The 99748-nt window shown below is 71.5% G+C and carries 94 protein-coding genes and 3 pseudogenes; 51 read left to right on the top strand and 46 right to left on the bottom strand.

Features of this window, described 5'->3' with window-relative positions:
* Nucleotides 1–147: 147 nt before the first annotated feature.
* Nucleotides 148–3447, top strand: a complete 3300-nt coding sequence (locus ACZ7FF_RS15385; protein WP_470812667.1) for a S8 family peptidase — start codon at nt 148–150, stop codon at nt 3445–3447.
* A gap of 70 nt (nt 3448–3517) precedes the next feature.
* Nucleotides 3518–4030, top strand: a complete 513-nt coding sequence (locus ACZ7FF_RS15390; protein WP_470812668.1) for a hypothetical protein — start codon at nt 3518–3520, stop codon at nt 4028–4030.
* A 50-nt stretch (nt 4031–4080) separates the two neighbouring features.
* On the opposite strand, the gene ACZ7FF_RS15395 is transcribed toward ACZ7FF_RS15390, so the two are convergent.
* Nucleotides 4081–4980, bottom strand: a complete 900-nt coding sequence (locus ACZ7FF_RS15395) for a helix-turn-helix domain-containing protein (RefSeq protein WP_470812669.1) — start codon at nt 4978–4980, stop codon at nt 4081–4083.
* A gap of 181 nt (nt 4981–5161) precedes the next feature.
* On the opposite strand from ACZ7FF_RS15395, the gene ACZ7FF_RS15400 reads away from it, so the two are divergent.
* The gene (locus ACZ7FF_RS15400) at nt 5162–6202 is read left to right on the top strand and encodes an NAD(P)-dependent alcohol dehydrogenase (protein ID WP_470812670.1); all 1041 of its coding nucleotides are present in this window, start codon (nt 5162–5164) and stop codon (nt 6200–6202) included.
* A 60-nt stretch (nt 6203–6262) separates the two neighbouring features.
* On the opposite strand, the gene ACZ7FF_RS15405 is transcribed toward ACZ7FF_RS15400, so the two are convergent.
* Nucleotides 6263–7549, bottom strand: a complete 1287-nt coding sequence (locus tag ACZ7FF_RS15405) for an ATP-binding protein (protein ID WP_470812671.1) — start codon at nt 7547–7549, stop codon at nt 6263–6265.
* Between the two features lie 206 nt (nt 7550–7755).
* Between ACZ7FF_RS15405 and ACZ7FF_RS15410 the strand changes: the two genes are divergently transcribed.
* Nucleotides 7756–9861 carry a SpoIIE family protein phosphatase gene (locus tag ACZ7FF_RS15410; RefSeq protein WP_470812672.1) on the top strand — a complete coding sequence of 702 codons (2106 nt, stop codon included), beginning with the start codon at nt 7756–7758 and terminating at the stop codon, nt 9859–9861.
* A 94-nt stretch (nt 9862–9955) separates the two neighbouring features.
* Here ACZ7FF_RS15410 and ACZ7FF_RS15415 read toward each other — a convergent pair whose 3' ends face one another.
* Nucleotides 9956–11074 (bottom strand): hypothetical protein, encoded by a 1119-nt coding sequence (locus tag ACZ7FF_RS15415; RefSeq protein ID WP_470812673.1) that lies wholly within the window; start codon nt 11072–11074, stop codon nt 9956–9958.
* A gap of 325 nt (nt 11075–11399) precedes the next feature.
* On the opposite strand from ACZ7FF_RS15415, the gene ACZ7FF_RS15420 reads away from it, so the two are divergent.
* Complete coding sequence (locus ACZ7FF_RS15420; protein WP_470812674.1) at nt 11400–12557, top strand: cystathionine gamma-synthase; 1158 nt, start codon at nt 11400–11402, stop codon at nt 12555–12557.
* 7 nt (nt 12558–12564) lie between these two features.
* Here ACZ7FF_RS15420 and ACZ7FF_RS15425 read toward each other — a convergent pair whose 3' ends face one another.
* From ACZ7FF_RS15425 to ACZ7FF_RS15435, 3 genes are all read right to left on the bottom strand, one after another.
* Nucleotides 12565–12813 carry a hypothetical protein gene (locus ACZ7FF_RS15425; protein WP_470812675.1) on the bottom strand — a complete coding sequence of 83 codons (249 nt, stop codon included), beginning with the start codon at nt 12811–12813 and terminating at the stop codon, nt 12565–12567.
* Between the two features lie 169 nt (nt 12814–12982).
* Nucleotides 12983–13486 (bottom strand): sigma factor-like helix-turn-helix DNA-binding protein, encoded by a 504-nt coding sequence (locus ACZ7FF_RS15430; protein WP_470812676.1) that lies wholly within the window; start codon nt 13484–13486, stop codon nt 12983–12985.
* Between the two features lie 131 nt (nt 13487–13617).
* Nucleotides 13618–14121: a MarR family winged helix-turn-helix transcriptional regulator gene (locus tag ACZ7FF_RS15435; RefSeq protein ID WP_470812677.1), complete on the bottom strand. Its 504-nt coding sequence runs from the start codon at nt 14119–14121 to the stop codon at nt 13618–13620.
* Between the two features lie 162 nt (nt 14122–14283).
* Between ACZ7FF_RS15435 and ilvA the strand changes: the two genes are divergently transcribed.
* From ilvA to ACZ7FF_RS15450, 3 genes are all read left to right on the top strand, one after another.
* On the top strand, nt 14284–15513 hold the full coding sequence (gene ilvA / locus ACZ7FF_RS15440) for a threonine ammonia-lyase (protein WP_470812678.1): 1230 nt from the start codon (nt 14284–14286) through the stop codon (nt 15511–15513).
* A gap of 155 nt (nt 15514–15668) precedes the next feature.
* Entirely contained in the window at nt 15669–16670 is a 1002-nt protein-coding gene (locus tag ACZ7FF_RS15445) for an ATP-binding cassette domain-containing protein (RefSeq protein WP_470812679.1), read from the top strand.
* Nucleotides 16667–17467 carry an ABC transporter permease gene (locus ACZ7FF_RS15450; protein WP_470812680.1) on the top strand — a complete coding sequence of 267 codons (801 nt, stop codon included), beginning with the start codon at nt 16667–16669 and terminating at the stop codon, nt 17465–17467. Before ACZ7FF_RS15445 ends, ACZ7FF_RS15450 begins: the two co-directional genes overlap by 4 nt.
* A gap of 77 nt (nt 17468–17544) precedes the next feature.
* Here the strand turns inward: ACZ7FF_RS15450 and greA are convergent, their stop codons facing one another.
* Together greA and ACZ7FF_RS15460 are read right to left on the bottom strand one after the other, a co-directional pair.
* On the bottom strand, nt 17545–18045 hold the full coding sequence (greA, locus tag ACZ7FF_RS15455; protein WP_470812681.1) for a transcription elongation factor GreA: 501 nt from the start codon (nt 18043–18045) through the stop codon (nt 17545–17547).
* A gap of 191 nt (nt 18046–18236) precedes the next feature.
* Nucleotides 18237–18635 carry a DUF4307 domain-containing protein gene (locus tag ACZ7FF_RS15460; protein WP_470812682.1) on the bottom strand — a complete coding sequence of 133 codons (399 nt, stop codon included), beginning with the start codon at nt 18633–18635 and terminating at the stop codon, nt 18237–18239.
* A 156-nt stretch (nt 18636–18791) separates the two neighbouring features.
* Between ACZ7FF_RS15460 and mca the strand changes: the two genes are divergently transcribed.
* Both mca and ACZ7FF_RS15470 read left to right on the top strand, forming a co-directional pair.
* Nucleotides 18792–19652, top strand: a complete 861-nt coding sequence (mca, locus tag ACZ7FF_RS15465; RefSeq protein ID WP_470812769.1) for a mycothiol conjugate amidase Mca — start codon at nt 18792–18794, stop codon at nt 19650–19652.
* Nucleotides 19645–19893 (top strand): hypothetical protein, encoded by a 249-nt coding sequence (locus ACZ7FF_RS15470; protein ID WP_470812683.1) that lies wholly within the window; start codon nt 19645–19647, stop codon nt 19891–19893. Before mca ends, ACZ7FF_RS15470 begins: the two co-directional genes overlap by 8 nt.
* Before the next feature lie 9 nt (nt 19894–19902).
* On the opposite strand, the gene ACZ7FF_RS15475 is transcribed toward ACZ7FF_RS15470, so the two are convergent.
* A complete protein-coding gene (locus ACZ7FF_RS15475; protein ID WP_470812684.1) occupies nt 19903–23106 on the bottom strand; it encodes a tetratricopeptide repeat protein in 3204 nt (1067 codons plus the stop codon).
* Between the two features lie 224 nt (nt 23107–23330).
* Here ACZ7FF_RS15475 and ACZ7FF_RS15480 point away from each other — a divergent pair, with 224 nt between their 5' ends.
* The 5 genes from ACZ7FF_RS15480 to ACZ7FF_RS15500 all read left to right on the top strand — a co-directional run bounded on the left by ACZ7FF_RS15480 (nt 23331) and on the right by ACZ7FF_RS15500 (nt 32072).
* Nucleotides 23331–25361: a thioredoxin domain-containing protein gene (locus ACZ7FF_RS15480; protein ID WP_470812685.1), complete on the top strand. Its 2031-nt coding sequence runs from the start codon at nt 23331–23333 to the stop codon at nt 25359–25361.
* Between the two features lie 216 nt (nt 25362–25577).
* On the top strand, nt 25578–26846 hold the full coding sequence (locus ACZ7FF_RS15485) for a glycosyltransferase (protein WP_470812686.1): 1269 nt from the start codon (nt 25578–25580) through the stop codon (nt 26844–26846).
* Nucleotides 26843–28495: an ArnT family glycosyltransferase gene (locus tag ACZ7FF_RS15490; protein WP_470812687.1), complete on the top strand. Its 1653-nt coding sequence runs from the start codon at nt 26843–26845 to the stop codon at nt 28493–28495. The genes ACZ7FF_RS15485 and ACZ7FF_RS15490 overlap by 4 nt, the downstream gene beginning before the upstream one ends.
* A complete protein-coding gene (locus ACZ7FF_RS15495; RefSeq protein ID WP_470812688.1) occupies nt 28492–29673 on the top strand; it encodes a glycosyltransferase in 1182 nt (393 codons plus the stop codon). Before ACZ7FF_RS15490 ends, ACZ7FF_RS15495 begins: the two co-directional genes overlap by 4 nt.
* Entirely contained in the window at nt 29670–32072 is a 2403-nt protein-coding gene (locus ACZ7FF_RS15500; RefSeq protein WP_470812689.1) for a galactose oxidase-like domain-containing protein, read from the top strand. The genes ACZ7FF_RS15495 and ACZ7FF_RS15500 overlap by 4 nt, the downstream gene beginning before the upstream one ends.
* On the opposite strand, the gene ACZ7FF_RS15505 is transcribed toward ACZ7FF_RS15500, so the two are convergent.
* The 6 genes from ACZ7FF_RS15505 to trhA all read right to left on the bottom strand — a co-directional run bounded on the left by ACZ7FF_RS15505 (nt 32069) and on the right by trhA (nt 37764).
* Nucleotides 32069–32791, bottom strand: a complete 723-nt coding sequence (locus ACZ7FF_RS15505; RefSeq protein ID WP_470812690.1) for a Mut7-C RNAse domain-containing protein — start codon at nt 32789–32791, stop codon at nt 32069–32071. The genes ACZ7FF_RS15500 and ACZ7FF_RS15505 overlap by 4 nt on opposite strands.
* A gap of 47 nt (nt 32792–32838) precedes the next feature.
* Nucleotides 32839–33474 (bottom strand): TetR/AcrR family transcriptional regulator, encoded by a 636-nt coding sequence (locus ACZ7FF_RS15510; RefSeq protein WP_470812691.1) that lies wholly within the window; start codon nt 33472–33474, stop codon nt 32839–32841.
* A gap of 5 nt (nt 33475–33479) precedes the next feature.
* Entirely contained in the window at nt 33480–33698 is a 219-nt protein-coding gene (locus ACZ7FF_RS15515) for a hypothetical protein (RefSeq protein ID WP_470812692.1), read from the bottom strand.
* A gap of 91 nt (nt 33699–33789) precedes the next feature.
* A complete protein-coding gene (locus ACZ7FF_RS15520) occupies nt 33790–35298 on the bottom strand; it encodes a glycosyltransferase family 39 protein (RefSeq protein ID WP_470812693.1) in 1509 nt (502 codons plus the stop codon).
* 102 nt (nt 35299–35400) lie between these two features.
* Nucleotides 35401–36897 carry a glycosyltransferase family 39 protein gene (locus ACZ7FF_RS15525; protein ID WP_470812694.1) on the bottom strand — a complete coding sequence of 499 codons (1497 nt, stop codon included), beginning with the start codon at nt 36895–36897 and terminating at the stop codon, nt 35401–35403.
* Between the two features lie 153 nt (nt 36898–37050).
* Complete coding sequence (gene trhA / locus ACZ7FF_RS15530; RefSeq protein WP_470812695.1) at nt 37051–37764, bottom strand: PAQR family membrane homeostasis protein TrhA; 714 nt, start codon at nt 37762–37764, stop codon at nt 37051–37053.
* A 291-nt stretch (nt 37765–38055) separates the two neighbouring features.
* Here trhA and ACZ7FF_RS15535 point away from each other — a divergent pair, with 291 nt between their 5' ends.
* Nucleotides 38056–39876, top strand: coding sequence for a phosphoenolpyruvate carboxykinase (GTP) (locus ACZ7FF_RS15535; RefSeq protein ID WP_470812696.1), 1821 nt, complete (start codon nt 38056–38058; stop codon nt 39874–39876).
* Between the two features lie 160 nt (nt 39877–40036).
* Here the strand turns inward: ACZ7FF_RS15535 and ACZ7FF_RS15540 are convergent, their stop codons facing one another.
* Complete coding sequence (locus ACZ7FF_RS15540) at nt 40037–41422, bottom strand: DUF2079 domain-containing protein (RefSeq protein WP_470812697.1); 1386 nt, start codon at nt 41420–41422, stop codon at nt 40037–40039.
* Between the two features lie 311 nt (nt 41423–41733).
* Between ACZ7FF_RS15540 and rfbA the strand changes: the two genes are divergently transcribed.
* From rfbA to rfbD, 5 genes are all read left to right on the top strand, one after another.
* Entirely contained in the window at nt 41734–42654 is a 921-nt protein-coding gene (rfbA, locus tag ACZ7FF_RS15545) for a glucose-1-phosphate thymidylyltransferase RfbA (protein WP_470812698.1), read from the top strand.
* Between the two features lie 37 nt (nt 42655–42691).
* Nucleotides 42692–43339, top strand: coding sequence for a dTDP-4-dehydrorhamnose 3,5-epimerase (gene rfbC, locus ACZ7FF_RS15550; RefSeq protein WP_470812699.1), 648 nt, complete (start codon nt 42692–42694; stop codon nt 43337–43339).
* Between the two features lie 154 nt (nt 43340–43493).
* On the top strand, nt 43494–44285 hold the full coding sequence (locus ACZ7FF_RS15555) for a hypothetical protein (RefSeq protein WP_470812700.1): 792 nt from the start codon (nt 43494–43496) through the stop codon (nt 44283–44285).
* A gap of 123 nt (nt 44286–44408) precedes the next feature.
* Entirely contained in the window at nt 44409–45383 is a 975-nt protein-coding gene (rfbB, locus tag ACZ7FF_RS15560; RefSeq protein WP_470812770.1) for a dTDP-glucose 4,6-dehydratase, read from the top strand.
* The gene (rfbD, locus tag ACZ7FF_RS15565) at nt 45380–46291 is read left to right on the top strand and encodes a dTDP-4-dehydrorhamnose reductase (protein WP_470812701.1); all 912 of its coding nucleotides are present in this window, start codon (nt 45380–45382) and stop codon (nt 46289–46291) included. Before rfbB ends, rfbD begins: the two co-directional genes overlap by 4 nt.
* Before the next feature lie 11 nt (nt 46292–46302).
* Here the strand turns inward: rfbD and ACZ7FF_RS15570 are convergent, their stop codons facing one another.
* Entirely contained in the window at nt 46303–46752 is a 450-nt protein-coding gene (locus ACZ7FF_RS15570) for a tetratricopeptide repeat protein (RefSeq protein WP_470812702.1), read from the bottom strand.
* 340 nt (nt 46753–47092) lie between these two features.
* Between ACZ7FF_RS15570 and ACZ7FF_RS15575 the strand changes: the two genes are divergently transcribed.
* Nucleotides 47093–48211 (top strand): glycosyltransferase, encoded by a 1119-nt coding sequence (locus ACZ7FF_RS15575; protein ID WP_470812703.1) that lies wholly within the window; start codon nt 47093–47095, stop codon nt 48209–48211.
* Nucleotides 48212–48301: 90 nt separating this feature from the next.
* On the opposite strand, the gene ACZ7FF_RS15580 is transcribed toward ACZ7FF_RS15575, so the two are convergent.
* Both ACZ7FF_RS15580 and ACZ7FF_RS15585 read right to left on the bottom strand, forming a co-directional pair.
* A complete protein-coding gene (locus ACZ7FF_RS15580; protein ID WP_470812704.1) occupies nt 48302–49576 on the bottom strand; it encodes a glycosyltransferase in 1275 nt (424 codons plus the stop codon).
* Nucleotides 49573–50037, bottom strand: a complete 465-nt coding sequence (locus ACZ7FF_RS15585) for a tetratricopeptide repeat protein (protein ID WP_470812705.1) — start codon at nt 50035–50037, stop codon at nt 49573–49575. The genes ACZ7FF_RS15580 and ACZ7FF_RS15585 overlap by 4 nt, the downstream gene beginning before the upstream one ends.
* A gap of 471 nt (nt 50038–50508) precedes the next feature.
* Between ACZ7FF_RS15585 and ACZ7FF_RS15590 the strand changes: the two genes are divergently transcribed.
* The gene (locus tag ACZ7FF_RS15590) at nt 50509–50682 is read left to right on the top strand and encodes a hypothetical protein (RefSeq protein ID WP_470812706.1); all 174 of its coding nucleotides are present in this window, start codon (nt 50509–50511) and stop codon (nt 50680–50682) included.
* 106 nt (nt 50683–50788) lie between these two features.
* Here ACZ7FF_RS15590 and ACZ7FF_RS15595 read toward each other — a convergent pair whose 3' ends face one another.
* Together ACZ7FF_RS15595 and ACZ7FF_RS15600 are read right to left on the bottom strand one after the other, a co-directional pair.
* Nucleotides 50789–51208: an SCO4983 family protein gene (locus ACZ7FF_RS15595; protein ID WP_470812707.1), complete on the bottom strand. Its 420-nt coding sequence runs from the start codon at nt 51206–51208 to the stop codon at nt 50789–50791.
* 138 nt (nt 51209–51346) lie between these two features.
* On the bottom strand, nt 51347–52558 hold the full coding sequence (locus ACZ7FF_RS15600) for a pyridoxal phosphate-dependent aminotransferase (RefSeq protein ID WP_470812708.1): 1212 nt from the start codon (nt 52556–52558) through the stop codon (nt 51347–51349).
* Nucleotides 52559–52683: 125 nt separating this feature from the next.
* Between ACZ7FF_RS15600 and ACZ7FF_RS15605 the strand changes: the two genes are divergently transcribed.
* Both ACZ7FF_RS15605 and ACZ7FF_RS15610 read left to right on the top strand, forming a co-directional pair.
* On the top strand, nt 52684–53424 hold the full coding sequence (locus ACZ7FF_RS15605) for a hypothetical protein (protein ID WP_470812709.1): 741 nt from the start codon (nt 52684–52686) through the stop codon (nt 53422–53424).
* A gap of 496 nt (nt 53425–53920) precedes the next feature.
* A complete protein-coding gene (locus ACZ7FF_RS15610) occupies nt 53921–54766 on the top strand; it encodes a trypsin-like serine peptidase (protein ID WP_470812710.1) in 846 nt (281 codons plus the stop codon).
* Here ACZ7FF_RS15610 and ACZ7FF_RS15615 read toward each other — a convergent pair.
* Together ACZ7FF_RS15615 and ACZ7FF_RS15620 are read right to left on the bottom strand one after the other, a co-directional pair.
* Nucleotides 54732–56372: an N-acyl-D-amino-acid deacylase family protein gene (locus ACZ7FF_RS15615; protein WP_470812711.1), complete on the bottom strand. Its 1641-nt coding sequence runs from the start codon at nt 56370–56372 to the stop codon at nt 54732–54734. The two genes, ACZ7FF_RS15610 and ACZ7FF_RS15615, sit on opposite strands and share 35 nt — an antisense overlap.
* 9 nt (nt 56373–56381) lie before the next feature.
* Entirely contained in the window at nt 56382–57659 is a 1278-nt protein-coding gene (locus ACZ7FF_RS15620) for an alanine racemase (protein WP_470812712.1), read from the bottom strand.
* 219 nt (nt 57660–57878) lie between these two features.
* Between ACZ7FF_RS15620 and ACZ7FF_RS15625 the strand changes: the two genes are divergently transcribed.
* From ACZ7FF_RS15625 to ACZ7FF_RS15640, 4 genes are all read left to right on the top strand, one after another.
* Nucleotides 57879–59072, top strand: coding sequence for a sugar kinase (locus tag ACZ7FF_RS15625; protein ID WP_470812771.1), 1194 nt, complete (start codon nt 57879–57881; stop codon nt 59070–59072).
* The gene (locus ACZ7FF_RS15630) at nt 59069–59830 is read left to right on the top strand and encodes an IclR family transcriptional regulator (RefSeq protein WP_470812713.1); all 762 of its coding nucleotides are present in this window, start codon (nt 59069–59071) and stop codon (nt 59828–59830) included. The genes ACZ7FF_RS15625 and ACZ7FF_RS15630 overlap by 4 nt, the downstream gene beginning before the upstream one ends.
* Nucleotides 59827–60237, top strand: a complete 411-nt coding sequence (locus tag ACZ7FF_RS15635; protein ID WP_470812714.1) for a RidA family protein — start codon at nt 59827–59829, stop codon at nt 60235–60237. The genes ACZ7FF_RS15630 and ACZ7FF_RS15635 overlap by 4 nt, the downstream gene beginning before the upstream one ends.
* A gap of 88 nt (nt 60238–60325) precedes the next feature.
* Nucleotides 60326–60856 carry a hypothetical protein gene (locus tag ACZ7FF_RS15640; protein ID WP_470812715.1) on the top strand — a complete coding sequence of 177 codons (531 nt, stop codon included), beginning with the start codon at nt 60326–60328 and terminating at the stop codon, nt 60854–60856.
* Between the two features lie 46 nt (nt 60857–60902).
* On the opposite strand, the gene ACZ7FF_RS15645 is transcribed toward ACZ7FF_RS15640, so the two are convergent.
* From ACZ7FF_RS15645 to ACZ7FF_RS15660, 4 genes and pseudogenes are all read right to left on the bottom strand, one after another.
* Complete coding sequence (locus ACZ7FF_RS15645; RefSeq protein WP_470812716.1) at nt 60903–61559, bottom strand: hypothetical protein; 657 nt, start codon at nt 61557–61559, stop codon at nt 60903–60905.
* A gap of 40 nt (nt 61560–61599) precedes the next feature.
* Nucleotides 61600–61803, bottom strand: a complete 204-nt coding sequence (locus ACZ7FF_RS15650) for a DUF397 domain-containing protein (RefSeq protein WP_470812717.1) — start codon at nt 61801–61803, stop codon at nt 61600–61602.
* 54 nt (nt 61804–61857) lie between these two features.
* Nucleotides 61858–62046 (bottom strand): DUF397 domain-containing protein, encoded by a 189-nt coding sequence (locus tag ACZ7FF_RS15655; RefSeq protein WP_470812718.1) that lies wholly within the window; start codon nt 62044–62046, stop codon nt 61858–61860.
* Nucleotides 62047–62053: 7 nt separating this feature from the next.
* Nucleotides 62054–62167 (bottom strand): annotated as a pseudogene (locus ACZ7FF_RS15660) (transcriptional regulator); the annotation flags it as partial.
* On the opposite strand from ACZ7FF_RS15660, the pseudogene ACZ7FF_RS15665 reads away from it, so the two are divergent.
* A pseudogene (locus tag ACZ7FF_RS15665) lies at nt 62148–62669 on the top strand (hypothetical protein); the annotation flags it as partial. The pseudogenes ACZ7FF_RS15660 and ACZ7FF_RS15665 overlap by 20 nt on opposite strands.
* 91 nt (nt 62670–62760) lie before the next feature.
* Here the strand turns inward: ACZ7FF_RS15665 and ACZ7FF_RS15670 are convergent.
* The 8 genes and pseudogenes from ACZ7FF_RS15670 to ACZ7FF_RS15705 form a co-directional block, all read right to left on the bottom strand.
* On the bottom strand, nt 62761–63045 hold the full coding sequence (locus tag ACZ7FF_RS15670) for a hypothetical protein (protein WP_470812719.1): 285 nt from the start codon (nt 63043–63045) through the stop codon (nt 62761–62763).
* Between the two features lie 5 nt (nt 63046–63050).
* Entirely contained in the window at nt 63051–63557 is a 507-nt protein-coding gene (locus ACZ7FF_RS15675) for a hypothetical protein (RefSeq protein ID WP_470812720.1), read from the bottom strand.
* Nucleotides 63526–68178: a putative T7SS-secreted protein gene (locus ACZ7FF_RS15680; protein WP_470812721.1), complete on the bottom strand. Its 4653-nt coding sequence runs from the start codon at nt 68176–68178 to the stop codon at nt 63526–63528. Before ACZ7FF_RS15680 ends, ACZ7FF_RS15675 begins: the two co-directional genes overlap by 32 nt.
* Complete coding sequence (locus tag ACZ7FF_RS15685) at nt 68178–68819, bottom strand: hypothetical protein (protein ID WP_470812722.1); 642 nt, start codon at nt 68817–68819, stop codon at nt 68178–68180. Before ACZ7FF_RS15685 ends, ACZ7FF_RS15680 begins: the two co-directional genes overlap by 1 nt.
* Nucleotides 68820–68853: 34 nt before the next feature.
* Nucleotides 68854–69405 (bottom strand): annotated as a pseudogene (locus ACZ7FF_RS15690) (hypothetical protein); the annotation flags it as partial.
* Between the two features lie 98 nt (nt 69406–69503).
* A complete protein-coding gene (locus ACZ7FF_RS15695; RefSeq protein ID WP_470812723.1) occupies nt 69504–70001 on the bottom strand; it encodes a hypothetical protein in 498 nt (165 codons plus the stop codon).
* Nucleotides 70002–70011: 10 nt separating this feature from the next.
* On the bottom strand, nt 70012–70389 hold the full coding sequence (locus ACZ7FF_RS15700; protein WP_470812724.1) for a VOC family protein: 378 nt from the start codon (nt 70387–70389) through the stop codon (nt 70012–70014).
* Between the two features lie 109 nt (nt 70390–70498).
* Complete coding sequence (locus ACZ7FF_RS15705) at nt 70499–72208, bottom strand: chitinase (RefSeq protein ID WP_470812725.1); 1710 nt, start codon at nt 72206–72208, stop codon at nt 70499–70501.
* Nucleotides 72209–72555: 347 nt separating this feature from the next.
* Here ACZ7FF_RS15705 and ACZ7FF_RS15710 point away from each other — a divergent pair, with 347 nt between their 5' ends.
* From ACZ7FF_RS15710 to ACZ7FF_RS15775, 14 genes are all read left to right on the top strand, one after another.
* Nucleotides 72556–73398 (top strand): hypothetical protein, encoded by an 843-nt coding sequence (locus ACZ7FF_RS15710; protein WP_470812772.1) that lies wholly within the window; start codon nt 72556–72558, stop codon nt 73396–73398.
* Nucleotides 73399–73462: 64 nt separating this feature from the next.
* Nucleotides 73463–74170 carry a Flp pilus assembly protein CpaB gene (cpaB, locus tag ACZ7FF_RS15715; RefSeq protein WP_470812726.1) on the top strand — a complete coding sequence of 236 codons (708 nt, stop codon included), beginning with the start codon at nt 73463–73465 and terminating at the stop codon, nt 74168–74170.
* A 9-nt stretch (nt 74171–74179) separates the two neighbouring features.
* Nucleotides 74180–75415 (top strand): AAA family ATPase, encoded by a 1236-nt coding sequence (locus ACZ7FF_RS15720; protein ID WP_470812727.1) that lies wholly within the window; start codon nt 74180–74182, stop codon nt 75413–75415.
* Between the two features lie 7 nt (nt 75416–75422).
* On the top strand, nt 75423–75797 hold the full coding sequence (locus ACZ7FF_RS15725) for a TadE family protein (protein ID WP_470812728.1): 375 nt from the start codon (nt 75423–75425) through the stop codon (nt 75795–75797).
* A gap of 1 nt (nt 75798) precedes the next feature.
* Nucleotides 75799–76140, top strand: coding sequence for a TadE/TadG family type IV pilus assembly protein (locus tag ACZ7FF_RS15730; protein ID WP_470812729.1), 342 nt, complete (start codon nt 75799–75801; stop codon nt 76138–76140).
* An 18-nt stretch (nt 76141–76158) separates the two neighbouring features.
* A complete protein-coding gene (locus ACZ7FF_RS15735; protein WP_470812730.1) occupies nt 76159–77496 on the top strand; it encodes a CpaF family protein in 1338 nt (445 codons plus the stop codon).
* 4 nt (nt 77497–77500) lie between these two features.
* On the top strand, nt 77501–78445 hold the full coding sequence (locus ACZ7FF_RS15740) for a type II secretion system F family protein (RefSeq protein ID WP_470812731.1): 945 nt from the start codon (nt 77501–77503) through the stop codon (nt 78443–78445).
* A gap of 16 nt (nt 78446–78461) precedes the next feature.
* Nucleotides 78462–79349 carry a DUF5936 domain-containing protein gene (locus tag ACZ7FF_RS15745; protein WP_470812732.1) on the top strand — a complete coding sequence of 296 codons (888 nt, stop codon included), beginning with the start codon at nt 78462–78464 and terminating at the stop codon, nt 79347–79349.
* Between the two features lie 7 nt (nt 79350–79356).
* Nucleotides 79357–80799, top strand: coding sequence for a sensor histidine kinase (locus ACZ7FF_RS15750; RefSeq protein ID WP_470812733.1), 1443 nt, complete (start codon nt 79357–79359; stop codon nt 80797–80799).
* Nucleotides 80800–80813: 14 nt separating this feature from the next.
* Nucleotides 80814–81572 carry a response regulator gene (locus ACZ7FF_RS15755; RefSeq protein WP_470812734.1) on the top strand — a complete coding sequence of 253 codons (759 nt, stop codon included), beginning with the start codon at nt 80814–80816 and terminating at the stop codon, nt 81570–81572.
* Nucleotides 81573–81697: 125 nt separating this feature from the next.
* The gene (locus ACZ7FF_RS15760; protein WP_470812735.1) at nt 81698–81895 is read left to right on the top strand and encodes a Flp family type IVb pilin; all 198 of its coding nucleotides are present in this window, start codon (nt 81698–81700) and stop codon (nt 81893–81895) included.
* Nucleotides 81895–82494, top strand: coding sequence for a pilus assembly protein TadG-related protein (locus ACZ7FF_RS15765; protein WP_470812773.1), 600 nt, complete (start codon nt 81895–81897; stop codon nt 82492–82494). Before ACZ7FF_RS15760 ends, ACZ7FF_RS15765 begins: the two co-directional genes overlap by 1 nt.
* Before the next feature lie 16 nt (nt 82495–82510).
* Nucleotides 82511–83092 carry a hypothetical protein gene (locus tag ACZ7FF_RS15770; RefSeq protein WP_470812736.1) on the top strand — a complete coding sequence of 194 codons (582 nt, stop codon included), beginning with the start codon at nt 82511–82513 and terminating at the stop codon, nt 83090–83092.
* A 7-nt stretch (nt 83093–83099) separates the two neighbouring features.
* The gene (locus tag ACZ7FF_RS15775) at nt 83100–83711 is read left to right on the top strand and encodes an OmpA family protein (protein ID WP_470812737.1); all 612 of its coding nucleotides are present in this window, start codon (nt 83100–83102) and stop codon (nt 83709–83711) included.
* Here the strand turns inward: ACZ7FF_RS15775 and ACZ7FF_RS15780 are convergent.
* From ACZ7FF_RS15780 to ACZ7FF_RS15790, 3 genes are all read right to left on the bottom strand, one after another.
* Complete coding sequence (locus ACZ7FF_RS15780) at nt 83702–84139, bottom strand: DUF3224 domain-containing protein (RefSeq protein WP_470812738.1); 438 nt, start codon at nt 84137–84139, stop codon at nt 83702–83704. The genes ACZ7FF_RS15775 and ACZ7FF_RS15780 overlap by 10 nt on opposite strands.
* 45 nt (nt 84140–84184) lie before the next feature.
* Nucleotides 84185–84550: a DUF192 domain-containing protein gene (locus tag ACZ7FF_RS15785; protein ID WP_470812739.1), complete on the bottom strand. Its 366-nt coding sequence runs from the start codon at nt 84548–84550 to the stop codon at nt 84185–84187.
* Between the two features lie 208 nt (nt 84551–84758).
* Complete coding sequence (locus ACZ7FF_RS15790; RefSeq protein WP_470812740.1) at nt 84759–85256, bottom strand: DinB family protein; 498 nt, start codon at nt 85254–85256, stop codon at nt 84759–84761.
* A 52-nt stretch (nt 85257–85308) separates the two neighbouring features.
* Between ACZ7FF_RS15790 and ACZ7FF_RS15795 the strand changes: the two genes are divergently transcribed.
* The 5 genes from ACZ7FF_RS15795 (at nt 85309) to ACZ7FF_RS15815 (ending at nt 91836) form a co-directional block, all read left to right on the top strand.
* Nucleotides 85309–86094, top strand: coding sequence for a class I SAM-dependent methyltransferase (locus ACZ7FF_RS15795; RefSeq protein ID WP_470812741.1), 786 nt, complete (start codon nt 85309–85311; stop codon nt 86092–86094).
* 722 nt (nt 86095–86816) lie between these two features.
* Nucleotides 86817–87590, top strand: a complete 774-nt coding sequence (locus ACZ7FF_RS15800; protein ID WP_470812742.1) for an isoprenyl transferase — start codon at nt 86817–86819, stop codon at nt 87588–87590.
* Between the two features lie 349 nt (nt 87591–87939).
* Nucleotides 87940–89265: a PhoH family protein gene (locus ACZ7FF_RS15805; protein WP_470812743.1), complete on the top strand. Its 1326-nt coding sequence runs from the start codon at nt 87940–87942 to the stop codon at nt 89263–89265.
* Nucleotides 89266–89671: 406 nt separating this feature from the next.
* On the top strand, nt 89672–90370 hold the full coding sequence (locus ACZ7FF_RS15810) for an aggregation-promoting factor C-terminal-like domain-containing protein (RefSeq protein ID WP_470812744.1): 699 nt from the start codon (nt 89672–89674) through the stop codon (nt 90368–90370).
* A 137-nt stretch (nt 90371–90507) separates the two neighbouring features.
* Nucleotides 90508–91836, top strand: coding sequence for an AI-2E family transporter (locus ACZ7FF_RS15815; protein WP_470812745.1), 1329 nt, complete (start codon nt 90508–90510; stop codon nt 91834–91836).
* A gap of 28 nt (nt 91837–91864) precedes the next feature.
* Here ACZ7FF_RS15815 and ACZ7FF_RS15820 read toward each other — a convergent pair whose 3' ends face one another.
* From ACZ7FF_RS15820 to ACZ7FF_RS15830, 3 genes are all read right to left on the bottom strand, one after another.
* A complete protein-coding gene (locus tag ACZ7FF_RS15820; RefSeq protein WP_470812746.1) occupies nt 91865–92188 on the bottom strand; it encodes a hypothetical protein in 324 nt (107 codons plus the stop codon).
* A gap of 108 nt (nt 92189–92296) precedes the next feature.
* Nucleotides 92297–92839, bottom strand: a complete 543-nt coding sequence (locus ACZ7FF_RS15825; RefSeq protein ID WP_470812747.1) for an alkyl hydroperoxide reductase — start codon at nt 92837–92839, stop codon at nt 92297–92299.
* A gap of 3 nt (nt 92840–92842) precedes the next feature.
* Entirely contained in the window at nt 92843–93397 is a 555-nt protein-coding gene (locus ACZ7FF_RS15830) for a peroxiredoxin (RefSeq protein ID WP_470812748.1), read from the bottom strand.
* Between the two features lie 139 nt (nt 93398–93536).
* Here ACZ7FF_RS15830 and ACZ7FF_RS15835 point away from each other — a divergent pair, with 139 nt between their 5' ends.
* Nucleotides 93537–94478, top strand: coding sequence for a LysR substrate-binding domain-containing protein (locus ACZ7FF_RS15835; RefSeq protein WP_470812749.1), 942 nt, complete (start codon nt 93537–93539; stop codon nt 94476–94478).
* Nucleotides 94479–94506: 28 nt separating this feature from the next.
* Here ACZ7FF_RS15835 and ACZ7FF_RS15840 read toward each other — a convergent pair whose 3' ends face one another.
* The 5 genes from ACZ7FF_RS15840 to ACZ7FF_RS15860 form a co-directional block, all read right to left on the bottom strand.
* Complete coding sequence (locus tag ACZ7FF_RS15840; RefSeq protein WP_470812750.1) at nt 94507–96849, bottom strand: ABC transporter permease; 2343 nt, start codon at nt 96847–96849, stop codon at nt 94507–94509.
* On the bottom strand, nt 96846–97535 hold the full coding sequence (locus ACZ7FF_RS15845; protein ID WP_470812751.1) for an ABC transporter ATP-binding protein: 690 nt from the start codon (nt 97533–97535) through the stop codon (nt 96846–96848). Before ACZ7FF_RS15845 ends, ACZ7FF_RS15840 begins: the two co-directional genes overlap by 4 nt.
* Nucleotides 97532–98056, bottom strand: a complete 525-nt coding sequence (locus ACZ7FF_RS15850) for a PadR family transcriptional regulator (protein ID WP_470812752.1) — start codon at nt 98054–98056, stop codon at nt 97532–97534. The genes ACZ7FF_RS15845 and ACZ7FF_RS15850 overlap by 4 nt, the downstream gene beginning before the upstream one ends.
* A 94-nt stretch (nt 98057–98150) precedes the next feature.
* A complete protein-coding gene (locus tag ACZ7FF_RS15855) occupies nt 98151–98387 on the bottom strand; it encodes a type II toxin-antitoxin system antitoxin (RefSeq protein ID WP_470812753.1) in 237 nt (78 codons plus the stop codon).
* Nucleotides 98384–99328: an SPFH domain-containing protein gene (locus ACZ7FF_RS15860; protein WP_470812754.1), complete on the bottom strand. Its 945-nt coding sequence runs from the start codon at nt 99326–99328 to the stop codon at nt 98384–98386. Before ACZ7FF_RS15860 ends, ACZ7FF_RS15855 begins: the two co-directional genes overlap by 4 nt.
* Before the next feature lie 224 nt (nt 99329–99552).
* Between ACZ7FF_RS15860 and ACZ7FF_RS15865 the strand changes: the two genes are divergently transcribed.
* On the top strand, nt 99553–99748 hold a 196-nt coding region (locus ACZ7FF_RS15865), incomplete at its 3' end, for a hypothetical protein (RefSeq protein WP_470812755.1).

Consider the following 99748-nt stretch of genomic DNA (forward strand, 5'->3'; position numbering starts at 1 on the left):
CCTCTCATCTATTGAGCCGTCTGATCACCCCCCGGCATACTGCGTGCTCCGGGGGGCCGGCGTACATACGTACGAAGCTCCCCCCGGCCGGGTGAACGGGGAATTCGCCCGGCACTCCATCTCCAGGGGGAGAACTTGCGCAGACAAGTGAAAAGTGCAGCTGCGGCCACGGTGGCAACGGCCGCAGCCGTCGCCCTCGCAGCGGGTATGACCAGCCCCGCGTCGGCGAACACCCCGCAGGCGTCCTCGGCCGCCGCGCCCTCGCTCACCGCCCGGACCCACGTCACCCTCATCACCGGTGACCGCGTCGACCTCGACGCCAAGGGCAGGGTCGTCGGCCTGGAGCGGGCCGAGGGGCGGGAGAACGTACCCTTCCAGGTCCGCAGGGCCGGCGGACACACGCTGGTGGTCCCCGCCGACGCGGCCCGCCTGGTGGCCTCCGGCACGCTGGACCAGCGCCTGTTCGACATCACCGAGCTGAACAAGGCCGCGAACCGCAAGGCCCAGAAGGACGGCCTGAAGGTCATCGTGGGCTACGACGGCACGGCCACCACCGCCAGGGCCGGCATCCGGGAGGCGGGCCGCCTGCGCCGCAGCCTGAAGGCGCTGAACGCGGACGCCGTGCAGACCCCGGTCAAGGACACCGCCGCGCTGTGGCGCGCGGTCGCCGGTGGCGGCCGGGCCGCCGCCGGCATCGCGCACGTCTGGCTCGACGGCGTCCGCAAGGCCGCCCTCGACAAGTCCGTGCCGCAGATCGGCGCCCCGGTCGCGTGGAAGGCCGGCTACACGGGCAAGGGCGTGAAGGTCGCCGTCCTCGACACGGGTGTGGACACCGGCCACCCGGACCTCAGGGACCAGGTGATCGCGTCCAGGAACTTCACCTCCGCCGCCGACGCCACCGACCACTTCGGCCACGGCACGCACGTCGCCTCCATCGTGGCGGGCACCGGCGCCAAGTCCGGCGGCAAGTACAGGGGCGTGGCCCCGGACGCCAAGATCCTCAACGGCAAGGTCCTGGACGACACCGGCTCCGGAGACGACTCCGGCATCCTCGCCGGCATGGAGTGGGCGGTCGCGCAGGGCGCCTCCGTCGTCAACCTGAGCCTCGGCGGCTACGACTCCCCGGGGATCGATCCCCTGGAGGCCGAGGTCGACAAGCTCTCCGCCGAGAAGGGCGTGCTGTTCGCGATCGCCGCGGGCAACGACGGCCCCCATTCGATCGGTTCGCCGGGCAGCGCGGACGCCGCGCTCACCGTCGGCGCCGTGGACAAGAGCGACAGGCTCGCCGACTTCTCCTCCACCGGCCCACGGATCGGGGACGGCGCCATCAAGCCCGACGTCACCGCACCGGGCGTGGACATCACCGCCGCCGCTGCCAAGGGCAGCGTCATCGACCGGGAGGTCGGCGAGAAGCCCGACGGCTACCTGACCATCTCCGGCACCTCGATGGCGACCCCGCACGTCGCGGGCGCCGCCGCCATCCTGAAGCAGGAGCACCCGAACTGGGGCTGGGCCGAGCTGAAGGGCGCGCTCACCGGTTCCGCCAAGGGCGGCAAGTACACGCCGTTCCAGCAGGGTTCGGGCCGGATCGCGGTCGACAGGGCCATCAAGGAGTCCGTGATCGCCGACCCGGTGTCGGTGAACTTCGGCACCCAGGCCTGGCCGCACACCGACGACAAGCCGGTCACCCGGAAGGTGACGTACCGCAACCTCGGCGACAAGGCCGTCACGCTCGGCCTGAGCAGCACCGCCGCCGACCCCAAGGGCCATGCGGCGCCCGCGGGCTTCTTCAGGCTCGGCGCCGCCAAGGTCACGGTCCCGGCCCACGGCAGGGCATCCGTGAACCTGACGGCCGACACCCGGCTGGGCGGCACCGTCGACGGCGCGTACTCCGCCTATGTGACGGCGACGGCCGGCGGCCAGACGGTCCGCACGGCCGCCGCGGTGACCCGCGAGGTGGAGTCGTACGACGTCACGCTCAAGTTCATCGGCCGCAACGGCAGGCCGGCGCCCTACTACGGCGCCGAACTGAACGGCGTGGCCGGACTCGCGAACGGCACCTCGCTGAACCCGTACGACAAGTCCGGCACGGTGAAGGTGCGCGCGCCGAAGGGCACGTACATCCTCAACACGGCCGTCTACGTCGACCCGCAGAACGCCTCCAGGGGCATCGACTGGATCGCCCAGCCGAAGCTGACCGTCGGCAAGAAGCAGACGATCACCATCGACGCGCGCAAGGCCAGGCCGGTGGACATCACCGTCCCGGCCAAGGGCGTGACGTCCCAGTTCGCCTCGCCCGAGTTCGACGTCACCATCGGTGGCGGCCAGTACGGCTACGGCTGGTTCCTGAACTCGTACAAGAACTTCCGCACCGCCCACCTGGGCGCGCGGCTGCCCGCCGGGTCGTTGTACCAGCAGTGGGACGCCCACTGGACCAAGGGCACGGCCGAGGAGTACGACGTCACCACCGGCGGCCCGGTCAAGCAGCTCGCCACCGGCTTCACCAGGCACTACAAGGCCGGCGACCTGGCCACGGTCCGGGCCCGGCTCGGTGCCGCCGCGAGCGGCAAGACCGGCACCGTCAGCGCCTCCGGCTGGCTGCCCGACAGCTCGGGTGCCTCCTCCCTCGGCATCCCACAGAAGCTGCCCGGCACCCGCACCCTGCACCTGTCCGCCACCGGCGGGGTGACCTGGGAGCTGGAGTTCGAGCAGAACGGCGGCAAGGACAAGGACGGCTTCCCGCTCACCGACGCCGCCTACTCGCTCGGCCAGCAGGGCTTCAAGGCCGGCCGGACCTACACCAGGACGGTCAACACCGCGGTCTTCGGCCCGCACCTCGGCGCCGGCCACGGGCTCTTCCGGGACGGCAACGAGATCTACGGCTCGCTGCCGCTGTTCGCCGACTCCGCCGGGCACGCCGGGTACTCCGACTTCACCTCGGTGAACACCACCCTGTACCGCAACGGCACCAAGGTCGGCCTCAACGACGACCCGTTGTTCGGCGGCAAGCCCTTCAAGGTCCCGTCCGGTGACGCCGCCTACCGGCTGACCACGTCGGTCACCCGGTCGGCCAAGGTCTGCGAGGCCTCCTCGCGCATCGACGCGGCCTGGACCTTCCGGTCCGGCAAGCCGGCGAAGTTCACGCAGCTTCCCGCCTCCACGATCCTCCTCGGCGCCACGACCGGGCTGGACAGCCGTGTCGCCGCGGGCAGGACGGCCACCTTCCCGGTCACCGTCCAGGGTTCGGCCGCGGGCGGCAATCTGAAGTCCCTCGCGGTGTACGTCTCCTACGACGGCAAGACCTGGACGAAGGTGGCCGTCAAGGGCGGGAAGATCACCGTGAAGAACCCCGCGCAGGGCAGGTCCGTCTCCTTCCGCACCGAGATCACCGACAGGAAGGGCAACACGTCGGAGATCACGATCCACGACGCGTACTTCGGCAAGTAGGCCCGGGTCGCGCAACGAGGGGCATGCCGGAGGAGACCCTCCGGCATGCCCCTCGGCGTAGGGTCCCCCCATGACCGCCGCCGTCACCGCCATGATCACCGCCGTCGTCGGCGTCCTCGGGACGCTGTTCGCGCCCGTGCTCGGCCAGCGGTACACCGACCGGCAGCGGTCCGACGAGGCCGAACGGGCCGACAGCAGGCGCGGGTTCGAGGAACGGCGCGACGCCTACACCGCCATGAACCGGGCCTCCCGCCAGTTCCACACCCTGCTGAAGGACGCCCTGCACCGGCTCCGCGACGGCGTGTACACCGACCAGGAACGCGAACAGCTGGAGGAGGTGCGGCGGGAGTACCGCGACCGGTACGCCGAGGCGCAGATGGTCGTGCCCGAGCGGATCCTGGACGCCTCCCGGGACGTCAACCGGGTGCTCGCCGGCATCGACGCCGCCGTCAAGCGCCTCGACCGCAGTCTGGCCCGCGACGGCGAGAGCGCCGACCGGGCACTGCTCGACCTCAAGGCCGCCGAGCCGCTGCTCACCACCATGCGGCGGCTGATGCGCGCCGACCTCGGCATCGAGGACTAGGGCCTGTCGTTTGGATCACCCCGCGCCGCGAGCCCTAGGACCCGGCGGACCTACGGCGACGGCACCGCGCGGGTCGCGTCCGTGCCCCAGCTGGCCAGCAGACGCAGCGACTCGGCGGACGGCGAGCCCGGCTCCGCGTGGTACGTCACCAGGGACTGGTCGGTGCCGTCCGACAGCCGGAAGGACTCGAAGTTCAGGCAGAGGCCGCCCACCAGGGGATGGTGCAGTCGCTTCAGCCCGTGGCTCTTCTCCTTGACGTCGTGTGTGGCCCACAGACGGCGGAACTCCTCGCTTTTCACAGAGAGTTCGCCCACCAGCGCCGACAGCCTCGGGTCGTCCGGGTAGCAGCCCGCGTCCATGCGCAGCGCGCAGACGATGTCGATCGCCTTCTGCTCCCAGTCCACGAACAGCTCGCGGTACTCGGGCCGCAGGAACACCAGCCGGGCCCAGTTGCGCTCGGCCGCCGGCAGCTCCGCCCAGTCGCCGAAGACCGCCGCCGCCATGCGGTTCCAGGCGAGGATCTCCGAGCGGCGGCCCACGACGTACGCCGGCACCCCGTCCATCGAGTCCAGCAGCTGCACCAGCGCGGGGCGGACCTGCTGCTGACGCGCCGCCGGCTTCTTCTTGTGCGCCTTCGGCTTGGCCAGGTGGGTGAGGTGCGCGTGCTCGGCGTCCGTCAGCCGCAGGGCCCGGGCGATCGAGCCGAGGACCTCCGCCGACACGTTCCGCCCGTTGCCCTGCTCCAGGCGCGTGTAGTACGCCACCGACACCCCGGCCAGCTGCGCCAGCTCCTCCCGGCGCAGCCCCGGCACCCGGCGGTGCCGGCCGAAGTCGGGCAGTCCCACGTCCTCCGGCTTCAGCCGCGCCCGCCTGCTGCGCAGGAACTCGCTCAGCTCGGCACGCCGGTCCAGGGGTAGGCCGGGGGCGGCCGCTTCCGGCTGTTCGTCCATACCGCCAGTATCGGTGCCGCCGGCCGGTCGTACGCCCACGAGCCTGATCCCGCCAGTGGTAGGCACGGCGGACGTACGCAGAGGTGTGGACTGGGTGACCCGTGGGACCTGATGCAGGCTGGACCTGTGCCCGGCGGTGAGGCAGCCGGGCACGCACGGAGCTGCTAGGGAGAACCCCGCCATGACCACTGTTGCCGCGTACGCCGCGCCCGCCGCGAAGGCCCCGCTGGAGCGGACCACCATCGAGCGACGCGCGGTCGGCGAGTTCGACGTCCTGATCGACATCAAGTTCGCCGGCATCTGCCACTCCGACATCCACCAGGCCCGCGAGGGCTGGGGCGAGGCGATCTTCCCGATGGTCCCGGGCCACGAGATCGCGGGCGTCGTCTCGGAGGTCGGGACGGGAGTGACGAAGTTCGCCGTCGGCGACCGCGTGGGCGTCGGCTGCATGGTCGACTCCTGCCGGGAGTGCGACAACTGCAGGGCCGGCCTGCAGCAGTACTGCGCCAAGGCCCCCACCTGGACGTACAACGCCGTCGGCAAGGACGGCGAGCCCACCTACGGCGGTTACGCCGAGAAGATCGTCGTCGACGAGAACTACGTCGTCCGCATCCCCGAGGGCCTGTCCCTCGACGTGGCCGCCCCACTGCTGTGCGCCGGCATCACCACCTACTCCCCGCTCAGGCACTGGAACGCGGGCCCCGGCAAGAAGGTCGCCGTCGTCGGCCTCGGCGGTCTCGGCCACATGGGCGTCAAGATCGCCCACGCGCTCGGCGCCGAGGTCACCGTGCTGTCCCAGTCCCTGCGCAAGAAGGACGACGGCCTGAAGCTGGGCGCCGACGACTACCGGGCCACCAGCGACCCGGAGACCTTCGCGTCCCTGAAGGGCACCTTCGACCTCATCCTCAACACCGTCTCGGCCCCGCTCGACTTCGCCGCCTACCTGTCCCTGCTGCGCACGGATGGCACCATGGTGAACGTCGGCCTGCCCGAGGAGCCGGTGCAGATCGTGCTCCAGTCGCTGTTCGGCAACCGCCGCAGCCTGAGCAGCTCCGGCATCGGCGGTATCCCCGAGACCCAGGAGATGCTGGACTTCTGCGCCGAGCACGGCCTGGGCGCCGAGATCGAGCTGATCAGCGCGTCCGAGATCAACGAGGCGTACGAGAGGGTGCTGGCGAGCGACGTCCGCTACCGCTTCGTCATCGACACCGCCACGATCTGATCGCGGCCCTGCCGGCAGGGCGCGGGGCGACCCCCGCGCCCTGCCGGCGCGCCCCGCCGCTCAGAGACGGCTGTACTCCTCGATGTCCTCCGTGAACTCCTCGATCGCGCGCGCGGTGAGCGTCGGGCGGGTGTCGGCGATGGCGTCCAGATAGTCCTCGGTGGTGGCGGGCCGCCCCCGGCGGTGGGCGACCTCGCGCTCGAAGGCCGCCTGCGCACCCTTGCGGGCCGCGAACTCGATGTCGGCCGGGGTGAACAGCTCGCTGGCCGCGACCAGCCTCGCGATGTCGACCGACTCCCCGGCGGCCCGCAGATAGCGGGCCCAGATCGCCGAGCGGGCGGTCGGGTCCGGTGGGCCGATGGGGATGACGTAGTCGAACCGTCCCGGCCGCAGGAAGGCCGCGTCCAGCGAGCGCACCGAGTTGGTGGCGCAGACCAGCAGCCGCGCGTCGGACTCGCGGAACACCGGGATGAGCTTGAGCAGTTCGTTCGTCACCCCGTGCCCGGGGTCGACCGCCTTGCCGGAGCGCGCGCCCGCGATCTCCTCCACCTCGTCGATGAAGAGCACGACCGAGTCCAGCTCCGCCAGGTCCGCGAAGACGTCCCGCAGCGCCGTGGCCAGACCCTCGCTGGTGTCGGCCGCGAGCCGGGACGGGAAGAGCTCGACGAACGGCCAGCCGAGCCGCGAGGCGACCGCCTTGGCGAAGCTCGTCTTCCCGGTGCCCGGCGGCCCGAACAGGATCACGGCCTTGGGCGGGACGACCCCGTAGCGGTCCGCGAGCGCCGGCTCCGTCAGCGGGAGCACCACCCGGCGCTCGACGACCTGCTTCTCCCGCTCCATGCCGGCCATGGCGTCCCAGAGCCCCTCGGGCAGCATCCGGCCGCCCAGCGCCGTGAGGACGTCGGCGTTGGCGGCACCGAGCGGTTCGAGCTTCTCGTAGTAGGTCAGGTCGTCGCGGAACCGGTAGCCGGAGTTCTCCAGCGCCTTCGTGCCGGCGGCGCCCGCCGGCAGCAGCGCGCTGATGTGGCGCACGCCCAGCGCCCGCAAACGCCGTTCCAGTTCGGCGAGCAGGGCGCTGCCGATCCCGCGCTCGCGCCAGCGCGCGGCCAGTGCCACCAGCAGGACCCAGCCCCGCTTGCCCTGGGCCTCGGCCACGGCCATGCCCACCAGTTCGTCGCCGACGACCGCGACCACCGCCGGCTGACCGGCCTTGGCCGCCGCCATCACCTCGGAGACCGGGAACACCCGGTCCTCGTCGGCCCGGCGGCTCTGGTCCCAGATCTGGATGGCCTGGTCGAGATCGTCGTCGTGATAGTCGCGCAGATGCCAAGCGGGCATCGCCACCACCTCACCCGGCCGGGGTTCACATTGTCCCCTGGGAGAGCACCGGGTGCCGAGCCGGGACGGACCCGCGGGACCCCCGCGCCCGGGCGGGTCCGGACGGCCGCGCCGTCGTGATCCACGGTCGCCGGGTACTCGTTGCCGGGGTACACCGGAGAGGAGACCGCCGACGCGGACGCGGGGCGCACAGGGCGGCACAGGAGGCGACTTCCATGGCCGACGGAGGTTGGCGCGGCGGCGCGGGCGACACCGGGGCCGTGACCCTCGACGCGCTGTTCAGCCAGGCGCCGGTCGGGATGGCCGTCCTCGACAGCGACCTGCGGGTGATCCGCATCAACACAGCGACACCCGCCATGGAGGGGCTGCGCGAGGAGGACCTGATAGGCCGCACGTTCCCCGGCTCGCACCACATGGTGGAGGCCCGGGCGGCCGAGGCTCTCGTGCGCGCGGTGCTGGCGTCCGGCGTACCGGTGCGGCGCCGGATCCTGCGGGCGCGGCCGCCGGCCCACCACGGCGAGGAACGCCTGTACGAACTCTCCGCGTTCCGGCTCCTGGACCCGCTGGGCGGGGTGCTCGGCATCACCATCACCGTCCTCGACGTCACCGACCGGGAACGGGCCCTGGCCCGGCTGGCCGTCCTCGACAAGGTGCGCGAGCGCGTCGGCCGCAGCCTGGACACGGTGGTGACCTGCCAGGAACTGGCCGACACACTCGTACCGGGCTTCGCCGACATCGCGGTGGTGGAGCTGGTGGACGCCGTGGTCCGGGGCGAGGAACCTCCGGCGGCGCCGCTCGACCCGTGCCCCGCGCTGCTGCGGGCCGCCTTCCGCAGCGGCGCCGGGGAGGGCCAGCCGCAGGCCCTCCCGCTCGGGCACATGGGGATCCTGCCCGAGCCGACCCCCTTCAGCCAGGCCCTGTCCGACCTGCTGCCCCGCGCCGTCCCGCTCGTGCCCGGACCGTCCTGGCTGGACGCCGACCCCGCGCGCGGCCGGGCCATCCGCGAGACCGGGGCGCACAGCATGCTCGTCGCCCCCCTGACCCTGTGGGACGCCGCGCTGGGCCTGGTGAGTCTGTACCGCACCTCCTCGCCGCGCCCGTACGAGGAGAGCGACGCGGAGCTGATCCGCGACGTGGCCCGGCACACCGCGCTGTGCGTCGACAACGCCCGCCGGTACACGCGCGACCACTCGGTCGCGGTGACCGTCCTGCAGCACCTGCCCCCGCTGCACGCCTCCTCGCAGACGGCGCTGGAGGTGGCGGGCGTCGCACACTCCGGTACCGGGGAGAGAGCCTGGTACGACACCATCCCGCTGTCCGGCGCCCGCACCGCGCTGGTCGCCGGATCCGTCGACGGAGGAGGCATCCAGGCGACCGCGGTCATGGGCCAACTGCGCACCGTCATCATCTCCCTGGCCGTCCTGGACCTGGACCCCGAGGATCTGCTCGCGCGGCTGAGCGACACGGCCACCCTCCTGACGGCCGAGCGGGCCTCGCTCCCCGGCGCCGGCGAGCCCGCTCCCGAGCCCCCCACCGCGGGCTGCGTCTACGCCGTGTACGACCCGCTGACCAGAGCCTGCACCATCGCCCGGGCCGACCATCCCGGGCCCGTGATGGCCGGTCCCGACGGGAGCGTCGAGCAGCCCGACATCACGCCCGGTCCGCGCCTGGGCAGCACCGACCAGTCCCCCTTCGCGGCGACGACCGTACGGATCCCCGAGGACAGCGTGATCGCCTTCCCCGGCACCCCGGCGCTGGTCCCCTACCTGACCGCCGCCGCGGGCCTCCACCGGGCGGCCCCGGCGGGCTCGTCCCGCAGCCCCCGGAAGCTGTGCGAGGAGATCCTCTGCGACCTGCCGCCCGAGGTCACGACGGAGGGTGCCGTGTTCCTGCTGGCCCGCACCCGGCCGTTCCCCTCGGACCGGGTCGCCACCCGCGCGCTCGGCAGCGAGTTCACCGCCGCCGCGACGGCCCGTGAGTTCGCAACGGCGCGGCTGGCCGAGTGGGACGTGGACGAGGAGACCGCCTTCGGCACCGAACTGATCGTCAGCGAGCTGGTCACCAACGCGCTGCGCCACGGCAGTCCGCCACTGGAGCTGCGCCTGATCATGGACCGGTCCCTGACCTGCGAGGTGAGCGACTCCAGCGCCGCCACGGCGCCGCATCTGCGGCACGCGCGCGCCACCGACGAGGGCGGCCGGGGCCTGTTCATCGTCGGGCACCTGGCCCAGTCCTGGGGCGTGCGCTACTCGGCCGACGGCAAGACCGTCTGGACCGAGCAGGCACTCGACGGCCAGAACGCGGAGCCACCACGGCCCTGACCCGCCACGGTCCTTGCCTGTCACGCCCCTGACCGACGAGGTGCCGCCCGGCGGTCCGGTGAGCGGCCGTGCCGCCCGGCGGGCCCGCGACCGGTCAGCCGGGGAGGCTCGCGGGGCTGCCGCCGTTGGCCTCGTAGCCGCCCACCGCCAGCGCGCGGTAGACGGCGAACTCGGCGGCCGGGTCGGCCGACAGGATCCAGGGCAGCGCGCCGACGTGACCGTCGACGTGTATCAGCTGGTGCATGGCCTCCGACCAGCGCTCGGCGCGGACCAGGAAGAAGATCAGCAGATGGCGGACGTGCGCGAGCACCGGGTCGTCGGCACGGGCGGCGTGCACCGCGTGCAGCGCGCCGTGCATCGCCCTGGTGACGACCTCGCTCTGGTAGAAGCTCGCGACCAGGTTCACCTCCGGCAGGTGCTCGAACACCGCGAACAGCGGCAGCGCGGCGAGCAGCGAGCCCTGCGGGGCGCGGGCCGCGGCGGCCTCGGCGAAGGCGTACGCCTGTTCGCGCGAGCCGTGCCACTTCTCGCACCAGTAGTGCAGCGCGGCCAGGTGCGCGCCCATGTGGTTCGGGGCGCGGTCGAGGATCTTGAGCCACAGCTGCTCGAACTCGTCCCGCGGACAGCCGAGTCCGCGGGCGGCGGACAGCTCGACGATGTACGGCACCGGGTCGCCGGGGGACAGCAGGGCCGCCTGCCCGCACGACTCCCGGGCCTCCTCCATGATGATCCGGAAGTCGTCCGTGCCGGGCGTGGACGTCCGCCAGGCCTGCTGCACCAGGAACTCCGCGTGCACCGCGGCACCGCCGGCGTCCTTGGGCTGCTCGGCCCGCCACACCCGCAGCCACTGGCCGCCCGGTGTCTCGTGCACCCCGCCGGGCCGCTGCTGCAGTTCGAGCGCGGCCGCGCCGGCGAAGGCCTGCACCCGCTGCCAGCGCAGCTCGCCCCCGATCTCGGTGCCGGCCAGCAGCTGGGCCGCCGCGCGGTAGTCCTGTGTGCGCTGCACCAGGTCCAGGACGTCCAGCAGGTCCTGGTCCGGGCCGGGCATGCGCACGTCCAGCTCCTCCTGGCGCACGAAGCCGTAGTCCGCCGGGTCGGCGGCGTCGGGGTGACCCGGGGGGACCTGCTCGATCATCCCGCGCCTGCGCCGCATGACCGGGAGCAGCACGAAGCTCAGCATGAGCAGCGCCATGAGCAGCCAGAGAATCGCCATGCCCCAAGCGAACCAGACGCCGCCGACAGTTGGCCAACCCCACCGCCGCCCTGTGGAAAACCCTGGTCCGGGCCATGACAGGAGGGGGCCGTGAGCCGCCTTACCTTCCGCCGCCGTCCTGCCTTCCGCCGCGTCCACCTCCCGCCGTCGTCCTGCCTCCCGCCGTCGTCCACCTCCTGCTGCCGTCCCGGCTGCCGTCGTACCCCTGCCGTCGTGGCCCGCCGTCGTACCCCCGCCGTCGTCCACGCAGGGAAATCCCTCGCGCCGCTGCCCCGTGAGCCGGGTGGGCGTCAGGATCCGGCCAGGCGCACTACGCTCGGTGGACATGAGCGACAGGCACATCAGTCAGCACTTCGAGACTCTCGCGATCCACGCGGGCAACACCGCGGATCCCCTCACCGGCGCGGTCGTCCCGCCGATCTACCAGGTCTCGACCTACAAGCAGGACGGCGTCGGCGGGCTGCGTGGCGGCTACGAGTACAGCCGCAGCGCCAACCCCACCCGGACCGCCCTCGAGGAGAACCTCGCCGCGCTGGAGGGCGGCCGCCGCGGCCTCGCCTTCGCGTCGGGCCTGGCGGCCGAGGACACCCTGCTGCGCACGCTGCTCAGCCCGGGCGACCACGTGGTGATCCCGAACGACGCCTACGGTGGCACCTTCCGCCTCTTCGCCAAGGTCGTCACCCGCTGGGGCGTCGAGTGGTCCGTCGCCGACACCAGCGACCCGGCCGCCGTGCGGGACGCGATCACCCCGAAGACCAAGGCCGTCTGGGTGGAGACCCCCTCCAACCCGCTGCTCGGCATCACCGACATCGCCGCCGTCGCCCAGGTCGCGCACGACGCGGGCGCGCGGCTCGTCGTCGACAACACCTTCGCCACGCCCTACCTCCAGCAGCCGCTGTCGCTCGGGGCGGACGTCGTCGTGCACTCCCTGACCAAGTACATGGGCGGTCACTCCGACGTCGTCGGCGGCGCGCTGATCGTGTCCGACCAGGGCCTCGGCGAGGAACTGGCCTACCACCAGAACGCGATGGGCGCCGTGGCCGGCCCCTTCGACTCCTGGCTGGTGCTGCGCGGCACCAAGACCCTCGCGGTGCGCATGGACCGGCACAGCGAGAACGCCACGAGGATCGCCGACATGCTGACCCGGCACGCGCGCGTGACGAGCGTGCTCTACCCGGGCCTGCCCGAGCACCCCGGCCACGAGGTCGCCGCCAAGCAGATGAAGGCGTTCGGCGGCATGGTGTCCTTCCGGGTCCAGGGCGGCGAGGAGGCAGCCGTCGAGGTCTGCAACCGCGCCAAGGTGTTCACCCTCGGCGAGTCCCTCGGCGGTGTCGAGTCCCTCATCGAGCACCCCGGCCGGATGACGCACGCCTCCGCGGCCGGCTCCGCCCTCGAGGTGCCCGCCGACCTGGTGCGCCTGTCCGTGGGCATCGAGAACGTCGACGACCTGCTGGAGGACCTGCAGCAGGCCCTGGGCCAGTAGTCCCGGGTCACCAGCCGGTGACCGGTGGAGTCGTCTGCGAGGGCGGCTCCACCCACGGGTGGGCCCGCGCGGCCCACACACTGAACGCCACGACGGCCGCGCACGCCAGCAGCCACAGCACCCGGCGCAGGAGCAGCCTGCGCCGCAGCACCCGCTCGCCGCGCCGCACCGCCTCCGCGTGCAGCTCCGGCGGCACCGCCACCGGCCGGTCCTCCATGACCCGCCGTACGGCGGCCTCCCGCTCCGTCCGGTTCACCGGACCCTCCCCGCGTGCCGCGCTTCGCGCGTTTGCTGGGGTTGCGCGACGGCGCACGGGGGCGCCGGAAAGCCGTGTCGCGGCACCGGCGAGCCCCGCCGCGGTGCCGTACGCGCAGGCCGTGGCCCCATGACCGGGAGCGACGGCCCCAAAACGCCGTGTCGCGGGCTCATGACGGTGCCACCTTCGCGCCCACCGCGCGCGGGCCGGCCGGCCGGGGCGGATGCAGCACCGTGGCCGTCGCACGGTCGCAGATGGTGTGGACGCGGTCCACGGGCAGGCCGAGCAGGGCCGCCGCCTGCTCCTCGGCGATGCCCTCGTAGAGCCGCAGCACCAGGATCAGCCGTTCCTGCGGGCCGAGCGCGGCGAGCGGGCTGCGCGGATCGGGCCGGGTGCGCCCGAGGACGAGGTACCGGTGCCAGGTGGCGCGCGCGAAGCGGGTCGCGAGGTACTGGCGGGCGCAGTCGTACGGGTCCTCGCCGCGCAGCCGGTCCCAGCGGGCGTAGGTGTGGCCGAGGGCCAGGGTCAGCAGGCGGCGCGCCCGCGGGTTGGCGTCCGGCGGCTCCGCGGTGAGCAGCGTGGCGGCGTGCAGCAGCCGCCCGGCCGCGCCCGCGACGAACGCCTCGAACTCCCGGGCCCGGCGGGCCCCGCGGGACACCTGCCGATCAAGCACCGCGCCTCCCCCATGAGGGGCCCCGTCCGGTACGGGACAGGTGAACCGCGTACGACACAGGACCCGGTCTCATATGAGGCCAGCGCGGGCCCGGGGTCAAGAGCTGGGACCGCTCCTGTGCACGGTGCGGCTCAGGACGCCGGCGGCTGCTCCGCGGCCGGGCCGCCCTGCAGGGTCCGCGCGGACAGTGCGTGGTTGAAGCGCGTGAGGAGCGTGCAGAACTGCTCGCGCTCCTCCGGTGCCCAGTCGTGCGTCAGCTCGGCCATCAGCTGACGCCGGGACGACCGCACCTCCTCCAGCCTGGCGGCCCCGCGCGGGGACAGCTGGAGCACCACCGCGCGGCCGTCCTCCGGGTGCGAGGTGCGCTTGACCAGCCCGGTGTCGACGAGGGGCGCCACCTGCCGGGTCACCGTCGAGGAGTCGATGCCCATGCCCGCGGCGAGCGCCTTGACGCCCATCGGGCCCTCCTTGTCGAGGCGGTTGAGCAGCAGGTAGGCGGCGCGGTCCATGGAGTTGCGCACCTGCCCGACCCCGCCGAGCCGCGTCTGTTCGGCGCGGCGGGCGAACACCGCCACCTCGTGCTGGAGGGTGTCGAGAAGACCGGGGTCACCGACGGTCGTCATGTCCATCGACATTTCAGGTGTTGTGGGCATGGCCGGAGGCTCACTTCATGGAGGGCTGCTGGGTTGGGGGACAGGGTACGCGGCCCGGCGCCGGGCCGTACCGGCGCTGCACAAACCGGTCTCGGAGGTTGGTCACACCAGTCGTACGCGAGTGTGAACTGCGATGCTGGAGTCATGAGCTACGGCACGGCTGACTCCTTGCGTTCCGTCACCCTCGACGATGTGCGCGGAGCCCAGAAGATGCTCTCGGGTGTGGCACGGGTCACCGCGATGGAGGGCAGCCGGTACCTGTCCCAGCTGGTCGGCGCGCCCGTGCAGTTGAAGTGCGAGAACCTCCAGCGGACCGGCTCGTTCAAGCTGCGCGGTGCCTATGTGCGGATCGCCGGGCTGCTGCCCGAGCAGCGGGCGGCGGGCGTGGTGGCCGCGAGCGCCGGGAACCACGCGCAGGGCGTGGCGCTGGCCTCCTCGCTGCTGGGTGTGCACGCCACGGTGTTCATGCCCAAGGGCGCCCCGCTGCCGAAGGTGAGCGCGACCCGGGACTACGGCGCCGAGGTGCGCCTGCACGGCCAGGTGGTCGACGAGTCGCTGGCCGCCGCCGAGGAGTACGCGGACGCCACGGGCGCGGCGCTCATCCACCCCTTCGACCACCCGGACATCATCGCGGGCCAGGGCACGGTCGGCCTGGAGATCCTGGAGCAGTGCCCGGAGGTGCGCACGATCGTCGTCGGGATCGGCGGCGGCGGACTGGCGGCCGGCATCGCGGTCGCGGTCAAGGCGATCCGGCCCGAGGTCAGGATCGTGGGGGTGCAGGCGGAGGGCGCGGCGGCCTACCCGCCCTCGCTGACCGCCGGGCACCCGGTGACGGTGGAGAACCCGGCGACCATGGCCGACGGCATCAGGGTGGGCCGGCCCGGGGCGGTGCCCTTCGGGATCATCCGGGAGCTGGTCGACGAGGTGCGCACGGTCCGCGAGGACCAGCTGTCGGCCGCCCTGCTGCTCTGCCTCGAACGCGCCAAGCTCGTCGTGGAGCCGGCCGGGGCCAGCCCGGTCGCGGCGCTGCTGGCCGCGCCGGACGCCTTCGAGGGCCCGGTCGTCGCCGTGCTGTCCGGGGGCAACGTCGACCCCGTCCTGCTCCAGCGCGTGCTGCGGCACGGCATGGCCGCTCAGGGCCGCTACCTGGCCGTCCGGCTGCGGCTGACCGACCGTCCCGGCGCCCTCGCCATGCTCCTCGGCACGTTGTCGCTGACCGACGCCAACGTCCTCGACGTCAGTCATGTGCGCACCGATCCGAGGCTCGGGCTCAGCGAGGCCGAGGTGGAGCTGCACCTGGAGACCAAGGGCCCCGTGCACTGCGCCGAGGTCGGCCAGGCCCTGCGGGACGGGGGCTACACGGTCATCGACTGAGGCCTCGCCCCGGCCGGCCCGGGGCCGGGATCGGGCCGGGGGAGCACTCGTTCGAGCAATCATGGCCGAAGTCCATTGAGAGACGCGATACATCGCGTTATGGTGTGCCCGAAATCCCGCAACGCATCCCCGACGACGTGGAGACGGAGACACACATGCCAGGCGCCATCTATGCCGAAGGCCTGGTGAAGACCTTCGGCGATGTAAGGGCACTGGACGGCGTAGACCTCGACGTGCCCGAGGGCACGGTCCTCGGCCTGCTCGGGCCGAACGGCGCCGGCAAGACCACGGCCGTCCGCTGCCTGACGACCCTGCTGCGCCCCGACAGCGGCACGGCCGTCGTCGCGGGCGTCGACGTCCTCAAGGATCCCGACGCCGTCCGCCGCTCCATAGGCCTGTCCGGCCAGTTCGCGGCGGTCGACGAGTACCTGACCGGCCGGGAGAACCTGCAGATGGTCGGCCGGCTGTACCAGATGGGGGCCAGGGCGGCCCGGCGGCGCGCGGTGGAACTGCTGGAGCAGTTCCACCTCGCGGACGCCGCCGACCGACCCGCCAAGACCTACTCCGGAGGCATGCGCCGCCGGCTCGACCTCGCCGCGGCGCTCGTGGTCTCACCCCCGGTGATGTTCATGGACGAGCCGACCACCGGCCTCGACCCCCGCAACCGCCAGCAGCTGTGGGAGGTCATCAAGCAGCTCGTCTCCGGCGGTACGACGCTGCTGCTCACCACCCAGTACCTGGAGGAGGCCGACCACCTCGCCCACGACATCGCGGTGGTCGACCACGGCCGGGTCATCGCCAAGGGCACCTCCGACCAGCTCAAGGCCCGCACCGGCGGCGAGCGCGTGGAGGTCGTGGTGCACGAGCGCGAGGACATCCGGACCGCCGCAGAGGTGCTCACCGCCTTCGGCAAGGGCGAGATGACGGTCGAGGAGCACACCCGCAGGCTCACGGTCCCCGTCACCGGCGGCGCCAAGCTGCTCGCCGAGATCATCCGGGAACTCGACGGGCGCGGGATCGAGATGGACGACGTGGGCCTGCGCCGCCCCACTCTCGACGACGTCTTCCTGTCCCTGACCGGACACATGGCCGAGACACCCGGCCAGGACGCGGAGAACGGCCGGGACGCGGAGAACGGCAAGGAGGCCGTGAAGTGAGCGCCGTGAACGACTCCCTGGTCATCGCCCAGCGGAACCTGATCCGGATGCGCCGGATCCCCGAGATGCTGATCTTCGGGCTGATCCAGCCCATCATGTTCGTGGTGCTGTTCACCTACGTGTTCGGCGGCTCGATCCAGGTCGGTGCGTCCAGCTCCACGCAGGCCTACCGCGAGTTCCTGATGGCCGGCATCTTCGCCCAGACCGTGACGTTCGCCACCGCGGGCGCCGGGGCGGGCATCGCGGACGACATGCACAAGGGCCTCGTCGACCGCTTCCGCTCCCTGCCCATGGCGCGCGGCGCGGTCCTGACCGGGCGCACCCTCGCCGACCTGGTCCAGACGGCGCTGACCCTGCTCGTCCTCGCGATCGTGGCCGTCCTGGTCGGCTGGCGCACGCACGAGAACCTCGGCAAGGTGCTCGCCGGATTCGGCCTGCTCCTGCTGCTCGGGTACGCGTTCTCCTGGATCGGCGCTCTCATCGGCCTGTCCGTGCGCACGCCCGAGGCGGCCACCTCGGGCGGTCTGATCTGGCTGTTCCCGCTGACCTTCATCTCGAACGCGTTCGTGGACGCGAACCAGATGCCGGCCTTCCTGCGGCACATCGCGGAGTGGAACCCGTTCAGCGCCACCGTGCAGGCGTGCCGTGAGCTGTTCGGCAACCTCCCCCCGGGGTTCCGGACGCCCGACGCCTGGCCCATGCAGCACCCGGTGTGGGCCTCGCTGATCTGGTCGGTCGTGATCATCCTGTTCTTCCGCACCCTCGCGGTCCGCAAGTACCGCCGGGCGGCCGGCTGACGGCGCCCCGGGCATGACGAAGCCCCCGGCGTCCGGTCGATGCGGATGCCGGGGGCCCGAGGAATCGGGGGGGCCGGTCAGCCCGGGTAGGGCTCGGCCTTCAGGATCTTCACCGAGGCCTTCTTGCCGTTCGGCAGCTCGTACTCCGCGTCCTCGCCCACCTTGTGGCCGATGACTCCGGAGCCGAGCGGGGACTGCGGCGAGTACGTCTCGACGTCGGAGCTCGCGTACTCACGGGACGCGAGCAGGAACGTCAGGGTGTCGTCCTCGTCACCGTCGAAGGCGATCGTGACGACCATGCCGGGCGCGACGGCGCCGTCGGCGGAGGCCGGGGCCTCGCCCACCTGGGCGTTCTCGAGGAGCTGGGTCAGCTGGCGCACGCGCAGTTCCTGCTTGCCCTGCTCCTCCTTGGCCGCGTGGTACCCGCCGTTCTCGCGCAGGTCGCCCTCCTCGCGCGCGGCCGCGATCTTGGCGGCGATCTCCGTGCGCGCAGGACCAGTAAGGTACTCAAGCTCGTCCTTGAGCTTGTTGTACGCCTCCTGGGTCAGCCAGGTGACGTTCTCGCTGGTCTGGGTCACAGGGTGCTCCTCGTCGGTACTGGGAAATACAAAGCATCGCCCTACCCAGAAGAATGTTCCCTCTTGGATGGGCGAAACCACGAGCCTAACAATTCAATGGCGGAAGGGGGAGGACATAAGCCATCAGAATTGCATCAACGCAGGTCGGAGCCTACGCATTCCGGGTGACGGCGGGGAGTGTCCGGGTGCCGTCAGCCGGTGTGACAGCCGAGCAGCTCGGCCGTGCTGCCCTTGGCCGTGGTGCGGAGCGTGACCACCTTGTCGATGCGCGTGGCCGGCCCGCTGAAGCGGAAGTCCGCGCGGCCCACCTCGGAGCCGTCCGCCGCCTGGGAACGCAGGGTGCAGTAGCCGTCGGTGCCGGAGTCCTTGTGGACCTCCAGATGCACATGGACCGCGTTGTCGGTGGCGTCGAAGGTGACCACCTGGGCGCTGATCTTGGTCTCCACGACGTAGTGGTAGGCGAAGTACCCGACCAGCGCGAGCAGCAGCGCGCCCAGCACGACGCCCGCGATCCTGAGCTTGCGGTCGGCGCGCTCGTCCGAGGAGCGGCCGTAGCGGCCCTCGGGCAGCCGCGTGCTCGCCGTACTCATGATCGTCCTCTCCGCGGAATTATTCGCCCCCCGATTCGGTCACTATAGAAGCCGCCGAGTGCGCCCTGAGCCATGGGGGCGCCGACTTGACGCGCACCCCGGGCCTTGGGGTGCCGACCTACCGAGGATTGAGTCTTGACTGACCAGCTGCGACTGATGGCCGTTCACGCGCACCCCGACGACGAGTCGAGCAAGGGCGCGGCCACCATGGCGAAGTACGTGTCCGAGGGGGTGGACGTGCTGGTGGTGACCTGCACCGGTGGAGAACGCGGGTCCATCCTCAATCCGAAGCTCCAGGGCGACCCCTACATCGAGGAGCACATCCACGAGGTACGCAAGAAGGAGATGGACGAGGCCCGGGAGATCCTCGGCGTCGAGCAGGAGTGGCTCGGCTTCGTCGACTCCGGCCTGCCCGAGGGCGACCCGCTGCCGCCGCTGCCGGAGGGCTGCTTCGCCCTGGAGGACGTCGACAAGGCGGCCGGTGAGCTGGTGCGGAAGATCCGCGCCTTCCGTCCGCAGGTGATCACCACCTACGACGAGAACGGCGGCTACCCGCACCCCGACCACATCATGACCCACAAGATCTCCATGGTGGCGTTCGAGGGCGCGGCGGACCGTGAGAAGTACCCCGAGGCGGAGTACGGCACCGCCTACCAGCCGCAGAAGCTCTACTACAACCAGGGCTTCAACCGTCCCCGCACCGAGGCCCTGCACCAGGCGATGCTCGACCGGGGCCTGGAGTCGCCGTACGGGGAGTGGCTCAAGCGCTGGAGCGAGATGGAGCGCACCGAGCGCACGCTGACCACGCACGTCCCGTGCGCGGACTTCTTCGAGATCCGCGACAAGGCGCTGATCGCGCACGCCACGCAGATCGACCCGGACGGCGGCTGGTTCCGGGTGCCGATGGAGCTCCAGAGGGAGGTCTGGCCGACGGAGGAGTACGAGCTGGCGAAGTCCCTCGTCGATACCTCCCTCCCCGAGGACGACCTCTTCGCGGGCATCCGGGACAATGCCTGACATGAGTGCAAGCGTGAGCCTGGCAGTGACGCACCTGGTCCCCCTCGCCAAGGACGTCGACCAGAACAAGGTCACCCCCGGCGTCCTCGGCTTCATCGTCTTCGCGGTGATGGCCCTGGCGGTGTGGGGCCTGATGAAGTCGATGAGCAAGCACATGGGGAAGGTCGCCTTCAAGGAGGCCCCGGACCCCGAGGCGGAGCAGGCCGGGGACAAGGCCGACTCCGCGGCGCGGCAGGGCTGAGCCGGGGCGTCAGCGCGCCGCCGGTACCGCCACCCCCATCACCTCGCGGGCGTGGCGGTCCGGAGTCATGCGCAGACGCCAGGCCTGCCAGCCGGCCTCCAGGCTCACCCCCCGCTCCAGCAGCAGGGCGTACGCCGAGACGCACTCGGTGAGCTTCTCGTCCCGCAGCGGGTGCCCGGCGCGGGCCAGCTGGGCCAGTTCCTCCTGGGCCACCGCCGTGCCCACGTCCACGCCGCCGGGCGCCGCGTAGGGCAGCAGCGTGCAGCGCAGGAAGCGAGCCCAGTCCTCGCCCCGCCGGTCTCCGTAGGAGGCGAACAGGTCGAGCGCCTCGTCGCACAGGCCCAGCGCCTGCTGCGTACGGGCGTTGCCCGCGTCGACGACCGCCAGCTCCAGACAGGTCCAGGCCTCGCCGTGGGCGACGCCGATCCGCTGGAAGTCGGCGCGCGCGTCCACGAGCAACTGGCGGGCGAAGCCCGAGTTGCGCAGCGAACCCGTCTGCGCGGCCCGCTGGTCCCGGGTGGCGCGGGCCGAGTGGTGGCGGGCGCAGGCCAGCCCGTAGACGTCCCGCATCCGGGAGAACATCGTGCGGGACCGCTCCAGGTCGCGCACCGCCTGGTCCAGCTCGCCGGCCTCCTCCCGCGCCTGACCCAGGTAGTACAGCGTCCAGGCCTCGCCGCGCGCGTCCTCGTTCTCCCGGTGCCGGGCTGCGGCCTGCCCGAGGCCCTCCACGGCCGCCGCGATGTCGCCGTCCACCAGCCGGGCCCGGGCCAGCTGGGTCAGCGCCCAGGCCTCGCCGCGGGCGTCGTGCGTCCGGCCGTAGCGCTCCAGGGCGGCCCGCAGCTCCGTCTCCGCGCGCGGTACGTCGCCCATCCGCAGCGCCAGCTGGCCCAGCTGGAAGTGGGCCCAGGCCTCGCCGTGCACCGAGCCGCCCTCGCGGTGCAGGACCAGCGAGCGGGTGAGCAGGTCCAGCGCCTCCGGCAGCCGGGCCCGGTCGCGCTGCACGGCCGCCAGCGCGTGCATCGTCCAGGCCCGGTCGGTCGCCAGCTCCGGCGCCGCCTGCAGGGCGAGCGACTCCTGGAGCCGGGCGGCGGCCTCGGTGAGATTGCCCTGGTGGTGCAGGGTGATCCCGAGGGAGGTCAGCGCGCGGGCCGCCCCCGCGTCGTGGTGTGCCTCCCGGTACAGGTCCACGACCGAGGCCAGCGTGGCGCGCGCCTTGTCCAGCTCGCCCAGCTGCCGGGCCGCGATGCCGGTGCGCCACTGCACCGAGCGCACCAGCAGCCCCTCGTCCACGGCCTGCGTCAGCTCGCTGATCTCCCCGAGCCGGTATAGGTCGCCGCGCAGCAGGCAGTAGTCGCACAGGGCGCCCAGCAGGTTCTGCACGGCCGCCTGGTCCACGCCCTCCGCCTGGCGCAGCGCGGCCGTGATGAAGCTGGACTCGTCGTCCAGCCAGCGCAGCGCCTCGTCCAGCGAGGTGAAGCCGTGCGGGCCGAACCGGTCCGAGCGCGTCGACATGTTGCCGTCGACCAGGCGCAGCACCGAGTCGGCCAGCTCCGCGTAGTTCACGATCAGCCGTTCCTGCGCCGCCGTGCGCTCGGCCGGCTCCTCCTCGTCCAGCAGCCGGGCCTGGGCGAAGGCACGCACCAGGTCGTGCAGCCGGTAGCGGCTGCCGCGCACATGGTCGATCAGACCCGCCCGGGCCAGCGCCGTCAGATGGCGCCCGGCCTCGGCCTCGTCGGTCGCGAGCAGCGCGGCGGCGGCCGCGGCGCCGAGCGAGGCCCGGCCCGCGAGGGCGAGCCTGCGCAGCAGCCTGCGGGCGGGCTCGGGCTGATCGGTGTAGCGCAGCCACAGTGCCCGCTCCACCGGTTCCACCGGTCCGTACGCCCCGAGGTCCGAGGCCAGCTGCCGGGGCGAGCGCGGGCCGAGCGAGGAGCCCGCCACCCTCAGCGGCAGCGGCAGACCCCCGCACAGTTCACGGATCCGGTCGGTGGACTCCGCGTCGTACGGACCCGGCGTCTCCTCGGCCGCCGCGCCCAGCAGCTCCTCGGCGCCCGCCGCGTCCAGCGGCTCCACCGGCAGGTGGTGCACCCAGGCCGGGAGGTCCGCGGGCAGGTCGAGGGCGGTGCGTGCGGTGACCAGGACCAGACTGTCCGAGTGCTCCGGCACCAGCGCCCGCACCTGCCCCGGGTCCGAGGCGTCGTCCAGCACGATCGTCACCGGCAGCCCGGTCAGATGCCGGTGGTACAGCTCGCCGAGCCGCTTGACCTGCTGGTCGGGCAGCGAGCGCTCCCGGAACAGCAGCTGCTCGCGGGGCGCGCCCAGCCGGTTGAGCAGGTGCAGCAGCGCGTCCCGGGTGGCCAGCGGCGCCTCCTCCCGGCTGCCGCCGCGCAGGTCCACGACCACCGCGCCCCGGAAGTGGTCCCGCAGGTCGTGCGCCGCGCGCACCGCGAGCGCGGTCCGGCCGGAGCCGGGCGCGCCGTGCAGCACGACCACCGTCGGCCGGGTCTCGGTGGCCGCCCGGGCCGACTGCGCCCACTGCCTGATCCGCGCCAGCTCCGCCCGCCGCCCCGCGAACGGGCCGTCCGGCTCGGGCAGTTGACCGAACGACTGCTCCAGCACCGTGCGCCTGCGGGCCGCCGCGCTCTTGTCCGCGCCGCGCAGCGCCGGGCCGCCCGGCTTCTTCGGGCCGGTGGACGCGCTGAGCATCCGCTGCTGGTCGAGGAACGGGCGGATGCCCCGCACCTCCAGCGCCGTCAGCCACTGCAGCCGCAGCTGCTCCGGGCCGCCGGGCTGGCCGGCCGCGCCCGCCCGGTGGTGGGCGGCGGGCAGATGCGTGCCGGCCACCTTCACCACCGTGGCCGCGGCGCCGACCACGCCCGTGACCACACCGGCGCCGACGGCCGTACCCGCGCCGGTGCCGAGGGACAGGTCGGCCACGGCGGCGGCGACCGCGGCGACGGCGGCCACCAGCAGAGCGGTTCCGGCGCCCTCGCGGGTGCAGCGCTGCCCGAACGTCAGCCGGCCGGCCTCGGCCTCGTCCAGGGCGCGGGTGTAGGCCTCGTACTCCTCGCCCGCCGTCCCCGCCATCGCGTCCAGCGAGCCACGCGCCCGCGACAGCAGCGGCCGGCCGTCGATGCGGCCGCCGGAGCGCCGCACCTCCTCGTCCACGGCCCGCACCAGCAGCCGGTCGGCCTCGGCCCGGTGGTCGTCCCGCATGCCCCGTCCCCCTCCCGCGACAACACCTCTGCCTACAAGTGTCCTTCGAGCGGGGCCGCAGCGGGAGGGGTGCTCGCCGGTGGGGAGTTGGGGAGGTACGGAGACGCCCCTGTGAGCGCCCGCCGAACCGCGGGGAGGAGTCCGCGGGGAGTCCGGCGGACATCGGGCGCGCCACGTGAACCCGCGCTTCCGCGCCGCGCCCGGGCCCGTGGGAGAGTGGAACGGTGAACCGACTGGCCGATGAGACGTCCCCGTACCTGCTCCAGCACGCCGGCAACCCCGTCGACTGGTGGCCGTGGTCCGCCGAGGCCTTCGACGAGGCCCGCAGGACCGGCAGGCCCGTGCTGCTGAGCGTCGGCTACTCGAGCTGTCACTGGTGCCACGTCATGGCCCACGAGTCCTTCGAGGACCAGGCCACCGCCGACTACCTCAACGAGCACTTCGTCAGCGTCAAGGTCGACCGCGAGGAACGCCCCGACGTGGACGCCGTCTACATGGAGGCCGTGCAGGCCGCCACCGGACAGGGCGGCTGGCCGATGACCGTGTTCCTCACCGCGGACGCCGAGCCCTTCTACTTCGGCACCTACTTCCCGCCCGCGCCCCGGCACGGCATGCCCTCCTTCCGGCAGGTGCTGGAGGGCGTCCAGCAGGCCTGGAGCACCCGCCGCGACGAGGTCGCCGACGTCGCCGGGAAGATCGTGCGCGACCTCGCGCAGCGGGAGATCAGCCACCAGGGCGCCCGGCCGCCCGGCGAGCCGGAACTCGCGCAGGCCCTGCTCGGGCTGACCCGCGAGTACGACCAGCAGCGCGGCGGATTCGGCGGCGCGCCCAAGTTCCCGCCGTCCATGGTGCTGGAGTTCCTGCTGCGCCACCATGCGCGGACCGGTTCCGAGGGCGCCCTGCAGATGGCCGCGGACACCTGCGAGCGCATGGCCCGGGGCGGCATCTACGACCAGCTCGGCGGCGGCTTCGCCCGGTACTCCGTCGACCGCGACTGGACCGTGCCCCACTTCGAGAAGATGCTCTACGACAACGCCCTGCTGTGCCGGGTCTACGCGCACCTGTGGCGGGCCACCGGCTCCGACCTCGCCCGGCGGGTCGCGCTGGAGACCGCCGACTTCATGGTCCGCGAACTGCGCACGAACGAGGGCGGGTTCGCCTCGGCGCTCGACGCCGACAGCGACGACGGCAGCGGACGGCACGTCGAGGGCACGTACTACGTCTGGACGCTCGAGCAGCTGCGCGCGGTCCTCGGCGACGACGCCGAACTCGCCGCCCGCCACTTCGGGGTGACCGAGGAGGGCACGTTCGAGCACGGGCAGTCCGTGCTCCAGCTCCCGCAGAGCGAGGGCGTCCTCGACGCCGGGAAGGACGCCTCCATCAGGAGCCGGCTCCTCGATGCGCGCGGGCGGCGGCCCGCGCCCGGCCGGGACGACAAGGTCGTCGCCGCATGGAACGGCCTCGCCGTCGCCGCGCTCGCCGAGACCGGTGCCTACTTCGGCAGGACCGATCTGGTCGAGGCCGCCCTCGGCGCCGCCGACCTGCTGGTGCGCGTGCACCTGGACGAGCAGGGCCGTCTCGCCCGGACCAGCAGGGACGGCCGCGTCGGGGCCAACGCGGGCGTGCTGGAGGACTACGCCGACGTCGCCGAGGGCTTCCTCGCGCTCGCGTCCGTGACCGGGGAGGGCGTCTGGCTGGACTTCGCCGGGCTGCTCCTCGACCATGTGCTCGCCCGCTTCACCGATCCCGCGGACGGGGCGCTGTACGACACCGCCTCCGACGCCGAGCGGCTCATCCGCCGCCCGCAGGACCCCACCGACAACGCCACCCCCTCGGGCTGGACCGCGGCGGCGGGCGCCCTGCTCGGCTATGCCGCGCACGCCGGGTCCGAGCCGCACCGGACCGCCGCCGAACGCGCGCTGGGGGTCGTGGGGTCCCTCGGGCCGCGCGTGCCCCGGTTCGTCGGCTGGGGGCTGGCCGTCGCCGAGGCGCTGCTCGACGGGCCGAAGGAGGTGGCGGTGGTCGGTCCCTCCCTCACCGACGAGGGCACGACCGCCCTGCACCGCACGGCACTTCTGGGCACCGCCCCGGGCGCCGTCGTCGCCGTGGGCACTGCGGAGAGTGACGAGTTCCCGCTTCTCGCCGGCCGGCCGCTCGTGTCCGGCGCACCGGCGGCGTACGTCTGCCGCAACTTCACCTGCGACGCCCCGACGACCGATCCGGATCGGCTGCGAGCGGCGCTGAACGCGCGCTGAGCAGTTCTGATCCCGGGAGAGCGGAACGTTCGAACTGTCCACATGTGGGCACCTGTTCGGATAGATCCCGCTACCCGTGCCACCGTTCCGAAACACGCTCTTTATCGGAAGAGCTCCCTCGCTTCACAGATCCCACCTAGTCTCTGCACAGCGGGCGACGAGAAGTGACTCAACGTCGCCTGCACCGGGGGTAATTGGGGATCTGGGGGGATCTTTTTGCTCACGTCTGTCTTCGTCGCCGCCGTCTCACTGGCCCTGTTCTGGATGGCGGCCTTCACCCTGTGGTGGCAGATGCACGCGTGGCGCACGCCCGAAGTGCTGGCCTCCACCCGGTTCGGCAGACCGGACGGCGCCGAACACCTGTCCTTCTCACTGCTGCTGCCCGCGCGGCACGAGCAGGCCGTGCTCGACCACACCATCCAGCGGCTGCTTCAGTCCACGCACACCGACTTCGAGATCATCGTCATCGTCGGACACGACGACCCCGACACCACGGCCGTGGCCGAAGCCGCCGCCGAACGCGACCCGCGCGTCCGTGTCGTCGTCGACACCCACGAGAAGAAGAACAAGCCGAAGGCCATGAACACGGCGCTGCCGCACTGCCGCGGCGACGTCGTCGGGGTCTTCGACGCCGAGGACCAGGTCCACCCGGAGCTGCTCGCCCACGTCGACCACGCGTTCCGCACGACCGGCGCGGACGTCGTCCAGGGCGGGGTCCAGCTCATCAACTTCCACTCCAGCTGGTACAGCCTGCGCAACTGCCTGGAGTACTTCTTCTGGTTCCGCTCCCGGCTGCACCTGCACGCGCAGAAGGGCTTCATCCCGCTCGGCGGGAACACCGTGTTCGTACGGACCGCCGTCCTCAGGGAGGCGGACGGCTGGGACCCCGACTGCCTCGCCGAGGACTGCGACCTGGGCGTGCGCCCGTCCAGCGTCGGCAAGAAGGTCGTCGTCGCCTACGACTCCGACATGGTCACCCGGGAGGAGACCCCCGGCTCGCTGATGTCCCTGCTCAAGCAGCGTACCCGCTGGAACCAGGGCTTCCTCCAGGTCCACCGGAAGAAGGACTGGAAGCAGCTGCCGGCGCTGAAGCAGCGGCTGCTCGCCCGGTACACGCTGATGACACCGTTCCTGCAGGCCTTCTCCGGCGTGATCATCCCGCTGAACGCGGCCGTAGCGCTCTTCCTCGACGTGCCCGTCGGCATCGCCTTCCTCACCTTCCTGCCGCTGGTCACCGCGGCCGTCACCTTCGTCTTCGAAGTGGTCGGGCTGCACGACTTCGGCAAGCAGTACGGCCTCAGGGTCCGCTTCGTCCACTACGTGAAGCTCGTCGTGGGCGGCCCCTTCTACCAGGTCCTCCTCGCCGGTGCCGCCGTCCGCGCCGTGTGGCGTGAGCAACGCGGGCGCAACGACTGGGAGTTGACCACGCACGTCGGCGCGCACCTCACCGCGGCCGAGCCGATCCGAGAGGACGTCCCCGCGTGACCTCCACCCTTCCCGCGGTGACCACCGACGAGGTCCCCGCGCGGCGCCGGCCTGCGCCCGAAACGCGGCCGGACGACCACACCGGCCCGCCCGCGAGGCTCCGCTCCTCCCGTCCCGACCTGCTGCTCTGCGGTGTCCTGCTCGCGGTGATCCTCGTCGTCCAGGGCTGGAACATCGCCGACTACCCGGCCCTCAGCGACGACGAGGGCACCTATCTCGCCCAGGCCTGGGCCGTCCAGCAGGGCCGGGGCCTCGCCCACTACACCTACTGGTACGACCACCCGCCCTTCGGCTGGATCCAGATCGCCCTGCTCAGCTGGATCCCCTCGGCGATCAGCCCCGGCTCGATGACCGTCGCCACCATGCGGATCGTCATGCTGGGGATCTGCGGCGTCAGCGCGGTCCTCGTCTACGTCCTCGGGCGCCGGCTCTCGCTGCCCCGGTGGGCCGCGGGGCTCGGCATGGCCCTGTTCGGGCTCTCGCCGCTCGCGGTCGTGCTCAGCCGCGAGATCTTCCTCGACAACATCGCCGTGATGTGGCTGCTGCTCGCGTTCTGCCTCGCCGCCTCGCCCAGCCGCCATCTGTGGCACCACTTCGGCGCGGGCCTCGCCGCCGCCGCGGGCGTGCTCACCAAGGAGACGATGCTCGTCGTCCTGCCCGCCCTGTTCGTCACCATGTGGCGGCACAGCCACCGCGACACCCGCAAGTTCGCCCTCACCGGGGCGGTCACGGCCTGCGCGCTGATCGGCTTCTCCTATCCGCTCTTCGCCCTGCTGAAGGGCGAACTGCTCCCGGGCGCCGGACACGTCTCCCTGTGGGACGGCATCACCTACCAGATGTCCCGGCCGGGCTCCGGCTTCATCCTGGACACCGCGTCCGGCTCGTACGGGGTCCTGCACTCCTGGCTGTACTACGACCGGGTGCTGCCCCTCGGGGGCCTCGCCGGGGCCCTCCTGCTGATCCTCACCCGGCGCTGGTCGGTCACCGCCCGCGCGCTCGCCGGGCCGGCCCTCGCGGTGGCCGTGCTGGCGCTCGTGGCCCTGCGCCCCGACGGCTATCTGCCCGCCATGTACATCATCGGCGCGCTGCCCTTCCTCGCCCTGGTGCTGGCCGGCGGCGCCGCCTCCGTCACCCACGCGGTGCTGCGCAGGTGGCGCCGCGAGGGCGAGAAGCGTTTTGTCACCGGCGGCCGGTACGCGCTCGCCGCCGTCCTCGCCGTCGCCGCCGGCGCGTACGTCGTACCGCACTGGTACGACGGCGACCGCACCGCCGTCACCGCGGACGCCAACAAGCCCTACCGGCAGGCCTCGGCCTGGCTCAGCACCAGGGTGGCGCACCCGGAGCGCACCCGGGTCCTCGTCGACGACGCCCTCTGGCTGGACCTCGTGCACGCCGGATACCGGCCCGGACTCGGCGCGATCTGGTTCTACAAGGCCGACCTCGACCCCGCCGTCACCCGGACCATGCCCCACGGCTGGCGGGACGTCGACTACGTCGTCGCCTCGCCGACCGTCCGCCGCGACGCCAAGGACCTGCCCAACGTCAGGGCGGCCATCCGGCACTCCGAACCGGTCGCCACCTTCGGCACCGGACCCGACCGCGTCGAGATCCGGCGGATCCGGGCGGCGGCCACGGGAGGTGCGCGATGAGCGGCCACGAGCACACCGCGCCCGTCCCCGGCCTCGACGCCGTCGAGGTGCCGGAGCCCGGCGCCGTGACCATCGTCGTACCGACCTTCAACGAGTCGGCCAACGTACGGCAGTTGCTGCGCCTGATCACCGAGTCGGTGCCCGCCCGGCTGCCCTGCGAGGTCGTCTTCGTGGACGACTCCACCGACGACACCCCCGAGGTGATCCGCGAGGCCGCCCAGGACTGCCCCTTCCCGGTCGCCGTGCTGCACCGCGAGGAGCCGGCCGGCGGGCTCGGCGGGGCGGTCGTCGAGGGACTGCGGGCGGCGGCCTCCGAGTGGATCGTCGTCATGGACGGCGACTGCCAGCATCCGCCTTCCTTGGTACCGGAGTTGGTGGCCACCGGCGAGCGCGCGAACGCCGGGCTCGTCGTCGCCTCCCGGTACGTCGAGGGCGGCAGCCGGGCCGGGCTGGCCGGCGGCTACCGGGTGGCCGTCTCGCGCGGCGCGACCTGGCTCGCCAAGGCGCTCTTCCCACGCCGGCTGCGCGGCATCAGCGACCCGATGAGCGGCTTCTTCGCCATCCGGCGCAGCGCGGTCACGGCGGACGTGCTCAGACCGCTCGGCTACAAGATCCTGCTCGAACTGGCCGTACGCAGCCGCCCCCGCCGGGTCGCCGAGGTGCCGTTCGTCTTCCAGGACCGGTTCGCCGGCGAGTCCAAGTCCACCGCGAAGGAGGGCTTCCGCTTCCTCCGCCACCTGGCCGGGCTGCGCACCGCGTCACCGGTGGCCCGCATGGTCGGCTTCGGCCTCATCGGGGCGAGCGGGTTCGTGCCGAACCTCGTCGGACTGTGGGCGCTGACCGCCCTCGGCCTGCACTACGTGCCCGCCGAGATCCTCGCCAACCAGCTGGGCGTCGCCTGGAACTTCCTGCTGATCGAGCAGCTCCTGTTCCGCGACCGGCGCGCGCACCGCCGCTGGTGGGACCGGCTCGCCCGGTTCGCGCTGCTCGCCAACGCCGACCTCGTGCTGCGCATCCCGCTGATCGCGCTGCTCGTGGACCGGTTCGGGATGGGCGCCCTGTCCGCCACCGCACTCGCGCTGGTGCTGACGTTCGTCCTGCGCTTCGTGGGGACCGAAGCGCTGGTCTATCTCCCGCGCCGACGCGGGTCCCGTACGACCGCAAGGAGGTCCGTGTGAGCGGATACCGCAGACGGACCGCGCTGGTCGGGGTGGGGGCCCTGACCGCCGGTCTGCTCCTCACCGCGCCGCAGAGCGCCGAGGCCGCCAACCTGGTCAAGAACCCCGGCTTCGAGACCGTCGGCACGGACGGCATGCCGTACTGCTGGGAGAGGTCGGGCTGGGGGGACAACGACTTCACCTTCGGGACGACCTCCGACGCGCACTCCGGTGCCCAGGCGATGAAGGTGACGCTGACCCGCCGCGTCGACGGCGACCGCAAGGCGCTGATCACCGAGTCGGCCGACTGCGCGCCGGTCGTGACCGCGGGCAGGCAGTACGACCTGGGGCTCTGGTACAAGACCAGCACCCCGGACGCCAACGTCACCCTCTTCCGGCACGACACCACCGCCGGCTGGCAGTACTGGACCGACCTCAAGACCCTCGACATGGCGCCGGCGTGGACGCGGGCCACCGTCCGCACCCCCGAGGTCCCGGCCGGCACCGACCGCATCACCTGGGGCGTCTCCGTGTACGGCACCGGCTCGGCGACCACCGACGACTACACCATGGAGCAGGTCCCCGACCCGCTGCCGCCCGCGCAGTGCACCGGCACCGACGACCAGTGCGCGGGCGGCAGCTGGTCCGTGCTGCCCACGCAGAACCCGGTCCGCTCCATGCACTCGGTCGTCCTCAACGACGGCAAGGTGCTGCTGATCGCCGGCTCCGGCAACAGCGAGGAGAACTTCGCCGCGGGCTCGTTCACCTCCGCGGTGTACGACCCGGAGAAGGGCACCTACAAGGTCGTCCCGACGCCGAAGGACATGTTCTGCGCGGGCCATGTGCAGCTGCAGGACGGGCGGGTGCTGGTCCTGAGCGGCAACAAGGCGTACCCGGTCGCGGGCGGGCACGGCTACGAGGGGTTCAAGGACTCGTACGTCTTCGACCCGAAGACGGAGACGTACAGCAGGACCAACGACCTGAACGACGGCCACTGGTACCCCTCGGCGACCGAGCTGGGCAACGGTGACGTCGTCAGCTTCGGCGGGCTCCGCGAGGACTCCACCGGCTCGGTGACCGCCGAGCGGTTCTCCTCCGCGCAGAACCAGTGGCTGCCGCTGTCGCAGGTCAACCAGACATGGTCGTACTGGGGCCTGTACCCGGCGATGATCCTGATGCAGGACGGCCGCCTCTTCTACACGGGCAGCCATGTCTTCGGCAACAACATCCCCGGCACGGGTTCGGCGGTCTACGACTACGACGCCAACACCGTCACCCAGATCCCCGGCCTGCGCAACAAGGACGAGCGGGACCAGTCCGCGAGCGTGCTGCTGCCCCCGGCGCAGGACCAGCGGGTCCTCACCATCGGCGGCGGCAACATCGACTCCAACCCGGACGCCAACCGCCTCACCGACCTGATCGACCTCAAGCAGGCCAACCCCTCCTACGTGGCCGGCCCGCCGCTGCCGCAGGGCACCGTCGACCTCGGGGGCGGGCCCCGGCCGGAGACCGGCGACCAGGGCAAGATGTACGTCTCCGCGGTCCTGCTGCCCGACGGCAAGGTGCTGGAGACCGGCGGCGCCCTGCACAACCGGGCCGACCCGGTGTACGAGTCCTCGCTCTACGACCCGGGCACCAACTCCTTCGACCCGGTGGCCGCGGACCCCGAGTCACGCGGCTACCACTCGTCCGCGTTCCTGCTGCCCGACGGCCGGGTGATGGCCACCGGCGACAACCCGGGCAACGGCACCTGGAACCACAACGTGTCGATCTACACCCCGCCCTACCTCTACCAGGGCACCCGGCCGACGATCACGTCGGTGATCGACCAGGAGTGGAAGTACGGCGACACCCAGCGGATCACGGTCGACCGCCCGATCGCCAGGGCGGAACTCATCCGCCCGGCCGCCGTCACCCACTCCTCCGACCCCAACCAGCGCTTCGTCGACCTGCCGCTGTCCGTCGACGGAGACAACGTCGACCTCAACGTGACGAGCAACCCCGACCTGGCACCGCCCGGCTGGTACATGCTCTTCGCGGTCGACGCGGGCGGCGTGCCCTCGGTGGCCCAGTGGGTGCATCTGGCCGGACCCGCGGCCCTGAGCGCGTCCGCCGCCTCCCCGCACGTCCACGCCTTCGCCGACGACCTGTCCGGCAAGGTCTCGGGACCCGGCAGGAAGCGCACCGCGCAGCAGGTCAGCCCGACCATCTCCGGCTGCGACCGCCACTACGGCTCGGCCAACATGTGCGTGCCGACCGTCTTCCCGCCCGAGGTCGGCAGGACCGCCGCGGCCCGCTGCGGCTGGCTCCGCCGCAACCACTACGGCCGCCTGGAACTCAACGGCACCGACGACCCCCTGGGCCTGGACCGCGACCGGGACGGGATCGCCTGCGGCAAGGGCGACACCGGCGGGCGTTAGCCCCGGCCGGCGAGGGCGCGCTCCACGATCGCTTCCAGCTGGTCGTGGTGCGCGCCCTTCCAGTAGGCGCGGCCGCAGGCCGTGCACTGGGCGAAGACGTCGTACGAACGCTCGGTGCCGCCCTTGAGCTGGTCGGCGACCTGCTCCTTGGTGGCTTCGCGCAGCACGCCGTTGCAGGCGGTGCAGCGGGTCCAGGGGCGCAGGTCGGGCGCGAAGCGGTCGAGGACGTCGTGGAGTTGGTCGTCGGGGCTGGTGCTGTAGACGAAGGCGCCCGCCCACAGCTCGCGGCGGCGCAGCAGGCCCCGGTCGCGGCTCAGCATCACACGCTTCTCGGCCGCCGAGCGGGCGGCGAGTGCCGGGTCGCCGATGTCCGTCGACTCGTAGGCCGTGTCCACGCCGAGCAGGCGCAGACGGCGGGCGAGCGTGCCGAGGTGCACGTCGAGGAGGAAACGGAGGGGGGCGCCGGGGACCCGCTGGGGCCGGTCGACGGGGCGGACCCGCACCGTCTCGCCCGCCCGCGGGATGTGCGACACCGGCACCTCACGGCCGTCCACGACCAGTGCGCCGACCTCGGTCAGCGGGACGCCGAGGGACTCGATGACGTGGCCGAGGGTCGAGACGCCGTCCGTGGTCAGGGGCGTGCTGCCGGCGCGCCGGGCGTGCGGCACGAACAGGTGGAGGGCGGGGGCGACTTCGATGTGGATCTCGGGTCCGTTCACCCCGTCAGCATCGCACGGTGAACGACGCGGACCTCAGCGGTTTTCGCTCAGCGGTCCTCGCCGGGCAGGCCGTGCTGCAGCACGGCCAGTGCGCGGTCGACCAGGGCCTCGAAGCCGTCCTGGTGACCGTGCTCGGCCCAGTACATGGACGTCTCCATCAGACCGCCGATCAGGGACATGGCGTAGACCCGCACCTCCAGGCTGTCCGGGTCGTGGCCGGTGCGCTCGCCGACGGCCTGGCAGAGCATGCGGCCGGTCACCGACATGCTCTCCATCATGCGCGAGCGGACCGCGGGGACCTGGACCATGAGGTGGGTGCGCAGCCGGGAGACGCGTGGGTCCTCCTCGACGCCGAGCCGCACGGCCCGCCGCATCACGTAGCGGATGGTCTCGGCCCAGGGCTCCTCGGCGGGCCGCCGCCGGATCTCCTCCACGATGACCGCGTCGTACTCGTCCGTGAGGACGATGTCCTCCTTGGTCGGGAAGTAGCGGAAGACGGTCGACGGCGAGACCTCCGCCCGCTCGGCGATCTGCTCGATCGTGGTGGCGTCGTACCCCTGCTCCTCGACGAGCGCGTAGGTCGCCGAGCGGATGGCCTCGCGGGTCTTGATCTTCTTCCGCTCGCGCAGGCCGGGGCGTGGCCGGTCGACGGGGGAGGTGCTGGTGGAGCGTGCGGCCGTCATGCCGGTCATTGTCCGGCATCCCCGGCGGGGGCGGCCACGGCCGTCGCCTCCTTCCGTCCGCCGTTCCGTACCACCCCGGTGTCCGGCAGCAGCAGGGCCGCGGGCAGGGCCGCGGCGAGGGAGGCCGCCGCGCACACCAGCAGCACCAGGGCCATGCCCATGCCGTGCACGTACGAGGCGTTCGCGGAGGCCGCGAGGCGCGCCGAGCCGGTGTGCGCGGCCACCGCACCTACTCACTGTCAATCGGTAGTGGGTGTCGGGGTGTGGAAAACGGCCACGGCGGGGGCCGTGGCCGCGGGGGAGGGGAGAGCGCGGCTATGCGGCGTTCCTGCGCATGAGCAGGGTGACGGTCATCCCCGTCACCGACTGGCTCCAGGTCGTGTCGTACCGCGCTCGCAGGGCGTCGGCCTCCGCTTTGCCGATCGCGTCCAGCGGGTCCGGGCCGCTGCCCTGGGTCAGCAGCCAGATGCGGCGCTCGTCCCTGAGGCACAGGGCCGGGACCGGGCACTCGAGCGCGTACAACTGGTTGATCGCCCTGGGCGGGCTCGCGAGGAAGACGTCACGCATCCGCAGGTCGCGGGGCAGGTAGTACTGGACCCCGCCGTCGAGCTTCCAGGTGTTGTCGCGGTCGTAGACCACGGCGTCGCCCGGCTGCCGGTAGGTCCTGATCACCGCGGCCGCGGCGGCGTAGTCGAGCGGCACGGGTGCGTCGTGCTCGAACGGCTGCCGCATCCGGCCCTGGTCGGGCAGGGTGAGGACGGCCAGCGCCACGAGGAGGGCCCCGGCGGCCTTCCAGGAGCGGCAGGCCGCGCAGAGGCCGCTGCCGGCCAGCAGGGCCCAGGCCGGGAGGGTGAGGAGCAGGTAGACATGGCGGAAGTAGGAGACGTCGCCATGGGAGATCAGCCAGACGAGGACGGCGGGCAGGAGTGCCCAGAGGGCGCATCCGAGCAGCGGGGCCCTGCGGGGCGAGCGGGCCAGGACGGCGAGGAAGATCACCACTCCGGCGCCCAGCGCGGAGGCGAAGACGTCCTGCCAGACGGAGACGAGCGCCCAGCCGTCGGGCTCCGGCACCCAGTACAGCTGGCGCTGCGCCTGGGACCGCCCGAGCACGACGAGCGGGGCGACGCAGACGGCGACGGGCAGCAGGGCGAGGGCGGATCTCCACCACAGGGAACGGTCGCGCCGCGCGTGGGCCCCGACCAGCAGGGCGTGGGCGGCCACGACCGACAGAGCGACCAGGTGGAGGAGCCCGACACCGGTCAGTACGACCGTGTACGCGGCCCATCGCCACGGACTACGCGGCCTGTCGAGGGCCCGGAGCAGCAGCAGCGTGGCCAGGGACACGGCGAGCACGACCCACGCGTAGCTGCGCGCCTCCTGTCCGTAGCGGCTCACCGCGGGCAGCAGCGAGAAGAGGATCCCGGCGGTGATCCCGGCGCGGCTCCCGAAGAGCCGGTCGCCGATGAGACCTACGACCGATGCCGCTCCGGCCACGGCGAGGAGGGAGGGGAGCCGCATGGAGATGACGGAGTCGCCGAAGAGCCCGACCCATGCGTGCATCAGCAGGTAGTACGTTCCGTGGACGGCGTCCACGTTCCGGAGCGTGGCGATGATCCGCCCCGTGCCGCGGTTCACCATGTCCCAGGTGACCAGCTCGTCGCGGCCCAGCAGGGAGTCGGTCAGGCCGTACCCGGTCAGGCAGGCCGTCAGGGCGAACGGCACCAGCCACGGCCACGGCCCTGACGGGCGACCGCCGCCGGGTTCGGCCGCGTCCGCGGGCCGGGTTTCCTCGCGTGGTGCGGGTAGCGCCGATGTGGCTGCCATCAAAGTCTCCTGAGCCCTGCGACGGGAAGGGGGATCGGCCGCCTGGACGAAGGCGGGAAAGGGTCGTTCGAACAGGCGTTTTTCGTTCGGCGGACGCTGCCGCTAGGAGGTGCGTACCAGCAGCGAGACCGTGAGACCGCTGGGGCGGTCCGCGCCGTACGGCCTGTAGTGGGCGCGCAGCGCCGCCGCCTGTCCCGCCGGCAGCCCGTTGAACGGATCCGGCGCGTTCCCGCTCACCACGAGCCAGATCCGCCGCTCGCCGCCCAGGCACGCGGCGGGCTGTGGGCACTCGACGGCCGCCAGGTCGTCGCGGCGGACGGGCGATCTCGCGACGAAGACGTCGCGCATCCTCAGACCGCGCGGAAGGTAGTAGCCGACGCCCAGGGAGAGGGCCTCCTCCTGCGTCCGGTTGTAGACCACCGCGTCACCCGGGACGTAGTACCTCTCGATGGTCCGTGCCGCCGCCGCGAAATCGGGGCCGCCCGTCCAGTAGTGGCCGAGCGGCTCCCGCAGCGCATGCTGGTCGGGCGCCGTGAACACGGCGAGGGCCGCGAGGGCCGCTCCGAGCGCCGTCCGGGACCTCGCCGCGGCGGAGAGTCCCGCCCCGGCGAGAACGGCGAACGCCGGCAGGGTGAAGAGCATGTACCGGAAGTAGAAGTACGAGATGTGCCCGTGGGAGAGGGCCCAGACGAGCAGGACGGGCGCCGCCGCGGACACGGCGCAGAAGACGACGGCGTCGCGACGCTCCCGGTACGCCACCATGGCCGGCAGCAGCACCATCCCCGCGCACAGGCCGGAGTAGAACAGCTGCGACCAGATGCCGACCAGGTCCCAGGCCCCCGGTTCGGCGATCCAGTAGATCTGCCGGACGGTCTGCGCCCGGCCCAGCGCCACCACCGGGCACACGCAGGCGACACCCGCCAGGACCGCGAGTCCGAAGCCGAGCAGTACCCGGCGCTCGCGCCGGGCCCGCACGGCCACCAGGGCCACATGCCCGAGCAGACACGTCAGCGCGATCAGATGGAACAGACCCACGGCCACCAGGCCGAAGGCGTACGCGGTCCACCGCCACGGGCCGGCCGGGCGGTCCAGGGCCCGGAGCAGCAGCAGCGAGGCGAGGGCCACGGCCAGCATCACCAGGCCGTAGGGGCGCGCCTCATGCGCGAACCGGCTCACCGCGGGAATCAGGGCGAACAGGAGGCCCCCGGCCAGTCCGGCGCGGTGGCCGAACAGCCGCCGCCCGATCAGCGCGACACATGCGGCGGCGCCGGCCATGGCCAGGGCGGAGGGCATGCGCAGGGCAGTGGTGGAGTCGCCGAAGAGCGTCCTCCACCCGTGGAGGAGCAGGTAGTACGCACCCAGCACCGCGTCCACGTGCCGCACCGTGGCCAGCACCTGCCCGGCGCTGCGCCCGGACACGTCCCAGCTGGTCAGCTCGTCGCGCCCCATCAGCGGCCGGCCGATGCGGTAGAGGCACACGAGCAGGGTGATCGACGACGGCCACAGCCACAGGCCGGCCGCCGCGATCCGGCGGCGGTGCTCCGCTTCCGGGTCGGGAACGCCACTGGAGTCCTGGGCCGGCGGGGCGAGAAGCGTCATGCGGACAGCCATAGCGGCGCGGCGCGCCGGGCCGCGGCACGACCCGCCGCCGCGGTCCGCATTCCCCTGTTCGGATGAGCGTTCCCGCCCGTCCCGAGGCATGGGAAAGGCCGCGGCTTCGACGCCGCGGCCTCGGGAGAGGGGGCGCCGGTACTACGTGTGCTGGTACGCCACCAGCGAGATGCACACGTAGTGGACGACGAACGCGGCGAGCGTGAAGGAGTGGAACACTTCGTGGAAGCCGAACCAGCGCGGTGAGGGGTTCGGCCGCTTGATGCCGTAGATCACGCCGCCCGCGCTGTAGAGGAGCCCGCCGACGATCACCAGGACCAGGACGGCGATGCCGCCGGTGCGCAGGAAGTCGGGCAGGAAGAAGACGGCCGCCCAGCCCATCGCGATGTAGCAGGGCGTGTAGAGCCAGCGCGGGGCGCCCACCCAGAAGACCCGGAAGACGATGCCGGCCGCCGCGGCGGCCCAGATGCCCCACAGCAGCCACTGGCCCTTGGCGCTGGGCAGGAGCAGCAGGGTCAGCGGGGTGTAGGTGCCCGCGATGATCAGGAAGATGTTGGCGTGGTCCAGGCGGCGCAGGAGACCGTCCATCCGCGGACTCCAGTTGCCCCGGTGGTACAGCGCGCTGACGCCGAACAGCAGGCAGGCGGTCAGGACGTAGATCCCGCAGGCGATGCGGCCTCTGGTCGAGTCGGCGAGGGCGGTGAGCACGAGGCCCGCGATGAGTACGGCCGGGAACATGCCGAGGTGCAGCCAGCCGCGCAACCTGGGCTTGACCGGGTGCGGCAGGGAGAGCCCGAGCGGACCCCGGCCGCTGGCCGGCGTGTCCATGGGCGCGTCGGGGACAGGCGCAGTCATGCGGGGCATGGTACCGACGCCCCCGTAAGTCGGCTGTCAGCGGTTCCCAGGGTCGGTCGGACGCAAAAAGACCTTCAGATGAATCCAAGCTGCACGCAAAGGGAACGCAAACCTGCCTGGAAACCGTGGCCTTCCTCACGTCGCTCACCTGTGAGGCCCCCTGGACATATGGGCACTCGCGTCGGATACGATCAAATGAGTGCAGTCGGCACCGGATGAGCATCACCCGAAGCGTCCGGGTCGCAGCCCCCACGGGGCCACAAGGACAGAAACCCTCACTTAGGAGCAACCGTGGCGCGCGACAACTCGGCTTCCACCGTTCCCACCAACCACCAGGAACTGATCTCGTGGGTCAATGAGATCGCCGAACTGACGCAGCCGGACAGCGTGGTCTGGTGTGACGGTTCCGAGGCCGAGTACGAGCGGCTGTGCGAAGAGCTCGTGGCCAAGGGCACCTTCAAGAAGCTCGACCCGATCAAGCGCCCGCACTCCTACTACGCCGCCTCCGACCCGACCGACGTCGCGCGCGTCGAGGACCGCACCTTCATCTGCGCCGAGAAGGAGGAGGACGCGGGCCCGACCAACCACTGGAAGGCCCCCACCGAGATGCGGGAGATCTTCTCCGGTGAGAAGGGCCTGTTCCGCGGCTCCATGCGCGGCCGCACCATGTACGTCGTGCCCTTCTGCATGGGCCCGCTCGGCTCCCCCCTGTCCGCGATCGGCGTGGAGATCACCGACTCCGCCTACGTCGCCGTCTCCATGCGGACCATGACGCGCATGGGGCGGCCCGTCCTCGACGAACTCGGCGACAGCGGCTTCTTCGTGAAGGCCGTGCACACCCTCGGCGCCCCGCTGGAGGAGGGCCAGGAGGACGTTCCGTGGCCGTGCAACTCCACCAAGTACATCTCGCACTTCCCCGAGGACCGCGAGATCTGGTCCTACGGCTCCGGCTACGGCGGCAACGCCCTGCTCGGCAAGAAGTGCTACGCGCTGCGCATCGCCTCGGTCATGGCGCGTGACGAGGGCTGGCTCGCCGAGCACATGCTGATCCTGAAGCTCACCCCGCCGCAGGGCGAGTCCAAGTACGTCGCCGCCGCCTTCCCGAGCGCCTGCGGCAAGACCAACCTCGCCATGCTGGAGCCCACGATCTCCGGCTGGACCGTGGAGACCATCGGCGACGACATCGCCTGGATGCGCTTCGGCGAGGACGGCCGCCTCTACGCGATCAACCCCGAGGCCGGCTTCTTCGGCGTCGCGCCGGGCACCGGTGAGCACACCAACGCCAACGCGATGAAGACCCTGTGGGGCAACTCGGTCTTCACCAACGTCGCCCTCACCGACGACGGCGACGTGTGGTGGGAGGGCATGACGGAGGAGACCCCGGCCCACCTGACCGACTGGAAGGGCCGCGACTGGACCCCGGACTCCGCCGAGCCCGCCGCGCACCCCAACGCCCGCTTCACCACCCCCGCCTCGCAGTGCCCGATCATCGCGCCCGAGTGGGAGGACCCCAAGGGCGTGCCGATCTCGGCGATCCTCTTCGGCGGCCGCCGCGCGAGCGCGGTGCCGCTGGTGACGGAGTCCTTCGACTGGAACCACGGCGTCTTCCTCGGCGCCAACGTCGCCTCGGAGAAGACCGCCGCGGCCGAGGGCAAGGTCGGCGAGCTGCGCCGCGACCCCTTCGCCATGCTGCCCTTCTGCGGCTACAACATGGGCGACTACATGGCCCACTGGATCGACGTGGCCAAGGACAGGGACCAGTCCAAGCTGCCGAAGATCTACTACGTCAACTGGTTCCGCAAGAACGACCAGGGCAAGTTCGTCTGGCCGGGCTTCGGCGAGAACTCCCGCGTCCTGAAGTGGATCGTGGACCGGCTGGACGGCAGGGCCGAGGGCGTCGAGACCCCGATCGGCGTGCTCCCGGCCAAGGGCTCGCTGGACACGAAGGGCCTCGAACTGTCGGAGTCCGACCTCGACTTCCTGCTCACGGTCGACAAGGAGGTCTGGCGCGAGGAGGCCGCCCTGGTCCCCGAGCACCTCAACACCTTCGGCGACCACACCCCGAAGGAGCTGTGGGACCAGTACCGCGCGCTGGTGGAGCGCCTGGGCTGACACCCGCACCGAAGACTCCGCGGCCGGTCACGGGGATGCCCTGACCAGCGATCGTCACGGCCGGCCGCGGTGACAGCACCGGGGAGGGGCCCGGGGCCCGCACCGTACAAAGGCGTACGGCGCGAGCCCCGGGCCCCTCCTGTCGTGGCGCGCCGCGATCTCACGCCCGGCGGTGCAGCAGTACGTAACCGTCCTCGTCGTCCACCAGGTCGTACGCGGTGCGCAGGTCCGTGGCCAGGTGCTGCTGCTCCTCCTGCGCGCCGAGCGGCTGCCCCGGCCACCACCGCTGGTCGGCCGGCACCCAGGTGTCCACGAACACCCACTGGGGACCGGGCCGGGCGCCGGTGGCGCCGTAGAGACCGACGCTCGTACGGTCGGCGAGCTGCGGCACCAGATGGTCGGACGCCTGGACGGTGGCGCCGTCGGGGATCATGGCCGCCATCCGCAGGGCGACGCCCACGCGGGGGCTCGTCCGCCAGGTGTCCGGCTGGACCAGCTGGAACAGCGGGAAACCCGGAAGGATCAGGAGCGTCATCGCGGCGGAGCCCGCGAGATACCGGCGCAGGCCGCGTCCGCTCGTTCCGCGCCGCACGAGGGCGTCGACGAAGGCGGCGAAGACGATCGGCATCAGGACGAGCGAGTAGTGGAAGCCGGTCCCCCAGTGCAGGCCGTTGCTCGACGTGAAGCGCCACACCAGCGTCGGCAGCGCCACCCACATCAGGGGCGAGCGCATCGCAAGAAACAGCGTGGGGGCCAGCAGCAGCGCGAAGGTCGACACCTTGGTCTGCGGTGTGACGAGACCGATGGTGGCCTGGTGGAGCAGGCCCAGCGGCCCGCCCCCACCACCCGCGGCCCCCGCCTGGCCGTCCGTGGCGGGACCCTGCACCAGGGACCAGTAGGCGAAGCTCCCGGTCGGGCTGAAGGCCGGCAGGAGCACGAACAGGGTCAGCGCCGCCCAGGCGAGCCCGGCCACGGCCGTGGCGGCTCCGATCCTGCGCCCGCCCCGCCAGGCGATGACGAGGCCGATGACCAGCACCGTCAGCCCGAGGTCCTCCTTCACCAGCAGCAGGGGCAGGGCCCAGCACGCCGCGGCGGTCATCCGGCCGTTTCCGAGGGCGGTCAGCGAGAGCGCCAGGAGCGGTGCGGCGAACGCCACCTCGTGGAAGTCGTAGCCGACAGTGCTGGCGACTCCCCAGGAGAGCCCGTAACAGGCGCCGATCACCGCGCCGGCCAGGGGGCCGAGGGCCCGGCGCGCCCAGAGGGCCAGCGGGACGACGCTCGCGGCGAGGAGCGCGGCCTGGACCACGAGGAGCGTCTCCGCCGCCCGCCACACCCGGTAGAAGGGCGCCACCAGTGCCAGGACCGGGGAGAAGTGGTCCCCCAGGACCGGGAAGTTCTCGCCCTTGATCTCGGATACCGGCAGATGGCCTTCCGCGTACGACCGGACGACCTGCTGGAAGATTCCCAGGTCGTAACTGCTCGTGATCATTCGCTGGTGGAGCCGCAGCGACACCGCCGAATACATCAGGAAGAGAACTGCGGCCATGGCCCAGATCCACCACGTGCCGTCGAAGAAACGCCCCTTCCGCGGTGGTGCGGCCACCGTGGGCGTCTGGCAACCCTGTTGTTGCGCCGGGACCGTCGCGCCGCCGGTCAGTGGTGCTTGCATCGTGGGGCCTCCCGGGAAACAGGAACGGGCGGCCCTCAAGATGCCAGCAGCATGGGTCGTTCCGGATCGACCGCACTTCCGTGTGCCGAGAATCCACCGAATGGCCGCCATACGATCCGCGCTTCGGCGCACACGCCGAACGTCTTCGTAAATACGGTACGGGTGGACGGTCCGCCTATGGTGCTGCCATGCGCGGAATCCTGTTGGCCGGTGGCGCCGGCTCGCGACTGTGGCCATTGACCCGCTCGGTGTCGAAGCAACTCCTGCCGGTCTTCGACAAACCGATGGTGTATTACCCGCTGTCCACGCTGGTGATGGCCGGAATCAGCGAGATCCTGATCATCACCACGCCCGAAGACCAGTACCAGTTCCGCCGCTTGCTCGGCGATGGAAGCCAATTCGGCCTGCGGCTCGAGTATCTGGCGCAGAATCAGCCCAAGGGAATCGCCCACGCCTTTCTCCTGGGCGCCGACTTCATCGGCGGTGAGGCCGTGGCGCTCATTCTGGGCGACAACATCTTCCACGGGAGCGGCCTCGGCACCCGGCTGGCCCGGCAGGGCGAACCGACGGGCGGCAGGGTGTTCGCCTACCAGGTGGCCAACCCCTCGGCCTACGGCGTGGTGGAGTTCGACGACCACGGCCGGGCCCTGTCCATCGAGGAGAAGCCGGCCCGGCCCAGGTCCCGCTACGCCGTGCCCGGACTGTACTTCTACGACCACCGGGCCGTGCACATCGCCCGCACCCTGCGCCCCAGCACCCGGGGCGAGTTGGAGATCACCGATCTCAACCGCGCCTATCTGGAGGCCGGGGCGCTGCAGGTCACCCGGCTCGACCGGGGCACCGCGTGGCTGGACACCGGGACCTTCGTCTCCCTGGTGCAGGCGTCGGAGTTCGTGCGCGTGATCGAGGAGCGCCAGGGCCTGAAGGTCGGCTGCGTCGAGGAGGCCGTCTGGCGGGCCGGGCTCATCGACGACGACCGGCTCAGGGACCTGGCCCGGCCACTGCTCAAGAGCGGCTACGGCGACTACCTGCTGGGGCTGCTGGAGGACTCCCGGCAGCTCGCGACCCCCTACGGGGGCGCGGACGTCCCGAAGGCGCGAAGGCGATGAGCGGCACGACGAGGACGGTACGGAAGGAGGGGACCGGGTGAGGGAGCTCGGCATCGAAGGGGCCTGGCTCGACGAACCCAGGGTGTTCACCGACGAAAGGGGCCGGTTCCACGAGTGGTTCAAGGACAGCGCCTTCCGCAATTCCGTCGGACAGGGATTCTCGCTGGCGCAGGCGAACTGCTCGCGCTCCGCCCGCGGCACCCTGCGCGGAATCCACTACGCGACGGTCCCGCCGGGCCAGGCCAAGTACGTCACCTGTGTCAGCGGCGCAGTTCTCGACGTGGTGGTCGACATCCGCGTCGGCTCACCGGGATTCGGGACCTGGGAGGCGGTCGTGCTCGACGACACCACGCACCGCTGCGTCTATCTCTCGGAGGGGCTCGGCCACGCCTTCATGGCGCTGGAGGACAACTCCACCGTCGTCTACCTGTGTTCCGAGGGATATGCGCCGGAGCGCGAGTACGGCATCGATCCGCTCGACCCGGAACTGGCCATCGCCTGGCCCGGTGATCTCGCACCGCTCCTTTCGGAGAAGGACGCCGCCGCGCCCACCCTTGAGGAGGCCGGCCGGAAAGGTCTGCTGCCTTCCTACGAGGACTGTGCCGTATATCGGAGAAGTCTCGTCCTCAAAGCCGACGCACCGTGTTTGGGCGGTCCGGGCGACGAATTGGCGCCGCTCGGGTGATCCTCGCCGGGCGTCGCGAGGCGGAGTGTATTCGTTCATATGCGGAGCGTGCAAATTGAAGTCGTACGCGGCCGACGCCGCGAGATGCGCATGCGAAAAGCGCGAGCAGTGAACGCGCCTGCATGTTCCCGCTCAGTTCCCAAGGAAGGTTCCCTTGAGTCGTAGAACGATTCGAAATTCGCGTCTGAAGTCCGCCATGATGGTGGGCACGGGTGCGCTCACGGTCGCACTCAACGTCATTCCGGGCACCGTGGCGGCCGCCGACGTGATGCACGGTCGCGGTGGCGGGCACGCCTCGGAGATGTCCGCTCCGCGCGACCCGCTCGCCGCTGCCATCGCCGACGCGATCGACAGGGCCGGCGACAACAGCTTCCGCTCGACGCGCGACGACTCGATGCGCGACGACTCGATGCGCGGCGAGTACAACCCCGGCCCCGGGGACAGCCAGTACGGTTCGGACCACGGGGGCAACCAGGGCCCCCAGGGTCCGCAGGGTCCCCAGGGTCCGCAGGGCCCCCAGGGCGGCTGCGGGTGCCAGGCGGGCCCGCAGGGCGCCACCGGTCCGCAGGGCGCCACGGGCGAGCAGGGCCCCCAGGGTGCCACCGGTCCGCAGGGCGCCACGGGTGAGTCGGGTACCGGCGCGCAGGGCCCGACGGGTCCGCAGGGTCCGACCGGTCCCCAGGGCGCCACGGGTGCTCAGGGTGCCACGGGCTCGGTCGCGGGCACTTACGTCGTCACCGCCACCGGTCGGCGCACGGTGACGGCTACCTGCCTGAACAACGACTTCGCCACCGGCGGCGGCGCCCTCGCCACCAACGGTGACCTCGTTCAGACCTTCCCCGCCAACGGCAGCACGTCGACCTCGCCGACAGCGTGGACGGCCACCACCACCGCCAACAACCCCAACAACATCACCGCCTACGTGGTCTGCGTCAGGACCTCTTGAGGCAGTGACCCGCCGATGAGGGGGGAGCGGCCCCGACCGTCCGCCCCTTCGGCCCTTGAGCGCCCGGTGCCCCGAGGCTTCCGCCTCGCGGGCACCGTTCGCATGACGACCACTCGGAGAACCATGCGCATCCTCGTGACCGGCGGTGCCGGATTCATCGGTTCGGAATACGTCCGACGAACCCTGGACGCCGATCCGGCAAGCGCGATCACCGTGCTCGACAAACTCACCTACTCGGGGGTCGAGGCCAACCTCGAACCGGTGGCACGGCACCCGGGCTACCGCTTCGTCCGGGGTGACATCTGCGACCCGGACGTCGTCGACCGGGTCATGACGGGCCAGGACGCGGTGGTGCACTTCGCCGCCGAGTCGCACGTCGACCGGTCGATCGACGGAGCCGGCCCGTTCGTCCACACCAATGTGACGGGCACTCAGGTGCTCCTCGACGCCGCCCTCAGGCACGGCGTCGGCCGTTTCGTGCACGTCTCCACGGACGAGGTGTACGGCTCGATCGCCGAAGGCTCCTGGACCGAGGATCGGCCTCTCGCGCCGAACTCCCCGTACTCCGCCTCGAAGGCGGGCGCCGACCTGCTCGCGCTCGCGTACCACCGCACCCACGGCCTGGACGTGGTCGTCACCCGGTGCACCAACAACTACGGGCCCCACCAGTTCCCCGAGAAGGCCGTCCCGCTCTTCATCACCAACCTGCTCGACGGGAAGAAGGTCCCCCTGTACGGGGACGGCCGCAACACGCGCGACTGGCTCCACGTCTCCGACCACTGCCGGGGCATCGACCTGGTGCTGCACGGCGGACGGGCCGGGGAGGTCTACCACATCGGCGGCGGGACCGAGCTGACCAACCACAAGCTCACCGGCATGCTGCTGGACGCGGTCGGCGCCGACTGGGACCGGGTCGAGTACGTGACCGACCGCAAGGGCCACGACCTGCGCTACTCGCTGGACGACAGCAGGATCCGCGAGGAGCTCGGCTACCTCCCGCGGGTGCCCTTCACCGAGGGACTGGCCGCCACCGTCGCCTGGTACCGGGAGCACCGCGCCTGGTGGGAGCCGCTGAAGGAGAGGGCCGCGCTGCGATGAGCACGAACTGGCTGGTGACCGGCGCACACGGACTTCTCGGCCGGGACGTGCTGGCCGAACTCGCCGCCGACGCCGATGCCGTGGTGACGGGGCTCGGCCGGGAGCGGCTCGACATCACCGACCCGGCCGCGGTGCGCGCGGCCGTCGCGGGTCACCGGATCGTCGTCAACTGCGCCGCCTGGACCGACGTCGACGGCGCCGAGCGGTCCGAGGCGGCGGCCACCGAGGTGAACGGCACGGCCGTACGCCACCTCGCGGGGGCCTGCGCGGACGGCGGCGCCGTCCTGCTGCACCTCTCCACCGACTACGTGTTCCCGGGCGACACCCGCATGCCGTACCCCGAGGACACCCCGACGGATCCGGTGAACGCGTACGGCCGCAGCAAGCTGGTGGGGGAGCGCGCCGTCACCGAACTGCTCCCGCACACCGGCTACATCGTGCGCACCGCCTGGCTCTACGGCGCGCACGGCCCGAACTTCGTGGCGACCATGCTCGGCCTCGCCGCCCGCCGGGAGACGCTGGACGTGGTCGCCGACCAGTACGGCCAGCCGACCTGGACCCGGGCCCTGGCCCGGCAGTTGGCCGCCCTCGGCCGGGCCGCACTGGCCGGGTGGGCGCCGCCGGGCGTCTACCACGGCACGTCGTCCGGCCGGACCACCTGGTGCGGCCTCGCCCGGGAGGCCTTCCGGCTCAGCGGCCTCGACCCCGAGCGGATCCGCCCGGTCGGCTCGGACAAGTTCCCCCGCCCGGCGCCCCGCCCGTCGTTCAGCGTCCTCGGCCACGGCAACTGGCTGCGCGCCGGCCTCACCCCGCTCCCGCCCTGGGACGACCAACTGACAACCGCCCTGAGCGCACCGGAGTTCGCCGCCCTGGCCGAGGCGGCGAACAGAGGCACCCTGCGCGCCTAGGACGCCGGTGGTCAGCGGCTCACCGCGTCCCGGAAGTTCTCCGGGACCTGGGAGAGGACGCTGTGGTCGGCCAGCACCGCACGACGGTACGCCTCCCTGGCCTCGCCTTCGCGGTCCTGCCCGGCCAGCAACTGGGCCAGCTGCAGTTGGACGGTGGCGGCCTTCGGGTTGACTGCGGCGGCACGCTTGAGGAGTTCGATGGCCCGGTCGGGGTCACTGGACCGCAGCATGTACGACTCGCTGTAGAGGGCGGACATGAAGTGCGGATCGGTTTCGAGGGCCTTGTCATAGTCCGCCCTGGCATCCGCCGTTCTGCCGTACCCCTGGTCGATGAGCCCGATGCCGTACCAGGCCTGTTTGTTCCCGGGGTCCACTTCCAGAACGCGCCGGTAGACCTCGGCCGCGCCGGGGAAATCCTGGCGCATCTGGAGCCGAAGGGCCGACTGCAGAAGCGGGTTCACCGAATTGACGTTCCGGGTGACCGAGGCGGATTTCGATTCCGCGCTCCCGGGCGAGGGGGAATGAACCGCCCAGACGGTCACTCCGGTGGCGACCGCCACCGCGGAGGCGATTCCTGCCCACAATGTCGAACGTTTCACTTTGGCACTCTTCGTGGAAGATGACGAACAGGGAGAGTTGGACTGTTTTGGATGGTTGCCGTCGACGTTACGAGTCCGCAATGACGGTGCAGCCTTTCGGCGGGCGCCGGGCCGGTTCAGACCACTCGAATGCACGAGCCGTACGAACGGTTCCGGCCCAGCCTCTTTGCCTGAGGTGTAACGGATCGATTTGATGAGGGCCGTGAAGTCAACGGTCTGTCTGAACATGATCGTCAAGAACGAGGCCCATGTGATCCGGCGCTGCCTCGAATCCGTACGGCCCCTGATCGACACATGGGTCATCGTGGACACCGGCTCCACCGACGGCACGCAGGACGTCATCCGCGAGGTGTACGCGGATCTCCCCGGCGAACTGTACGAGCGGCCCTGGAAGGGGTTCGACGGCAGCCGCACCGAGGCGATCGAACTCGCCCGCGGCGCCGCCGACTACCTGTTCTTCATGGACGCCGACGACATGCTGGAGGTGGGGCCAGGCGCCCGGATGCCCGAGCTGGGCCGCGACTGCTACCAGCTCAACGTCAGGAACGCGACGTCCAGGTACACGCGCCGCGCCCTGGTCTCGACCCGGCTGCCCTGGCGCTACGTCGGCGTCCTGCACGAGTTCATCGACTGCGGGACCGAGTACAGCCTGGGGGCGCTGGAAGGCGCCACCATCGTCGTCATGGGCGGCGGGGGACGCAGCAAGGGCAAGAGCGCACGGGAGAAGTACCTGGCGGACGCCGAGATCCTCCAGCAGGGCCTGGCAGCGGAACCGGACAACGCGCGCTACGTGTTCTACCTGGCCCAGAGCTGGGGCGACGCCGGTGAGCACGAGAAGGCGATCGAGGCCTACGACCGGCGGGCGGAGATGGGCGGCTGGGAGGAGGAGGTCTTCTGCTCCCGGCTGTACGCCGCGCGGTTCGCCGAAGAGCTGAAGCGGCCGCCCGCCGAGGTGATGAACCGCTACCTCGCCGCGCACGAGAGCCGCCCCACCCGGGCCGAGGCGCTCGGCGGGCTCGCGCGCTGGTGCCGCCTCAACGGGCAGCGCTGGCCGCTCGCCCACATGTTCGCGCGACGGGCGGCGGCCATCCCGTATCCGAGTGACGACCAGCTGTTCGTCCCGTCGGACTGGTACGACTGGCGCGCACTCGACGAACTCGCGGTGTCCGCCTACTGGGTGGGCGAGTACGAGGAGTCGCTGGACTGCTGTGAACGCCTGCTGGCCGGCGGCAAGCTGCCCGACGAGCACCGCGACCGCGTCCTCGAGAACCTCGAGTTCGCGCGGCGCCACGTGCGCGCCAAGGACTTCGCACTGGCCTGAGACGGCGCGGGCGGCCCTGCCCGCGGAAGGCGAAGGCGCCCGGCGGAAGCTCGATGCTCCGCCGGGCGCCGGCCGTCTCGGGCGGCGGGGCTACACGAGCAGCTTGCCCCCGCACCGCGCGGCGCCGTCCTTCATCGCGATGAGGTTGGCGACCACGTAGGAGATGTTGTTCCGGGAGTGCCACTCGCTCGGGAAGTAGGTGACCAGCCGCGAGGACTGGAACCGGGCGTCGAGGTCGGGCACGAAGGCGCGGTACTGGTTGTCCGTGTAGTACCAGAACGAGTTCTCGTTGTAGTAGGCGACGTGCGTCGGGTCCTGGTACGCGCCACGGCCGTCCGAGCTGGGCGTCATGGTGAGGAGCATCCCGCCGGGCGCCAGCAGCCGGTACAGCTCGTTGATCAGCGGCACCTTCCCGGGCACGTACTCGAGGAAGTCCACCGCCCGCATCAGGCCGACGGAGCCGTCGGGCAGGTCCAGCTTCCCGGGCAGGGTCGCCACGATGTCGACGCCCTTTCCGGGCCGCTGGTCCACGCCGAGGTAGCCCGGGGGCTTGCGGTGCGCCGCCCCGAGGTCCAGCGCCACCAGTCCGCGCCGGTGCGTCCAGGCGAGGGCGTTGGCCTCGACGTACTTGTCGTACAGGGCGACCGTCTCCTGCTGGATGTGGGCGTTGATCTCCGGGTCGCGCTGGGTGTTGGACGGGTGCAGCCGCTGCAGGTACAGACAGCGGTTGATGTGGTGGAAGTCGCCGAGATGGAAGAGCCGGCACATCAGGTCCTGGTCGTCCAGCACCGTGCGCGCCGCGTCGTACCCGCCGACCTTCTCGTAGCTCTCCCTGCGGAAGGCCCGTACGTGGTTGGGCGCGTACCAGATGTAGGCGACGTTGTGCGGCGTCGGCTCCAGGGAGACGACCTGCAGCAGCTTGCGGCCGTCGACCCTGACCTCCTCGTACTGCCAGCCGAACGTCTCGTCGAAGCGGGAGTCGTCCCGCTTGCCGTCCTCGGTGATCTGCGCGGTGTTGCTGTAGACGAAGACGGCCTCGGGGTGCGCGTCGAACGCCTTGCCGAGCTGGGCCAGGCACGCCTTCGCCAGCAGGTCGTCATGGTCCAGTTCCACGAGGATCTCGCCACGGGCCAGTTCACAGGCGCGGCGCTTGGCCGCCCCGACTCCCTTGATCTCGTCCGCGATCTCCACCCGGACCCGGTCGTCGGGCCGCTCGGGCCGCCACCGGGCGCCGCTGTTGAGCAGGACGATCCACTCCCAGTCGGAACAGGTCTGCGCCTGCAGGGTGCGCAGGCACTCGTCGAGGAAACGAGGCTGGTGGCTGGGGGTGAAGACGGAGAACCTCGGTGTTGCGGTCGACGTCAACTGTCGCTCCCTGCTTCGCTCGGAGTGGATGAGGGGTCTGCGGAGTCCCTGAACTTCTCCGGAACGTTGGACCGCAGTGAGGGGTCGGCCGCGATCGCACGACGGAACTCGTCCGCGGCCTTGTGGTCGAGGTGGCGCCGTGCCCAGATTCTTCCGAGGTGCAGATGTGCCGTCGCCGCCTGTGGATTGACGGCGATGGCCCGTTGCAGCAGCGCGACGGACCGGTCCGGTTCGCTCGACTCCAGCAGGAGCGCCTCGTTGAAGAGGGCCGGCGGGAACGCCGGATCCGTCCTCAGGGCCCTGTCGTAGGCCGCGCGCGCGTCGGCGGTGTGCCCGACGTCCTGCGCGAGGACTCCCAGGTCGTACCAGGCGAACTTGTTCTCCGGTTCCAGTTCCAGCACGCGCGCATAAGTCTGGGCTGCCGCTTTGGGATCGTGGTACTTCTCCTGCAGAATGCCCATCTGCAAAAGCGTATTGGCATTCTGGTGCACCGATGCGGGGGCCTTGGATTCCGAGGACCCTGCTGGGTGGGACTCGAGGGCCCACACCGTCACTCCGGTGGCAACTGCAGCCACACCGAAGAACCCTGCCAGCAATCGCCTGTGTTTCACGTTGTCACATCTCGTGGGATGGTGAGGGGCGGTGGCGGGTCGGAGGCCTAACCACCGTCATTTGCGCCGACGTTACGAGGAATTCGTGATGCCGTGGCCGTTTGGCGGGCGAACGGGGTGCGCAGTCCACCCGAATGTACGCGTCGCGTTCACACGGAAATGGGGAAAGGGCTCGTCCGCACGTCGCCGCTCGTGCGCATTCGCTGACCGGGCCGTCGCAATGCGCTGGAATTCCGGGCGTCCGCGCCCTCGCCGCCCGGTGGGTCGGCCGGATATGCGCGGGTAACCCTGTTTCTGTCAGGTGGAAGGAGGGATGAGCCCATGGCGGGTGGAGATTTATCCACGCACGACCGTCCGGAGAATCCCAAGCTGGAGGAGGGCCGGCCCCGGGGTGGTGGCCCCGAGGAACCGCATCGTCGTGGCTCCATGCCGATCTGGGTCGTGGTGCCGGCGGTGCTGGCGGTCTTCGTGGTGCTCACGGTCATCTTCGGCTGACGCGGGTCGACCGGCGGGTTACGGCGGTGTGGAAGGTGTGTGGCGCCCGGTCCGCGCGTCGCTGCGGGTGCACGCGGACCGGGGCCGCTCGTGGGGACCCCGGGGGTCAGTGGGCCGCGCTGAGTTCCTTCGGGTCGGCCAGGGCGGCCGCGTGCGCGTCCATGCGCTCGGCGGAGAGGATCGCGGCGGCGGTGTCGGCGCGGGAGGCGGCGACGACGAGGGCGCGCCCGGCGAGGGCGTGGGCCCGCTCGTGCAGGGGCCGTGGATCGGCGCCCGCGGCCGCTACCGCGCGCACCGGCGTACGGCCGCCCCGCAACCGGGCCACCTGCGCGGCCAGGCGCTCGGCGGCCGTGTCCAGGTCGGTGGACGGGGACTGGGCGCGCAGTTCGTCGGTGACCGCGAGCAGCGCGGCGAGGTGCCCGGCGAGCTGGATGTCCAGCTCCTCCTCGCGCGACCGGTGGGGGAAGTCCGAGGCGGTGCCGGCCATCGTGCTGTGGACCGACTTGGTGCGGATCGGTTCGTACATGGGGACGGCCTCCTGTGCTCTGACAGGAAACCATCCTAGCTTGGATTTCGTCTAAAGTTGAGTCGTGTCACGGACCGAAGTCCGTCGACTACGGTCGGCTCGAACCTGCCGCGCCCGGTTCGCCCCCGGCCGGCTCGGCTACGGCTGGCCGTAGCCGTCCAGGAAGTTCCCGATCCTGGTCACCGCGTCCCTGAGGTCCCCGGCGTTCGGCAGGGTGACGACGCGGAAGTGGTCGGGCTCGGGCCAGTTGAAGCCCGTGCCCTGCACCACCATGATCTTTTCCTCGCGCAGCAGGTCCAGGACCATCTGCCGGTCGTCCCTGATCTTGAAGACCTGGGGGTCGAGGCGCGGGAAGAGGTAGAGCGCGCCCTTGGGTCGTACGCAGCTCACGCCCGGGATCTGCGTCAGCAGCTCGTAGGCCGTGTCCATCTGCTCCTTCAGCCGGCCGCCAGGCAGCACCAGTTCGTTGATCGTCTGGCGTCCGCTGAGCGCGGCGACCACGCCGTGCTGGCCCGGCATGTTCGCGCACAGGCGCATGTTCGCCAGGATCGTCAGGCCCTCGATGTAGGAGTCGGCGTGGGCGCGCGGGCCGGAGATCGACATCCACCCCACCCGGTAGCCCGCCACCCGGTACGCCTTCGACATGCCGTTGAAGGTGAGGGTGAGCAGGTCGGGGGCGATCTTCGCGGTCGGCGTGTGCGTGGCGCCGTCGTAGAGGATCTTGTCGTAGATCTCGTCGGAGCAGACCAGCAGGTTGTGCCGGCGGGCGATGTCGGTCAGGCCCTTCAGCATCGCCTCGTCGTACACCGCGCCCGTGGGGTTGTTCGGGTTGATGATGACGATGGCCTTGGTGCGGTCGGTGACCTTGCGCTCGATGTCCGCGAGGTCGGGCATCCAGTCGGACTGCTCGTCGCAGCGGTAGTGCACCGCGGTGCCGCCGGAGAGGGAGACGGCCGCCGTCCACAGCGGGTAGTCGGGGGCCGGTACGAGGACCTCGTCCCCGTCGTCGAGGAGGCCCTGCATCGCCATCACGATCAGCTCGGAGACACCGTTGCCGATGAAGACGTGCTCGACGTCCGTCTCGATGCCGATGGTCTGGTTGTGCATGACGACCGCGCGGCGGGCGGCCAGCAGGCCCTTGGCGTCGCCGTAGCCGTGCGCCGTGGAGACGTTGCGGAGGATGTCCTCCAGGATCTCCGGGGGGCACTCGAAGCCGAAGGCGGCGGGGTTGCCGGTGTTGAGCTTGAGGATGCGGTGACCCGCCGCCTCGAGCCGCATGGCCTCCTCGAGAACCGGGCCCCGGATCTCGTAACAGACGTTGGCGAGCTTGGTCGACTGGATCACCTGCATGTGCGTGAGCTTACGGTGCGGTAACGCCTCCTGGGTCGTGTTTTCCGACACGTGAGACACGAGGTTTGCCCGGATATCGCCGACAGCTGTCTCAGCGGTCACTTGCGTCCATAGAATCCGCTGTCATGTCCAGCGAACGCGAGTACGAGGCGAGGGCGAACGGCACCCATGTGGCGGGCGGGGAGCCCGGTGCCGGGCCGGTCGTCTACCACCCGCAGACGGCCCCGGCCCCGGCGTACGAGGAGTACACCGACCCCGCCGCCGCGCACGGCTGGCAGAACGCCTACGACGAGACCCGCGAGCTGCCCCGGCTGACCGACCCCGGCGAGGGCCCCGGGCTGCCCCAGGCGGCCGACTCCGGTGAGGGCCCCGGGCTGCCCCGGTCGGCCGACTCCGGTGAGGGCCGGGCCGAACGACGGCGGCGCGAGCAGCGGCGCAAGGGCGGCCGGCGGCGGTTCGCGGCCGTCGCCGGCGCGCTGGGCGTGGCCGGCACCGTCGCGCTGATCGCCGGCATGTCGGGATCGGGCGCCCCGGCGGGCTCCCACCCCCCGCAGGACGGCCGCGCCGACGCCACCGGCAGCGCCCGCACCGACGCCGCGCCGTCGGCCACCACCGCCCCGGCGACGACCGGCCCGGCCACGGCGAGTCCGCTCGAGGCCGCCGGATCGGCCGCGGCCTCGACGTCGCTTCCGGCCGCGCCCTCCTCGGCCGACGCCCCGCGGGCCACCTCCGCGCCGAGCACCGCGGCCACCACCACCTCCGCGCCCCCGGCCACCACCAGCGCCCCGCCACCGGCACCGACGACCGCCACCCCGGCCTGGACCACCCCCGGCTGGCACCACCACCACAGACACCCCCACGACTGACTCCGCGCCGCGGCCCGCTCCCACGCCAGAGGGGCCGGCCGCTGGCGCCCGGACAGCCGTCATCGCCGCGGCGGCTTCAGCGCCCCCCGGCGGGCCGCCCCCGTCGCGCCTTTGGCCGCTCGGTGCCGTTGCCGCCCAGCGTCGCGGCCGTTTTGGGGTTGCGCTCCGGCGCGGGCGGGTGCCTCCCGTCCTGGACCGTTCCTTGCCGGTGCCACGGCAGGCACTCTCGCTGATCGCGGCTCTTGGGCTCGCCGCCCCCCTTGACGTCATTCACGGCCGTACCGGCGCTCCGGTGCCGACGGCGGCTTCGCCGTGCCGCGAGTGATCAACACCCCCTGCGGAAGCGCGAGTTGGCGGAGTCGTGACGCAGAGGGAAACCCCTATGACCTGAACCGGGTTCTTGTTCCGGTCCCTCCGTGCGCTGAGAATGCGCATGACAAATGAACGGGTGGCCGGAAAGCCTCCGGTCGCCCAAGTCGTCAGAGGGGACCCCCACATGAACAAGCCTCTCCTCGCCGCGCTCTCCTCCCTGGCGATAGCCGGGATGGGCGCGGCCCCCGCGGTCGCGGCCCCGCACACCGCGAAGCCCGCCCCGAAGCCCGCCGCGGTGACCGTCAACTTCGCCGGCACCGTCTCGCTCAGCAACTGCTCCGGCTCCGTCATCCGCTTCCCCGCCTCCGCGGACACGGACCCGGCGCTCGTCATGACCAACGGCCACTGCCTGGAGACCGGCTTCCCGGACCCCGGCCAGGTCATCACCGGCCAGTCCTCCAGCCGTACCTTCGGCCTCCTCAACGCCTCCGGCAGCAAGGTCGCCACCCTCCGCGCCAACCAGGTCGTCTACTCGACGATGACGGACACGGACGTCACGATCTACCGGCTGACCACCACCTACGCGCAGATCAAGAGCTCGTACGGGATCAGCGCCCTCACCGTGAACGACACCCACCCGACCGCCGGCACCGCCGTCAAGGTCGTCTCCGGCTACTGGAAGCGGACCTACAGCTGCAACATCGACGGGTTCGTGTACCGGCTGAAGGAGGGCGACTGGACCTGGAAGGACTCCGTCCGCTACACCTCCGCCTGCAACACCATCGGCGGCACCTCCGGCTCCCCGGTCATCGACACCACCACCGGCAAGGTCGTCGCCGTCAACAACACCGGCAACGAGGACGGCGAGCGGTGCACGGTGGACAACCCGTGCGAGGTCGACGAGAACGGCGACGTCACCATCCACCAGGGCATCAACTACGCGGAGGAGACCTACCAGATCCCCGCCTGCTTCACCACGGGCAACAAGCTGAACCTCAGCGCGTCCGGCTGCGTCCTGCCGAAGCCGTAACCCCCGTACGGCGGACGGCGCGCCCCGCGAGGACGTCCGTCCGCCGCCCGTCCTCGATGACGAACCGGCCGTCGACGAGGACGTACGGGATCCCCGTCGGGAGCGCCCGGGGTGTGGCGAAGCCCGCCCCGGGCGCGACCGTCTGCGGGTCGAAGAGGACCAGGTCGGCCCGGTACCCCTCGCGCACCAGGCCGCGGTCCGGCAGCCGCAGCCGGGCCGCGGGGCGCGAGGTGAGGTGGGCGACGCACTCCTCCAGCGAGAGCACCCCCAACTCCCGCACGTAGTGGCCGAGATAGCGCGGGAAGGTGCCGTACGCCCGCGGATGCGGCCGGGCGCCCTGGAGGATGCCGTCGGAGCCGCCGGTGTGGGCGCGGTGCCGCATGATCGTGCGCACGTTCTCCTCGTGGCCGACGTGCTGGAGGACCGTCGTGCCGAGCCGGTCACCGACCAGCAGCCCGCGGGCGACCGTCCAGGGGGTCTCACCGCGCAGCTGCGCCGACTCCCGCACCGTGCGGCCCACGAAGTCGCCGAGCGCCGGGTCGCCCACCCCGGAGACCTCGATCGTCTCCCACTCCACGGGCACGCCGTGGCAGCCGTCCGAGCCGGTCACCTCCAGATCGTGCCGCACCCGCTCGGCCGTCGCCGGGTCGGCGAGCCGGGCCAGGGTCTCCTCGGGGCCGCCCTCGCTCGCCCAGCTCGGCAGCAGCGCGGCCAGCGTGGTGCAGCCGGGGGTGTAGGGATAGGTGTCGAGGGTGATGTCCGCGCCCGCGTCCAGGGCCTTGTCCAGCAGGGCCAGCAGCTCGGGTGCCCGGCCCCGGTTCACGCCGAAGTTCATCGTCGCGTGCGCCAGGTGCAGCGGGCAGCCGGCCTCCCGGGCCAGGCCGACCATCTCGGCGTAGGCATCGAGGGCGCCGGCGCCGTAGGAGCGGTGGTGCGGGCAGTAGTAGCCGCCGTAGGCCGCCACCACCCGGCACAGCTCGGTCAGTTCGGAGTCCCCGGCGTACATGCCGGGCGTGTAGGTGAGCCCGGAGGACAGGCCGACGGCGCCCTGTTCCAGGCCCTCCGCCACCAGCTTCCGCATCCGGTCCAGTTCCGCGGGCGTCGCCTCGCGGTCCTCCCAGCCGACGACGAGCGCGCGGACCGTGCCCTGGGGGACGAGGTACGCGGCGTTCACCGCGATCCCGCGGTCGAGCCGGTCCAGGTACTCGCCGACCGTCCGCCAGCCGAAGTCGACGTCGTCGCCGTACCCGTTCCAGCCGGTGATCGCGCGGCGCACCTCTTCCAGGGTGCGCTCGTCCACCGGCGCGTACGACAGCCCGTCCTGCCCGACGACCTCCAGGGTGACCCCCTGCGCCGCCTTCGCGCTGTGGTCGGGGTCGCGCAGCAGGGCGAGGTCGGAGTGGGCGTGCATGTCGATGAAGCCGGGGGAGAGGACCAGGCCCTCGGCGTCCAGCTCGCGCATCGCGCGCGGCCGTTGGCAGCCGGCCGCCGCGGCCTCCTTGACGATCGAGACGATCCGGCCGCCGTCGACGACGACGTCGGCGCGGTAGGAGTCGCCGCCGCTGCCGTCGACGACGTCGGCGTCCCGGATGACCAGGTCCTCCACGGCGGCCTCCTAGAAGAACGTCCGGATGTAGTCGACGACCGTCCCGTCGGCCTCGGCCACCGGGATCAGCTGCCACTTGTCGAACGACGTGCACGGGTGGGACAGGCCGAAGGCGATCAGGTCACCGGCCTCCACGTCCGCGTCCGGGCCGGTGCGCAGCCACAGGTGCTGGTCGGACAGGGCGGTCACCTCGATTCCGGTCGCCGGGTGCTCGGCGCCGTTCCGGCGTACCACGAGCGCCACCGGAACGTCGAGGTCGTAGGCGGCGTCCCGCTTGCCCGCGTTGACGAACGCCTCCGTCGCCGAGGGCCGCGACACCACCTGGGCCCACAGCCGGAACGCGGGCTCCAGGGCGCCCTCCCCGGGTACCCGGTTGAACGGCGTCAGCCTGCGGTAGTGCACGTCGTCGTGCGACACGTACGCGCCCGAGCGCAGCAGCTTCAGTACGGGCAACGAGAGAGCGGGGATCCGGGCGAAGACGTCGGCGACCGCGTCGAACCACTCGCTGCCGCCTGCGCTCACGACGATCTCCCCGGCGCCGGCGAACAGACCGGCCCCGTCGAACTCCACGGCGAGCGCGACCAGCCGGGTCAGCCACTCCCGCACCAGTTCCGGCGAGGCACCCGGCACCTGCGCCTCGTACCCGGCCACGCCCACCAGCCGCAGCGTCCGGGTCCGGGCCACCGCTTCGGCCACCGCACGGGCCTGCGCGTCGGTGCGCACGCCGGTACGGGCTCCCTCGCCCGCGCCCAGCTCTACGACGACGTCCAGCGGGCGGGTGGCGCCGCGCAGGGCGGCGTCCATCAGCTCCACCCCGCGCACGGAGTCGACGTAGCAGACGAAACGGAAGTCCGGGTCGGCGGCGAGCTCCCCGGCGATCCAGCGCAGGGCCGGGGCGTCCAGCACCTCGTTGGCGAGGAACACCCGCTGGACGCCGAACGCCCGGGCGATCCGCACCTGGTGGGGCACCGCCAGGGTGATGCCCCACGCGCCGTGCTCGATCTGCCGGTGGAAGAGCTGCGGCGCCATGGACGTCTTGCCGTGCGGGGCGAACGCGAGACCGTGGCGGGCGGTGTACGTCTCCATGAGCGCCAGGTTGTGCGCGAGCCGCTCGGCGGAGAGCACGAGGACGGGGGTGGTGAAGCCGTCGCCCCCGCCGCCCTCGAAGAGGTTGCGGCCCTGGGCGGCCAGCTCGCCGACGGTGAGGCCCTCGGCATCCGGGGGGAGGCCCTTGAAGCGGTGGTCGACACGTTCCTCCGCCAGGCGGGCGAGCGCTTCGGTCCCCATGGAGCCCCTCTCCTCGCCGTTGCAAGCTGTGCAACGGCCGTTGCATGCAGTGCTTACTGGTGTCTAGCATCTCGCCGACCCCCGGTCAACGGAGCCGCCGCCCGGGTACCGACAGGAGCCATCATCGACGACGCTGCTTACACTCCGGCGGTTGCGGCCGATGCCGGGGCAGCCGCGGGCGCCGTACGCGCCGTGGACCTCGTCGCGCTCGGCGAGTCCATGGTGGCCTTCCTGCCCGGCCGGCCCGGGCGCCTCGCGGACGTCCCCTCCTTCGACCGCGCGATCGGCGGCGCCGAGTCCAACGTGGCCTGCACGCTGGCCGCCTTCGGGCACTCGGCGCGGTGGGTGAGCCGGCTGGGGGCGGACGCCTTCGGCGACCACGTGCTGGAGCGGATCGCCGGACACGGCGTCGACGTCTCCCGCGTCCACCGGGACCCCGCCCGGCCCACGGGCGTCTACTTCCGCACCGCCGCGGACCGGGCCACCGGCGCGCACGAGGTGGCGTACTACCGGGCGGGCTCGGCGGCTTCGGCGATGAGCACGGCGAACGTGGACCTGGCGGCTCTGCGGGCGGGGCGGGTGCTGCACCTGTCGGGCATCACGGCCGCGCTGTCCGGCGAGTGCCGGGACCTGCTGCGCGAGCTGACGGCACCCGGCCCCGGCAGGCCCCTCGTGTCCTTCGACGTCAACCACCGCCCGGGACTGTGGCGGAACACCGACGGGGGCGCGGTACTGCGGGAACTGGCCCGGCGCGCCGACCTCGTGTTCGTGGGGGAGGACGAGGCGGAGCAGGTGTGGGGCGTCACGGGCGGACCGGCCGCCGTCCGGCGGCTGCTGCCGGAGCCGCGGGTGCTGGTGGTGAAGCAGGGGGCGCGCGGCGCGACGGCGTTCGCCTCCCCGGAACGGGGGTGCTCCGCCGTCTCCGGGCCCGTCCCGGTGCCGGGCCGTCGGCGGGTCCCGGCGCCCGGCGTCTTCGAACCGGCGTCCGGAGTCTTCGAACCGGCGACCGGTGTCTTCGAGCCTGCGCCCGGCGTCTTCGAACCGGCGACCGGTGTCTTCGAGCCTGCGCCCGGCGTCTTCGAGCCGGCGCTCGCCGACGCCCGGTCGGTCCCGGCGACCGGTGTCTTCGAACCGGCGCTCGCCGTGGACGTCGTGGCCACCGTCGGTGCGGGGGACGCCTTCGCCGCCGGGTTCCTCTCCGGCACCCTCCGCCAGCTGCCCCTGCGGGACCGCGTCCGGTACGGGCACCTCATGGCCGCCGCCGCCCTCACCAGCCCCGCCGACCTCGCCCCGCCGCCCACCCGCGACCACGCCGACCGTCTCGCCGCCCTGGACGACGACGCATGGGGGAGACTTCGACTCGGCCCCGGCTGGACACAGGCCGGCGCCGAGAAGGAGGCGACCACCCCATGAGTCAGACCGTCGACCGAGCCCTGAGCATCCTGCCGCTGCTCGCCGAGGGCCCCGCCGACCTCGGGCGGGTCGCCGACCGCCTCGGCGTGCACAAGTCCACCGCGCTGCGGTTGCTGCGCACCCTGCACGAGCACGGACTGGTCTACCGGCAGCCCGACCAGCGCTACCGCCTGGGCGCCCGTCTCTTCGCCCTCGCCCAGGAGGCGATGGAGAACCTCGACATCCGCGAGATCGCCCACCCCCACCTCGTACGGCTGAACGAGAGCTGCGGCCACACCGTCCACCTCGCCGTGTACGAGGAGAACGAGGTCCTCTACATCGACAAGGTGGAGAGCCGCTACCCGGTCCGCATGTACTCGCGGATCGGCAAGCCCGTGGCCGTCACCGTGGCCGCCGTGGCCAAGCTCCTCCTGGCGGACCTGCCCGAACCCGAGCGCCGCGCCCTCGCGGAACGGCTCGACTATCCCTCGTACACGCCCCGTTCCACCCCCGACGCCGGGGCCTTCCTGCGGGAGTTGACGCAGGTGCGCGAACAGGGCTGGGCCACCGATCTCGGCGGCCACGAGGAGTCCATCAACTGCGTCGCCGCTCCCGTCCGCGGCGCCGACGGCCGCGTGGTCGCCGCGATGTCGGTGTCCGCGCCGAACGTGGTCGTCACCGCCGAGGAACTCCTCGGCCTGCTCCCGCTCGTCCGCCGTACCGCGGACGCGATCAGCGGCGAGTACTCCGGCAGAACACCAGTAAAGGACCCCGCATGACGGACAAGATCGCGCTCACCCCGAAGACCCACACCACGCCGCCCGCGAAGTTCTCGCACGGCGTGCGGAAGGGCAACATCCTCCAGGTCGCCGGGCAGGTCGGCTTCCTGCCCGCGGAGGAGGGCAAGCCCCCGACCCCGGCCGGCCCGACCCTGCGCGAGCAGACCCTCCAGACCCTCGCCAACGTGCGGTCGATCCTCGAAGAGGGCGGTGCCACCTGGGACGACGTGATGATGATCCGCGTCTACCTCACCGACGTGGACCACTTCGCCGAGATGAACGAGATCTACAACGCCTACTTCGAGGAGCAGGGCCTCACCCAGCCGCCCGCCGCCCGGACCACGGTGTACGTCGGCCTGCCGGTCGGCCTCCTCATCGAGATCGACGCGCTCGCCGTACTCGGCTGACGCGTGTTCGTGTGAACGTGACGTGCGTGACGGCTGAGATGAGCGGGCTGACTGGTTCCGGCACAGGAAAGTCGTCCATACTGCCGCCGTGGAGCAGCGCATAGGATCGAGCAGCAAGCCGTCCAAGGGCGAGCCGTTGAAGGCCGAGCCCGTGACCGGCGCCGGTTTCGACCCGGCCTTCATCCCGGGCATCACGACGCCGGTGGCGACGGAACCGGAGGACGCGGAGCCGGGGGTTGTGGCCCAGGAGGCTCCTGAGGCCCCGGCGGCCGAGCCGCGGGACGCGGCGCCGGCGGAGGCCGAGGACGAGGCCGCCGAGGACGAGGCCGCCGAGGGCGGTCCCGTCTTCGAGGCCTCCGACCGCCGCGCCCGGATAGTGGCCGACCGCAAGGGCGTCCGCCTGCGCCTCGACGAGGAGTCGTGCGAGTTCGGCTGGGACGAGATCGCGGCCGTCGAGACGGAGTCCGCCCGCTTCGGCAAGCGTTTCACGATCACCGTCCACACCCCCGAACGCCGCTGGTACCCCATCGAGATCGAGGCGACTTCGAGGTCCCGCTTCGCGGAGTGGGAGACCGAACTGGACGCGGTACTGGACGCGTACTTCGAGGAAACGAAGTAGGACGCGGCCCTCTTCGGCCAAGCGCGTCCGCCCGCCCGACGGCTCGTCAGGCGGGTGGACGCATCTGCCCGGAGCGCCGCCGGCCCGCCCCGGAAACGATCACGTCCCCCTTCTCCAGCCGGGCCGCACCGCCGCCGGTCAACCGGACCTTGGCCGTGTGCGGCGGATCGAGAACGCTCACCGTCCGCTCGTACCACCGCATCTCCGTGAGGGCCACCACCGACGCGTCCCCCGCCGCGGCCGCTCCGACGCCGAACAGCTGCCCCAGGCGTACGACACCGCCCACGCACCGGACCAGGCAGACGGCGGACGCCGCGTCCCGCTCCTCCACGGAATGAATCTGCAGCCTGCCTCTGAGGCGGGCGAAGAAGAGCCGCTCCTCGTGCCCCAGGACGACGACTCGTTCGTTGCCGTCGATGATCACCAGGTCGTCCACGCCCGGGTACCAGAGATCGTCGAGCCGTTCGAGCACGGCCCGGTAGCCGGCCCTGGCCGCCGTACGATCGGTCGGCCACGCGACCCACACGTCCTGCCCGCCGTCCGCGATCCTGCTCCGCATCGCATCGCCGATCTCGTCTGCGCCGAGTTCCGACACGTCCAACTCGTCCTCCGCGGAGCGCAACAGCGGCGGAAGCTCGGCGAGCGACCCACCCAGCGCATCGAGAAACCCGTCGAACGAGCTCGGGCCCCGGTGGGCTCGCATGGCGTCCAGCGTCTCCCTCAGGCGAGCAGGCATCCCGCGTTCACAGCCCGACGAAGCCGGGGGCGTCCTTGACCGCGTCGACGAACCCCGCGAACGCGTCCGCGGGGAAGGCGAGGTTGGCGCGGGCCGGGGCTTTCGAGTCGCGGACGGCTATGTGGGTGTCGAGGTGCGCGACTTCGACACAGTCGTTGCCCTCTCCTCCGCCGGAATAGGACGACTTCTGCCAGGTGCCAGGGACCAGCATGCTCACAGCTCCTTCGTCAACCTGTGGATGAAGTCGCGCGGCCGTTCGGGTTGGTCAGGCTGTCTCTTTCAGGGCAGTGATGAAATGGGCGAAGGATCTGGCGGGAACGGTGAGCGTGCCGGCGGTCGGGTCCTTGGAGTCGCGGATGGATATATGGGTGGGCGTGTCTGTGATCTCCACGCAGGAGTCTCCGTCGCCGGGGCCGGAGTAGGAAGACTTCCGCCAGTTGTCAGGCGCGTTCATGGGGGCCTCACAGCTCCTTCGTCAGCCTGTGAATGAAGTCGCACGAGCGCTCGGGGTCGAGTGACACGGCCTCCACTTTATGGAAGAGCGTTCGAGAGGCGGCCAGTTGGGCCTCGGAGTTGCGGGACTGGCACTCACTGACGGTACGCCCGCTCGTGCTGGGTCCGGACAACGTGCCGGTGATCGCGGACGAGCGGCAGGCCGAACGGGACGTACCCCTCGCGGTGCTCTCGGCCATGACACACGGGCGCGGGCCCGGGGCTGCGGCCATACTGGAATCCCTGGCGTCCGCCCTGCGGACCATCGACCCGGACACCGCCGCGGTCTTCGTGCAGTTCGTCGACTCATGCCTGACCGACCCGCAGGCCAAGCACATGTGGAGGGACCTGATGACCGCGATCCAGTACTTCTGGCGCCACCCACTCGCCGAACAGGTACGCGAGGAAGGGCGAATTCAGGATCGGCAGGAAATGACCCTCCGCATCCTGCAGTGGCGCAGTATTGCGGTGTCCGACTCCGTCCGTGAGCGCGTGGAGAGCTGCACGGACCTGGACCGCCTGGAACTCTGGGCCCAGCGAGCCGTACACGCCACGGACGCGGCGCAGCTGTTCACCGAGGAGTGAGCGCGTAACTGTTGGGGGCGCCGGTGCTCGGGCCGGCGTTGCGCTGCCGCGAGGCGATCAAGGCGCCCCCTTCTCTTGTCCCGCCTGGATCTCAGGAAGGCTGTTCCTTGGTGATCCAGTACTCACTTCCCTCCCTGTCGACGGCGCAGACGCGGTCGCCCTTGAGGGAGCGGGCAATGAAGAGCAGTTCGCCGCTCGGGTCATGCGGGGCGAAAATGTCAGTGCTCTCTGCCAGTCGCTCGTGGACCCACCCGTACTCCAAGCCGCCCAGCACCAGAAACGAACCACTCGTTGCACTCGGTTCCGGTTCTGGGAACTCTCCCGCTATCTCAAGGCCGGACAGTCGGAGACGGGGTATGATTTCGTCACTCATCATCGATGTTATGGTCGGCGATGATTTAGATCAGTCCCGTGCGGTTCACGAAGGAACTGCCTTACGTCTTCGATGGTGGTCTTCCATTCCGAGACGGTGCGGCCATCCTCGTCTACTGTATTCCTAGGTGAAACGGATCGCCAAGGTTCATCGGGACTGAAGTCTTCCAAAAGGTCATCAAGGAAGATGATCGAGTTCTGTACGTAGACGATCTCGGACGACCTATAGAGGGGCCAGCAGGAGATGAAATTGCTGCTCTTTGGATCCGTGATGGATGAAATCAGGCACGATGTGGCATCCAGATCATCCTCGAGAATCTTCAGAGATCTGTTCCAGCTGGCCTGGTACTGCTTCACCCCCCAATAGGTCAGATCCATCGGGAAGCTCTCTTCGAAACCACCTACCGTGATGCGCCCAGTGGCGCTCTCGCACTTCGTGGCTGCGGAATCTGTGGGTGCGGACGTCACCTGGATGGAGAAGGCGTTACTTCTTGATGTAGTTGAGGTCTGCGTCATATGTACCAATCCTCTGTCCCCTCTTGTTGAACATCTTCCAACCGTCGGAGACGTTGTGTCCGTCAACGTCTGGGGTGATGTAGTCCTTGCCGTTGAAGAACACGTCTTGCCCGTGAGAGTGGAACGGTGCTCTTTGCGGTGAAATTTTTCTAGTGTATCCGAGCCCGGCAGCTCTGTCTGCCGTGGTTGCTGCGTAGAGTTCCTGATCCCTGGCGCGCCGCTGGGTGACCATATCCGGATGATAGGGATCATGCTCCAGAGCCGGAGACGGCGTGTAGCCTTCGGGAAGGATTTCCCTCTTCTCGCAAGGAGCCAATCCGAGCGGGTCGGCCCAGCCATGTGGATTGTGAACGTATGTGGCCGGGTTTGGTGCAGGGGTGAGGCCGAGTGGATCAGGCGTGAGGTATCGCGCCGTTTCCGGGTCGTAGTGGCGGAAGTAGTTGTAATGCAGGCCCGTTTCCGGGTCGTAGTACTGGCCCGGGAAGCGTAGGGGGGTGTAGGCCGTGCTGTTCGCTGACCATGCCGTTGTGCCCCAGAGGGTGCTTCGGGTTCGCCAGGCGATGTCGCCCTGTTCGTCGACGAGTTCGCTGGGGGTGCCGACCAGGTCCGTGACGATGGCGAAGAAGCGGGAGTCGATCTCTTCCTGGGGCGCGTCGGGTGCGGTGATGCGTTCCGTCTGGGACAGCGGGCGCAGGCCCTGGTGGTCCCAGGTGAGGGTCACCGGGTTGGGCAGGGCGGCGGAGGTGGTGGTCTGCTCGCAGAGCGTCGTGCCGTCCCAGGTGAAGTCCACCCGCTCCAGCACCGATTCGCCGTCCTCAGCAATGCGGAGCTTTGCCGTGCGGCGGCCCAGGGGATCGTAGGTGTAGCGCCAGCGCGTGCCGTCCGGGGTCACCACCGATGTCAGCCGGTCCTCGGCGTCCCACTCGTAGCGCCAGGTGTCCGGCTTCCTCGACAGCCGGGTTTTCCGGCGCAGGATGATGCGGCCGAGGGCGTCGTGCTCGTAGCGGACGTTGCCGGCCCGGGTGATGCGCGTACCGGTGTAGGTGCGCGGGCCCGTCGCCTCGCCGCCCGGATGGTCCGCCGGCCAGGACGCCTGCGTCTGGTTGCCGGCCTCGTCGTACGCGTACCGCTCCGTCCAGTTCGCCGCGTGGACCGCCGTCACGCGGCCCGTCGCGTCCAGGTCGAAGCGGCGGGTGCCGGACAACTGGTCGTCGATGCCGATGACGTTGCCGTCGGCCCGGTAGGCATACGCCCGGTGCTGGACCCTGTGGCCCGCGGCTCCCACCACGGACTGCGTGCTCAGGCGGCCCATCGCGTCGAAGGTGTGCTCCAGCGTGACCGTCTCGCCGATGTGGCGGGTCAGTTCGCGACCCGCCTCGTCATACGTGAAGTCGATCTCCCGGCCCGACGCGACCATGCCCGTGCGGCGGCCCGCCGCGTCGTACGACCACGTCGTCTCCGCCCCCGTTGGAGTCCTGCGGCCCGTGCGGCGGCCCAAGGCGTCGTACGTGTACGCCACCGTGCGGCCGTCCACCGTTTCCGAGCGCAGCCGGCCGTAGCGGTCCCGCAGGAGCGTGAGGGTCGTGCCGTCCGGGCCGGTCGCCCGGGCCAGCTGGTCGGTCAGGTCGTACGCATAGGTGGTGACCTGGCCTGCTGCTTCCTTGCGGAGCACCTGGCCGAGTTCGTTGCGCTCGAAGGAGATCTCCTCGCCCAGCGCATCGCGGCGTGAGACGAGGCGGCCGGCGCCGTCGTACGCGTACGTCAGGGTGCGCTCGTCGAAGTCCGTCTCCGCGACCAGGCGGCCCGCCGGGTCGAACGCGTACGTCCACGTCAGGCCCTGCGGGTCGGTGACCTTCGTCAGGCGCAGTTCGGCGTCGTGGGCGAATTCGTAGCGGACGCCGTCCGGACCGGTGCGGGCCGTCAGCAGGTCGAAGTGGGTGTACTCGAAGTGCGAGACTCCGCCGAGGGCGTCCGTGTGACTGGTGCAGTTGCCCTCGCCGTCGTACGTCCACGTCTCCGTCGTGCCGTCGGGGGCCGTACGTCGGGTCAGGTGGCCCTCGGTCGACCATTCCAGCAGGGTCGTCCCGCCGGTCGGGTCCGTGACGGTGGTGGGGCGGCCGAGGGCGTCCCGTCCGTAGCGGGTCACGGCCCCGAGCGAGTGCGTCACCTCCACCGGGAGGCCGGCCCGGTCGCAGACGACCGTCGTCGTGTTGCCCAGCGGGTCCGCCACCGACGTCAGGTGGCCGGCCTCGTTGTACGTGAACCGGGTCGTCCGGCCCAGCGGGTCCGTCACCGACGTGCGGTTGCCCCGGTCGTCGAAGGACTGCCGGACGACGGTGCCGTCCGGGTTCGTCACCTTCACCGGCAGGCCGAGGTGGTCGTACTCCGCCTTCGACTCCCGGCCGTCCGGGCGGACGACTCGTGTGAGGTCGCCGGCCTCGTCGTACTCGAACGTCGTCGTGTGGCCCAGGGGGTCCGTCGTGGAGAGCAGACGGTTGTAGCGGTCCCGGACGTGGCGCGTGGTCGCTCCCAGGGCGTTCGTCTCCGCCACCACCTGCCAGGCGTCGTTGACCAGATAGCCGCGGGTGTGGCCCTCGCCGGTCGTCGCCGTCGTGGTGCGCAGGCCCGTCGCCGGGTCGGGTTCCCCGTACGCCAGACGCAGGGCCATGTGGCCGGCCGAGCCGCCCTCGGCGACGCAGCGGTCCCGGTCGTCGTACTCGTACGTGTAGCCGCGGGTGTTGGTGTCCGTCCAGGAGGTGACCCGGCCGCGCTCGTCGTAGGTGAAGCGGAGGGGCAGGCCCGAGGAGTTGACGACCTCCGTGAGGTTGCCGTCCGTGTAGCCGAAGCGCTTCAGCTCCTCGCCGGTCGCGTCCAGGTGGTACGCCGTGACGCGGCCCGCGTCCGTGGTGACGCGGACGCCCTGGCCCGCACTGGTGCGGACGGACAGCGGCGTGCCGTCGGCGTCGTACTCGAAGGTGATCCAGTTGCCGTTGCGGTCGTCGATCTGTTCCAGGACCGCCCGTTCGGACCCCCGGTCGGCGAAGTGCCAGGTCCGGCGCGACTGCGGGTCCGTGACGGTGTAGCCGCCGTCCACGCGGTCCAGGGGGCGGCGGGGGCCGTGGCTCGGCAGGGTCGGCACGCCCGGTGCCGGGTGGGGGTAGGACAGGAGCAGGCCGTCCTCCGTGACGAAGACGACTCCCTCCGTGTCGATCTCCAGGCGCTGGTCCAGGGTGGAGGACCAGGAGGGGCCGAACCAGCGGCCGAGGCGGTAGCCCGATTCCACGCGCCGGGTCAGCAGCAGGGGCAGGACGCCGGGGAGGGTGACGTCCGTCTGCGGCAGGTACATCCTGCCGGTGGCGAGGTCGATGGGGTCGGTGCCGCCGCTGCACACCGAGTCATCCGTGCGGGAGGGCTGCTGCGGGTCCTCGCTCACCCTTCCGCGGGCGGAGTTCGCGGCCGCGCCCTCTCGTTCCGCCGCCCCTTCGGCTGCCGAGCGCACCATGCCCGCTTCGGCCGCGTCCCGTGCCAGGCCGGCCTCCATGCCGGCGCCGTCGCCGAGGAGCAGCTGGGGGAGCATGCGTCCGCCGAACTCGGAGGGGTCCTTGCGGAACTGGGTCCACATGTCCTTCAGGGCGCGGTCGGGGTGCGAGCCCGTGGAGACCAGGCCGGAGAGCGTCATGCTGACGTTCTGCAGGTACGCGGCGGGATGGGTGACGTTGTAGGGGTCGACGGGGTCCAGTCCGCGGACGAAGGTGATCAGGCCTGCGGCGCCTTTGACGACACCGCCGTCGAAGTGGAGGACTTCGGTGTGGAGGGCGTCGGAGCCGTCCTCGGCGTCCGCCTTCAGCCGGGCGAGTGGCGGCGGCTCGGCGGGGGCGTGGGCCAGGGCCTTGTCCACGGCCTTGGCGGCTCCTTCGGCGGCCGTGTTGCGCTGGGTGCGGGCCTCGTGGAGGACTTCCCGGGCGCGTTGGATGTCCGCAAGCCCGGGGTCGTGGAACGCGGCCGGGCGGGGGCCGGGGTCGCCGCCCGACTTCAGGGCCGCGTTGTAGGTGTCGACCTTCGTGTTGTAGGCGTCCGCCGCCTTCCTGGAGGCCTGCGTGCCCGTCTTGTACAGCTCCAGTGCGTGCTGGGCCTGCTTCTGTGCCCAGGTGACGGTCTCGGCGTAGGCGTCGAGGGTGGTGGCGGCGCGGCAGGCGTCCGCCGCGTGCAGCCACTTCGCCGGGTGCATGGCGAACTTCTTGCGGAAGGCCTCGGCCGCCTCGCCCTGCCAGGACGAGGAGTCCAGCTTGCGCATGCCCTGGCCGACTTCGTCGAAGGCGGTGTGGAAGTCCTTCAGGTGGCTCGCGGAGGCCCGGATGGCGCTCGGGGAGCCGTGGATCAGCTCGGAGGCCAGCCCGGTCTCGCCGAGCTGCTTCTCGCCCGGGGTCGCGCCCAGCTCGGAGGCGGTGTAGTCGCCCACGGTCCTGACGATGTCGGCGTACTTGTGGGCTCCGACGTAGTCCAGGGCGTCGCCTGCGACGTCCGCGACCTTGTCGACCCCCTCACCGACGATCTTCTTGCCGGAGTCGTACAGATCCTCGCCCGCGCCCAGGAGCGAGTTGGTCACGTCTCCCAGGCCCATCAGCCTTCACCGCCGTGGCCCTCGGTGGACTCCGCGCGGGCCTCGGGGGAGGGGCCGAACGTCTCGTCCAGGAACCGGTTGTACTCCGCGTCCGACATGCCACTGGGCCGCAGGCCCAGATTGCCCGCGGCCTGCGACGTCATGAAGTCCCGGTCGGCGTTCATCCAGCCCTGCTTGCTGTTGGCCCACGCCTGGTCGAAGGACTTCTTGCTGTAGTCGACGTTCCCGCCGAGGACGCCGGACCTGCCGATGTCGCCCCAGCCCATCTTCTCCACGTCGTCCTCGGAGGCGTAGGGGTTGCCGATCAGTGAGTTCGCGCCGACCTTCAGTGCGCCGCTGACGTACTGGTCCGTCTCGTAGAATGTCCCCGCGGACAGGCCGACGCCCTGCGCGAAGGCGTTCCCCTCGGCCACCAGGGCGCGTACCCCCCACTCCCAGCGGTCGCAGAACGACTTGAACTTGGACGTCAGGTCCTCGTGGCCCAGCTCCATCCCGGACAGCTTCATGTCAGAAAAGCCCCGGCCCGCACCGGCCAGGCTGTCGATGCCGAGTTCCTTCAGCTCGTCCAGCGTCCCCGTGATGCCCTGCGCGATCAGGTCCAGCCCGGTGGTCTTGATGTCCTTGCCCTCGGTCCCGCTCATCGCGGCAACTCCCGTTCGTCTCCTCGACGGCCCGGTCGACGGCCGCCGCGTCCGGCACGATCCCCGCCACCGGCGGGAACAGCACCCCCTCGCCCTCGGTGCCCACGTCCAGGGCCACCCCGCACGGCACCCCGACCGCCGGCACGGCCGCGTCCAGCAGCCGCGCTCCCAGCCACCTCTGGTACGGCCACTCGCGGTCGCCCTCGCCCCTCGCGATCGCGAAGCGCGCCAGTGCCGGCTCGTTCGAGAACGCGTAGATCCAGCGGATGCCGCCGTGGTCGGCCGTCAGGGGTGCGTCGTCCTCGTCCGTGGGCACCAGCACCGGCGTACGACGGAACGCGCCCAGCAGCACGGCGAACTCGCGTCGCCCGTACCGGACTTCCTCGGTCTGTGGGAGGGGTGCCGGTGCGGGGGCCTGGGCGAACCTCGCTGAATGCTCCGGTGCGCGGGGTGCGTCGGCCGTGTCCCGGGCGGGTGTGCGCGTGTGCTCCGGAGCAGTCATGTCCGCGTACTCGGACAGCCGCGACCTGCGTGCAGGTCCCGCCGCCTCGCCGTCGCCCCCGTGCTCTGCCATGCGCCGGATCATCACATCCGCGTCTTGCGGATCGCAACGCGGCACCGCGCAACCCGGCCAGGTCCGGCCGGGTTGCGGGACACTCGTACGAGGGGTTCCACAGACGGTCGTTACGGGCAGGCAGCCTCCAACTGCGCCGTGATTCTCGCCAGGGCCTTCGCCGCGGGGTGTTGTTTGATGAGGCCCTCGCGGCCCGCGGCGCGGAGTTCCACGGCTGCCGTGCCGTCGGCGGACGCGGTGACGACGGCCGTCACGACGGCGGGGTTCAGGCCGCCGAGTCCGACGCCGAGGACCGCTCGTACGGCGGCGCCGCCGTCGTCGCGCGGCTCGGCCGCCGTCAACTGCCCTGTCGCGGCCAGCGTGTCGTGGACCAGGCGGGACGCCGCCGACACCGGGGCGGGCAGCTTCATCGACGTCGTGGCGACGTCCTTCTTCGTCCATGTGAAGCCCCGCGCGGCGCCGCGCGCACCGCCCCGCGCGCCGGCTCCGCCCAGACCACGGGTTCCGGTGACGGCGCCGCCCGCGGCGGCGCCCATCGCGCCGCCCTTCGCGCCGAGTCGGGTCATCGCGGCGAGGAGCAGTTCGTCCTCGCCGGCCTCGTCGAACATGTGCGTCTCCTCAGTCGCTCGCCCGCTCCGCCGCGCTGCGTTCCACGCAGAACTCGTTGCCCTCAGGGTCGTGCAGGGTCACCCAGCCGGTTCCGTCGGGCCTGCGGTGGTCGCCCTGGAGTGTGGCGCCGAGGGAGAGGAGGCGGTCCACCTCCTCGTCGCGGGTGCGGTCCTGGGGCTGGAGGTCCAGGTGGACGCGGTTCTTCACCGTCTTGGGGTCGTCGACCCCGACGAACAGCAGGGTGATCGCGGCGGACGTGACCGTGGCCTCCGGATCGCCCGGGAAGTCGTCGTCGGCGAGCGAGCCGTCCAGGGCCCGTGCCCAGAAGCCCGCGAGACCGTAGGGGTCGGCGGAGTCGATGGTGACGTGCCGGATCAGGGAACTCATGCCCGCACCTGATCACGGATGCCCCCGGCCGTCCAGGGCCGGCGATGTGAAGTACGTACACCCCGGCGCCCGGAGCCGTGGGAGGTCCGGGCGCCGGGGGTGGGGTGGGTCAGGGGAGGTTGTGGACGTGGGGGGCGACCGCGTTGGACCAGGCGTTGCCCGAGGACGCGTCCCAGTTCGTGGACCAGGTCATGGCGCCGCGCAGGTCGGGGTAGGTCCTGGAGGGCTTGAACGTGCCGCAGTTGGTGCCGGCGGTGAGACAGTCCAGGGCGTTGTCGACCACGGTGGGCGACACGTAGCCGCTGCCCGCCGCGCTGGTGGAGGCCGGCAGGCCGAGGCCCACCTGGGAGGGGGCGAGCCCGCCCTGGAGCTGGATGCAGGCGAGGGCCGTCAGGAAGTCCACCGAGCCCTGGCTGTAGACCTTGCCGTCGCAGCCCAGCATGGAACCGCTGTTGTAGTACTGCATGTTGACGACCGTGAGGATGTCCTTGATGTCCAGGGCCGTCTGGAAGTAGGAGTTGGACGTCGACTGCATGTCGATCGTCTGCGGGGCCATCGTGATGATCAGGGACGAGCCCGCCTTCGCCGACAGGGCGCGCAGGGCCTGCGACATGTAGGTCGCGTTGAGGCCGTTCTCCAGGTCGATGTCGACGCCGTCGAAGCCGTACGTCTGCATCAGGGAGTAGACGGAGTTCGCGAAGTTCGCCGCGGAGGCCGGGTCGTTGATCGACACCGTGCCGTTCTGGCCGCCGATGGAGATGACGACCTTCTTGCCGGCCGCCTGCTTGGCCTTGATGTCGGCCTTGAACTGGTCGGCCGTGTAGCCGCCGAGGCCGGCGGAGTCGAGGCTGAACGACACCGCGCCCGGTGTCGACGTCGCGTCGGCGAAGGCCACCGCGATGATGTCGTACGACGAGGGGACGTCGGACAGCTTCTGGACGGTCGCGCCGTTGTTGAAGTTCTGCCAGTAGCCGGTCACCGCGTGCTTGGGCAGCGAGCCGCCGCCACCGCCACCGCCGCCACCACCGGACGGGGCCGTCGTCGCCGTCACCGTCGCCGACTTCGCCGACTCGCCCGCCTCGTTCGTCGCCGTGACCTGGAAGGAGTACGAGGTCGAGGCGGACAGGCCGGTCACGGTCGCCGAGGTGCCCGTCACCGCCGTGACCTTGGTGCCGCCCCGGTAGACGTTGTAGCCCGTCGCGCCCGACACCGGCGACCAGGACAGGGACGCGGACGAGGACGTCGTACCGGAGACCGCCAGGCCGGTCGGCGCGGCCGGGACCGTGGGGGCGGGGTCGCCGCCTCCGCCGCCGTCGGGGCCGTAGACCGAGACGTCGTCGGCGTAGTAGGCGGCCTGGCCGTACCACCCGTGCGTGTAGACCGTGACGGAGGTCGTTGACGCGCCCGTGGTGAAGGTCGTCGAGAGCTGCTTCCACGACGCGGTGTCGGGGGTCCAGGTGGAGACGTCCGTCGTGCCCGTGCCCGTCACGCCCAGGTAGGAGTAGCCGCCCTGCACCCACGCGCTCAGCGTGTACGCCGAGTTGGGCCTGACCGCGACCGACTGGGTGCACTGAGCGTTGTCCTGCCCGGCTGGTGTCCCCTTCAGGGCGGAGGAGCCGGAGTGGACCGGGGAGGAGACGGTGGCGCCGCTGCCCGCGGTGCACGTCCAGCCGGTCAGGCCGGATTCGAAGCCGGCGTTCTTCACGTTGTTGACGTCCGCCGCCGACGCGGGGGAGGCCGCCGCGAGGCCCGCGACCGAGAGGGCGAGGGCGGTCGCGGCGGACCATGACGCCAGCCGGCGTCGGCGGGGTCTGGGCATGCCTGGTGCGCGGTCCACTGGGACCTCCGGGGGGAGTCGGCGGGGAGAGGGGGTGAGGGACGGCGGCCACCGCTGCCCCCACAAGTTGGTCCAGACCAATCCCGATGTCAAGAGGTCCAGACCAAAACCGTCTCCGCTCGTACGCTCAACCTGTCCGGTTTTGGCGGGACTTGCGCCAAGAGAGTTCCACGCGAGCTTCACAAACGCTGTTCTCCGGCCATGTGGCCGTGGTTACAGTGCTCAGGTAGTCACGCAGTGAAGTCGTCCTGGCGCATTGGAGTGACAGTGACACCGGTGGGCCGGCGGGTGGGAAGAGCGGGGAGCTGCGCGTGCCAACTGCCATTGCCGTGACCAGTGCCGACATGGCACTGCCGCCACAGGACGAACGCACCATGCCCGCCGTCGTGCTGAGCGACCTCGACCGGCGGCCCCTCGACCACGCGCTCACCGAACTGCACGCCCTCACCGAGCAGTACGGCTATGTCGTCGTCGTGTGCTCGCAGGCCACCCCGGAGTCCGTCGTACGGCGGCTGTACACCCTGCGCTCCCTGCTGGAGAGCGACCGCGTCGCCCTCTTCCGGCCCGGGCTGCCGCCCCTCGGGATCGCCGTGCTCGCCCGGCAGCTGCGGCAGCTGGCCTCCTGCGACCTGAGCCCGGGCGTCCTCGCCTCCGCGGGACGGCTGCTCACCCACTACATCCACGCCGGCGCCGTCCTCGGCTCGGTCGCCAAGCTGGACCGGGTGCCGGTCGGGCTGAAGGCGCACGCCAAGTCATGGGTGCCGGGCAGCCAGTTCGCCGTGCTCGCCCACCCCGAGCCCCAACTCGCCCGGATCGGACCCGGCGTCACCCTCAAGGGGCCCGAGTTCGACACCTGGATGCTGGTCGCGAAGGGACAGCTGCAGAGCGACTGGGCCGCCGGTCTCGCCTCCGACTGGAGCGTGCACGGGCTGCACGAGGCCGCGCTGCCCGCCGAGTCCCCGCTGTGGTGGGGGACCGGCCGGATGGTCGAGTTCTGCACCTACCTCGCCGACCTGTCGGTCCTCTACCAACTGGTCACCTCCGTACGGCAGACCAGCTGCCACTGGTGCGGCCTGGACGTCATCGGCGACCGCTGCGTCTTCTGTTCCGCCACCCCGCCCCTCCACGAACCGCCCGCGCCCCGCGCCCTGGAACAGCGAACGCCCGCCTGACCGGTCCGACAACAGCACACTCACATCCCGCTCGACCGATTCCCCCAATGAGGTTGCACGGTTCATGAACTCCCGTCAGCGCCGCGGCGTGATACTCCTGATCCTGTCGGTCCTGTGCGCTCTCGGCGCGTTCGCCGGCGTGCTCTCCGTCGTCCACGACGTGAACTCCAAGGTCGGACCCGAGGTCACCGCCTACCGCGTGCGGTCCGACGTGAAGCCGTACACCACCCTAGACGCGGGGCAGTTCGAGAAGGTCAGGATGCCGAGGCGGTGGCTCTCCGGCACCGCCGTCACCGATCTCCACCAGATCCAGGGCAAGATCGCCGTGACCACCCTGCGGGCCGGCTCCCTGCTCCAGGCCGACATGATCGTCGACCAGCCCGCCCTCCAGGCCGGACAGCAGGAGGTCGCCATCATGATCGACGCGGCCACCGGCGTGGCCGGCAAGATCACCCCCGGATCGCGCGTCAACGTGTACGCCACCTTCCAGGGCAAGAAGGAGGGCGACCCGGACCAGTCGAAGATCATCGTGACCGACGCCCGGGTCCTCGACGTCGGCCGGATCACCGCCCTCGACCCCGACAGCGGCAAGAACCAGCAGCAGCCCAGCGAGGCCGTCCCCATCACCTTCGCGCTGTCCACCCTCGACGCCCAGCGCATCACCTACGCCGAGTCCTTCGCCCAGCGCGTCCGGCTCGCCCTGGTGGCGCCCGGCAGCGAGACCAGCGTCCCCGACAGGGACCGCACCTACGAACTCGCGACGGACAAGTGAGAGGCGGCCATGCCCACCAGGATCCTCCCGGCCGGCGCGGACCCGGACGCCGTCCGCTCCCTCACCACCCTGCTCAGCCAGCTCCCCGACGCCGAACCCCAGCCACCCGTCGGTGACTCCACCCAACTGGTCGACACCCTCGCCCGGCTCGCCGCCGAGTCCGTGGACGAACTGCCGGAAGTGGTCGTCGTGCACGAACGCATCGGCCCGGTACCGGCCCTGGAGCTGATCCGCGAGGTCGCCCTGCGCTTCCCGGCCGTCGGCGTCATCCTCGTCACCACCGACGCGAGCCCCGGCCTGTTCGCCGCCGCCATGGACTCCGGCGCCCGCGGCCTGGTCGCGCTGCCGCTGTCGTACGAGGAACTCGCCAGCCGCGTCCAGGCCGTCGCCCAGTGGTCGACCGGCGTACGACGCCATCTCGGGCACGGCGCCGACGTGTTCGGCGGCGTGGGCGGCACCGTCGTCACGGTCAGCGGCGCCAAGGGAGGCGTGGGCGCCACCCTGACGGCGATCCAGCTCGCCCTCGCCGCACAGGCCTCCGGGCGTGCCACCGCCCTGGTCGACCTCGACCTGCAGGCCGGCGACATCGCCTCCTACCTGGACATCCAGTTCCGCCGGTCCGTGGTCGACCTCGCCGCCATCACCGACATCTCGCCCCGCGTCCTCGCCGACGCCGTCTTCCGCCACGACACCGGGCTCGCCCTGCTGCTCGCGCCCGGCGAGGGCGAACGCGGCGAGGAGGTCACCGACCGCGCCGCCCGCCAGATCGTCAGCGCCCTGCGCTCCCGCTACGAGGTGGTCGTGGTGGACTGCGGCGCCCAGCTGAGCGGTGCGGGCGCCGCGGCGGTCGAGATGGCCGAGACGGCCCTCCTCGTCACCACGCCGGACGTCGTCGCCGTACGCGCCGCCAAACGGACCGTACGCATGTGGGACCGGCTGCAGATCCGCAAGGCCGAGGAGACGACGGCGGTCGTCAACCGGCACACCCGCAGCACCGAGATCCAGCCCGCGCTCGTGCAGCGCATCACCGGCACGGCGCTGGCCCGCACGGCCGTCCCCGCCAACTTCAAGGAACTGCAGGCCGTCGTGGACGCCGGGCGGCTCCACGAACTCGACGGCAGGAGCACCGTGAAGCAGGCCCTGTGGGGACTCGCCGGGGAACTGGGCCTGGTCAGGGCGCCGGCCGAGGGAACCCATCGCGGGGGCGCGCGGGGCCCGGTCGGATTCCGCCGGCGGAAGGAGTGAGCGGCCCATGAAACGGGGAGAGGACCGCGGCCAGGTCAGCATCGAGTTCCTCGGGATGACTCCGCTGATCATTCTGACGCTGGTGCTGATGTGGCAGGCCGTGCTCGTGGGGTACACCTTCACGCTCGCAGGGAATGCTGCGGACGAGGCGGTGCGGGCCGGGACGGCGGTGCCGCCGGGGGAGCGGCAGGCGGCCTGCTCGGCGGCGGGGCTGAAGGACCTCTCGCGGGCGTGGCAGAAGAGTGCCGAGGTGAAGTGCAGTACCGGCGGTTATGTCACGGCCGACGTCACGCTGCACGTCCCCGTCCTCTTCCCCGGGCTGATCGACTTCCCGGCCACGGTGACCGGCCACGCCGGTGCCGTGGAGGAGGTGAAGCACTGAGATGCCGTACCGAAGGAGACACGACCGCGGGCAAGTGGCCATCGAGTACCTGGGTTTCGTGCCGGTCCTGCTGATCGTCGGACTGGCCGGCATCCAGCTCGGAGCGGTCGCCTACGCCGCCGAACAGGCCGGCACCGCGGCGCGGGCGGGGGCGCGTGCGGCCTCGCTTCGGCAGTCGTACACGCAGGCCTGCGCCGAGGCGGTGAGCGGGGGCATCCAGGTCTCCTGCTCCTCCGGCGGCGGGGACGGCACCGTGACCGTGACCGCCAGGGTCCACATCCCGACGATCGTCTGGGACCTCGGCTACGCCACCAAGTCGGCCACCATGCCGCTCGACCACTGACCGAGGAGCTGGGGACCCATGAGCCTGCGGGCACGCATCAGCACTCCGGAGGAGCACGGCAGCCGGGGCGAGGACGGGCATCTGGTCGCCTCCTACCGGGCCAAGCTGCTGGAGGAGATCGACCTCGCGGAGATGAGCTCGCTGGCCGCCGCCGAGCGCCGGGCACGCCTGGAGCGGGTGCTCGGGCACATCATCAGCCGCGAGGGCCCGGTGCTGTCGACGGTGGAGCGGTCCCAGCTGATCCGCCGGGTGGTGGACGAGGCGCTGGGCCTCGGCATCCTGGAACCCCTGCTCGAAGACGCGTCGATCACCGAGATCATGGTGAACGGCCCCGACGCGATCTTCGTCGAGCGCGGCGGCCGGGTCGAGCAGCTGCCGCTCCACTTCGTCTCCGCCGACCAGCTGATGCAGACCATCGAGCGGATCGTGTCCACCGTCAACCGGCGGGTGGACGAGTCGAATCCGATGGTGGACGCCCGGCTGCCCTCCGGCGAGCGCGTCAACGTCATCATCCCGCCCCTGTCGCTGACCGGCCCCATCCTCACCATCCGCCGCTTCCCGCGCTCCTTCACCCTCCAGGAGCTGATCGGTTTCGGGTCGCTCGACGAGCCCATGGTGTACCTGCTGGCGGGCCTGGTGCAGGCCAAGTTCAACATCATCGTCTCGGGCGCGACCGGCACCGGGAAGACGACCCTGCTGAACGCGCTCTCCGGGCTGATTCCCTCGCACGAGCGCATCATCACCATCGAGGACTCCGCCGAACTCCAGCTCCAGCAGACCCACGTGGTGCGCCTCGAGTCCCGCCCGCCGAACGTCGAGGGCAAGGGCCAGGTCACCATCCGGGACCTGGTCCGCAACTCGCTGCGGATGCGCCCCGACCGGATCGTGGTCGGCGAGGTCCGCGGCGGCGAGTCACTCGACATGCTCCAGGCGATGTCCACGGGCCACGACGGCTCCCTCGCCACCGTGCACGCCAACAGTGCCGAGGACGCCCTCACCCGGCTCCAGACCCTCGCCTCCATGTCGGACGTGGAAGTGCCCTTCGTGGCCCTGCACGACCAGATCAACAGCGCGGTCGACGTCATCGTCCAGCTCACCCGGTTCGCCGACGGCGCCCGCCGCATCACCGAGATCGCGCTGCTGGACAGCCACGGCGGGGAGCCGTACCGGCTGGCGACCGTGGCCCGCTTCGACGCCCGCCCCATGACACCGGACGGCCGCGTGTACGGCTCCTTCCAGTACTTCCCCCTGCCACGCCGTACCGCCGACCGCCTCTACATGGCGAGCCAGCCCGTCCCCCAGGCCTTCGGCGTCGCCCACTGCGCGGACCAGCTCGCCACCCGAGAAGCCAGGTAGGACCATGGAACTCCACACCCTCGTCCAGCTGACGACCGGCGTCGCGCTGCTGACGTGCGTCCTGGCCGTCGCCGGCGTGCAGACCTACGCGTCCGGCCGGGCCCAGCGCGCCGCCCTCGTCGACCGGCTCTCGCACACCGGCCCGATCCCGCCGGCCGGGCGCCGGCGCCGCTTCCGCGACCTCGACCGGCGGCTGCGCCGCACCCGCTTCGGCCGCCGGCTCGAACTGCGCCTGGCCGCCACCGGGCTGGACGTCACACCGGGAGAGTTCTTCGTCTCCATGCTGGCCACGGTCGCCGCCCTGTGGCTGATCGGCCAGGCCACCCTCGCGCCCTTCTTCGGGCCCCTGGCCGGGCTGCTGGGCGTCTGGGCGGCCGTGCAGTTCCTCAACTGGCAGCGCCAGAAACGCATCGAGCGCTTCATCAACCAGCTCCCCGAACTGGCCCGCATCCTCGCCAACGCCACCCAGGCCGGACTCGCCCTGCGCACCGCGATCGGCATGGCGGCGGAGGAGCTGGAGGCACCGGCGGGCGAGGAACTCGCCAGGGTCTCCGACCAGCTGGCCGTCGGCCACTCCCTGGACGACGCGCTCGGCGAACTCGCCGACCGGCTCCCCTCCCGGGAACTGGTGGTGCTCGTCACCACCCTCGTCCTGTCCAACCGGGCGGGCGGGCAGGTCGTCAGCGCGCTGCGCAACCTCACCGAGACGCTGGAGGAACGCAAGGAGACCCGGCGCGAGATCCGCACCCAGCTGTCCCAGGTGACCATGACGTCGTACGCCGTCCCCGTCCTCGGCGTCGGCGCCCTGTTCCTGATGAACGGCGTCAAGGACGGGGCGCTGGCCCGCATGACCGGCTCCCCGGTCGGCCAGGCCTGCGTGATCATCGCGTTCGCCATGTACGCCGTCGGCTTCGTCCTCATCCGGCGGCTGAGCCGGATCGACGTGTGAGAGGGGAGCGGACTCCATGGCATTCCTGCTCGCACTCCTGATGGGCGCCGGCGTCTGGGGCGCCTTCACCGGCGTCCGCATGTACCGCGCGGACGCCAAGCTCCCCGGGGACCTCGCCGTCGCCCTGGAGGTCGGCGCCACCCGCACCGGCGCGGTGGGCTCCGTCATCGACCGCATGGGCATGCGCTACGCCCCGGCGGTCCTGCGGCTGATGGGCCCCCGCCTGGTCGCCAAGTACCGCCGCAGGATCGACCTCGCGGGCAACCCCGGCGGCCTGACCATCGACCGCTACGCGGCCCGCCGCGCGGTCTACGGCGCGCTCGGCGCGGTCGGCTTCCTGGTGTTCCTGCTGCGCGGCCAGTGGTTCGTGGCCCTGCTCCTGCTGCTGTTCGGGGCGTTCTGGACGGAGGTCGGCATCTGGTCGGCGATCCGGGTCCGCAAGGACGTCATCGAGCGCACCCTGCCCGACTTCCTGGACGTGCTCGCCGTGGTGGTCAGCGCGGGGCTTGGCTTCCGGCAGGCGCTGGACCGGGTCTCCTCCCGCTACGAGGGGCCGTGGGCCGACGAACTCCGCATCACCCTGCGCCAGATGGACCTCGGCATGAGCCGCCGCCAGGCCTTCGCGGAGCTGCGCCGGCGCAACGACTCCGAGCAGGTCGCCATGTTCGTCACCGCGCTGCAGCAGGGCGAGGAACTGGGCGCGCCCATCGTGGACACGCTCGTCTCGCTGGCCAAGGACATGCGGCGCACCGACGCGCAGAACGCCCGCCGCAAGGCCGCCCGCGCGGTGCCCAAGGCCACGCTGATGATCACCACGTTCATGGTCCCGGCCACCATGCTCCTGCTCGGTGCGGGCCTGCTGCTCGGTTCCGGCGTGGACTTCGGCTCCCTCACGGGGAAGTGAGACGACCATGACGACGACGGAGCTGACGGGAACCGGGGGAGGCGCGGCCGACCCGCCGCTCGCGGTGCGGCTCGCCCGGCACACGGGAACGGTGTCGCGGGGGTGGGCGTCGTCCGTCGCCCGCACGGCGCGGCGGGTGCGGTCATGGGCCCCGGCGTCGTTCCCCGCCCGGTTACGGGGTCGGTCGGGCGCGGGGACCGGGGAGGAGTCCGAGCGGATTCAGGTGCGGGCGCTGCAGGCGATGTGCCGGCAGGTGTTCGGCTTCCGCCTGGCCATGATCGTGCTGGCCGCACCGGCCGCCCTGCTCAACGCCGCCCCGGGCCTCGGCGCCCGGCTGGTCGGCGGGGCCGTGGTCGTCACCTTCATGGTGTCCTACGTCCTCTTCCGCGACTGGGAACGCTTCGGCCCGCTCCTCCTGCGCCACCCCAGCCTGCTCGCCGCCGACACCCTCGTCGGCTCCCTCCTGCTCGTCTCGGCGGGCCCCGACACCACCCTCGCCTACGTCAGCGTCTGCACCCCGCTGGTGGCCGGCCTGGTCTACGGCTGGCGGGGCGCCGCCTGCTTCGCCTCCCTGCAGTCCCTGATCCTGCTCCTCGTCCACGCCACCCTGAAGGCCGACCGGCACGCCCCCGTGGCCGAGGCCCTCCTGCTGCCCGGTCTGTGCGTCATCTCCGGAGCCATGGGCTCGACCATGCGCAACCTGATGCTCCGCTTCGGTGCCGCCACCCAGGCCCTGACGGCGGCCCAGGCGCGCCTCGCCGCGGCGGAGGCGGTGAGCGCGGAACGCGCCCGGCTGGCCCGTGACATGCACGACTCCGTGGCCAAGACCCTGTACGGCGTGGCCCTGGCGGCGGACGGCCTGGCAGCCACCGCCTCGGGCGCCGCGCCCGACCCGGCCCGCATCCGGGAGCAGGCCGAACTGGTCTCCCGCTCGGCCCGCAGAGCGGCGGCGGAGTCACGCGAACTGCTGACGGACCTGCGCCGGGAGCACCCCGGGGCGCCGACGTTCTGGGGCGAAGTCGCGGCGCAGGCAGCCGACTTCGCCTCCCGCACCGGACTGCGGGTGACGTGCCGGGGTCCGGACGCCCCGGCGGACCTCCCCCCGCTGCCCGCACCGCAGGCCCGCCACCTCCTCTCCATCGCCACGGAGGCGCTGGAGAACGCGCACCGCCACGCCGGCGCGACCCAGGTGGAGGTGCGGGCCGCCGTCCACGGCAACCTGTTCCGCCTCACGGTCCACGACGACGGCCGCGGCCTCCCGCCCGGCACCACGCTCGAACAGCTGCGCGGCTCCGGTCACTTCGGGCTGCTCGGCATGGTCGAACGCGCCGCGCAGGCGGGCGCCCGCATCCGCATCGGACGCGGCGGCCACGAACGGGGCACGGAGGTGCGGGTGGAACTCCCGCTGCCGGCCCCGGCCGACCCGGCACCATCCCCCCGGGAAGCCTGAAAGGAGGCACATCGATGCGGTACGCGCACCCCCGGCAGGACTTCCCGCCGCCGGCGCCCGCCGCCCCGCCCCTGCGGCTGCTGGTGGCCGACGACAACCCCGTGGTCCGCGCGGGCCTGACCGCCCTGCTCTCGGACCGCGAGGACACCACCGTGGTGGCGGAGGCGGCGGACGGCCGCGAGGCGTACGAGGCCGCTCTGCGGCACCGTCCCGACGTCATCCTCCTCGACGTCCGCATGCCCGGAGTCGACGGAATCTCCGCGTTGCCCCACCTGGTGCGGCTGGCCCCGGTCATGATGCTCACGTACAGCCACGAGACGGATACCGTGCGGCAGGCGCTGCGGCTGGGGGCGGGGGGATACCTGGTGCACGGCGAGTTCACGACCGAGCAGTTGGTGCGGGCGGTACGGGACGTACGGGAGGGCCGGCCGCATGTGACCCCGGGGGCTGCGCAGGCATTGCTGACGGAGCTCCGAGGAAGTGCACCTGCACATGGTGATGGTCAACTCGTCCCAGTTTCCGGCCAAAAAACCTCCCAAGCTTCTTCACAACTGCAATCTCCTGTGGGACAGTCGTTTCGCTCACGGTTCCGGCTGAGTACGAGGGAGGCGGAGATCATGGACCTCATCGCGTCGGGCATGACCAACCAGCAGATCGCCGCCGCGTGCTTCATCACCGAGAAGACGGTCAAGAACCACATCAACCGCATCTTCGCCAAGCTCCACACGACGACGAGGTCCCAGGCCGCCGCGAAGTGGCTGGGGGTGGGGTGAGATGAGGACCCTGAGGAGCGGCAACGTCCCCGAGTGGGCCTGGGGTTGGGCCCTGGGGCCCTGTGGGGAGCGGGGCGCCGGGTCGTACGTTGCCCGGACCGGAGGCGAAGCTGGAGGGGAAAACCGTGAGCAATTGGTTCCACACCACGGTCGCGTATCTGCAGACCCGCGCTGCCCGCGACGACAGGGGGCAGACCGCGGTGGAGTACCTCGGCATCATCGCGGTGGTCGTGGCGATCGTGCTGGCGATCACGGGTACGAGCATCGGTCAGACGATCTACGACGCGATCACGAACAAGATCGCCCAGGTCACCGGCGGCTGATCCCGCCGCTCCGCGACGCAGGGCAGGCCTTCCCCATCTACCTCACGGTGGTGGCGGGCCTGCTCTTTCTTGCGTTGGCCTACCTCGCCGTCGGCCAGGCGGCGGTGAACAGGAGCGGCGCCCAGACGGCGGCGGACGCGGCGGCTCTGGCCGCCGCCCAGAAGACCCGCGACCAGCTCGCGGCCCTGTGGGTCGAGGACGTGAGCGACCCGACCAAGTGGCAGGCCGTCTTCGCCGGGGACGGGGGCGTCGACTTCTGCTCGCGGGCCGGCGACCTCGCCAAACTGAACGACGCGACGGCGCGGTGCACGTTCGATCCGCCGCTGAGCTACGAGGTCGAGGTCAGGACGCTCAAGCCCGTGGGCCACTCCGTGGTGCCCGGCACCGAGAACGTGCACTCGACGGCGCACGCCATCGCCGTGATCCAACCGCTCTGCACCTTCCCGCCGCTCGGGCAGGGCGCCGGGAAGGGCGACCTGCCCGAACTCACCTGCAAGGACGACAAGGTCTGGCATCCGAAGCCGGACGACCCCACGGGGCTGCCGAAGCCCGAAGACCTCTTCGACGTCCACCTTGCCGGACGAGCGAACGACAAATGACGAAGGAAGCGGAGCGATGAGCATGCGGTTCACTGCGAAGGCCCGCAGGGGGATGGTCGTGATGGCCGTTGCGGCGGCTCTGGCCGTCGGGGTGACCGGCTGCGGTGGCGGCGGCGACGACGGCAAGAAGCCGGACACCTCGGCGTCCGCCTCGCGCACGAGCGGCTCCGACCCGAGCACCCAGGAGGGGCAGTCGTCCCAGCCGCTGGCCGAGCTGAAGGGTTCGAGCGGCCTGCTCCTCCAGATCACCTCCGCCCAACGCGACTCGGGCGGTTTCGTCACCGTCAACGGGATGCTGAAGAACGACGGGGCCCAGACGGTCGTGATCCCCTCCGCCCTGAGCGGCAACGAGACCGAGATCATCAGGAACGGCAGATCGCTGGGCGGCGCCACACTCGTCGATCCGCAGGGCAAGAAGCGGTACTACGTGCTGCGGGACACGGAGGGCCGCCCGCTGACGACCACCGGCTTCTCCACACTCAAGTCCGGTGACACCCTGGCGGTCTTCATGCAGTTTCCGGCACCTCCCGCCAACACGGCCGAGGTGGAGTTCCAGCTGCCCACCTTCTCCTCCGCCACCATCAAGATCTCCGGGTGAGGCCGACGTGACCACCACCCGTCTCGCTCTGGCCCTCACCGCCGTCCTGCTCCTCGCCGCCACCCCGGCCCGCGCCGACGACACGGACCCCACCACCCCCCCGGACACGGCCCCGTCCCCCTCCGCCCCGGTGAAGATCGATCCGCACGATCCGGACCTGAAGCTGCCCGAGGGCGCCACGCTGGCCGCGCCCAAGGTGCTGGACATCAAGTCGGTCGTGGAGGAGCAGAGCGGGGACGAGCGGCGGGAGGACACCAACGCGGACGTGACGTTCGCGCTCCAGGCCGAGGTGCTGTTCGGCAAGGACAGCGCGAGGCTCGGCGGAGACGCGAAGGCCCGCATCGCGGCCATCGCCGACGAGATCAGGAAGCAGAACGCGACCCAGGTCCGCGTCTTCGGCTTCACCGACAACCTCGGCTCCTCCGCGCACGGCGACATCCTGTCCAAGCAGCGCGCCAACGCCGTCCAGGCCGTCCTCGACCAGGACCTGAACGACCCGAACGTCACCTTCGAGGTCCGCGGCTACGGCGAGCAGTTCCCGATCGCCGACAACTCCACGGAGGAGGGGCGGCGCAAGAACCGGCGGGTCGAGGTGACCTTCCCGCGCACTCAGGGGTGAGCCGGAGCCGATCCCTCGCCACCCACCTCGTACTCGAACCAGATCCGGTGCGTGCCGTCCTCGTCGACCGCCAGGCCCCCGGCGCCCTCGATGCCGGCCAGCGCCCCGGTCCCGCTGCCCGGCACGATGACGAAGAAGTCGGCCTCCCTGCCCGCTCCGCGCGTCGTGCCGGAGTGGGCGAAGTTGAAGCTGCCGGCCCGGTCGCGGAGCGAGCCCTCGAAGGACTCCATGGCGACATAGGTGCCGGTCGCGCTGTCCTGGTCGTACGCGGCGGTGAACAGCGTCACCGACACCCCGGCGGCCTCCCCCTCGTACCGCTTGCGCATCGTGGCCACCCCGACGGGCACCGCCGTCTCGACCGCCGGCTCCGGCAACCGCACCGACGCCGGAGTGAACCCCTCGACCGTGAACGTCCCTGAAGCTCTCATGGCCCGGATGGTAAGCCGCGCCACCGACAACGCCCCGGACACCGCTCAGTCCTGCGTCGTCTCCACCCGCACCCCCGCCCGCAGGCCCCATCCCGCCATGGCCCCGGCCTCTGCCTCCAGCACATGGCGGGCCCGCAGCCGGGGCAGGCCCAGCCGGCCCGGTCGCATCGTGCGGACGGCCAGGACGGTGAGCCGGCGGTCCAGATAGGCGACGTCGACCGGTATCCGCATCCCGAAGGTGTGCACCCCGCTCGCCGGTGACAGCAGCATCGCCCCGTCGACCGCGTCCCGGCCCAGCAGCCCCCTCGTCCGCGCCCGGTAGGAGACCGAGATCTCCAGGGGCACGCTGATCCCTGCCTCCGGGATCAGCAGCCTTCCCCGTCCGTCCCGCCGCTGCCGGCGCCACCCCATGTCCCCTCCGTCTCCCGAGCCCGCCCCTTCTGGTACTGCCAACAGGGCCGCGCCGTAAACCCGTTGTCCTCCCTCCGTCCTCCCCGTGCGGGAAGGCCACCATGACCGGACTCGGTGTCGTGGTCCGCCCCCAGCTGCCTCGGGACCGGATGGGCGAGGTCGGCGCCCCGCCCCTCACCCCGGGTGACCCGGTGGGTGTGCGGCGCGGTCAGTCCGTGCCGGTGACCGGCGGGTGGTCGCCGGTCGCGCCGTCGATCAGCTCCCGCAGGATGTCCATGTGCCCGGCGTGCCGCGCGGTCTCCTCGACCATGTGCACCAGGACCCAGCGCAGCGAGACCGTCTCCTCGCGCCAGGCCGGCCGGCCCAGGGTGTCCAGCGGCAGCTCGGCGATCATCCGGTCGGCGGCGGCGCGGGCCCGGCCGTAGAAGGCCACGATCCGCTCCGTCGGCTCCTGCGGGTCGACGCGCATGTCGTCGTACGGGTCGAACCAGAGCGGCTCCGGCTCGCCCCCGAACGTCTGCACGAACCAGCCGTACTCGACCGCGGCCAGATGCTTCACCAGGCCCAGCAGACTGGTCCCGGTCGGAGTCATCCGCCGGCGCAGCTGCTCGTCGTCGAGACCGTCCAGCTTCCACAGCACGGCGTCCCGGTGCCGGTCCAGGCTCGCGCGCAGCGTTTCCTTCTCCCCGGCGGTGTGAGTCGTCATGCGGGCGGAAATTAGCAGGCCGCACCGACAAGGCCCTGCGACCATGGCGTTCATGGCAGTGAACCGTTCGTTCGAAGACCTCGTGGCCGAAGGGGCCGCCGCGCCCACCGAGGGGTGGGACTTCTCCTGGTTCGAGGGGCGGGCCACCGAGGCGCGGCCCTCGTGGGGGTACGCCCGGTCGGCGGGGGAGCGGCTGGCCGGTGCCTGGGCCGTGCTCGACATCCAGACGGGCGGCGGGGAGGTGCTGGACTTCGCCCTCGCCGGGGCGGAGCCCGCCCGGCCGGGACTGGTCGCCGCCACGGAGGGCTGGCCGCCCAACGTCGCCAGGGCCGGCGCCCTGCTGCGGCCCCGCGGTGTGGTGGTCGTCGCCGCCCAGGACGACGCGCCGCTGCCGTTCGCCGACGAGACCTTCGACCTGGTCCTCAGCCGGCACCCGGTGGTCCCCCACTGGCATGAGATCGTCCGGGTGCTGCGGCCCGGCGGTACGTACTTCGCCCAGCACGTCGGGCCCGCCAGCGTCTTCGAGCTGGTCGAGTTCTTCCTCGGGCCGCTGCCGGAGGCCGTGCGCGGCGGCCGCGATCCCGGGCGGGAGCGGGCCGGGGCCGAGGCGGCGGGGCTGGAGATCGTGGACCTGCGGGCGGAGCGGCTGCGGATGGAGTTCCACGACATCGCGGCCGTCGTCCACTTCCTGCGCAAGGTCGTCTGGATGGTCCCCGGCTTCACGGTCGAGGAGTACGAGCCCCGACTCCGGGAGCTGCACGAGCGGATCGAGAAGGAGGGCCCGTTCGTCGCGCACAGCACCCGGCACCTCTTCGACGCGCGCAGACCGGGCCGTTGACGAACCGGGCGGACCGGGCGAACACCCTCCTGGTTCACCTGTCGTTCGCCCGCGGTTCCCACATCGTTATCGAGGACGGTTCACATCCGTCCCACCCGTCACGTAAGTTCAGACCAAGGTAATTCACGCCAGCAAAGCTGCGCGGGCGGCACCGCGCGGTGGAGGGGGCTGCGCGGTGCCGGGAGCCCTGTGGATCGCCCCGCCGCCGGGTGGTGGAACCGTCAAGTCGCCGTTCGCTGACCGGGTCGCCCGTCGGGGGGACCCCGGACAACACGCCGACTCGTCACCAAGATGGCGCAAACCGGCCGGATCTCTTCGTATCCGGCCGGATTCCCCCGAGAATCCGCTGTGAATCGGCCATGAAAGCTCCCCGAATCCGCCATTCCGCCCCCACCGGGGCGTCGCCGGATGATTCCGGAGAGTAGTTGTGGCACGCCGATGCACCCACCATCCCTTACGAAGGGTTATGGTGGAAACCCCCCCTCGGGCCGGTCCGTCTCCCCCCCACGGACCGGCCCGTTTTTTTCTCCCGCGGCGTCGGGAACCCGCCGGACACCGGGCCGGCGCCCCCGTCCGGGTGGCCCGGCGCACCGCGTGACCGGCCCGCGCGGAGCCGTGATCCGCACCCCCGACCCCCCAAACCCCGTGCCACGGCCGGAACCGCGGCGGGGGTAGGCTCAACGCCCGGCACCGTACCCCGCGCCAGACCCCCGGAGGGCCACGTGAACCTGCGCGACAACCTGCGCAGCCTGCTCGTCAGGCTCTACGCACGCCGGGTGGAGGGCCACCTGGACCACGACCAGGTGCCCAAGCACATCGGCGTCATCATGGACGGCAACCGCCGCTGGGCGAAGGCCTCGGGCTCCACCACGGTCCACGGCCACCGCGCGGGCGCCGAGAAGATCGAGGAGTTCCTCGGCTGGTGCACCGAGACCGACGTCGAGGTCGTCACCCTGTGGCTGCTGTCCACGGACAACTTCGACCGTCCGCAGGAGGAACTGGTCCCCCTGCTCGGCATCATCGAGGGCGTCGTACGCGCCCTCGCCGCCGACGGCCGCTGGCGCGTGCACCACGTGGGCACCAGGGACCTGCTCCCGGCGGCCATGCAGGCCACCCTCAAGGAGGCCGAGGAGACCACCGCCCACATCGACGGGATACTGGTCAACGTCGCCATCGGCTACGGCGGGCGCCAGGAGATCGCCGACGCCGTGCGCTCCATGCTCCTCGACGCCCACGACAAGGGCGTGGCGATGGAGGACCTCGCCGAGTCCGTCGACGTCGACATGATCGGCCGTCATCTCTACACCGGGGCCCAGCCCGACCCGGACCTCGTCATCCGCACCAGCGGCGAGCAGCGGTTGTCCGGATTCATGCTCTGGCAGACCGCGCACTCCGAGTACTACTTCTGCGAGGTCTTCTGGCCCGCCTTCCGCAAGGTCGACTTCCTGCGCGCCCTGCGCGACTACGCCGCACGTCACCGCCGTTACGGCGGCTGATACAGGCCGGACGCCCCGCTGACCACCAGGTCGGCGGGGCGTTGCGTTCGTCCCGGTTCCGACGGGTGTAACGAGGAGTTCACCAGCGCGCTGTTGGCCGCTTTTGCATGGCAGTGCATGTTCGAGGGCATAAGCCAGACAGGTCGACACCCGAACCACGGGCGTCGGTTCTCAGCGGGCGGCACGGGGCCGTCCGCCCGGGAGGCCCTTTGCACCAGCCCGACCGTGCGGTTCCTGCACGGAAGCAGCCGCGGAGGGCCGGTTCGCGGCCCGCCACGCGCAGGGGCCGCCGACCGGTCCAGCTCCACTTCGTCGCTCCCCGACCTCATCCGAGGGGGTACGTCCTTCCGTGGTGACCAGCACAAAGCGCCACAAGCCCGACCGGCGCACCTATGTTCTCGACACCAGCGTCCTGCTGGCCGACCCGAACGCCATGACCCGCTTCGACGAGCACGAGGTCGTGCTCCCCATCGTCGTGGTCACGGAACTGGAGGCCAAGCGGCACCATCCGGAACTCGGCTACTTCGCCCGCCAGGCGCTGCGCCTGCTGGACGACTACCGGGTGAAGCACGGTCGCCTCGACGCCCCCATCCCCATCGGGGAGCTGGGCGGGACCGTCCGTGTCGAGCTCAACCACTCGGACCCCAGCGTGCTGCCCACCGGCTACCGCCTGGGGGACAACGACTCCCGCATCCTCGCGGTGGCCCGCAATCTGCAGGCCGAGGGGTTCGACGTCACCGTCGTGTCGAAGGACCTGCCGCTGCGCATCAAGGCCTCCTCCGTCGGCCTGCTCGCCGAGGAGTACCGGGCCGAACTCGCCATCACGGAGAACTCCGGCTGGACCGGGATGGGCGAACTGGCCCTGTCCGCCGAACAGGTGGACATCCTCTTCGAGGAAGGCCACGTGTACGTCCCGGAGGCCTCCGACCTCCCCGTGCACACCGGCCTGACCATCCAGTCCGAGCGGGGCAAGGCCCTCGGCCGCGTCACCGCCGAGGGCAACATCCGCCTGGTGCGAGGTGACCGGGAGGCGTTCGGCATCAAGGGCCGCAGCGCCGAGCAGCGCATCGCCCTCGATCTGCTGCTCGACCCGGACGTCGGCATCGTCTCGATGGGCGGCCGGGCCGGCACCGGCAAGTCGGCGCTGGCGCTGTGCGCGGGCCTGGAGGCGGTCCTGGAGCGCCGCCAGCACCAGAAGGTCATGGTGTTCCGGCCGCTGTACGCGGTCGGCGGGCAGGAGCTGGGCTATCTGCCGGGCTCCGAGGCGGAGAAGATGAGCCCGTGGGCGCAGGCCGTCTTCGACACGCTGTCGGCGGTCACCAGCCGCGAGGTGATCGAGGAGGTCACCTCGCGCGGGATGCTGGAGGTCCTGCCGCTCACCCACATCCGCGGCCGCTCGCTGCACGACGCGTTCGTGATCGTGGACGAGGCGCAGTCCCTCGAACGGAACGTGCTGCTGACCGTCCTGTCCCGGATCGGCGCCAATTCACGGGTCGTTCTGACCCATGACGTGGCGCAGCGGGACAATCTGCGCGTCGGGCGCTACGACGGTGTGGTCGCCGTCGTGGAGAAGCTGAAGGGGCACCCGCTCTTCGCGCATGTCACGCTGACCCGGTCCGAGAGGTCCCAGATCGCCGCGCTTGTGACCGAAATGCTCGAAGACGGCCATATCTGAGGGAGTTTCCGCGTAGGACCCGTTGGCGCCGTCCGGCAAAGGCATCAGAGCCTAGCCGGGCGGCGTCTTGGCGTGTGGGGCTTTCCGGAATTCCCAAGGGCCAAACGAGATGTGAGCTTTCACACTCAACTCAGAATTGCCACCCGGCGTCGGGTTACGGCAGAGTCTCAGTCCTGTCAGGCCCCGCATACGACACACCTGTACCCCCAGCGGTACGGCACCACAGAAACATCACCAACTCCATAGAGTTCGTCGTATGCCGCCCGAGCACCACGCGGCGCTCCCTTGAGGGGAGTTGCCCACCGGGCCCGCGCCTCCCGTGACCCCGCAGTTGGGAGGCCAGTGCCAGGGGCACGATTGCGTCCGCCAGGGTCACCGAAGCGGGCGATGCTGGAAGGAAAACCGTGTGAGCCGGATTTCGGTCCGGGGACTCGCAGTGGCCTCGGCCACCGCGGTCACCGCCGTCGGAAGCGTCGTCGGAGTTGCCTCGGGCAGCGTCGCGCAGAACAACGACGCCGAGCCGACGGCCGCCGACACCACGCTCCTCGCGGACATACCCGCGGGTCAGCAGGCCCAGGTCCAGTCCGCGACGCTGACGCAGCAGGCCGACGCACAGGCCATCGCCGCGGACGCGAGCGCCAAGAAGGACGCCGAGGCGGCGGCCCGCCAGGCGGCGGCCGACACCGCGATCGCCAAGAAGGCCGCGGCCCAGAAGGCGGCCGAGGCAGAGGCCAAGCAGCGCGTCGAGGCCAAGGCCGCGGCCAGCCGCGACAGCGCCCGCGACTCCTCCAGCTTCCCCGTCCAGAGCAGCTACAGCGTCGCACAGATCCAGGCGATGGCGAGCCAGATGGTCGGCGCAGGCCAGTTCCAGTGCTTCAGCAACATCGTGGACCACGAGTCCAGCTGGAACTACCAGGCGACGAACGCCTCCTCCGGTGCCTTCGGTCTCTTCCAGGCGCTGCCCGCCGGCAAGTACGCCTCCGCCGGTGCCGACTGGCGGACGAACCCGGCCACCCAGATCAAGTGGGGCCTCAACTACATGAACAGCCGGTACGGCAGCCCGTGCCAGGCCTGGTCGTTCTGGCAGGCCAACCACTGGTACTAGGCCCGCCCGGCCACTCGACCACGCGCAGCCCCTCCCCGTCCCCTGGGGAGGGGCTTTCGCCATGTACGGTCGTATCCGAACGACGCAGGGGTGAGCGGTGGCGAGCGCCCGGGGACACGGGGGGAAGAGGACGGATCATGTCGCGAGTGCCAGGGTGGCTCGGCAAGCTGGGCGCCGGCCTCACCGAGATGAGCGAGCGCCTCGACGAGCGCCGCGCGGAGGTGGAGCAGGAGCACACCGAAGCCGAACCGGCCGCCCCCGAAAGCGTCGTGGCCGATCCGGTGCCGGCCCCCCGCCGGCCCGCGCCCCCGACGGGCCCCCGCCCGGACCCGGCCCAGGCGGTGCCCTGGGGTGTACGGGTCGCGGCCGAGGCCGGCTGGCGGCTGCTCGTCCTCGCGGGCACCGTCTGGGTGCTGATGCGGGTCATCAGCGCGATCCAGCTGGTGGTCTTCGCCTTCGTCATCGCCCTGCTGGTGACCGCGCTGCTCCAGCCGACGGTCGCCCGGCTCACCCGCCGCGGGGTGCCCCGCGGGCTCGCCACCGCGCTCACCGCCATCAGCGGCTTCGTGGTCATCGGGCTGATGGGCTGGTTCGTGACCTGGCAGGTCATGGAGAACATCGACACGCTCTCCAACCAGATCCAGAGCGGCATCGACGACCTGCGCAACTGGCTGCTGAAGAGCCCCTTCCACGTCACCGACAAGCAGATCAACCAGATCGCCAAGAACCTGCGCGAGGCGATCGGCGCCAACGCCGACCAGATAACGTCCGCCGGTCTGGAGGGCGTGCAGGTCATCGTCGAGGCCCTCACCGGCATCCTGCTGGTGTTCTTCTCGACGCTGTTCCTGCTCTACGACGGCAAGCGGATCTGGCACTGGTTCCTGAAGCTGGTGCCCGCGGCGGCCCGCCCGGGCGTGGCCGGCGCCGGCCCGCGCGCCTGGCGCACGCTGACCGCCTACGTCCGCGGCACGGTCCTGGTCGCCCTGATAGACGCGATCTTCATCGGCATCGGCATCTACTTCCTGAACGTGCCGATGGCCGTCCCGCTGGCCGTCTTCATCTTCCTGTTCTCCTTCATCCCGCTGGTCGGCGCCGTCGCCTCCGGCGCGCTCGCGGTGATCGTGGCCCTGGTGACCCAGGGTGTCTTCACCGCCGTCATGACCCTGGCGGTGGTCCTCGCGGTCCAGCAGATCGAGGGCCACGTCCTGCAGCCGTTCATCCTCGGCCGCGCGGTCCGGGTGCACCCGCTGGCCGTCGTGCTGACCGTGGCGGCCGGCGGCATGGTGGCCGGCATCGGCGGCGCGGTGGTGGCCGTACCGCTGGTCGCGGTGACGAACACCGTGGTGGGCTATCTGCGGCAGTACGCGCACGAGGCGGGGGCGAACCAGGCCGCGTCCCCGGACGAGTCCGGGACCACGGCCACGACCACGGAGGGACCGGCGGTCGGCGTGGGGCCGGAGGCCTAGGAGTATCGATCGCGAGCGCCTCGGCCGGTCACAGGACGACCTGCCCGCCGAATCCGGCGGCGCAGAAGGCCAGCGCCGCGGCACCCGCGGCGGCCTGGGCCGCCACGCTCACCCGGTACCCACCCCGGTACAGGCCGGCCGCCGACAGCAGGACCGGTCCCGCGAAGCCCGCCGCCCAGGCGAACACCGACGAGACGTCCGCGTGGGGGTCCGGCTCGAACATGTCGAAGTCGGTGTTCGCCAGGGCGGTCAGCAGGACGACCACGCCGGCGAACGCGTCCAGGACCAGCAACGCCAAGGCGAGGAAGACGTCCTGGCCGGTGCCCGGGCGGGGAGTCGGAGGGCCACTCATGGCGGCAAGTGTCTCCGCTGTGAGCCGGTGGAGCCTGAGTACGCGTACTCACGTACGGACGACGGCCCCCGTCCACCGGGTGGACGGGGGCCGTGATGCCGGGGCGGGTTACTCGGCCGAGTCGGCCAGCACCGCCTCCGCGTCCAGCGTGACGCCGACGGCCTGGATCACCGAGGCGATCTTGAAGGCCTCCTGGACCACGTCGCGCTCGACGCCGGCCTTGCGCAGCACCTGCTCGTGCGAGTCGAGGCACAGGCCGCAGCCGTTGATCGCGGAGACCGCGAAGGACCAGAGCTCGAAGTCGACCTTCTCCACACCGGGGTTGCCGATGACGTTCATCCGCAGACCCGCGCGCAGCGTGCCGTACTCGTGGTCGGACAGCAGGTGCCGGGTGCGGTAGAAGACGTTGTTCATCGCCATGATCGCGGCGGCCGACTTGGCGGCCGTGTACGCCTCCGGCGACAGGTTCGCCTTCGCCTCCGGCTCCAGCTCACGCAGCACGATCGGGGAGCGGGAGGCGATGGCGGTCGCCAGCACCGTGCCCCACAGCTGCTGGGCGGGCAGGTCGGAGTTGCCGATGACCGAACCCAGGTTGAGCTTCAGGTCCTTGGCGTAGTCCGGGACCCGGGACTTCAGCGAGTCGAGGGACACGGGTCACTCACCAGCCAGCAGCGCGACCGGGTCGAGGGTCTGCTCGCCCTTGCTCCAGTTGCAGGGGCACAGCTCGTCGGTCTGCAGGGCGTCCAGGACCCGCAGGACCTCCTTGGGGTTGCGGCCCACGGAACCGGCGGTGACCATCGTGAACTGGATCTCGCGGTTCGGGTCGACGATGAAGACGGCGCGCTGCGCGAAGCCGTCCTCGCCCTCGATGCCGAGGTCGCGCATCAGCTCGTGCTTGGAGTCCGCCATCATCGGGAACGGCAGGTCGGTCAGGTCCGGGTGGTCCTTGCGCCAGGCGTGGTGGACGAACTCGGAGTCACCGGAGAAGCCGAGGATCTGGGCGTCACGGTCGGCGAACTCGTCGTTCAGCTTCCCGAACGCGGCGATCTCGGTCGGGCAGACGAAGGTGAAGTCCTTCGGCCATGCGAACACGACCAGCCACTTGCCCTCGTAGGACTTGTGGTGGATCTGCTCGAACTCCTGGCCCTTCTCCAGCGAGACGCAGGCGGTCAGTTCGAACTCGGGGAACTTGTCACCGACAGTGAGCACACGCTCTCCTTGCAGCGAGGAAGCACCCCTTTTGAGGGTGTTTCCCTTGGGTTGGACTTTGTCGATGTTGGCACAGGGTGCATTGATTAGTGAAATAGCTACACTCGGTCATGTTGATCGGAGGTAGTTATCAGTGACCATGAGTAACGGCAAACGGAGGCAGCCCAGCCTCGCGCAGCTGCGCGCCTTCGCCGCCGTGGCCGAACACCTGCACTTCAGGGACGCGGCGGCCGCCATCGGGATGAGCCAGCCCGCCCTGTCCGGCGCGGTCTCGGCGCTGGAGGAGACGCTCGGAGTGACCCTCCTCGAGCGTACGACGCGCAAGGTGCTGCTCTCGCCTGCCGGTGAACGGCTCGCGATCCGGGCGAAGGCGGTGCTGGACGAGGTCGGCGCGCTGATGGAGGAGGCCGAGGCGGTGCGGGCTCCCTTCACCGGGGTGCTGCGCCTCGGGGTGATCCCCACCGTCGCGCCGTACCTGCTGCCGAACGTGCTGCGGCTCGTCCACGAGCGCTACCCGCAGCTGGACCTCCAGGTGCACGAGGAACAGACCGCCAGCCTGATCGACGGCCTGCACTCCGGCCGCCTCGACCTGCTGCTGCTGGCCGTTCCGCTCGGCGTCCCCGGCATCGTCGAACTCCCGCTCTTCGACGAGGACTTCGTGCTCGTCACCCCGCTCGACCACTGGCTCGGCGGCCGCGAGGGCATCCCCCGCGAGGCGCTGCGGGAACTGAACCTGCTGCTGCTGGACGAGGGGCACTGCCTGCGCGACCAGGCCCTCGACATCTGCCGCGAGGCGGGCCGCGAGGACGCCCCGGTCACCACCACGGCCGCCGGCCTGTCCACGCTGGTCCAGCTGGTGGCGGGCGGCCTCGGCTGCACCCTGCTGCCCCGCACCGCCCTGAAGCTGGAGACCACCCGCAGCAGCCAGTTGCTCACCGGCTACTTCGCCGAACCGGCCCCGAGCCGCCGCGTCGCCTTCGCCATGCGGGCGGGCGCGGCGCGCTCCGGGGAGTACGAGGAGCTCGCCGCGGCCCTGCGGGGTGTGCTGGGAACGCTGCCGGTACGGGTGCTGGACCAGTGAGTCCCCGGGGTGCGCGCGGCCGCGCCGCCTACTCCGTGCGCAGGCCCTCCGGGCGCATCAGCCGGGCCAGCGGCGGCAGGCTCAGCAGGGTGACCGCGAGGACCACCGCCGCGCCGGCTCCGGTCATGGACAGCACGCCCGGCCAGTCCACGCGTATCGTCGCGCCCACCATCTTCAGCAGCACCGCGCCCAGGGTGAGTCCCACCGCGGAGGCGAGCAGCAGGCCCAGGGCGATCGGGATCGCCGTCTGCCACAGCACCGACAGGCTCAGGGTGCGCCGCCGAGTGCCGAAGGCGACCAGCGAGGAGAGCAGCTTGCGCCGCTCGCGCAGCTGCTCCAGCTGCGTGACCAGGAGGCTCGCGCCGATCAGCGCCAGGACGGCGACGGCCCCGACGAAGAGCCCGGTGCGGATGGAGGTGAACTGCTTCGACTTCTCGGTCGAGGCCCACGGCATCGCGTCGGCCAGCGGGTCGATCCGGGCGGCCGTGTTGCGCACGATGTCCTGCTCGTCCGGCGCCGACTCGTCCAGCGACAGGTAGACCGCTCCGCTGAGCGCGCGGCTCACCGGGCCGGGCGCGGCGCCCGGGGTCATCAGCACCCCGCTCAGCTTGCCCATGATCGGCCCCCCGGTCGCGGGGACCTGCCTGATCCCGCTCGGGACGGTCCAGAGGACGTCCTTTCCGTGGGTCAGCCGGCTGTTCCCGTCGACGTACAGGACGCGGCCCGGCCGGATCAGCTTGTGCGCGTCGGAGTCCCCGTCGCCGCCCGTGGCGAGGAACACGTCCCCGTCGTGGCAGGACGTCAGCCGGGCCACCGTGCGCAGGGAGTCACAGGTGCCGACGGTCAGGCCCGTCGTGGTGTGCGGACCGTCGCCGCCCCAGCTGCGGTCGCCGAGGTCGCTGCTGCCCAGCGCGCTGACCTTCCGTACCCCCTGGGTCGCGGCGAACTTCGCGGCGGCCGGGACGAACGGGATGCCCCGCGACAGGTTGACCTGCATCTGCACCTGGCTGGGGTCCTGCCTGGTGACCTTGGTGTAGTCGCTCTGCACGCCCGCGAACAGCATCTGCATCGCGATCGCCCCGGCCACCGCGACCGCGATGCCGTTCACCATCCGGGCCGCCGAGCCGCTGCTCAACTGCAGTCGTCGTACGGCCAGTTGCCAGGCCACGCCGCCGTGGCCGAGCCGGGCCACGACCGCCTCGACGACCCACGGCAGCAGTGTGGTCACGCCGACGAGCAGCAGCAGCACGCCGCCGGTCACCAGGTACTCGTTGAAGTCGCCGTTGTCGCGGCCCTGTCCGACCATCGGCGCGAGGCAGGCCAGTCCGCCGAGCGGCAGCAGCAGCCGCCACCACAGCCGGCGGCGCCTGGGCCTGGCCGTACGGACCACGCCCAGCGGCTCGATGACCACCCCGCGCAGGGCGAACAGCGTCACCAGCACGGCCGCCGCCGGGACGGCGACCGCGACCAGGGCGGCCAGCGCGGGCGAGGGGTTGAGGTAGCTGGGGAACACGCTCACGTCCAGGACCTCGACCGAGCCGCCGAGCTGACGGCCCAGCAGGAAGAACACCGTGCCGAAGGCCAGACCGACCAGGGAGCCGGCCAGGGCCTCGCCCGCCGCGATCCGCCGGGTCATCCGGCTGTCCGAGCCCACCAGCCGCAGCGCGGCCAGCCTGCGGTCGCGGCGTTCGCCGCCGAACCGCACGGCCGTGGCGATGAACACCGCGACCGGCATCAGCAGCACGGCGAAGATGACCACCACCAGCAGCAGCAGGACCGGGTCGAGGCCGCTGGACGAGGTCGAGGTCTCAGGCCGCCCGAACCGGGAGATGCGGGCCGTGCGGGACCCGTCGATCCTCCGGGCCAGGTCCTTCGCGCCGGCGTAGTAGGCGAGTTCCTGCGAGCCGATCAGCCCGGGCTCGCCGATCGTGCCGGCGATCCGGTACGGCAGTCTCTCGCGCAGCAGCTTGCCCGAGCCGGAGTCGAGCAGTTCCTTCAGCGCGGGGGAGACCACCATGTCGCCCGGCGCCGGGTACGCGGACAGGCCCGGGGCGATCGGGGCGCGCGGCCCCTCGGGCTCCACCAGCCGGCCGCGGACGTCGGTGCCGCGGAACGTGGTGTCGGAGTCCGAGATCACCAGGGTGTCCGCGGCCTTCGGCCGCATCGGGCCGTAGGTGTAGTCGAGACGGGCGTCGTCGCGCTGGTGACGTACGTCCAGTGCGTTGGGGATGGCGGTCGTCAGCAGCAGCAGCGCCACGCCGAGTCCGACGCCGACCGCCGTCAGGAGCACCCGGATCCAGCCCTCGCGCCCGCCGGTGAAGGCGAACCGCACCCCCATGCCGAGGTCCCTGCTCCACTGGCGCGCACTCATACGACGCGCTCCATGTCACGGGACTTGCCGTCGCGTACGACGATCTCGCGGTCGGAGTAGGCGGCCACCCGCGCCTCGTGGGTGACCAGCACGACGGCCGCGTTGGTGGAGCGGGCCGCGTCGGTCAGCAACTCCATCACGCGCTCGCCGTTGAGCGAGTCGAGCGCGCCGGTGGGCTCGTCGGCGAAGAGCACCCGGGGCGCGGTGACCAGGGCCCGCGCCACCGCGACGCGCTGCCCCTGGCCGCCGGAGACCTCGCCGGGCCGCTTGCCCCTGAGGTCGTCCACCTCCAGGCGTTCCATCCAGGTGAGCGCGGCCCGTTCCGCCTCCCTGCGGGAGGTGCCGTTCAGCCGCAGCGGCAGGGCCACGTTCTCCACGCAGGTCAGCTCGGGGACGAGCTGGCCGAACTGGAAGACGAACCCGAACTCGCTGCGGCGAAGCGCGCTGCGCGCGGCGTCGGTCATGCCGGCCAGTTCCCGGCCGTCGTAGGTGATGGAGCCCGAGTCGGGCGGCACGATGCCCGCGAGGCAGTGCAGGAGCGTCGACTTGCCCGAGCCCGAGGGGCCCATGACGGCGACGACCTCGCCGGGGTGGATGGAGAACTCGGCGCCGTCGAGCGCGACCGTGGGGCCGTACGCCTTGTGCAGGTTCTCGGCGGCGAGCAGGGAGCCGGCGGGAGCGGTCACTTGGCCACCTCCGCGCGCAGCCGGTCCAGGCGGGCCGCGGTCAGCTCGAGCCAGCGCAGGTCGGCCTCCAGGTGGAACAGGGCGTGGTCGCAGATCAGCTGGTCCGCGAGGTCGCCCCGGCGCTTGCGGTCGGTCAGGATGCGCATGCTCCGCAGGTGCTCGGTGCGCTGGGTGTCGAGGACGACGGACGCGTCGCGGTGGGTGAGGAGGGCGAGGACGACCTTGGTGTAGAGGGTCGACTGGAGGTACTCCTCCGGCTTCTCCGGGGTGCCGAGCCAGTGCTCGACGTCGGTGATGCCGGCGTCGGTGATGGCGTACCGCTTGCGCTCGGGGCCGCCGCCGGCCTCGATCCCGTCGACCTCCACGAGACCGTGCTTCAGCAGCCGGGACATCGTGGAGTAGACCTGGCCGTAGTGCAGTGGCCGGTCGTGACCGAACTTCTCGTCGAAGGCCCGCTTCAGGTCGTAGCCGTGGCGCGGGCCGGACTCCAGGAGCCCTAGGAGGGTGTGACCGATGGACATGCTCCGCACTCTACACACGGTGTATACGCGGCATGTATACGCGGAGTGCGGGGATCATGGCAGGCGGTACGGGGGCCCAGGTGGGGGCCGATTGTCACGGTTCAGAAACAGGCGGCCGGCCCCTGCGGGGCAGCGGGCCGGTGTCCTTCGGCAGCCGGCCCGCCTCGGCCAGCGCCCTGCGCAGGAGGAACTCGATCTGCGCGTTGGCCGACCGCAGTTCGTCCCCGGCCCAGCGGGCCAGCGCCTCGTACACCGACGGGTCGAGCCGCAGCAGCACCTGCTTGCGCTGCTGCGGCTGTCGCCGCTTCGGGGTCTCCGAGGGTTCCGTCACTGGTAGAGGGTCCCGGTGTTGAGCACCGGCTGCGGGGCCCGGTCGCCGCACAGCACCACCATCAGGTTCGACACCATCGCCGCCTTGCGCTCCTCGTCCAGTTCCACGATGTCCCGCTCCGCGATCCGGGCGAGCGCGGCCTCCACCATGCCCACGGCGCCGTCGACGATCTGGCGCCGGGCGGCGACGACCGCGCCGGCCTGCTGCCGCTGGAGCATCGCCGAGGCGATCTCGGGAGCGTACGCGAGATGCGTGAAGCGCGACTCGACGACCCGCACGCCGGCCGCCTCCACCCGCGCCTGCAACTCGACGGCCAGCTTCTCGGTGATCTCCTCGGCGTTGCCGCGCAGCGAGAGGCCGTCCTCCTCGTGGGCGTCGTACGGGTACTCGATCGCGATGTGCCGTACGGCGGTCTCGGTCTGCGTGGCGACGAACTCCGCGAAGTCGTCCACCTCGAACGTGGCCTGCGCGGTGTCCTGGACCTTCCACACCACGACCGCGGCCAGTTCTATCGGGTTGCCGTAGGCGTCGTTGACCTTCAGGACGGCGGTCTCGTGGTTGCGCACCCGGGTGGAGATCCGGGTCCGCGAGGTGAAGGGGTTCACCCAGCGCAGGCCGTCCTGCCGGATCGTGCCCCGGTAGCGCCCGAAGAGCTGGACGACCCGCGCCTCACCGGGCGCGACCGTGTTCAGGCCGCGCATCGCGATGACGGCGGCGAGGAACACCAGGACACCGGCGGCGGCGAGGCCGCCCCTGGCGGGGCCGGAGACCGCTCCGGAGGTCACGAACAGTGCGACGGCGACGGCGAGTCCGAGCAGGCCGAGCAGCAGGGCGAGCCCGCCGCCGATGCTGTGCGCGGTGAACTCCCGCACCCGCGGGGCGGGCATCTCGGGCACGTCGGCGACGGTCGCGCGGTCATGGGCCGGGTCGTGAGCGGACATGGGTGCTCCCCGTTCTCGTGGCGCCGGAGCGCCTTTCATGCTTCTAGCTAAGTGATATCACTTTTATCGGTCAAGCAACCTGACGGTGGTCAGATTCGTCGGTTCCCTGTGGGGCGGGTGCTGATTCTCACGTCCGCAAAAGAGCGGATCGGACGCCCTTTGTCATATAGGCGGGTGTTAGCTTTCGGAGCTGACCACTGAGACGGAAGCGGAGCGAAGGACCCATGGGACGAGCGGAAGAGAGACGAGCGCGACAGCGCGGCGGCCACCGCGCAGCGCCGCCCCAGCGTCGCCGCTCCACGCCCGAAGCCGGCGCCGGGCCCGACGGGGGACCCCGCAAGAGCTTCATACGCAGGCTGTTCACCTGGAAGAAGATCGTCGGTACGTTCTTCGGGGTCTGCCTGCTGGTGATCGCGGCCT

The organism is Streptomyces sp. NPDC037126, from assembly GCF_055605965.1.

Coding starts and splice junctions, on each gene's coding strand:
- ACZ7FF_RS15720 (WP_470812727.1), top strand. CDS start 74,180: ATGCCCACCAGGATCCTCCCGGCCGGCGCGGACCCGGACGCCGTCCGC.
- ACZ7FF_RS15835 (WP_470812749.1), top strand. CDS start 93,537: ATGAGTAACGGCAAACGGAGGCAGCCCAGCCTCGCGCAGCTGCGCGCC.
- ACZ7FF_RS15495 (WP_470812688.1), top strand. CDS start 28,492: ATGAGCGGCCACGAGCACACCGCGCCCGTCCCCGGCCTCGACGCCGTC.
- ACZ7FF_RS15420 (WP_470812674.1), top strand. CDS start 11,400: ATGAGCGACAGGCACATCAGTCAGCACTTCGAGACTCTCGCGATCCAC.
- ACZ7FF_RS15390 (WP_470812668.1), top strand. CDS start 3,518: ATGACCGCCGCCGTCACCGCCATGATCACCGCCGTCGTCGGCGTCCTC.
- ACZ7FF_RS15795 (WP_470812741.1), top strand. CDS start 85,309: ATGGCAGTGAACCGTTCGTTCGAAGACCTCGTGGCCGAAGGGGCCGCC.
- ACZ7FF_RS15790 (WP_470812740.1), bottom strand. CDS start 85,256: ATGACGACTCACACCGCCGGGGAGAAGGAAACGCTGCGCGCGAGCCTG.
- ACZ7FF_RS15785 (WP_470812739.1), bottom strand. CDS start 84,550: ATGGGGTGGCGCCGGCAGCGGCGGGACGGACGGGGAAGGCTGCTGATC.
- ACZ7FF_RS15705 (WP_470812725.1), bottom strand. CDS start 72,208: ATGCCCAGACCCCGCCGACGCCGGCTGGCGTCATGGTCCGCCGCGACC.
- ACZ7FF_RS15595 (WP_470812707.1), bottom strand. CDS start 51,208: ATGTACGAACCGATCCGCACCAAGTCGGTCCACAGCACGATGGCCGGC.
- ACZ7FF_RS15815 (WP_470812745.1), top strand. CDS start 90,508: ATGTCGCGAGTGCCAGGGTGGCTCGGCAAGCTGGGCGCCGGCCTCACC.
- ACZ7FF_RS15590 (WP_470812706.1), top strand. CDS start 50,509: ATGGCGGGTGGAGATTTATCCACGCACGACCGTCCGGAGAATCCCAAG.
- ACZ7FF_RS15475 (WP_470812684.1), bottom strand. CDS start 23,106: ATGCGGGACGACCACCGGGCCGAGGCCGACCGGCTGCTGGTGCGGGCC.
- ACZ7FF_RS15780 (WP_470812738.1), bottom strand. CDS start 84,139: ATGAGAGCTTCAGGGACGTTCACGGTCGAGGGGTTCACTCCGGCGTCG.
- ilvA (WP_470812678.1), top strand. CDS start 14,284: ATGAGCTACGGCACGGCTGACTCCTTGCGTTCCGTCACCCTCGACGAT.
- ACZ7FF_RS15520 (WP_470812693.1), bottom strand. CDS start 35,298: ATGGCAGCCACATCGGCGCTACCCGCACCACGCGAGGAAACCCGGCCC.
- ACZ7FF_RS15670 (WP_470812719.1), bottom strand. CDS start 63,045: ATGATGAGTGACGAAATCATACCCCGTCTCCGACTGTCCGGCCTTGAG.
- ACZ7FF_RS15400 (WP_470812670.1), top strand. CDS start 5,162: ATGACCACTGTTGCCGCGTACGCCGCGCCCGCCGCGAAGGCCCCGCTG.
- ACZ7FF_RS15750 (WP_470812733.1), top strand. CDS start 79,357: ATGACGACGACGGAGCTGACGGGAACCGGGGGAGGCGCGGCCGACCCG.
- rfbB (WP_470812770.1), top strand. CDS start 44,409: ATGCGCATCCTCGTGACCGGCGGTGCCGGATTCATCGGTTCGGAATAC.
- ACZ7FF_RS15770 (WP_470812736.1), top strand. CDS start 82,511: ATGAGCATGCGGTTCACTGCGAAGGCCCGCAGGGGGATGGTCGTGATG.
- rfbA (WP_470812698.1), top strand. CDS start 41,734: ATGCGCGGAATCCTGTTGGCCGGTGGCGCCGGCTCGCGACTGTGGCCA.
- ACZ7FF_RS15735 (WP_470812730.1), top strand. CDS start 76,159: ATGAGCCTGCGGGCACGCATCAGCACTCCGGAGGAGCACGGCAGCCGG.
- ACZ7FF_RS15610 (WP_470812710.1), top strand. CDS start 53,921: ATGAACAAGCCTCTCCTCGCCGCGCTCTCCTCCCTGGCGATAGCCGGG.
- ACZ7FF_RS15585 (WP_470812705.1), bottom strand. CDS start 50,037: ATGGGCATTCTGCAGGAGAAGTACCACGATCCCAAAGCGGCAGCCCAG.
- ACZ7FF_RS15675 (WP_470812720.1), bottom strand. CDS start 63,557: ATGACGCAGACCTCAACTACATCAAGAAGTAACGCCTTCTCCATCCAG.
- ACZ7FF_RS15860 (WP_470812754.1), bottom strand. CDS start 99,328: ATGTCCGCTCACGACCCGGCCCATGACCGCGCGACCGTCGCCGACGTG.
- ACZ7FF_RS15630 (WP_470812713.1), top strand. CDS start 59,069: ATGAGTCAGACCGTCGACCGAGCCCTGAGCATCCTGCCGCTGCTCGCC.
- ACZ7FF_RS15850 (WP_470812752.1), bottom strand. CDS start 98,056: ATGTCCATCGGTCACACCCTCCTAGGGCTCCTGGAGTCCGGCCCGCGC.
- ACZ7FF_RS15730 (WP_470812729.1), top strand. CDS start 75,799: ATGCCGTACCGAAGGAGACACGACCGCGGGCAAGTGGCCATCGAGTAC.
- ACZ7FF_RS15625 (WP_470812771.1), top strand. CDS start 57,879: ATGGTGGCCTTCCTGCCCGGCCGGCCCGGGCGCCTCGCGGACGTCCCC.
- mca (WP_470812769.1), top strand. CDS start 18,792: ATGGCCGTTCACGCGCACCCCGACGACGAGTCGAGCAAGGGCGCGGCC.
- ACZ7FF_RS15510 (WP_470812691.1), bottom strand. CDS start 33,474: ATGACGGCCGCACGCTCCACCAGCACCTCCCCCGTCGACCGGCCACGC.
- ACZ7FF_RS15695 (WP_470812723.1), bottom strand. CDS start 70,001: ATGTTCGACGAGGCCGGCGAGGACGAACTGCTCCTCGCCGCGATGACC.
- cpaB (WP_470812726.1), top strand. CDS start 73,463: ATGAACTCCCGTCAGCGCCGCGGCGTGATACTCCTGATCCTGTCGGTC.
- ACZ7FF_RS15600 (WP_470812708.1), bottom strand. CDS start 52,558: ATGCAGGTGATCCAGTCGACCAAGCTCGCCAACGTCTGTTACGAGATC.
- ACZ7FF_RS15725 (WP_470812728.1), top strand. CDS start 75,423: ATGAAACGGGGAGAGGACCGCGGCCAGGTCAGCATCGAGTTCCTCGGG.
- rfbD (WP_470812701.1), top strand. CDS start 45,380: ATGAGCACGAACTGGCTGGTGACCGGCGCACACGGACTTCTCGGCCGG.
- ACZ7FF_RS15740 (WP_470812731.1), top strand. CDS start 77,501: ATGGAACTCCACACCCTCGTCCAGCTGACGACCGGCGTCGCGCTGCTG.
- ACZ7FF_RS15635 (WP_470812714.1), top strand. CDS start 59,827: ATGACGGACAAGATCGCGCTCACCCCGAAGACCCACACCACGCCGCCC.
- ACZ7FF_RS15540 (WP_470812697.1), bottom strand. CDS start 41,422: ATGGCCGCAGTTCTCTTCCTGATGTATTCGGCGGTGTCGCTGCGGCTC.
- ACZ7FF_RS15605 (WP_470812709.1), top strand. CDS start 52,684: ATGTCCAGCGAACGCGAGTACGAGGCGAGGGCGAACGGCACCCATGTG.
- ACZ7FF_RS15470 (WP_470812683.1), top strand. CDS start 19,645: ATGCCTGACATGAGTGCAAGCGTGAGCCTGGCAGTGACGCACCTGGTC.
- ACZ7FF_RS15700 (WP_470812724.1), bottom strand. CDS start 70,389: ATGAGTTCCCTGATCCGGCACGTCACCATCGACTCCGCCGACCCCTAC.
- ACZ7FF_RS15820 (WP_470812746.1), bottom strand. CDS start 92,188: ATGAGTGGCCCTCCGACTCCCCGCCCGGGCACCGGCCAGGACGTCTTC.
- ACZ7FF_RS15650 (WP_470812717.1), bottom strand. CDS start 61,803: ATGCTGGTCCCTGGCACCTGGCAGAAGTCGTCCTATTCCGGCGGAGGA.
- ACZ7FF_RS15525 (WP_470812694.1), bottom strand. CDS start 36,897: ATGACGCTTCTCGCCCCGCCGGCCCAGGACTCCAGTGGCGTTCCCGAC.
- ACZ7FF_RS15395 (WP_470812669.1), bottom strand. CDS start 4,980: ATGGACGAACAGCCGGAAGCGGCCGCCCCCGGCCTACCCCTGGACCGG.
- ACZ7FF_RS15445 (WP_470812679.1), top strand. CDS start 15,669: ATGCCAGGCGCCATCTATGCCGAAGGCCTGGTGAAGACCTTCGGCGAT.
- ACZ7FF_RS15645 (WP_470812716.1), bottom strand. CDS start 61,559: ATGCGAGCCCACCGGGGCCCGAGCTCGTTCGACGGGTTTCTCGATGCG.
- ACZ7FF_RS15840 (WP_470812750.1), bottom strand. CDS start 96,849: ATGAGTGCGCGCCAGTGGAGCAGGGACCTCGGCATGGGGGTGCGGTTC.
- ACZ7FF_RS15655 (WP_470812718.1), bottom strand. CDS start 62,046: ATGAACGCGCCTGACAACTGGCGGAAGTCTTCCTACTCCGGCCCCGGC.
- ACZ7FF_RS15410 (WP_470812672.1), top strand. CDS start 7,756: ATGGCCGACGGAGGTTGGCGCGGCGGCGCGGGCGACACCGGGGCCGTG.
- ACZ7FF_RS15415 (WP_470812673.1), bottom strand. CDS start 11,074: ATGGCGATTCTCTGGCTGCTCATGGCGCTGCTCATGCTGAGCTTCGTG.
- ACZ7FF_RS15755 (WP_470812734.1), top strand. CDS start 80,814: ATGCGGTACGCGCACCCCCGGCAGGACTTCCCGCCGCCGGCGCCCGCC.
- ACZ7FF_RS15620 (WP_470812712.1), bottom strand. CDS start 57,659: ATGGGGACCGAAGCGCTCGCCCGCCTGGCGGAGGAACGTGTCGACCAC.
- ACZ7FF_RS15460 (WP_470812682.1), bottom strand. CDS start 18,635: ATGAGTACGGCGAGCACGCGGCTGCCCGAGGGCCGCTACGGCCGCTCC.
- ACZ7FF_RS15685 (WP_470812722.1), bottom strand. CDS start 68,819: ATGAGCGGGACCGAGGGCAAGGACATCAAGACCACCGGGCTGGACCTG.
- trhA (WP_470812695.1), bottom strand. CDS start 37,764: ATGACTGCGCCTGTCCCCGACGCGCCCATGGACACGCCGGCCAGCGGC.
- ACZ7FF_RS15435 (WP_470812677.1), bottom strand. CDS start 14,121: ATGTCGATGGACATGACGACCGTCGGTGACCCCGGTCTTCTCGACACC.
- ACZ7FF_RS15680 (WP_470812721.1), bottom strand. CDS start 68,178: ATGGGCCTGGGAGACGTGACCAACTCGCTCCTGGGCGCGGGCGAGGAT.
- ACZ7FF_RS15745 (WP_470812732.1), top strand. CDS start 78,462: ATGGCATTCCTGCTCGCACTCCTGATGGGCGCCGGCGTCTGGGGCGCC.